The sequence below is a fragment of the Flavobacterium sp. IB48 genome (assembly GCF_016405855.1).
Classification (GTDB): Bacteria; Bacteroidota; Bacteroidia; order Flavobacteriales; family Flavobacteriaceae; genus Flavobacterium; species Flavobacterium ginsengisoli.
The window spans coordinates 153,746-269,088 of the sequence record NZ_JAEFCA010000004.1 but is presented as its reverse complement, the minus strand read 5'-3'; the positions used below and the strand labels follow the sequence as shown (position 1 = coordinate 269,088).

Here is a 115,343-nt window from a genome sequence, read left to right as displayed (position 1 = left end):
TCCTGACGGAAGAGTAGCTCTTAAAATTAAGGGTGAAGTTCAATAAGAATTAAAAAACTTCTAAATAATAAAAAGCCGTTTCTAAATCTAGAAACGGCTTTGTTTTTTTATAAATAAGAAACATCTTGTTGCTTGAATCTTTCTTTTTTTACTTCGCAGCACATTCTACTGAGTCGAATTTATATTTTACGCTGTCAAAATCAATCGGTTTATCTTTTACCAAATAAGTTACTCCCATTGTTGTCTGCATAGTTCCGTTACCCAAAATAAGCTGATTGTTACGTTTTAAAAATGCCATAGGATTTTTGAAGGTTTTAGCGTCCTCATTAACTTTAAAAGTGTAGTCTACAAATAAAGTATCTCCGTGGAATTCACCTGCAACTTCTCCTTTTCTAACAGTTGAAGGTGCTACATTCATAACCATATCTCCCGTTAATTTTCCGTTCTTTAACGTATTCAGTTTTAAATCTATTGTATCCTTTTCGTAAATTGCTTTATAGCATGCAGTACTTACGACTGCTTCACCTTCTGCTTTTACAGCTTCAGCGGCTTTTTGTTTTTCTTCATTTTTACAGCTTTGCAATCCAATAAAGGATAGAAGCAAACAAGATAAGGTTAGATTTCTCATATTTTTTCTATTTTGTTGATACTACTATAAAATTAAAGAAAAAAAGGCTTTCTTCTTTCAATAATTCTATAAATTTTTAATTACAAATTCAGATCTTCTATTCAATTCGTGTTCTTCCTCTGAGCAAGATTCATCTGTTTTGCATTTTATAATTGGAACCGATTCGCCATAACCTTTTGCTACAACTCGCTTAGAATCTATACCAGATTGTATGATAAACTCTCGCGTTGAATTGGCTCTTTTTTGAGATAAATCAGCATTGTATTTTTCATTCCCTCGTGAATCGGTATGCGATCCGATTTCGATTTTCATATCTGGGTATTTCTTCATCAATTCTACAACTCGTCCTAAAATCACTTTCGATTCTTTACGGATATACCACAAATCGTAATCAAAATAAATAGGATCTGTTTTTATGATTAAACGTTCTTTATCCTTGACAATATCTTTTTCTTTTTCTAAAATTTCTTTTACTTTTTCATTCTTTCGATTTTCAGCAGCTACAATTGCCGCTTCTTTGGCTTTTTTGTCTTTCTCTTTTAATTCAATTGCTGCCAAGGCTTCTTTTTTCTTGTTTTCTTCTTCAATAATAATCTCCTGTTTTCTCTTGTTTTCAGCAATTTGTTTTTCTTCTTTTTGAATTGCTTCTAAAGATCTTAGTGCCAAAGAACCATCATTAACTTTATCTCTTGTTTTGTCTAATGTCAATATTTTAGAAGCATTAGTATAATTTTCTTTGAAAGCACTAATTTTATACGAAGCCTCGCAAGCAACAGTAAAACTGAATTTTCCGTCAGCCGAAGTTGTAATAGTATTTAAAGTCTTATTTTCTGAATCTTGCAATAATACCGTTGCATTTTCTAAAGCCAATTGTGTATCAAGATCTGTTATAATTCCGGCGATAAATTGTTTACAATCTTCAACAATCAAATCTTTTATTTCTTTAAATTGATAAATATCATCACTTCCTTTTCCTCCTTCTCTATTCGAAGCAAAAAATCCTTCTTTGGTATTCGAATCAATATTAAATGCAAAATCATCTAAATTAGAGTTTAATGGAAGTCCAACATTCACAGGTTTTGAATATTCATTTCCATTTATTTCAGAGACAAAAACATCTAAAGATCCATAACCTAAATGTCCGTCTGATGAAAAATAAAGCTTATTATCTGCAGAAGCAAAAGGAAACTGTTCTCTTTTGTCTGTATTAATTTCTGAACCTAAATTTTTCGGCGTATCAAATGCCCCTTTATTGATGTTAACCGAATAAATGTCAAAAGAGCCGATAGATCCTGGCATATCAGAAGCAAAATACAAGACTTTTTCATCTGGACTTAAAGCGGGATGTTCAACAGAATAATTTGGACTATTAAATGGAAGCGACGTAACATTTGTCCATTTTCCTTCTACCAATTCTGCTTTAAAAATTTGAAGATTAGAAATTTTCTTATCGTCTTTTTTCTTCTTTCCGTTTTTAGAATTGTTTCTCGTGAAATACATGGTTTTGCCATCTTTTGTAAAAACAGCATTCGATTCGTGCATTCCGGTTTTTAATTCTTTAGCAAAATAATGGATAATAGAATCTGCAGAATTAATGTTTTTAAGTGGAATCGTAACCAAATTTAAATAGGTTTCATTATCCCATTTGTATCTTTTGTCAAACAAACCTGGTTTCAATTTTACTCCTGCAAAAACTAGATTGTCTTTGTATTTTACAGCTCCAAATTCAGAATTTGGCGTATTTATCGCAAGATTTTTAATTTCAAAACGTTTACCAATTGCGGTGACATTTTCTAAAGTTTTCAATTCTTTTTCAAAATTGACCATATCTTCTGCATTTGCAGATTTAGAATAATATTCCTTTAAATTGGCATTTGCATCATCGTTACTATTTGTTGCTTTTAGAGTTTGTGCATATCTAAAATAATATTCTCGGTCTAAATTATTGCTGTAATTGCCAATCAAGAGACGATAATAGCGTTGCGCTTTAATCAATTCATTGGTATAGAAATAAGAATCGGCAAGATTTTTAATGACTTCTTGAGAAGGTCTTTCGTCTGCTAATTTTTGATATAAAATAATGGCTTCGCTGTAATACGTTTTATCAAAAAAACGTTTTGCTCTTGCTAATTCCTGATCTTGTGCCTTTATAAACTGTATTGAAAATACGAATACAATAACGAGTAATTTTTTCATATTTTTCATTTTAGAAGAATCTTGGAGATTTATCAAATCCTTTTCCTAACAAGTCCAAATCAAACAAAAGCATAATTTCGTGTGTTCCTGAATTAAATTGTCCGAAGTTTGTAAGTGTGTAATCATAGGCATAACCTACTCTCAGCGTTGGCGTAACATTTATATTAAATAGTGCACTTACCGAATCATCAATTCTGTATGCTGCTCCAAATTCGAATTTTTCATTATACAAAACATTAGCAGTAACATCTAAACTAATTGGTGCACCTTTTACAAATTTTGACATAAATGCTGGTTTCAATTTCACTTTATCGTTAACCTGAAAAACATAACCCGCTGTCAAAAAAGTATGTATTTCTTCAGAACCAAAAGCATTAACTCCTGACTTTTCTTCGATATATTTTGACTTTAGTAAATTCGGTGCAGACAATCCAACGTATAGATTATCTCTAAAATAATAAGCTCCAACTCCAATATTAGGTTTTGTTGCATTTATGTTTTCTGAAAAAGCTAAATCTGTTTGAGGATCTGTAAATCTGAATCCGTTAAAATTAGTTTGCATAGACGAAAATCCAGCTTTTAAACCTAACGATAATTTATTTTTTCCACCTAATTTTAAAACATAGGCAAAGTCAGCATAAACGTTGTTTTCCTTTTTTGCACCGTCACCAATATCATCAGAAATAAATGAGATTCCTGCTTCTATTTTGTCATTAATTGCCGTATGTCCAAAAAATGTAAATGTTTTAGGGGCACCGTAAGCGCCAACCCACTGCGTTCTGTATAATCCGCCAAAATTCATCATGGCGGGAACTCCAGTTGCATAAGCAGGATTTACAACGCTCATATTATACATATAATGCGTATACTCAGGATCTTGCTGGGCAGAAATGGATAAACAGAAAAGGAAATTTATAAGGAGTATTATTTTTTTCATTTGAAAATTATATTAAAAATATAAAAGAGATTATCGATTTAAGTAAAGACGGCCTTGTTGTGGCGGTTTATTGTCTTTATTAAAATGCAGTACATAAAAATAAACTCCATTGGGCGCAACGCCTCCAGCGATACCGCTTTTCTCGTAATTCTTGCCATCCCAAGCTGGTTTACTATTATCTCCTTTATACATTCCGTTGCCGTACCTGTTATAAATTTCAAGTGTATAGTTTGGATATAAAAATTCAATATCTTTTATCACAAATGAATCGTTTACACCGTCTCCGTTTGGAGAAAATCCGTCAGGAACAAAGAAATCGTACTGAGCAACTTCACAATCTCGTAAAGAGACTTTCACTTCTTTATAATTTTCAGACAGACATCTTGTTGTTTCATTTAAATCGTACCCGTAATAAATTGCATTGTGTACCAATAATGTGGTTGAAGGCAATAAATTTCCGTCTACAGAATCATACCAAGCTACCGTTGACGGAACATTTGTCTTACTGGACAAATCGCTTATCTTCGGATTTGCTAAACCGCAAAAATCTGCCGTTTCGTTCATTTCTGGTGCTGGCGTATCATTTATCACTACCGAAACTTTTGCGGGTTCTGAAATACAACCTTCAGCAGAGGTTTCTGTAACGTAATAATCTTCTGTTTTTAAAACATAATCAACGGCGAGTGGCGTTGTTGCTGTTGCAGAATTATACCATTTGTACTGAGTTCCTTTTGGTTCTAAATTGGCAATTACTGCCTCGTCTACTTTACAAAAGTTCTGATCTAAAACAGTCGGTGCAGGCGGAATCGGATTTATAATGAAATCGTCTGTAATGTTGATTAAATCGACATCACAATTTGTAACCGTATTAGTTAAATTCAATAATGTAATTTTTGTTGAACCTGTATTTAAAAGCAATTCGGCAGGAATTACAAAATCTAACTTACCATTTTGCACTGTATTACTAATAGTCTGTATTCCCGAAATATTACTTTCTGACAATTGATAAGAAATACTAACATTGGTTAAAGTTTCCAACCCAGAAATTTCAACAGTAACAGGTGCATTCAAGCAATAATCTTTAACTGCCGCAATTACAGTTAATGCATTTGGCAACGGATTTACATATAGATTTCCTGCAACATTTGCTATATTGGTACATTGTGGTGAAGGATTTGTAATATTGGTTATATTATAAATTGTAATTACCGACAATCCGCTTCTTTTACTCAGGTTTCCCGGAATTGTAAAAGATGCTTTTCCGCCAACAGATTGTATTTCTGCTGTTTCGCCCATAGCTAGATTATCTCCATTTATATTGTAAGAAATACGATAAGTACCATCAAGCAATTGAGGTGCAATAATATCAATTGTTGCTATATCATTTTGGCAAACAGGAAGCGCTGTTAGCGTAGCATTAGTTAAAAGCGGTAACGGATAAATTGTTAAAACACTCGAAAACGGATTGAAAATGTCTACGCATTTTCTTCTACTTGTTGTAGACACTATACCTGTAACCGTTATCGTATACTCACCTACTTCTTTAAAATAAGATGATTGTATTGGAAAATTAAATTCTCCATTCACAAAATCCCCTCTTACATTATCAGATGCTGATACTCCTGGCCCAACAATAGCAAAGCTTAAATCATATTTCCCATTAGGAATATTATCTTGTCCTTGGGTAATTTTTGCCGAATAAGTCGCTGTCGCAATTTCAGATTCGCAAATATCTTTGCTTACTTCAATTTTAGATCCTGTAAAATCAAGTCTTTTTTCGAGAGTTATATTTACAGTAGCACTTTTATTAGCACATATATTACTATTAGGAAGCGCCAAAACAGTGTAGGTATAAGGGTATACGCCAGGTCCATTTGCATCAAACAATTCTTGAAGGTTAATGTTATGATCTGTAGCAGAAGTCAATCCCATACCTGTCCAAGTACCTCCTTTATCCCCTTTACCTATCCGGTCAAATAAATCTAAATCGGTGTAGGCCGCCAAATCTGTAGTCCCGCATAATTCCAAATCTTGTGGTTCTCCAATTTTAGGAGCTATAAAAATAGTCACCTGCACATTGGTTGACTTTGTATCAGGAGAACACGCCGGCACTGCCGGTACAGTATATATAAAGTTAAGCGTAGTTTTGGTTGTATATTGTCCAATTGGTATTGTACGCGGTACAGGCTGCCCTTTATCGGTAGTAAAACTTCCGTTTACATGTGGCCCCATAACCTTACTGTCAAAAGCTGTAAAAAGATTAAAAAAATTATTTTCGTTACAAACTGTTGCTTCAGATCCCACGCCCACGTATGCGCCTATGGTAATCGTGACTACAGCTTTGTTATTTGTACACCCCGAAGTCGCTGGAGCTGTATAGGTATAGTGATATTCTCCTCCGCTAAGGATAAATTGAGCATTTAAAATACCAGTAGAAGGATCTAAACCTTGTAGATTATTATCATCTGTCCATGTTCCACCTGGAATTGGAGAACCTCCTAACAAAGAAAATAAATTTACTGATTGATAAATGGGATTAGTGACATCGCAAATTAATTCATTTACATTGTCAGTACCAGCACATTGTGCCGTTAGTTTTGAAGGAATTAAGGAAAAAAAAATAAAAAACAATACAAAATGTAGGTAGTTAATGTAGTTTTTTGCCATAGATTAATTTTTTGTTAAACATAAGAAATTATCTAACTAAAAAGCTAATTTTTAGTAAACTTATTTTCACAAAAAAAAGGCACACCTACATTACAATAGCTTAAAATGGGGTTTTTAAAGAAATCAACCCAAAATTAAAATTCTACTTTTTTACAACTCATCTTCTAATTTAAACCTAAATTTAAGCACCAAACTATTTCGTTCTACCTCAAGATTAATCCATACATCATCTTCAGATTTCAAAAGATTATTTATTTGTTGAAGAGTGTATTTATATGGCTGATTTTTATTTATACTAACTATAATATCACCTTTTCGTAATCCACATTTTTCAGCAGCAGAATTCTCACGCACATTTACTATTTCGTAAACTGGCTTAAGAGCAAATTTATACTTGAAGTTATTTTCGTTTTTGTCTTTTTCTTGCAATTCATCCATTGTAGAAGCAACTCTTACAGTCTCTAAATGTACTGTTTCTTGCACCCATTGAAGTCCGTTGTGCTGAATCGTAATTCCGCTCTTATTATAAGTAAAAGGTTCTCCAAATTTGCTGTTTCTTTTTAAGTACAGTTTTTTTTCTTTATAATCTAAAACTAAGGTAAATCGTTTCAAAACTTCTCCACCAACAGAACCGATACGTCCTGGAACCATCTTAACGTTACGAATTGATGCAGAATCAGGAAAAGAGACAATAGGTTTTTTAAAATCAAATTCGTCTATAGAGAATTTATCAATTTTAGCGCGATGTCCTTCAATGTCACCGCTAAAACCTTTTCCTAAAAAATCAGGAAAGTTTTTGTTCGGGAGTTTTATTTTATCATTTTCAAAAATCCAGAAAGCATCACTATTTCCAATATCAATTAAAAGCTTTGCCGGAATTTCTTGATCATTAACTGTAGCTTTTGTAATTATATAAGGTTTTGACTTTTCAACCGTTATCGGAACCATTTTAAACTGTTTATCAAGCTTTCCCTGATATCTATCGCTCTTAGCATGAACTATTATTTTCTTTTTCTGGTAATTAATTTCGACAAGATTGTTTCTAAAGAATTTATGACCGATAATTCCATTAACAGGAATTCCAATATGAGAAGACAAATTAAAACTTTGATCTAGGATAATAAAAACCATATGGTCACTTGATTTCAGACCATGCGTTTCTAGAATATTCTTTGTCGATTTCAAGCCTTCTATCTCTTCTTCGCTTCCTAATCCGCGGAGTTTGATTTTCTCAACATTGTTAAAACTAACTTCTTGTTTATCTTCCATACTAAACAAAAGTGTTTCTTCAACACCAGAATCAAGAAGAAAATTCAACTCTACTCCATTCACTTTTATAGGAATAAAAACGAGGTTATTAATCAATTTAAAAGGGATCGTAGCCTTTGTTGCATTGTTTTCCAATATGAAATCGCCTTGTCCAAAAAGCAAAAAAGGTAAGAATAACCCAAAAAACAATACTATATATTTTTTCATTGACAATATTTTATTATAAAATTAGTAAATATATTTATTATTGTTACATTTTTGGAAGTACCCTTATTGTTTACGTTAAATTCGAAAAAAATATGCAAATTTGCACTTCAATAATTTATACTCATGCCGACAATTTCACTCAAGGGAAGAAACATGCCCGAATCTCCGATACGCAAGCTGGCTCCTTTTGCTGATTTAGCAAAGAAAAAGGGACACAAGGTGTATCACTTAAACATTGGTCAACCGGATATCAAGACACCGGAAGTGGCCATCGAGGCGGTAAAAAATATTGATTTGAGTATTATAGAATACAGTCCGTCTGCCGGATATGAAAGCTATAGAAAAAAATTAGCTCATTTTTACCAGCGCCAAAATGTAAACGTTAACACAGAAGACATCATTGTAACAACTGGTGGCTCTGAAGCCTTACTTTTTGCACTGGCCACAATTACAGATCCAGGAGATGAAATCATTATCCCGGAACCTTTTTATGCTAATTATCATGCCTTTGCTTCTTCTACAAGTGCAACTGTAGTGCCTCTAGTTTCTACTATCGAAACTGGATTTGCTTTGCCAAGTATTGATGAAGTAGAAAAATTAATAACACCAAAAACAAAAGCCATTCTGATTTGCAACCCTGGAAATCCGACTGGATATTTATATTCTGAAACAGAAATTAAACAGCTTGCCAGCTTAATTAAAAAACATGATTTATACTTAATCGCTGATGAAGTATATCGTGAATTTTTATATGATGGCGACGATGTGCACTTTTCTGTAATGAATCTTGAAGATGTACAGCAAAACGTAATCATGGTCGATTCTGTTTCTAAACGTTACAGTATGTGCGGAGCAAGAATTGGATGCTTGGTAACTAAAAACAAAGATGTTTTGGCAACAGTAATGAAGTTTGCTCAAGCACGTTTAAGTCCGCCAACTATTGAACAGATTGCGTGTGAAGCTGCAATTGACACACCTCAAAGTTATTTTGACGAAGTAATCGGCGAATACAAAGAACGCCGTAACACTTTAATCGCTGAATTAAATAAAATTGATGGTGTTATTGTAACTAAACCAAAAGGTGCCTTTTATTGCATTGCAGAGCTTCCTATAAAAGATTCAGACGATTTTGCACAATGGTTGCTTGAAAGTTATAACTTAAACGGCGAAACGGTAATGATTGCTCCTGCTAAAGGTTTTTATTCTACACCTGGAATGGGACTAAATCAAGTTCGTATTGCCTATGTTTTAAACAAAAAAGATTTGATTACAGCCGTAAACATTTTAAAGGAGGCTTTACTAGTTTACAACAACAGATAATCAATTCATTATAATACAATTTAAAAAGACAATAACGTTTTTCGTTGTTGTCTTTTTTATTTTTAATAATAGTATTTATCTTCAAATTTTAAATTATATCCAAAAAGCAGCAATTAAATCCTAAAAACCATAGAATAGGTTTCCTATTTATTAATTATCTTTACCGCCTTAAAAAGATATACCACATTATAATAGTAGTTCTTAATGATAAATAACGAAGATTTTTTAGACGAAATAGGTGACAGTCACTTCAGCAGTAATGCAAAAAACCCTTTAAGAGAGGATGCTTTTGACATCACTGATGAAGAAAAAATAGAAAAAATTAAAAAAGATGTCGAAAGCATTCTACAAACATTAGGAATGGATTTGACAGATGACAGCATTAAAGGAACTCCAAACCGAGTTGCGAAAATGTTTGTAAAAGAAATTTTTGGAGGTCTTAACCCTGCAAAACAGCCAAAAGCTTCTACTTTTGACAATAATTATAAATATGGCGAAATGCTTGTAGAAAAAAACATCACAGTTTATTCTACTTGCGAACACCATTTACTGCCAATTATCGGGCGCGCTCACGTTGCTTATATCTCAAGCGGACGCGTGATCGGTTTATCAAAAATGAATCGTATTGTTGAGTATTATGCAAAAAGACCTCAAGTACAAGAGCGTCTAACTATGCAGATTGTTCAAGAACTTCAAAAAGCTTTAGGGACAGAAGATGTTGCTTGCGTAATCGACGCAAAACACCTTTGCGTAAACTCTCGCGGAATTAAAGATATCGAAAGCAGCACGGTAACTTCTGAGTTTGGAGGAAAATTCAAAGATGCTCAAACGAAGAGAGAATTCTTAGATTATATCAAACTAGACACTCAGTTCTAGTTTAATCGGTAAATTGTTAATTTGTTTAGCCGATTAAACAAATTAACAATTACACAAAAAATATTATCTTTCACAAGAATAAATCCTTACTAAAAGATTAAACGGTTAAACATAAATTTTATGCCATTATATACAACACAACCACTAAAAATATACAATTCACTTTCGGGTGAAAAAGAAGATTTCAAACCAATCCATGAAGGAAACGTTGGAATGTATGTTTGTGGACCTACCGTATATAGTAATGTCCATTTAGGAAACGTGAGAACTTTTATGTCTTTTGATGTAATTTTTAGATATTTTCTTCATTTGGATTATAAAGTTCGTTATGTTCGAAATATCACCGATGTTGGACATATCGTAGACGATGTGGATGAAGGTGAAGATAAAATTGCCAAAAAAGCGCGTTTAGAACAATTAGAACCAATGGAAGTAGTACAACGCTACACTGTTGACTTTCACAACATTCTAAAAGCTTTCAATTTTTTACCTCCAAGCATCGAGCCTACAGCAACAGGACACATTATTGAGCAAATTGAAATTATTAAAAAAATAATCGATAAAGGCATTGCATATGTTGCTAATGGTTCAGTATATTTTGATGTTGTAAAATATAACGAAACCAATAATTACGGTATCTTAAGCGGTAGAAATATCGATGATATGTTAGCTAACACCCGTGATCTTGATGGACAGTCAGACAAGAGAAATCCTCAGGATTTTGCCTTATGGAAAAAAGCAGAACCAGAACATATCATGAGATGGCCTTCTCCTTGGAGCGATGGTTTCCCAGGATGGCATTTGGAATGTACTGCAATGAGCACCAAATATCTTGGAAATCATTTTGACATTCACGGAGGTGGAATGGATTTAAAATTCCCGCACCACGAATGTGAAATTGCCCAAAATGAAGCTTGCACAGGTCAGGCACCAGTAAATTACTGGATGCACGCCAACATGCTTACCCTAAACGGAAAGAAAATGGCAAAATCGACTGGAAATAATATTCTTCCAGGTGAGATTCTTAGCGGAGATAATAATATCTTGAGCAAACCATTTTCGGCTTCAGTAACTCGTTTTTTCATGCTTCAAGCACACTATAGGAGTATTTTAGATTTCTCTGATGATGCTATTGTTGCTGCTGAAAAAGGATACAAAAGATTAATGGAAGCACTAGACGCTTTACCAAATATTACGGCAGGAAATTCTAGCTCTATAGATTTTGCAGCTTGGAAACAGCTTTGCTACGATGCCATGAACGACGATTTCAATACGCCAATTCTAATTGCACAATTGTTTGAAGCGGTTCGCTATATCAACTTATTAAAAGATGGCAAAGAAACTATTTCTGCGAATGATTTAGCTGATTTTAAAACAGCAGTAAATGCTTTTGTATATGATGTTTTAGGTCTTAACGACGACAAGGCTGCAGATGGCGATAGCGACAAACTAGATGGCGTAGTAAACATGCTTATCGAAATGAGAAATCAGGCAAGAGCAGATAAAAACTTTGCACTTTCTGACCAGATTCGCGATCAGTTAATCGCTTTAGGAATTCAGCTTAAAGACGGAAAAGAAGGAACTACGTTTAGCATACAATAAAAAAAGTGATCAGTGTTCAGTTTTTTAGTATTCAGTTTCAAACTTTATACTGACTGAACACTGAATACTAAACTAACTGATACAAAAAAATATGTTTTCAAAAATTTTAATATATCCGTTTGTATTGTTAGTCCGTTTTTATCAGACTGCTATTTCGCCGTTTACGCCAGCTGCCTGCAGATTTGAGCCGACTTGTTCGACTTACATGATTCAAGCGCTGCAAATTCACGGATTGTTCTATGGCGGTTTTTTAGGCATTAAACGCATCTTAAGCTGTCACCCTTGGGGAAGAAGCGGTTACGATCCTGTTCCTGAAAAAAAATGCAATCACAAACATTAACCTTTTAGAAAGCGGCACTTTACATTAAATATTTATTTTTACAGCTATATAAAACATTTATACATGACACACGCCTTAAATTTAGTTTGGAATCCTTCTGAGGGAATCAACTTAGGATTTTTTATGATTCGCTATTACAGCTTAATGTTTGTAATTGCTTTTGGTTTAGGATGGTTCCTAATGAAAAAGATTTTCGAAAGAGAAAACGAATCGATTGAAAAACTAGATTCTTTATTTGTTTGGACAGTTCTTGCAACTTTAATTGGAGCGCGTTTAGGTCATGTCTTCTTTTACGATTGGGAATATTTTAGAAATCACATTTTAGAAATTTTCCTTCCGTTTAAATTCGAACCTGAATTTCAATTTACAGGTTTCCAAGGATTAGCAAGTCATGGGGCTGCAATTGCGATTATTATTGCAATGTATTACTACAGCAAAAAAATACTAAAACGTTCTTTACTATGGATCTTAGACCGCGTTGTAATACCTGTTGCAAGTGGCGCTATTTTTGTACGTTTAGGAAATTTCTTTAATTCTGAAATTATAGGTCACGAAACTTCATCTGCTTTTGGAATCCGTTTTCTTCACGATACATTTAGCAAAGCCGAAGCAGTACAAAAAACCGGAATTGCAGACCCTAAAGAAGCTTACAATGCAATTGCAACAGATCCAAAATTTGCAACATTATTAGCAGAAGTTCCTTCAAGACATCCTACACAATTATATGAAGCATTCTGTTATGTTTTTGTATTTGCTATTTTATTCTTTTTATACTGGAGAACAAATGCAAGACTTAAATCTGGTCTTTTATTCGGATTATTTTTAGTGCTTTTATTTGTTGTTCGTTTCGTTGTCGAATTTGTAAAAGAAAGCCAAGGCGGTTTCGAAAGCGAATTAGGCTTATTCTCAACAGGACAATGGTTAAGTATACCTTTTATCATTATAGGGCTTTTCTTTATCATTAGAGCGCAAAGAAATCCTTTAGCAGAGTCATAAATTTTCAATATAAATAAAGAATGCCTAATATCACGTATTGGGCATTTTCTTTTTATAGCTGACAGGAAATACCAAATTCGATATTCTTTGTATTATATCCTGCATTACTGCTTCCTAATCCAGCATTAGAAACATGTCTTACACTAGGACGAATATCAAACTTAAATTTATCATAGCTTGCGGCAAAACCAACTGCTAAAACATCAGCAAAAGCAAAACCTTTAGACATTCGCTCGGTTTCTGTATCTGTAATCATCGGACCAATACTTCCCAAAACATAAAACGAACATGTTTTACCAATAGGTTTACGCACTAGAAAACCACAATTAAGCACATATTCGCGAATATCTTTTAATCGTGTAAATTCGTCTCTTTTTTGCTGATAATTGGGCGTATCAGGTTTAACAAAATAAAAGTTCAATAGTTGATGTTCAGCAAAATTAATCTCAGGCTGAACTAAAATCTGATATTGAAAGTGCTTTGTTTCTTTTAATCTATAATATAGCTGAACTTTGTAAAATTGATTGGTAAACATGTAGTTTCTATTACTGAATTCACTTCCAAAACCATAATTAAAACCTAAGGAAAAATTTGATTCACCTTTCTGTGCGTTCATTTCTACAGCCATAAGAAACAATAAGACTAAAAGTAATTTTCTTGTCATAAATCATTCTAAAATTCTTTTAAATATAGCACAAAAAAAAGATCCAGCTTTCACTGGATCTTTTCATATAACTAGAGCAATAATTATGCTTTATTGTGTTTGTCTTCGATTGTGTGTTTCTCATCACTAGAAATCGTATCAACCAATACTGGCGTAGCGATAAATAATGAAGAGTAAGTACCCACAATAATACCGATTAACATTGCGAAGATAAATCCTCTGATAGACTCTCCACCGAAGATAAACATCGTTAATAGTACGATAATCATCATTAATGAAGTATTCAATGTTCTAGATAATGTAGTATTAATAGAAGCGTTTACGATATCTTCGAAACTTCCTTTACGGTTTCCGATGATAAACTCTCTCACCCTGTCAAATACGATTACAGTATCGTTCATAGAGTAACCAATTACAGTTAAGATCGCAGCGATAAAGTGTTGATCCATTTCCATGTGGAATGGCATGAATTTGTAACATAATGAATAAATTCCTAATACAAAGATTACGTCGTGAGCAACAGCTGCAATCGCACCTAAAGAATATTGCCATTTACGGAAAGATACCATTAAGTATAAGAAAATAACTGCCATTGCACCAAGAACCGCCCAGTAAGAGTTAGTTTTGATATCCTCAGAGATAGAAGCACCAACTTTAGAAGCTTGTAAAACACCAACTTTCTTACCATCAAATGAGTTGATGAATTTATCGTAAGTTGTATTTGGGAAGTATTTCTGTAATCCAGCATATAATTTCTGATTTACTTCTTCATCAATAGCTACTCCATCTTCTTTAATTTTGTATTTAGTTGTGATTTTCAATTGATCATCATCACCTAAAATTTTAGCTTCAACTGGAGTACCGAAAGCAGCAGATAATTCATCTGAAACTGCAGTTGCATCAACTGGTTTTTCGAATTTAACTTGGAAAGTTCTTCCTCCAACAAAATCAACACCTTCATCTAATCCGTTAACGAAGAAGATAGAAACTAAACTTACTACTGTTACAATAGAAGAGAAGATATAAGTGAATTTCTTAACTTTAATAAAGTCAAAATGGAAGTTTGTAAACCAGTTTTTAGTAATATTTGTACAGAAAGTTAAATCAGCTTTTCCAGCAATATTTCTGTCAATAAAGATTCTAGCAATAAAGATTGATGTAAACAATGAAGTTACGATACCAATTAATAATGTTAAAGCGAAACCTTTAATAGGACCTGTTCCGAAAATAAATAAGATCGCTCCAGTTAAAACGTGAGTAACGTTAGCATCAATAATAGAACGCATTGCACCATGCCATCCGTAAGAAGCTTGAACAGCTTCAGAAAGAGATTTTCCTTCACGTAATTCTTCTTTCGCTCTTTCGTAAATAATAATGTTAGCATCTACCGCAGTACCTAATGTTAATACGATACCTGCAATACCTGGTAATGTTAATACAAAACCAAAACTTGCCATAATTCCGAATAAGAATAGTAAGTTTAATAATAATGCAAGGTTTGCATACCAACCTGCTTTACCATAATAGAATACCATCCAAACACAAACTAATAAGAAACCTAATACAGAAGAAATTGTACCTGCATCGATAGCTGCTTGTCCTAAAGATGGACCTACAACCGTTGACTGAATAATATCTGCAGAAGCTGGTAATTTACCTGCATTTAATACGTTAGCTAAATCTTTAGTTTCAGCTACATCAAATGAACCTGTAATCTCAGATCTTCCTCCAGCAATAGGACCGCTTGTTACACCTGGAGCAGAATATACGATATCATCTAATACAATAGCAATGTAACTTTTTTGAGCAAATGCTCTTCCTGTCAATTCTTCCCAAACTTTAGCACCTTGGCTGTTCATTTGCATAGAAACTGCTGGTTTACCCATTTGGTCAAAAGTATCTTTTGCATCAGTTACAACACCACCGCTCATTGCTGGAGTATTGTCTCTGTTTCCTTTTAAAGCGTATAATTCTACAACTTCAACATCAGCTGCGCTTTTTACATCTTTAGCTTTTGGATCTTTTATAGTTGTTGGCTTACTCCATACAAATTTTGCATAGTGTTGGTCAGCAGCCAATAATACTCTAATTTCTGGTCTTTTGAAATAATCATTGATAGCAGCTGTATCTTTAGGAGCAAAATAACCTAAAACTGGCCCACCACCATTACTAACTATTTTATCAAATAAAGGATTGTTTCCTTTTTTAACATCTGAAGAATCTTTAGCATCTGTTAATAATGCATTTAATGAATCTTTAGCAACTGTTTTAGTTTCAGTTTTCTTAACTTCAGTTTTCTTTAAAGCTTCGTTTGCTGATACTAAGAAATTACCAATTTCTTCAATTTTATAAGTTTCCCAAAACTCTAATTGAGCTTTTCCACCTAATAATTTTTTAATTCTATCAACATCCTTAGCACCTGGAAGCTCTACTAAGATTCTTCCTGTTTCTCCTAATTTCTGGATGTTTGGCTGTGTAACACCGAATTTGTCGATACGCTCTCTTAATACTTTAAAAGCACTTTCTACAGACTCATCAACTTTTCTTTTGATAACTTTTTGAACCTGCGCGTCAGACATTTGAAAATCTACACCACCATCACCTTGAAGGCTTCTGTTAGCGAAAATATCTGGAGACGCTAATTTCACAGATCCTTTTGAATTTGCTTCAAAAGCTTCAAAAAACTTATTTAAATACGTTTTGTTTCCTTCTAAATTTGCAGATGCATCAGCTAATGATTTATTAAAAACTGGATTTTTAGAATTATTAGCCAAACCTTTTAATACATCTTTAATAGAAATTTGAAGAATTACGTTGATTCCTCCTTCTAAGTCAAGACCTTTATTAAGTTGTTTGTTTTTCACTTCATTGTAAGTGAAATCAGTAAAACCAAGATTTAATACTTTTTCTTTACCAATAGAATCTAAATATTTCAGCTCCTTATCAGGATTATCTCCTGCAAAAGCTTTGGCTTCACTTTTGACACCATTTGCCACAAAAGTGAATGATAGTTGGTAAATACTTACCAATGCAAATAGAATTGCGAAAAATTTAATAAGTCCTTTATTCTGCATTATTACTAAAAATTAATTATGTTTTATTTTTGTTTTTGTTTTAAAGTCCCATAAAATAAGCCCTGACATGATTTTTTAAAACAAAAATACGAGATCACGAATTACCAATTTTTTTTTAAACCGAGCAAATATATAATTAACGAAAATATTAACCAATTTATTTATTAATTAATCTCAAAAAAAAAGCTGCAAAAGTGCAGCTTCTTTTCTTTTTTGCCGTTTTTATTATACTAAAATCGTTTTTAGGGCATCATTCATACTACGAACTGCATCTGCACTTTTCGCAAATAAAGCCTTTTCCTGATCGTTTAAGTTTATATCTAGAATTTCTTCTACACCGTTTTTACCAATTATACAAGGCACTCCTATACAGATATCATTTTGACCATATTCTCCTTCTACAAAAACAGAACATGCAATCATTTTTTTCTGATCGTTCAAAATACTATCAACTAAATATGCCACAGAAGCTCCTGGCGCGTACCAAGCAGAAGTCCCTAGAAGACCTGTAAGCGTCGCTCCTCCTACCATTGTATCTGCGGCAACTTTTTGCAATACTCCTTCTGAAAGAAACTGTGATACAGGAATTCCGTTATAAGAAGCCAAACGCGTTAACGGAATCATAGTAGTATCTCCATGACCTCCAATTACCATTGCCGAAATATCATTTGCTGGTTTGTCTAAAGCTAATGAAAGGTACGTTCTAAAACGAGAACTATCTAAAGCTCCACCCATACCTATAATTCTGTTTTTTGGAAGACCTGTAGCTTTTAAAGCTAAATAGGTCATAGTATCCATTGGGTTGGAAACTACAACAATAATTGTATCAGGAGAATACTTTAGCACATTCTCAGCAACTGTTTTCACAATTCCTGCATTGATACCAATTAATTCTTCTCTCGTCATTCCCGGTTTTCTCGGAATTCCTGATGTAATTACTACTACATCGCTTCCTGCAGTTTTAGAATAATCGTTGGTAACGCCAGATACTTTAGTATTAAAACCAGTATTTGTCGCACATTGTGTAATATCCAATGCTTTACCTTCGGCAAAACCTTCTTTAATATCCAACAATACTACTTCGCTAGCAATTCCTCTATAAGAAATAACATCTGCACATGTAGCTCCAACATTTCCTGCTCCTACAATGGTAACTTTCATATTTTTTACTTTATCGGTTATTAATTTTGTCTATTCTTTAAAAAGACAATTCGTTTAATTGTCTAGTAAATTTAAACAATTAAACGAATTGAAATTATTAATTTTTCATTTTATGCATCAATATTTGCATAAACTGCATTTTTCTCGATAAACTCTCTACGAGGTGGCACTTCATCACCCATTAACATAGAGAAAACTTGATCAGCTTCAGCAAGACTATCAATATTTACTTGGCGTAAAGTTCTGAAATTCGGATCCATTGTAGTTTCCCATAATTGCTCCGCGTTCATCTCTCCAAGACCTTTATAACGCTGAATATTGGCACTTCCTCCCATTCTTTCGTTAGCTTGATCACGCTGAACATCATTCCAAGCATATTCTTTCTTGTTTCCTTTTTTAACTAAATATAAAGGTGGCGCTGCAATGTAAACGTGACCTTCTTCAATAAGCTCTTTCATGAAACGGAAGAAGAACGTTAATATTAAGGTAGAAATGTGGCTACCATCGACATCGGCATCACACATGATGATTACCTTGTGATATCTTAATTTTTCAAGATTTAATGCTTTACTATCTTCTGCAGTTCCTACTGTAACTCCTAATGCAGTAAAGATATTTCTAATCTCTTCGTTTTCGAATACTTTATGGTGCATCGCTTTTTCAACGTTCAAGATTTTACCACGTAATGGTAGAATCGCTTGAAAGTTACGATCACGTCCTTGTTTTGCTGTTCCACCAGCCGAATCTCCCTCGACAAGGTAAACCTCACATCTTGCTGGATCTTGTTCAGAGCAATCAGATAACTTACCTGGCAATCCTCCACCGCCCATAACGGTTTTACGCTGTACCATTTCACGCGCTTTTTTCGCTGCGTGACGTGCCTGAGCCGCTAGGATTACTTTTTGGATAATTAATTTCGCATCATTTGGATTTTCTTCCAAATAATTTTCTAGCATTTCTCCAACAGCTTGAGAAACTGGAGAAACTACCTCTCTATTTCCAAGTTTAGTTTTTGTCTGACCTTCGAACTGAGGTTCAGCTACTTTTACCGAAATAATCGCTGTTAATCCTTCACGGAAGTCATCTCCAGCAATTTCGAATTTTAATTTATCTAATAAACCAGAAGCGTCAGCATATTTTTTAAGCGTTCTTGTCAAACCACTTCTAAAACCTTGCAAGTGCGTTCCTCCTTCGTGCGTATTGATATTATTTACGTAAGAGAAAATGTTCTCTGTATAACTTGTATTGTAAATTAAGGCAACCTCAACTGGGATTTCACCTTTATCATTATCCATACTGATAACGTGAGAAACAATTGGCTCACGGTTACCATCTAAGTAACGAATGTATTCTTTAAGACCTTCCTGAGAATGGAAAACTTCACTTCTGAATTCTCCTTTTTCATCTACTTCTCTCTTATCTGTAAACGTGATTGTAATTCCTTTGTTTAAGAAAGAAAGCTCACGCATACGTGCTGAAAGTGTATCGTATGAAAACTCAGTAGTCTGAGTAAAGATTGTATCATCTGGATAAAAAGTCTGGCGCGTACCTCTTTTATCTGTTTCTCCAATTTGTTTTACTGGATATAATGATTTTCCTCTTTCATACTCTTGCTCATAGATTTTCCCTTCTCTAAAAACAGTCGATTTCATATGAACCGAAAGTGCATTTACTACAGAAACCCCAACCCCGTGAAGTCCTCCAGAAACTTTATAAGAGTCTTTATCAAATTTACCTCCGGCACCAATTTTAGTCATTACAACCTCAAGTGCAGAAACTCCTTCTTTTTTATGTAAATCAACAGGAATACCACGACCGTTATCTTCAACTGTTACCGAACCATCTTCGTTTATTGCGACACTAATAGTATCACAATGTCCTCCCATCGCCTCATCAATAGAGTTATCAACAACCTCGTAAACCAAATGGTGTAGTCCTCGAACCCCTACATCACCAATATACATCGACGGACGCATTCTTACGTGCTCCATCCCTTCTAATGCCTGAATACTATCTGCTGAATAATTGTTCTTCTTGATTTCTTCGCTCATATAATTTATTCTAAAAAATGTAATTAATGTCTAACACGCAAATATATAAAAACGCGAGCTATATACCCAGTAAATTACGACTTAAAGCACTTAAGTTATCAACACAATTGTCTGAAAAACTAAAAAATAAACCCAAAAATGAATTTAAATTCAATTTTTTTTGAAAATTCCAAAATTTTAAATACCAAATTCCAATTTTGAAAATCTCAAACTCCAAATCCCAAATCTGAAATACCGAATCAAAATTTTAAAATTTCCCTAAGACATTAAAATTAAAAAACCGAAATACATTTAATGCATTTCGGTTTTCTATAACGGAATCCAACTTGGAATTTGGAATTTAAAAATTTTGGAATTTCATCTTTTAAGCGATAACAGTAGTTTTTACAGGTTCAAAATTTCCATTTAAATGGGCTGCATTTGCTCGTCCGCTCGGATCGAGGTTTTCTTGCCATTTCGGAATCCATTTACGAACCGTTTGCGCCGCGCTGACCTGTGGATAGAATTTATGAAAAATCGACCTGTACAAGTACGCTTCTTTCGTCGTTGGCGAGTTGTATGGAAATTCTGCACTTGCTCCAGCTAATTGCTCATCTGTAACTTGCGAAGCACAATATTCGATTAATTCATCTACCCATTTATATCCTACTCCATCAGAAAATTGCTCTTTTTGTCGCCATAAAACTTCTGAAGGCAAATAAGCGTCTTCAGTGTCAAAAGCTTTTCTTAGAATGTATTTCTCAACGCCATCATAAGTTTTTGGCTGTTTTTCTTCTGTTTTTATTCGAATGGCAACATCTAAAAATTCTGTATCCAAAAATGGAATACGAACTTCTAAACCATTTGCCATTGTCGTTTTATCTGCACGAAGTAAATCAGCTGTAAATAACTTTTGAACTCTTTCTATCGTTTCATCTTGAAATTCTTCTTCTGATGGCGCATTTCTAAAATACAAATGCCCTCCAAAAACCTCATCGGCTCCTTCGCCCGACAAGATTACTTTTATTCCTTGACTTGCAATTGCTTTAGAAAGCAAAAACATTGGAACACCAGAACGTACAGAAATAATATCATAAGTTTCGATATGATAAATTACTTTTTCTAAAACTTTCACTCCTTCTTCTACAGAAAAATGAATCTCGTGATGTTCTGTTCCTAAAAATTCTGCGGCTTTTCTTGCTGCTATATTATCTGGCGCTTCGGCATCTAATCCGATAGAAAACGAATGGAGTTTTTGTCCTTTTTCTTTCAGCAATCGAGAAGCAATAGAAGAAATCAACGAAGTATCTAAACCTCCTGACAAAACAGTCCCTAAAGGCACATTGCCTAATAATCGCTTATTTGTAGCTTGAATCAAACTTTCACGAATCAAACCTAAATCTAATGCATGAGTTGCGTTTTTATGATCTTCGTATTCTGGACGATAGTATTTTACAAAACCTGTTTTTGCCGTATAATAATGTCCTGGAGGAAAAGTAGAAAACGACTTGCACTGGTCTGCAATAGATTTCATTTCTGACGAAAAATAAATTCGTCCTCTTTCATCCAAACCATAATACAAAGGTTTTACTCCAATCGGGTCACGACCTGCAATATATTTATCGCCATCTACAACCACAAAAGCAAAATCTCCATCCAATTTATTGCAAAAATCATATCCGAATTCTTCATAAAGATGTACAATTACTTCAGAATCAGATTCTGTTCTAAAAGTATGATTCTTTAAAACCGTGTCTTTAAGTTCTTGATAATTATAAATTTCACCATCATGTACCATCCATGCTTTATCAGTTCCTTGAATAGGCTGTTTTCCCGAATTAAGATCAATTATAGAAAGGCTTTCATGACAAAGTATACTGCCATTTTCCATAATATGAATATCGCTCTCATCAGGTCCGCGATGTGACATTCTCTCAGAAAGTTCTTTTACAAGCTTGGGGTCTTTTCCTTTGCCAATAACGGCTAACAATCCAGACATACTATTTTATTTTTTATTTTTATTCTGATGTACCAGCCTCAAATAAGCTATACATTAAAAAATCATTAAAATTTCCGCTTAAAAGCAAAACTAAATATTATTTTCTGCTTTCCTACATTTTGCATCCTAAAATTTCAGTGTTTAACTTTTATTTCAACGAAAGTCAAATTGGAAATAAATTTTAATCGATTACCAAAACTTTTAATTTTAATCTATTGAAAAACAGAAACTTTTTTAGACAAGAAAGACGCTCTCATAAAAGAACGTCTTTCGGCAATATATATACTAATTCTAAAAATTAAACTCTTAATTATTTAACATAAGCATCATCGTGAACATTTGCTACTGCTCTTCCTGATGGATCGTTTAAGTTTTTGAATGCCTCATCCCACTCCAAAGCAATTTTAGTACTACAAGCTACACTTGCCTCCTGAGGAACGCATAATGCTGCAGCATCACTTGGGAAATGTTCTGTAAAAATTGAACGATAGTAATACTCTTCTTTTGAAGTTGGAGTTTGCAATGGGAATTTAAATCTTGCATTTGCCAATTGCTCATCTGAAACTTCTCTAGCTACCACTTCTTTCAAAGTATCAATCCAGCTATATCCTACTCCATCAGAAAATTGCTCTTTTTGTCTCCAAGCAACACTTTCTGGAAGCATATCTTCAAAAGCTTTACGAACAACCCATTTTTCCATCGGATGTTCTTTGTTAATCATTTTATCTTGCGGGTTAATGCGCATTGCAACATCCATAAATTCTTTATCTAAGAATGGCACACGACCTTCGATTCCCCAAGCTGCTAAACTTTTGTTTGCACGTAAACAATCGTACATGTGAAGTTTTCCTAATTTACGAACGTTTTCTTCGTGGAATTCTTTAGCGTTTGGCGCTTTGTGGAAGTATAAATATCCTCCAAACAACTCATCTGCTCCTTCTCCTGAAAGAACCATTTTAATTCCCATAGATTTGATCACTCTCGCCATTAACCACATTGGAGTCGAAGCTCTAACTGTAGTCACATCATACGTTTCTAAGTTGTAAATTACATCACGAACTGCATCTAAACCTTCTTGGATTGTAAATTTAATTTCGTGGTGAATAGTTCCAATATGATCTGCTACTTTTCTTGCTGCTGCTAAATCTGGAGAACCTTCCAATCCAACAGAGAAAGAGTGCAATTGCGGATACCAAGCATCTGTAGTATCATCTGACTCGATTCTTTTTTGAGCAAATTTCTTAGCTACAGCTGAAGTAATAGAAGAATCTAAACCTCCAGAAAGTAAAACTCCGTAAGGAACGTCACTCATTAATTGTCTGTGAACCGCAGCTTCTAATGCTTTTCTGATTTCTGGAATGCTAGTTTCGTTGTCTTTTACTGCATCATATTCTGTCCAGTCTCTTTTGTACCATTGTACAAATTCACCGTCTTTACTTGATAAATAATGTCCTGGAGGGAATAATTCGATTTTTGTACAATATCCTTCCAGAGCTTTTAACTCAGAAGCCACATAGAAAGTTCCGTGCTGATCCCATCCAATATATAATGGAATAATTCCCATGTGGTCACGAGCTACGAAATACTCATCTTTATCAACATCGTAAATTGCGAAACCGAAGATTCCGTTTAATTCATCAACAAAGCTTACTCCTTTTTCTCTGTAAAGTGCTAAAATAACTTCACAGTCACTTTCAGTTTGAAAGTTATATTTTCCTTCAAATTGTTTACGCAAATCTCTGTGGTTGTAAATCTCACCATTTGCAGCTAAAACTAGTTTTTTATCTTCTGTAAATAAAGGCTGTTTTCCTGAAGCTGGATCTACAATTGCCAAACGCTCATGAGAAAGAATCGCTTTATCATTGCTGTAAATTCCGCTCCAGTCTGGTCCGCGGTGACGAATGATTTTTGACATTTCTAATACTTGAGGTCTTAACGCTTCGGCTTTTTGTTTAAGATCAAAGGCACATACAATTCCACACATAATTTTATATTTTAATTCTTTAAATTTTAATTTGATAGGGCAAAGATGTGATATTAGTTAAAATTGAAAAACACAATTATGTATTTCAATTACAATTTAAAACCATAATTTTATTTTTACATATAAAATGTAAAATTTAGAAGTAAAAATAAGCTCAAAACTTGAAAATTTTAATTTGGACTATAAAACTGGTTGAAAATTGAAACTTTAAACCAGTTTTTTGAATTAATTTTTGAGTTATTTCATTACTAATGAAAGATTCGTAAAGAAGAGTTAGAAAGTTGTTCTTGTATTATTGTTTACACAATAATACAAGACATTATCAAGAAGCTCTACAAAGATTGGCGACACACGTTGCGGAGTTACTTGCGAAGATTTCTCGTTCCTCGAAATGACAAACTGTATGGAATTACTTTATGTCTGATCTTTAGAAAACTTTGTCAAAGTTTGAAACTTTGACAAAGTTGTTCATAGACGAATACATTATTCAACGCTTTGAATCGTATAATGTGTCTTATTAATCTCAAATTGAAATCCAGCTTTATTACCCATTAAATGATTTCCCAAAGGAGATTGTGGAGAAAGTGCAATGACATTGATTCCGTCAATTGTAATTTTAGGAAGTGCAACACTTACATAGAGATAGATTCCGTTTGCTTTTACCAAACTTCCTAAAACAATATTTTCTGTCGTTTTTAGCGGATCTATCTTGTCTAAAATTGCTTTTTGCTCTAAAGCTTCTTTTAATTTATTTGTCAATTTTTCTTGCTCAATATGCATCATTGACAAAGCTGTTTCATGCTTATCGCCTGCAGAACCTTTGGCATCATTTTTTGAATCTTCGGTCAAGCCTGAAATCATGTCTTTAAAAACATCTATTCGATCTTGAACCATTTGAGTGTAGTGAGAATATATTTTTTCTTTAAAAGTCATTTTTTTTTAAGGTACTAAGGTTCTGAGATGCAAAGATGCTAAGGTTTTTTCTTTATTTAAATTTTTATTCGAAAAAAGCTTTTGGGTATACTACTTCTCCGCTTATCCCTTTTAAAGCATCTTCCGTTAATGCGATAACCATACAGTTTTCAGCTGGAACATCAAACGGCATTTTGATATTGTATTTTTCGCAAAGTTCATATCCGAATCTTGGATAATAATCTTGATGCCCTAATAAAATAACCGATTTGTAACCTAAACTTTTTGCAATTTCGTGTCCGTGCAAAATGAGTTTAGAACCTACTCCTTTTCCTTGAAATTCAGGTAAAACTGAAACTGGAGCAAGTGCTAGTGAAGGAAAGGTTTCCGATTCATTTTTTATCTGCAGTTTAGTAAATAAAATATGACCGACAATTTTATTATCAATTTCGGCAACAATAGACAGTTCTGGAATAAAAGCTTCAGAATTCCTTAGTCTTTCTACTAAAAACTGTTCTTTATGATCGCTGTGTTCTTCTTTTTCAAAAGCTTTTTCAATCAAATGAAAAACACTTTCAAAATCGTTTTTATTTTCTTGACGTAGTTTAATTTCCATTTTATAAAATTAAAAAAAACAGCCACGAATTCACGAATCTACTCCAAAAAATTCATGAGTTCATGGCTGAAAAAAAAAGGCACATTCATTTAAAATGTTTTTGTGCCTAAGTATCTTTATGGCAAAGATCTCTTAAAAATCAAATTTATAATTTGCACCTCCTAAAACTTGGAATCCTTGTACAGGATAATTTAACCATTTTTCGTAAGCTTGGTTTCCAATGTTATTCAATTTCAAGAAAAACGTCAAACGTTCGCTAAATTTATATCCTAAATGAGCATTGGCGTCAAAATAGCTTTTTAAAGTAATTGGCGTAGCATCGATTCCTAAAGAAGTATTGGTTTGCATATCTTTTCTTTCTCCAACATAAAATACATTCAAACCTGCGTACCACTGCTTAGTAATATTAACGTCTAAAGTCGAACTTAATTTCATTGTTGGCAAATTCCACGCTTCAACTGCATTATCTGTGTTATAACTATTAAAAGTTCCATTGATTCCGAAAGTTACATTTTGAGAGAAATCGGCTTTTAGTTCTGCATACAAACGGAACGTTCTAATATCTTCATAAACTACTCCAAATGAGTTCCCGAAAGCATAATCTTCGTTTGTAACAACTTCTGTGTAATCATTCGCTTTAAACAATGCTTTATTTTTCTCATTCAAATAAGAACCTGTCAAGTTATAATTTACATTGTTAGCCAATTTTCCTTTCAAACCAGCAAAAACATTGTATTGCGTGCTTGATGGACGCATGTTTAAAGTTGGAGATAAAAACGGATTATCTGTCACAAAATCTGCATAAGAATTCTGATTTAAACCTCCATTTACTCCAGTATAGAAAATCATTAGATCGCCAACTAGTTTATAAGAAGCATTTACTTTTGGATAGAAATAGAATTTATTGCCGCTGTTTTCAGAATCTGCACTGTAATAGATTCCAGCTCCTAATTCTAATGTCCATTCGTTTTCATTAATCACAAAACTTGGTTCAATTCCAACATTTGTAAAACTATATTTTAAAGCTTCTGTATTGTCTTGAAAATAATTGTTTTTGAAAGAACCGCTTACGTGATCTACAATTACATTGGTTTTAATTGCCTGATCCATTACATCAACAGTAAAAGTTGGCTTTACATAAAATCTGTTTTCAGAAGAAGAATAACTATCTGAAAAATGAGTAAATTTTGCAGAAAGCTTACTAAAAATACTTTCTGTAAATTCTGCATTTCCACCAAGTGAAATTGTGTTGTACGAATGATCTGGATTAATGCTGTTTACCAAATCGTAACGCTGATCTGGAATTGTCGAACCAAAATCTGACGGAAGTCCGTACCAATTATAAATCTGGTTTTGGTAACCTAAATCAATGTTCCAGTTATTATCTCTGTTATTTTGACCGTAACCAATATTTATTGCTGTATCATAAAATTCATCATTCAATTCTACATCTTTGATTCCACCTTGAGAAGAGTGATGGCGAAACATTCCCGCCACATAATCATTGTTTCCTAAATCTTGATTTACAAATAACTCAGCGTTTAAAGTGCTATAATTACCAACACCTACAGTCGCATAATTATTAAACAATCTTTCTTTTTTTGCTTTTTCTACGCCCTCCGCTTTTCCTTTAGAAGGTGTAAAAGTCGATGCCACAGGAACAGACAAAATACTGTATTTAATAACTTCTTTTGGCTGATTACCGCTATCGTCAAGCGAAGGCGTTTCTTTCACTTTAAAAGCATCTGAAATAGTCGGCGAATAAGGTTTTACTACGTTTACAGTTTCGGTTCCGATCGTTTCATTTTTCTTTTGCGCAATCGAAAACTGAGCAGCAAATAATACTAACAAAATGATTATTTTATGTCGGCAGTTTAATTTCATATTTATATTATTGTGTAAAATGTTGTTTGCAAAATGTAAAATGTGTTTTCAACCGATATTCTCTTTTCACATTTACATCTTTCTTTTCACATTTCACTTTTTACATTATCTAATTTTCTAATTATCTCAATTATCTAATTTCTAAGCTTCCCACTCTCCTTTAGCCACAAACTGAGCTTTTCCTCCTATTTTAATATCGAATTGTTCTCCGTTTAGTTTTCCATTAAAATAGATCTCAGACGGACGTCCGATGTAATCTCCTTGATGATTTGTCAATTCAAATTCAGGTTTATGATATTTTAATAAAAAAGCCTGTAAACAGGTACTTGCGCTTCCTGTTGCAGCATCTTCTACCAATTGATTATGCTCAATACACAACATTCTGCTGAACAATTTTTCTCCTTCTAAATAATAAAAGTATAAACCTCTGTGGTCTGTTTTACAGTGCTGTTTCATCCATTCATCAGCTTTATCTTTATCCAAAACCAAGTTTTCTAATGCTCTTTTACTGCTTAATCCAACCATTACAAAAGCACTTCCAGTTGTGACTTCCTGAATTGGAAACTGATTTTCGAAATCACTTACTTTCAAGTTGCTGAAAAAAGTAAAATCTATTTTTGAAAAAGTATCCCAAAACTTTGGCTGAGCCGCTTTTAACCAAATCAAATCATCTGATTTATTGATTGAAATTGGTCCAATTGGCACTTCTAATTTTATTTCATTAGGAGCATTTTCAAAAATCTTATTCATCAAAACCCAAGAAGTTCCAATAATCGGATGTCCCGCAAACTGCATTTCGTGCGCTGGCGTAAAAATTCTAATTTCTGCTTTATTATTGGTTTTATCCAGTTTGGTTACAAATGTGCTTTCTGCAAAATTAATCTCGCGTGCCATCTGCTGCATTTGTGCTGTACTTAGATTTTCTGCATCCATAAAAACTGCCAACTGATTTCCAGCATATTTTTTATCAGCAAAAACATCAACTATATAAAAAGGTAAACTCATTATTTTTTCTTGTAAAATGTGATTTATGAGATGTAAAATGTTTTTCGTTATTTTCTATTTCACAAAAAACATTTCACTTTTCACTACTTAAACTATCTATTAATCGACGAATTTGTTTTTGATTCTTCCGATTTAATTGCTGCTAATTCTTTTTTCGCTTCTTCGACAACATCTGGATAATCTGTAAAGTTGTTAATTACGTTATCCAAAATATAAGTTGCTTGATAGCTGTCTTTCAATCCGTAGAAGTTTTTCGCCATTAACACCAAACCTTTCGCTCCATAATATTTATAAGCAGAATAGCTTTTTGCCAGTTTTTGAACTGCCGTATTTGAAGCTTCATATTTCCCTTCTTTTGTTTTGAAATACGCATCATAATACAAAGCTTCTGCCGCTAATTCTCCTTTTGAAGTAGCTGAAAGTTTTGCATAAGCCGCTTTTGCTTTATCTTCATTTCCTGTTTGCATTGCTGCACGCGCTACAATAATTTGTGCATCTGCTTTTACGCCTGCATCCGATTTCGGATTTTCTAATACTTTTTCAGCAGCAACTACAGAACGGTCATAATCTTTTTTGTCGTAATAACATTTCATTAAGTTGGCTTGTGCAAAAGTTTTATTCTGAGGGTAATCGGCTTCACTTTCTAACCTTGTTAGAACCGGAATTGCTTTATCACAATCTTTTGTTTTCAAATAAATCTGAGCCAATCTGTTTAAAGCTTGCTCTGTAAACTCGTTTCTAGGCTGATCAATTACAAATTGATAATTAGCGATTGATTTAGTTTCAGAACCTTCTGCATAAGTAAGCTGAGCCAGATAGAAATTTGCTTCCAGCGCATGCATTCCGTTCGGGAATTTAGAAACGTAACCCGCGAAACCAGTAATTGCTTGTTTCGAATTATTTTGACTGTATTGTTTAAAAGCTGCATCGTAAGTATCATTATCCAATTCTGCATCTGTAACGGCAACGAAATCTAATGTACGAACCCAAGTTGCATATTCGTCTACTTTTCCAGAGTCTACATAAATTAATCGTGCTGTAGCTACTGCTTCTAAAGCTTCTGGAGTTTTCGGGAATTCGGCAGCCACTTTTTTAAATTTTGTTAAAGCCTGTTGATCACGATCTGAATTATAATAAATCAAACCTTGTTTCAAAATTGCTTTTGAAGTAAAAGATCCGTTATTAAATTCAGAAATCAATTGATCATAAGTTTTAATTGCTTGATCGTTTTTCTTTTCAGCAACATAAGTATTTCCTAATTCAAATAAAGCATCGTCACGGTAAGATGACTTTTTGTACATCTGAAGGAAATTATTTAACTCATCGACTTTCTTATCATTTTTAGACATAAATCCGTAAGAAAGTGCTTTTTGGAATTGAGCATAATCTGCGTCTACGCCTTTTGCAGCAATTGCTTTTGCGTAAGCTTCGTTTGCTGCGCTATATTTTGAAGTTACAAAACGGCAATCTCCCAAACGTAAATAAGAATCGTTTAAACGAACTTTGTCTGATGGTGAATTATCAATTTGAGCTTGAAAAGAATTTGCTGCCTGATCGTAATCTTTCAGTTTAAAATATGTGTAGCCAATATTATAATTAATGTTCTTATATTCGTCTGTAGATTTTGCGGCAGCCATTCCAGCAAACTGTTTATACGTTAGAAGAGCATTTTGCATATCATCATTTAGATATTCTGTTTCTGCTTTCCAGAAAGTGGCACGCGCTGTAAACTCAGGAGTTTTTTGTTCACTGATAGCACTTTTGAACATTTTACCCGATTCTTGGTAATTATTTTCGTTGTACAATTCCAATCCGCGGTAAAAAAGCACTTTTTGGTATGCTGCTTTATTTTCTGCACTTCTATTTTTTTCTAATAAAACTAAAGCCTCTTTATAGTTTTTAGAAGAAATATAAGAATCAACCAATAGTTTTTCTACTTCTGAACGACTTGAATTGTTTGGATATTTTTTAAGGAAATCTAATAAAATACCAGGAACAGCCTGATAAGCGTTTCCAATATCATAACTCAATTTAGCATAATTTAAAGCCGCATCTTCTTGAATTTGAGCATTAAAATCCATTTCAGATGCATTTTTAAAAGCGTTTAAAGCTTCTTGCTTTTTACCTGTATTTAAATAACTTAATCCTAAATGATAGTAAGCATTTTGAGCCACAAAATCTTTTCCTTCAATAATTTTATTGAATTGAGAAATTGCTTTTTCGTATTCTTTTTGTTCATAATACGCATAACCTAACTGATAGAAATCGGTATTATTCCACTTACCTTTTTTTCCTGCATATTGTTCTAAATACGGAATTGCTTTTCCATATTGTTTTAAGTTGAAATAACTTTCTCCAATAATTTTATTCAGTTCCGATTTCTCAATATCATTCGATTTGTTCATGGCTACCAATCCTAAATCAATCGCTTTTTGGAAATTTCCTAACTTGAAATTCATATCAGCCTGATAATAAGAAAGCTTTTCTTTGTATTTTTCTTCACCCGAAACCTCATCAAAATACTTCGTTGCTTCTTTGTAATCGTCACCTTCATAAGCCATAAATCCTAAATAATATTTGGCTTGAGAACCATATTCTTTAGAGTTTACTACTTTATTAAAATAGTTAGTTGCTTCTTTTTTCTTTTTAGCATTAAAATAGCTATAGCCTTTCATGAAGTTAAACTTATCCGATTCTGTTTTACTCATGTAGCTTTCGTCAACTTTATCAAACCACTGCAAAGCTTTTGGATAATTTCCTTGTTCGAAGAAATATTGTGCAGCCTCAATATAAGCCTGATTCTGTTTGGTACTAGTCGGATAATCATTTACAAATTTCTCTACCAAAGCATCGGCATTTGCTTTATTGGTTCTAATGGCAGAATTAGCAATATAGAAAGCACAGTCAGACTGTACTTCTTCATTTGTAGTATTGTTTTTTACTTTTTCAAAAATCAATTGTGCCGAATCATATTGTTTGTCGTTATATAAAGCCAGTGCTTTGTCAAAATCCTTTAATTCGTACGTATAAATAGCCGATTTTTGTGCCGAAGCTATAGACGAGGCAAGGAAAATTTGGAATAAAAAGAACCTGGAAAGTTTACGCATTTTAGTAATATTTAGTATTCAAATGTATCATTTTATACGGGTTATAACGAAACGTTTTGAGGTTTTATTATGAACAAATTACGAAACTGCTGCTATTTTACGCTTTAAAAAACTTCAAATTATTGGTTCTCAAACTTTCTAAAACAAATAATAAAAACCCACTAAATGCCATTGGATATTTTAAGCGTAAGAAAACTTTCCTGCTATTTATCAAATGAACTTATATTGATTATACAGTTTGGTTTTTAAACTTTTTCCTAAGAAATGATTCAAAATTATTTTGAATACAAGCGTTATCTTATTACTTTTACCATTCAAACCAATTTTATTATGTCACAAACCGTACTATCTCTTAAAGAAGTCACTATATATCAAGAAGGAAGAAAAATTATATCTCACATTAACTTAGATGTTAATCATGGTGAGTTCATCTACATTATCGGGAAAACCGGTTCTGGAAAAAGTAGTTTTCTTAAAACTTTATATGCTGATCTACCGTTAATTGAAGGCGAAGGGCATATTGTTGAATTTGATTTGGCAACTTTAAAAGAAAACGACATTCCTTATTTAAGACGTAAAATTGGTATTGTATTCCAAGACTTCAAACTGCTTCCAGACCGTTCTATTAAAGACAACATGCTTTTTGTTTTGAGAGCTACAGGATGGACTGAAAAAGAAGCTATGCAACACAAAATTGATGAAGTTTTGGACAAAGTAGGAATGAAAGATTTTATGAACAAAATGCCTCATCAACTTTCTGGAGGAGAACAGCAGCGTGTTGCAATTGCAAGAGCGCTTCTTAATGATCCAGAATTTATTTTAGCCGATGAGCCAACAGGAAATCTTGATCCTCAAACTAGTTCTGAAGTTTTAGAAGTTTTAAAAGCGATCAATGCCGCAGGTAAAACTGTGATTATGGCGACTCATGATTATGCTTTATTGATGAAATTTCCATCTAAAACCTTAAAATGCGAAGATGAAAGAATCTTCGAAGTGGTGCAAAGAAGCGTGTAATGCTTTCCATTTTAATTCCAATTTACAATTGTAATGTTTTACCGCTTGTAAGCGAGCTCGTAAAGCAATGCACTTCTTGTGGGATTATTTTTGAAATTCTTTGCTTTGACGATGCCTCAAGTCTTTTTACAATTGAAAATCAAAAAATTGATCAATTTCAAAATTGCTCTTTTGTTGTTTTAGAGAAAAATATTGGAAGAAGTGCTATTCGAAATTTATTAGCCAAAAAAGCCTTTTACGAAAATTTACTTTTTCTGGATGCCGATACGATGCCAATAGGAAAAGATTTTATTTCAAACTACATTTCTTATATCGATAATGAAGAAAAAATAGTCTACGGAGGAATTTTATATGAAAGTTCTAAACCTTTAAAAAGTGAACTTTTAAGATGGTTTTACGGAAAAGAAAGAGAAGCTCTACCAGTTTCTGAACGCATAAAAAATCCGTATCTTTCTTTCTTGACTTTAAACTTTCTCATTAAAAAAAGCATTTTTTCTAAAGTAAGATTTAACGAAGAAATTCCAAATCTGAGACACGAAGACACTTTGTTCTCTTTTGATCTAAAACAAAATCAAATTAAGGTTATTCATATTGATAATCCGGTTTTTCATCTTGGATTAGAAGACAGCAAAACATTTTTGAGAAAATCTGAAGAAGCTATCTTAGGTTTAAAAAATTTAGTCGATTCGAATTTAATTTCTCCAGATTACGTTAAACTGTCTCATTATTTTCAAATCATTAAAAAATATCATCTTACAGCTTTAATCGCTGTCGGTTTTAAGATTTTTAGACCTTTATTGGAAAAACAATTATTAAGTAAAAAGCCTTCGCTTTTTATTTTTGATATTTATCGTCTTGGATACTATTCTACTTTAAATTAGTTTTTACAATTTCTTCAAAGAAATTTTTCCATTGTTGCATTATAATATCCATATCATACTTTTGAACACTTTCTTGGGCTTTTACTCCCATTTTTTTTCGTAACATTTCGTCTTCGATTAATAAACTTAATTTTTCAATGAAAGACGTTTCATCATCTTCGTCAATAAGAAAACCATTCTCATTGTTTCTAATAATGGCTTTTGGACCTACAGGACAATCATAAGCCACACAAGGAAGACCAATAGCCATAGCTTCAATTAATACCATTGGTAACGCTTCATTTCGAGAAGTCATTACCAATATTGAAGCCGATTTATAGATTTCCTGAATATTATGCACTGGATTAGAGAATGTAATATTTTTATCATTCTGCTGTTTTTCAAGCTGAAGTGTTTTATTTGATTTTCCAAAAATTTCCAATTTCCATTCTGGATATTTCTGTACTATCAATGGCCACATTTTCAATATTCTGTCAATTCCTTTTTCATAAGAATGTCTGGCAACCATTATAATTTTCTTTTCTTCCAATTCTGCAGTTTGGATCATTTTAAACCATAACGGATTAGAAATTACTCTTCCGTTTTTAATAGACCATTCTTCTAAACTTTCTTTTGATAATGCAACGAAAAATAAAAATTTAGAAGCACAGTAGTTCCGATATTCATATTTTAATTTACCCGTAAATCTCCCAAAAAATGTTTTTCTATATTCATTAAATCTTGAGCCATGAGCTTCAAATATAATAGGAACGTCTGTTTTTAAAAATAATGGAATTGAAAATGATTTTAATGCAAAGTCAGAGATGATTATGCAATCAGGTTGTAATAGACTAATGTATTTTTGAAGTTGTTTTTTATATTCAATCAAATTCAAAAGTTTACCTTTTTTTAATGAAATATCGTAAAAACTTATTGCTTTATTAAATTCGAAAAACACATCTGAATCCCCATCATTCTGCGTGATGATAGAAATTTGATAATTCCATTTTTTTATTAAATAATCTGTTTTTACAGAAAGTACGCGCTGAACCCCTCCTTCTTCATTAATTCTTTGGGTGATGTATAATAACCTCATTTTTTAAACATCAAAAATTTGTCATAATCTCTTATGTAATCATCTTCATCAAAAACATCTGATGCTAAAACAAGACATACAGCTCCAGAAGAAAAATCTTCAAGTTCACGCCACAATCCATTGACTAAATGCAATCCCACATCTGGCTTATTTAGTAAAATTTTAGTTTTTTGAAAACCATCATCCAATGTAACATAAAAACTGCCACTAAGCGCCACTAAAATTTCATGCTGTTCTATATGCGAATGGCCTCCTCGAAAAGCATTGCTCGGGATATCAAAAAGGTAATAAATTCGCTTAAACTCAAAAGGTAAAATATCATTTTGTATAAAAGCCAAATTACCTCTAACATCCTCTACTACCGGAAATTTTATGTATTGAATATCATTAATTGTCGTTTCCATATTACTATTTTAAAACATTCCTCAAAATGCTTGTTAATGATATATGCCTTTAGATCGCAAATATTAATTATTGATTTCTTAATTTCGTATCAAATATAACATTAATGAGGGTTTTACTTGTTGGCGAATACAGTCTTTTGCATAATTCTTTAAAAGAAGGATTGCTTGAACTCGGTCATGAAGTTGTTTTAATTGGAAATAAAGACGGCTTTAGAAAATATCCTCTTGATTATAATTACGAACCTAAGTATCTTAATTTTAAGGTTCTTACTATTCCTCGAAAAATAATTTATCGCTTATTTAAATTTGATTTTGCTGGATTAGAAACTGGATTTCGTTTTTTTCTATTTCTACCCAAATTACAAAACTTTGATGTAGTTCAGTTTATAAATGAAGCTTCTGTAAAGACGACTTCGGGTTTTGAGCTTTATCTTATGAAAAAGCTTTGTTCTGCAAACAAAAAAGCTTTCATGCTATCTACTGGAATTGATTATTCTACACTCACATATTACATTGAAAATCCATCTAAAAAATCAATTCTTCAGCCTTATTTTACGAATCCTAAAGAAGACAAAGAATTTAAAGCTTTCTATGCTTATCTTAGCAAAAGCCATTCTAAAATACACGATTTTATTAAAGCAAAATTTAATGGAATCATTGCAACTGATTTTGATTATGTTGAGGCAAATAGTAAAAATCCAAAATACTCAGGATTTATTCCCTGTCCTGTCAATACCAAAAAACTAATTTCTGAAGAACTTGTTATAGCCGAAAAGATTATTATTTTTCTCGGCATAAGCAAATGGAGTTACCATCAAAAAGGTATTCTGTTTTTTGAAAAAGCTTTAGATATAATTCAAAAAAAGTACTCTGACAAAGTCGAAATAATAATCGCAAATACAATTCCTTATCCTGTTTATATTGAACTGTATAACAAAGCACATATCTTATTAGATCAAGCTTATTCCTGTGATCAAGGATATAATGCACTCGAAGCAATGGCAAAAGGCAAAGTAGTGTTTACAGGTGCTGAATCTGAATTTATGGAGTATTACAAAATATCCGAAAGAGTGTGTATTAATGCACTTCCTGATGTTGATTATCTTGTTGACGAACTATCTTTTCTTATAGAAAATCCGACTGAGATTACGGCAATAGGAAAACGCGCAAGAGCGTTTATTGAAAAGGAACATGATTATATCAAAGTTGCACAGCAATATCTTGATGTCTGGAAAAATTTCTAACTCTATTTTAACCTTAGACAAATTTGAGCAGCCTAAAAATCATTGTTTAAAAACAGATCTAAAGTAGAAAAACAATACAAGAAAGTAAATAAAATTATCTAATGCATACCCTATAACAACTCCTTCAATTCCATAAATTCGAATAAAGTACAAACTAAAAAAGTACAATATTACAAGCGAAAACAACTCACTTAAAATGAATGCAGAAGTCTTTTTTTTGGCAAACAATTGATAACCTAAAATAAGCGAAGCAATTTTAAAAATATCTCCTAACAGCTGCCAGAAAAACAAATCGGTAACGGGCAAAAATTCTTTTGTAAAAAGCAGTCGAATAATAAAAAATCTCATTAGATAAATCACCGTTAATCCACAAACAAAAACAGGTAAAATGTATTTATAATACTGCAAGAAAATGTTTTTGGTTTCTAAACCATTTTGAGCTTTAGATAATTTCGGCAAAAAATAAACACTTAAAATTGTACTGGCAAACATCAAATAATAAGTAGAAATTCTTGTCATAGTTTCCCAATATCCTGCTTGTTCTATTCCTAAATCATGAATAATATGATTTCGAATAGATAGAAATACAAAAGGTCCAAAAACAGATGAAACCACAGCCATTAAGGAATAAGACGAAAGGTTTTTTAGAATTCGGAAATCGAACAAATGAAATCTTATGATTTGAAAAAACTGAATCTCTTTCTGAATCAGATAAAAAGTGACAAAAAATAATAATGCAGGAGTAATTACAATTGACATTAAAGCTCCAATAGTTTTAAACTGCGTAATCAGAAAAAGAGAGGCCATTAAACCCATAATATTTCCGACAATATTAATTGAGATTACTTTTTTGAATTTACCCAAGCCATTAATTATTGCTATAAAAAAAACAGAAAGTCCATATCCGGGTAAAACCAATGCCAAAACTTTAAAAACAATAAGATATTCTAGATTGTCTCCAAAAATTTTGTTATTCCAATAAGAAGCTGTTAGAAATAAGAAAATGCTTAAAAGCCCCGCAATAAGCAATAGAGTGATAAAAACGGTTGTGATTATCTTTTGAAGTTCTATCCTACTCTTTTCGTTTTCGGCTGTATATTTTACAATTCCGTTTTGAAAACCTAAAACAGAAATGGTCTCCAGAGAAGTTAAAAAATTACGAAGATTTCCAACCAACGCCATTCCGTTTGGACCTACAAAAACAGCCAATATTTTTGACGTAATCAATCCGATTCCTATTTTCAGCGCAACGCTTAAACTGTTCAAAGAAGTAACCTTAAACAAACCCGTTTGAACTATTTTTTTATAAAAATTCAAATTAGTATCGATTTAGAGTTTCTACAATAAAATCAACCTCAGCGTGCGTTAAAACTGGACTCATCGGCAGACTCAGAACTTCATTATGAATTTTCTCGGTAATTGGAAACGAAAGATTATTCAACTCAGAAAAAGCTTTTTGCTTATGTGGCGGAATTGGATAATGAATGACGGTTTGAATAGTATGTTGAGCTAGATATTCTTGCAAATGTGCTCTATTTTCTGTTCGAATGACAAATAAGTGAAAAACATGATTGGCTGAAAAATCCCAGAACGGAAGCACTATCTTATCGTTTTTAATTTCTGAAAGATATCGTTTTGCAATGATTCTTCTTTTCTCGTTATCCGAATTTAAATTGGGTAATTTCAGATTTAAAAAACCAGCCTGTATTTCATCTAATCGTGAATTCAAACCTACATAATCATTATAATATTTTGTCTCCGAACCATAATTTCGAAGCGAAAAAAGCACTTTTGCCAGCGCTGCATTATTTGTAGTAATAGCTCCACCATCGCCTAAACATCCTAAGTTTTTTCCTGGATAAAAGCTGTAAGCGCAAGCCGAATTTAGATTATTATTTGTTAAGTATTGGTTGTCAATTGATCCGTGCGATTGTGCACAATCTTCTACAATAACCAAATTATGCTTTTCTGCAATTTTCGTTATTCTTTCCATTTCAGCTATTTGTCCGTATAAATGAACAGCCAAAATAGCTCTAGTTTTGGGAGTTATGTTCTCCTCGATCAAATCTGGATTTATATTATAAGTATCCAATCTTGGTTCAACCAAAACAGGAACTAAATCTGCTTGCAAAATGGCTAAAATACTTGCAATATAGGTATTTGCAGGAACAATAACTTCGTCTCCTTTTTTGAGTTTCTTGAGTTCGATATAACCTTTAAAAATAAGAACCAAAGCATCAAATCCGTTTCCTACTCCAACACAATATTTAGATTGGCAATATTGGGCAAAAGCCTTTTCAAATGTTTCTACTTCTTTCCCTAAAATATACCAGCCATTTTCTAAAACCGATTTCAGTTTTTCTTGAAAAGCAGTTTCATAAGGTTCATTTATTTTTTTAAGATCAAGAAAAGATATCATCGATGTTCTATTTTTAAATAAGAATGTCCTCTAGTTTAGTATAATTGGCGGTGTTAACTTCATAAAAATCTTGTACAATAGTACTTGCGCCAAAACTTTCCTTCCAATAAGCTAGTCCTTCGTTTAGTTTTTTTCCTTGATTTTCATTTGAAATTCCAAAATCAAAAAAGCGTTTTTCAGAAAAACGTTCATGAATCAGATAATGAAAAAGATAATCTAAACTTCCTAAATCTTCTTGGTCTGGTTTTTTTGAAATATACTGGCAATGTGCCACATTTTTTGTTTCAAAAATCGTTGTTCCGCCTACAATCTCATCATTTTTGTAAACATTAAATTGATGAATATTTTCAGGAAAAAGCGATTTCAGTTTATTTATTTCCTCAATTGAATGAACTGGTATGGCATCATGTGTTTTTTCTAAATTCGGAATGAGAATTTTGCTCCAAAACAATTCAAAATCATTATCTTCTTTAATAATCAATTTATTGGAAATTGCTTTTTTAAGTCCTCTTTTTCTAATTTTCGACATTGTTTTCTCCTGCTGTAAATCAATTACAGAAAGAGAGTCTCTTCTAACCAGCTTTGCTTCTGCCAAAAACAAACCATATAAAATTTCCTCAGCCGGTTTTAGCTGATAAATTGAAGGGAGGGTTTTAAGATGTAATGTATCAAAATTATTTTCATTCAGAAAAAACAATATATCTCTCAGTATTTCAATAACTGCTTTTTGTTTGGTTTGCTCATTATAAACAAGTCCACCATAAGTTAAACCTTGATGAGAATATAGCGCTTTTCCTTTTTTATTGGCTGGAAGAATAGCATACAATTTTTCATCTTCAAATACTAAAAGCGAAAAATCTTCGAATCGATCTTTATGGTATTCCATAAAATCGCGATGAAATAAAAACGTGGCATTTTTGGCCTGAGCGACAAAATCGTTCCAAACTAAATAATCATTCTGATCGTATTTTTTAATGGTAAATTTCGTCATACTTAATTACATATGATCAAATGCCTTTAAATGCCATTTGTATTTTACTGCCAACAATCTAATCACAATAATAACCAGAGAGGTAACCAGATATAAGATATCGTCATTGAGATTTAGTTTTCGTAATCCAAAAAATACAAGTCCACCAAAAATACAGATCGTTGCATAGATTTCTTCTCTAAAAACGTTTGGAATTTCGTTACACAAAATATCACGAATTACACCACCAAAGCAGGCAGTCATTGTTCCTAACGCAATACAAATTGCAGGATGAAGTCCTGTTATAAGGCCTCTTTCAAGTCCTATTAAAGTAAAAACTCCGAGCCCGATTGTATCAAAAAGAAACAATGAGGTACGAAGTTTATCGAAGCTTTTTCTGAAAAGAATTGCTAGAAAAAATCCTAAAATGATCACATATACGTATTGCATATCACGCATCCAGCCAACAGGAGTTCTTCCAATTAAGACATCACGAAGCGTTCCGCCTCCAACCGCGGTTACAAATGCAATAATAAAAACTCCAAACGGATCTAATTTTTTATGCATTGCAGTTAGGGCGCCAGACATGGCAAATGCCATTGTCCCAATAATATCAAGTAAGTGAAACATTTTTTTTGAGTTACAAAGATGCAAAGCGTCAAAGTTACAAAGTTGTAAGGAATAATCTTAGCAAATGTAACTCCTAAAAACATTTATCATTTTTTTACGTAAATCGGACTTCTTTTCAATAAATAGGAAATAGAATCCATCCATCCGTCTTTTACCGCCAACAAAGGTTTACGGGTTTGAGAATAGATTTTATCTGTATTTCTATACATGTCAAAATAAACCGTATAGTAATAATACTTTTGGTCATTTGCTGTTGTTGTAGAAATATCGTTTGTTGTTACTTTTTTATTGTTATTGCTCACTTTTGCATTTCCGCTGTTGTAAGTCGTAGCGGTAGTTCCTGTTCCAATTGTATAAGAAACTTTTGCAGCAACAATATTATCAACTCCAAGTATTTTTTCAAGATCTTCTATTGGTGTTTCATCAATATTATTGTGGTCAATACCAGCTTTGTGCAATAAACTGTTTGTTGTTCTTAAATCTTGAACTGTTAACGGAAAAATATTTGATGATTTATCTAACAGCTTGTTGTACAAATCGTTTTGTGCAAATTTTGCCATATCTTCAGAACCTTGCTGATTGTCTGCATTTATGTAAGGAATTGGCAATACGGCAATTGTATTGTGCTGTTTATCTGCAATTGCTATGTTTTGAGATGATGCACTTTGAGCGTTATTATTTGCGTTTGAAGAAACGTCAAAAGTTTGAGATCTTCCGCTTGCAAAATCGATTTTGGCAATTTGCGAAACGTCTAATGAAATCTGGATTGTCTCGCCTGGAAGCGAATATTCTACGGTTTTATCAGACATTTTAGAAATCGTGCATTCTATTATCTGATAATCTCTTTTTATAATTTTATCTAATTTTTTTCCGCTTTGGGCAAAACTTACACAAGCAGATAATAGCATTAACAATACGAGAAAAGGCTTTGTAATTTTCATTTGTTTGGAAATTTATGAATTAATTATCTATATATAAATTTACGAAGAAATTTTAAAAAATTATCATTAAAACTCAGAAAACCCCATTAATTATTCAAAGAAAAAAAGCTACATATTTTGTGTGTAAAAATTATAATCTTTTAAAATCACACGAATAAAATCACTATTATTTCCAGATTGATTTTTAATTCCAGTCACGCTTTCGATTTTAGATACCAATTTGTAAATAACCTCATGATCGTTTTTAGCTGCAGCTTTTTGATAAGTTTCTTTAATAATACGCATATCATTGTCTGAAAGCTTAATCACCAAAGGATATGTAGGTACATAAGCTTCACCGATTTCTTCTAAAATGGTATGGCTAATATTAATTTTATTCTTCAAAGTAATTACTGCTGTTCCTGCTGCCATGTCTCCCAATCTTTGAGATTTCTGACTGGTAATAACCGAAATGAGTCCAGGAAGTCCGAAAAAAGTAAAAAAGTCAATTACTCTAAAAAACCATCGAATTAAATAATCTCCAAAACCTGCTTGATAGCCATCAATTTTTACGACTTTAATTTTCAGTATTTTTTTGCCAAGTGACTGTCCTTCAAAAACACTTTCTAAAACCAATGAGTAAATTATGACCGGAGAATATAACATTAAAAAAATAGCGCCGCGTGACCAGCCATCCAAATTTACCATCAATCGATCTAGCTGCAGCCAATCAAAAAGAACTATAGAAAGAACTGTTATATAGCAGATTACAATAAACAAATCAATAAAAAAAGCACCTAGTCTTTCGCCTACAGAAGCTGCGATAAAATTTATTTTGACATTTTGTGTCGTATTAATAGATAATTCTGACATATTTCATATTTTAGCCTACAATGAGAGAAATCGCCTTTATAAAACAAAACAGAGAAAAATGGCTCGAGTTTGAGCTGGCAATTTTTGGTAAAGCTAAAAAAAATCCTGATGAATTAGCTAATTTGTACATTCAAATGATGAATGATTTGTCGTATGCTCAAACGTATTATCCTAAAAGTAAAACGGTTGTTTACCTTAATCATCTTGCTTCTCAGATTTATCAAAAGATTTACAAAACAAAACGCACAGACCAGAATCGAGTTGTAGATTTCTTTAAAATTGAAGTTCCGTTATTGGTTTACGAGTACAGAAGATATTTGGCTTACGCATTTATTTTATTTTTTGTTACTGTTTCAATTGGCGTTCTTTCTGCTCGTTACGATCGTGATTTTGTTCGGCTAATTTTAGGCGACGAATACGTAAATATGACTTTAGAAAATATTAAAAAAGGCAATCCGATGGCCGTATATGGTTCGGGAAGCAACTGGGGAAGTTTTATAGGCATTACTGTAAATAACCTCTTTGTGGGCGCCAAATGTTATTTCTACGGTATTTTTGCCGGAATCGGAACTTTCAATGTTTTTCTTCAAAACTGCATTATGTTGGGCTCTTTCCAATATTTCTTCTACGAACAAGGTGTTTTCTGGAAAAGCGTGCGAGGAATCTGGATTCATGGTTCTATGGAAATTTTTGCAATTGTAATCGAAACAACTGCTGGATTCATTCTTGGCGCTTCTATCCTATTTCCTAAAACGTTCTCAAGATTAAATTCTTTTAAAATTGGCTTCAAGAACAGCTTCAAGATATTCTTAAGCACTTTTCCCTTCACAATTAGTGCAGGATTTTTAGAAGGTTTTATTACACGATATTCTATCGATATGCCCAATTGGTTAAGCAGTTTTATAATCTTATTTACGCTTGCAATAATTTCGTTTTATTACTTGGTATATCCTTTTATTGTACATAAAAAATTAACTTCAAAATCAATTAATTTATAATGTTTGAGCTTTATAAAAAAAGACAATTAGGCGATAATCTAGGTGACACTTTTACTTTTTTCAAAGACTTCGGAAAAAACTTTTTTAAGATCTTTTTTATCGTAAATGGAGCTTTTTTACTTCTATTGGCAATTATAATTTACACTTTAATTAAAGTTAATTTTGATGCTATAAAAAATTCTGGTTTAGAAAACAATCAGCTAAAAAGCGACCTTATAGGTTATTTCGATAATAACGAAGGACTTACATTAACTTTAGTATTAATCTGCGTTGTTCTATTTTTGATTTTCTCTTTGTTCAACTATGCTTACCCTGTTCTGTATTTAAAAATGCTAGAAAATGGCAAAAAGGACTTTGATCTAAATGCTGTATTGTCTAGTTTTTTTAAGGTTTTCTTTAAACTAGTAAAATTTAGCATAGGAGCCTTGATTATTGTTTTTCCGGTTCTATTAATTGCATTAATAATCATGTTTTTTCTATGCTTTATAATTATCGGAATTCCATTAATTCTGGTTGCAATTCCAACCTTTTTTACTTTTTTCAATCTTTGGTTTTATAGTTATCTAACAGATGGAAAACGTTTTTTTGAATCATTACAACATGCCTATTACCTAACAAAAGAAGATTTTTGGAATACAATTGGAACAACATTTATTATGATGATCATCATGCAGTTTATTCAGGCTGCCATAACAATGTTTTTTTATTTTGTGGGCATATTTATCTCGATTGCTTACTTTATAGGAAACTCTGATTCAAATGGTCCAAAATCACTAGAACCTTCGCCTCTTTTAATAGGTTTTATTACGGTTATTGTACTTTCGCTTATTATATTAGGCAATATTTTTAATAATGTAATTGTAATTAATCAAGGAATGATTTATTATAGTTTAGAGTCAGGAAATAGACAGGAATCCAAATCAATTGATTTAATCGGAGATCATACCAATGAATAGATTTTTAATTATTTTATATTTTATTTCCTGCTTGAGCATAGCAAATGCTCAAGATACTTTGGTTAAAGAAGATCCTCCAAAAATTACTACCGTTAAATATACTGAAAAAGACATTCAAGTAGATTCTGGAACGGTAGAAGCTAAACATTTTGAAAAGGATTTCAAGACAAAATATACCGACAAAGAATTTGTCTATGAATACAAAGCTCCCGAAAAAAACTGGTGGGATAATTTTAAGAATTGGCTGGCTAGGCAGATTTTTAATTTATTCAATTTCAGCAGTGTAAAAACGTCTTTCGACTTTATTTCTTTTTTATTTAGAATAATTGCGGTTTTGGTCGTTGTTATTTTAATTTATTTTATTGCAAAAGCTTTAATCAAAAAAGAAGGAAGATGGATTTTTGGAAAAAATGCCAATAAAGGCACCTTATTTTATTCTGATGCCGAGAAAAATATTCACCTTTTAGATTTTGAAAAACTTATTAAAGAAAGTATCGAAACCGGCGAAAGAAGAATCGCTGTTCGATATTATTATTTATGGCTTTTAAAAGTAATGGCACAACATCATTATATTGAATGGGACATCGAAAAAACAAACTCCGATTATTTGTACGAATTGCACAATCCTATTCATAAAGAAGAGTTTACCTATCTTTCATACCTGTACAATTATATTTGGTACGGCGAATTTGAAATTGATGATGCAACATTCAGAAAGACTGAAAACAGATTTAAAAAAGCATTAAAAACTTTTGGTAATGGATAATAAAGTAAAAATATACATTGCTGTTCTGGTTTTAATTTTCGGAATAACATTATTAGTAGACAAAGGACAGCCAAAACCTATTGACTGGACTCCTACGTATTCTGTTGATGATAAAATACCATTTGGATTATACATTTTTGATCACGAAGCAGATCGTCTCTTTAATCAGAAAGTAGAACGAATTTCAACGCAGACTCCTTACGAATATCTGGATTCTCAATATGATTCAAGAGAGAATATAGAAACCTATAAAATTAAAGGAACTTTTATCAATATTTCTGAGGTAAACAATATTGATGATTCATCGATGAAAGAGATTTTATATTTTGTCTCTCACGGCAATAATGCTTTTTTAAGTATGAAGGTATTCCCTAAAGTATTGCTGGATTCTTTAAAAATTGAATTAAACACCGATTTTTTGCCAAATGACAGCATTACAGCTTGGATGGCAAATAAAAAAGTAAGTTTAAAAAAATATACTTTAGGCACTGGATTAAGTGATTATTTTTCAAAAATAGACACTTTAAATACAAAAGTTCTAGGATATCAAACCAGTCGTAAAAATAAAAGACAAATCAATTTTATTGAAGTTCCTTATAAAAACGGTCATCTCTATCTGCACACGCAGCCAGTAGCTTTTACCAATTATAATTTGCTTAAAAAAGATCATTATCAGTACGCCGAAAACTTGGTTTCTTATATACCAAAAGGAAACATTTTTTGGTACAATAAAATTTTTAACGACCAACGTATTTCAAGTTCTCCAATGCGATATATCTTTAGTCAGCCTGCTTTAAAATCGGCTTGGTATTTAGGTTTATTGGGAATTTTGATTTTTATGATCTTCAATGCAAAAAGAAAACAGCGCATTGTACCAATCATAAAACCCTTGCAGAATTTAACGGTTGAATTTACCAAAACAGTTGGAAATTTATATTATCAGGAAGGAGATCACACCAATATTATCGATAAAAAGATCATTTACTTTTTAGAAAAAATAAGAACAGATTATTTATTGGATACCAGCAAACTAGATGACGATTTTATAAACAAATTGCACTATAAAACAGGAAAAGACAAAAAAGATATTAGCGACTTAGTTCAATTAATTAATGATCACCGCAAAAGTTATCACGGAAGTCTAGAAGAAGACCTCATCAAAATAAATACAGCAATAGAAAAGATTTTACATTAACTAAATATTTGCACAGATTAAAAGGATTAAAATGATTTTATAAAAAATAATCTGTGTTAATCCTTTTAATCTGTGGCAAAAAAAACATACCAAATTATGGACGATATCAATACAACATCAGGAGAAATCACAAATGAAAATGTGAATTTTGAGACACGAATTAATTTAACGCCTCTTTTAGATCATGTAAATACGATTAAGAAAGAGATTGAAACGGTAATTGTAGGGCAACACAAAATGGTTGATCAGCTTTTGGTAGCTATTTTATCAAACGGTCACGTTCTTTTAGAAGGTGTTCCTGGAGTTGCCAAAACAATTTCAGCTAAATTATTGGCCAAAACTTTAAATATTGGTTTCAGCAGAATTCAGTTTACACCAGATTTAATGCCTTCAGATATTTTAGGAACCTCAATTTTTAATTTGAAGAACTCAGAATTTGAGTTTAAAAAAGGTCCCATTTTCTCCAATTTGATTTTGATTGATGAGATCAACCGTGCTCCAGCAAAAACACAAGCCGCACTTTTTGAAGTAATGGAAGAACGTCAAATTACAATAGATGGAACTGCTTATCAATTAGAGGCTCCATTTTTGGTTATTGCAACACAAAATCCAGTGGAGCAAGAAGGAACATATCGATTGCCTGAAGCACAATTGGATCGTTTTCTTTTTAAAATCACAATTGATTATCCAAAATTGAACGAAGAGATTTTAATCATCCAAAGAGAACATACATTACAAGATCATGGAAAATTAGATGCTATTCAAACGATTCTTTCTGCTGAAGAAATCAAAGAATATCAAGGTCTGGTAAAACAAATTAGAGTAGAACAAAACTTATTAGAATACATTGCCAGAATCGTAGTAAACACGCGCGAAAATGCTTTTTTATATTTAGGCGCTTCTCCTCGTGCTTCAATCGCCATTTTGAATGCTTCGAAGGGTTTTGCTGCAATACGCGGACGCGATTTTGTTACTCCAGAAGATATTAAAGAAGCTGCAATTCCTGTTTTACAACACCGTGTTATTGTAGCACCAGAACGCGAAATGGAAGGAATTACAAGTTCAGAAATCATTAAACAGATTATCGAAACCGTGGAAATTCCTAGATAAGCTTACAGTCGCAGTTACTTTGAGACTGAAAACTGAGACTGAAAACTGAGACTGAGACTGTAAACCGAGACTGAAAACTAAAAAAACATGAAATTCATAAAAAGTCTATACCTCAACAATTTCTTTTTCTATGTGCTTATAGGCATTATAGGATTGTTTATCTGTGCCTTTATTTTTCCGAATATGTACAATGCAGTTTGGCTGCTTGTTTTAGGTTTAGTTACTTTTTTAGTGCTTGACATTTTGCTTTTGTATTTTGCTCGAACAGGTCTAGAAGCAGAAAGAATTACACCAGAAAAGTTGTCAAACGGAGATTTAAATCCAATAAAACTACATCTCAAAAATCATTATACTTTTCCTATTTCGGTTAAGATTATTGATGAGATTCCGTTTCAATTTCAGGTTCGCGATTTTAAAATCGTAAAAACAGTAAAAGCAGCTTCACAAAAAGAAATTGGCTACGATCTTCGTCCAACAGAACGCGGAGAATACCATTTTGGATCTCTAAACATTTATGTTTCTTCTCCGTTACGACTTATTTCGAGAAGATTTTCTTTTGATAATGATCAAATGGTTCCAACATATCCTTCTTTTATTCAGTTAAGAAAATATGATTTGATTGCTTTTTCAAACAATTTATTTCAATACGGAATCAAAAAAATACGCCGAATTGGTCACACAATGGAATTTGAGCAGATAAAAGAGTATGTTCAAGGCGATGATTTGAGAACGCTGAATTGGAAAGCGACTGCAAAAAGAAACTCTTTGATGGTCAATCAGTTTCAGGACGAAAAATCACAGTCGGTTTATATGGCAATCGACAAAGGGCGCGTAATGCAAATGCCTTTTGATGGATTAAGTTTGCTGGATTACGCCATTAATTCGGCTTTGGTCCTATCTAATGTGATTTTGAAAAAACAAGATAAAGCAGGTCTTTTTTCTTTTTCTAAAAAAGTAGAAAACAGAGTTTTTGCAGAAAGAAGAGGTTCGCAGATGCAAAAAATCTTAGAAGCTTTATACAATGTAAAGACAGATTTTTTTGAAAGCGATTACAGCAGATTGTATGTTGATATTAAAAAGAACATCAATCAGAGAAGTTTGATTATTATGTATACCAATTTTGAAACTATGGATGGTTTAAATCGTCAATTACCTTATTTAAAAGGAATTGCAAAAAGCCATTTGTTGGTCGTTGTTTTCTTTAGCAATACCGAATTAAACAGCATTATCAACAAAAAAACAACTACCATTCAAGAAGTTTACGACAAAGTTATTGCTGAGAAATTCATGTTCGAAAAACGACTAATTGTAAACGAATTAAAGAAATACGGAATACATTCTGTCTTAACACAGCCCGAAAATCTGACTTTAGATGCCATTAACAAATACCTAGAAATTAAGTCTAGAGGGATTTTATAAAAGTTGTAAAATTTAAACCGATTAATTACCGCTCATTTTAATCAGCTCGTTTTTTTTTCTTCTATTAATTTATAGTTACGTTACGTCATTCCGTAAAAATTGATTAATTAAATTAATTAGTTTTGAAGCAATTAATGTAATTTCAAATTAATAGAAAATGAAAAAAGCGATCTTAATTCTGTTCATTTTATTAAGCATTCAAACTCAAGCTCAAAAAACAGAAAATATCATCATAATTACTACAGATGGTTTTAGGTGGCAGGAAGTTTTTAAAGGAATCGATCCTGCGATTGCCAATGACAAAAAATTCAATCAAGGAGACAGCGCTTATATTTATAAGAAGTATGCAGATTCTGACACCAAAGAAGCACGCAAAAAACTAATGCCTTTTTTCTGGTCTGAAATTGCTACTAAAGGTCAAATTTATGGCAATAGAGATTTAGGAAACAAAGTTGATGTTGCCAATCCGTATTGGTTTAGCTATCCAGGTTATAGCGAAATCATGACTGGAAATGTTGATCTAAAAGTCAATTCAAATGGCTATAAAGCCAATCCGAATGTAAATGTTTTGGAATTCCTAAATCAGCAGTCTAAACTAAAAGGAAAAGTTGCCGCTTTTGGCGCTTGGGATGCTTTTGACAGAATTTTAAACGAAGAAAGAAGCGGTTTTCCTGTCATTTCTGCTTTTGATAAAGTTGGAGGAAACAAACCAACAGCATCTCAAAAATTGCTTAATGAAATGCGTGATAATTCATTTAAACCTTTTCATGAAGATGAATGTCTTGATGTTTTTACACATTACCAAGCCATGGATAAGTTGAAAACTAAAAAGCCAAAAGTACTTTACATTGCTTACGGAGAAACCGACGAATGGGCACATCATGCACAATATCGTTCGTATTTAGATGCTGCAAATCAAGTTGACAAATGGATTCAGGAAATTTGGAATTTTGTTCAAAATGATCCGCAATACAAAAACAAAACAACTTTATTCATAACAGTCGATCACGGACGCGGCGATAAAGTAAAAGCACAATGGACAGATCATGGCGCCGATGTTCCTGGAGCATCTGAAATTTGGTTCGCCGCAATGGGACCAGAAATTGCTCCAAAAGGTGAAATCACGACAAATTCTCAACTTTATCAAAAACAGTTTGCTCAAACTTTAGCAAAAATTATGGGTTACGATTTTAAAACGTCGCATCCTGTTGAAAAAGAAATTTCAGAATTATTTCAAAGTAACCAAAAACCATAAATATTAACATTAAACCAAAACCAACCCAAATGAAAAAAACTGTTTTATTTCTTTTATTGTGGACGATTTCAATTACCAAAATGATCGCCCACGAACCTGATACTCTCAACGCTTATTACGACAAAATTGAAAAGTCTTTTAACTACGAATCTGGAAAAATTAAACTTACCCAAGGTGAAGGAACTTTAAATGTTCCAAAAGGATTTAAATTTTTAAATGGAGAACAAACCCAAAATGTCTTAAGTAATTTATGGGGAAATCCTGAAGACAAATCGATTCTGGGTTCGCTTGTTCCAGACGGAAAAGGTGTTACACATTCAGACAGCTGGATGTTTGTTATAAGCTATCAAGGAGATGGTTATGTAAAAGATAATGATGCTGGCGATATTGATTATGATGATCTTCTTAAAACCATGAAAGAAGATGTCAAAGCTGAAAACGCAGAAAGAAAAAAAGCAGGATATTCTGAAGTTCAACTAATTGGATGGGCTTCTACTCCATTCTATGACAATAATTTAAAAGTACTGCATTGGGCAAAAGAGTTGCAGTTTGGTCAAGATAAAGAACACACATTAAATTACGATTTAAGAGTTTTAGGAAGAAAAGGAATGTACAATATTTCTGCTGTTGCTGGCATAGATCAGTTAGAAGAAGTTAAAGCGAGTATTCCAGGAATCATTAAAAGCGTAGAATTTAACGAAGGCCACAAATACTTAGATTTTGATGCTGATACCGATACCGTTGCCGCATGGACAATTGGCGGATTAGTTGCTGGAAAAGTATTGGCAAAAGTTGGTTTCTTTGCTATTTTAGCAAAATTTGGAAAGTTTATCGTAATAGGAATTATAGCCGCTTTTGCAGCCGTAAAGAAATTTCTATTTGGAGACAAAAACCAAATAGTGACCAAACCTGCCGAAGAAACAGCGCTTTTAGAAGAAAACAATTCTACTGAAGAATAAAGGTTTTTATTTGCCACGAATTTCACCAATTTTCACGAATTGTTTTTCTTTTTTACTGTGTGGAAAAATTCTTGAAAATTGGTAAAATTCGTGGCAAACCTTTTTTAGTAAAGGTTTTAAAACCCTTGCAGGAAGAAAAAAACTCAGTACCTTAGCGCCTTAGAATCTTAGTCGCTTAAAAAAATGAAACAAATCACTTCAATTCAAAATCCGTTTATCAAATCTTTGGTTTTACTTCAAGAAAAATCCAAAGCCAGAAAACAAACCGGAACATTTTTGATTGAAGGTTTAAGAGAGATTTCATTAGCCATAAAGGGCGGCTACGAAATCGAAACGGTTTTGTTTCTACCAGAATTAGTTTCAGAATCAGAAATTAATAAACTGATTCAAAATCCTTTTCAAATCATTGAAATCAATAAAGAGGTTTACCAAAAATTGGCGTATCGCGATACTACAGAAGGAATTCTAGCCGTTGCCAAAAGCAAATCTCTAAAATTATCTGATTTAAAATTATCTGAAAACCCATTAATTCTAGTTGTAGAATCTCTAGAAAAACCTGGAAATATTGGCGCCGTTTTACGTACAGCAGATGCTGCCAATTTAGACGCTGTTTTAATTGCCAATCCAAAAAGCGATTTATACAATCCGAATATTGTGCGATCTAGCGTTGGATGCCTTTTTACCAACCAAATCGCAACTGGAACATCAGAAGAAATTATTGCTTTTTTGAAAGAGAAAAAAATCAATTTCTACAGCGCCACTTTACAGAATTCAACTTCATATCATACACAAAACTTTACTACTCCAACTGCTTTGGTCGTAGGCACAGAAGCAACTGGCCTAACTCAACAATGGCGTGACGAAGCAACTCAAAACATCATTATCCCAATGCAGGGAGAAATTGACAGCATGAATGTTTCTGTCGCTGCTGCGATTTTAATTTTTGAAGCAAAAAGACAAAGAGGTTTCTGATTTTAGATTTTAGATTTTAGATTTTCTAAAGTCGCTTTGCTCCTTTTTGGAATTTGGGATTTAAAAATTGTAATTTATTTTTAATCTCCTTTTCGCTTGTCAGGCTGAGCGAAGTCGAAGCCCTTTTTTACAAGCAAGAATCTCAAAATTACACCTTCAAAAATCTAAAATCTGCACTCCAAAATCTACAATCATATAGCCTTGCGTATGTTCAAACTAATTCTTATTTTTAGTACTTGAACTATGCCGTTATGACAGAAATAGATATTGAAAAAGAAAATAAAGCTATTGCGCAGGAATACAAAGAATTACTACGAATAAGTTACCAAACTTTAAGCCCAACTGACAAAAAATTAATTCGAAAAGCATTTGATGTTGCAGTTGATGCTCATAAAGAGCAGAGACGTAAATCGGGCGAAGCGTATATCTTTCATCCTATTGCAGTTGCAAAAATTGTTGCCTCAGAGATTGGCCTGGGAGCGACCTCTATCGCCGCGGCCTTATTACACGATGTTGTTGAAGACACTCCGATTACAGTAGAAGATATTGAACGCTTGTTTAATCCAAAAGTGGCACAATTAGTCGAAGGTCTTACCAAGATTTCTCTAGTTCAAAAAGATTTAAATGCTTCAATGCAGGCGGAGAATTTCAGAAAAATGATTCTAACCCTGAATGATGACGTTCGCGTAATTTTGATCAAATTGGCCGACCGTTTGCATAATATGCAAACCATGGATTCGATGGCCGAATACAAACAAACCAAAATCGCGTCTGAAACTCTGTACATTTATGCTCCTCTAGCCCACCGTTTAGGACTTTACAACATTAAAACCAAACTCGAAGATTTAGGATTAAAATATACTGAACCTGCTGTTTACAATGACATTGTAAGTAAAATTCGCGAAACTAAAGAACAGCAAGATGCTTACATCAAAGATATTTCAGATGTTTTAAAGAAATCTTTAGACAGCGAAGGAATCGATTATATCATCAAAGGACGTCCAAAATCTATTTATTCTATTCGTCGAAAAATGCGTGCGCAAAACGTAACTTTTGATGAAGTTTATGACAAGTTCGCTCTTCGAATTGTATACAAAGCCGATCCGCATGAAGAAAAATTCATTGCGTGGAAAATATATTCTATCGTAACCGATCATTATCGCCCAAGTCCAAGCCGTCTGCGTGACTGGATTTCATCGCCAAAATCGACTGGTTATGAAGCCTTGCATATTACCGTTATGGGACCAAAAGGTCGTTGGGTCGAAGTTCAGGTTCGAAGCGAACGTATGGACGAAATTGCAGAAAAAGGTTATGCTGCACATTACAAATACAAAAATGGAGCAAGCGAAGAAAGTGGTTTAGATGTTTGGTTGAATTTACTTCGTGAAGCATTAGAAAACCCAGAAACTAATGCAGTTGATTTTGTGGAAGATTTCAAAATGAATTTGTACTCTAAAGAAATCTTCATCTTTACACCAAAAGGAGAAATCAAATCGCTGCCTAAAGGCGCCACTTCTCTTGATTTTGCTTTCAGCATTCACTCTGAAATCGGAATTAAAACACGTGGTACTCGTGTAAATGGACGATTAGTTCCTTTAAATTATGAATTAAAAAGCGGTGACCAAGTTGAAGTTATTACTTCTCCAAACCAGAAACCAACTGTAAACTGGTTAGAATATGTAACGACTTCAAGAGCAAAAAATAAAATTAAAAACGTTCTTAACGAGAACACTAAAAAAATTGCAGAAGAAGGAAAAGAATTACTTGTTAGAAAATTAAAACACCTAAAAGTTACTTTTAACGAACAGGTTACAAATGAGTTAGTTAATTTCTTTAAACTAAAAACAAGTTTAGATTTATTTTACAGAGTTGGAATTGGTGCAATTGAGAATCAGCAACTAAAAGATTTTGCTGCCCAGAAAAGCAATTCGTTTATCAATTTCTTCAAAAATAAAATCAAACGAACTAAAGATACTGCTGATGAAGACATTCATAAACCAGTCATTAGCAGCAACTATGACATGCTGGTTTTTGGAACCGAACATGACAAGTTAGATTATAAGCTTTCGCAATGTTGCAATCCAATTCCTGGTGACGATGTTTTTGGTTTTGTTACCATTAACGAAGGAATTAAAGTGCATAAAAAAGATTGTCCGAACGCGATCGGAATGCAATCGAATTATGCATATCGAATTATGAGTGCAAAATGGATTGACTCTTCTCAAGAAGAATTCAAAGCCATTATCAATATCACCGGAATGGACGTTTTAGGACTTACCAACCAATTGACAAAGGTAATTTCAAACAATATGAGCGTTAATATTCAAAGTATTTCGCTTAGCACCGATGCTGGAATTTTCCATGGACAAGTTGCCGTAATTGTTAAAAACAATACGATTTTGAAAAAAATGATTAGCGCCATCAAGAAAATAGACGGAGTTGATAAGGTTACTAGAGAGTATAGAACTTAAACTAATTCATAAATTTAATCATGGAAAACCAATCCTTAGAAATTCCCAAAGTAATATTTGATGAAAATGGAGAACTTTTAATTACTGCATCTGAATCTTCATCAAAAGACGATTTTGATTTTTTTCAAGGAAAATCTGTTATTCGTAACAGAAAATTAAAATCCAGATTAACGAATTGCGATGAGTGGATTGAATTTCCTTCGACACAGGAAATGTACAAGATTCTAAACGGAATTGGAAATATTGATAATTTTCTAGCCACTTTCGATGGAGAACCTTTTGAAGGCATGACAGTAAGATTATTTAATCCGATAACAAAATTGTGGAGCATTTACTGGTCTGATTCTAACACAGGAACATTAGACAAACCTGTGGTTGGTTCTTTTGAAAACAAAGTTGGGCATTTTTTTTCTAAAGATGTTTTTGATGAAAAACCAGTTATTCAAGTATTCCGATGGGATGCCCGAGACGAAAAGAATCCTGTTTGGAGCCAGGCAATGTCTGATGACAAAGGAAAAACTTGGGAATGGAACTGGTACATGTATATGTCGAAATCAAGTTAACCATTGTTAGTTTTTTCATAAATTAAAAAAATTATGTTAATTAAGCTAAATTAAGCTTTCAAAATATTTTTGACGTAAAAGCCTGTGTTTAGTGTATTATCACTAATGAAAATCAAGTTTAAACGTTAAACTTTAAACCCGAAACTTTTATTCATTAAAAATAAAAAATTATCTTTGCCGGATATGACACTTATTTCAACTGACAACACTAAGAATCAAGAAATTGTAAAAAATGTTTTTACACTATATCTTGAACAAAAAGGGCATCGCAAAACTCCTGAGCGTTATGCTATACTTCAGGAAATTTACGATAGCGAGGAGCATTTTGATATAGAGAACCTTTACATCAAAATGAAAAACAAAAACTATCGTGTAAGTAGAGCTACTTTATACAACACGATCGAGTTATTGTTGGACTGCGCTTTGGTTAGAAAACATCAATTTGGACAAAATCAGGCTTACTACGAAAAATCATATTTTGATAAACAGCACGATCACATCATTATGACAGATTCTGGTGAGGTAATCGAATTTTGTGATCCAAGAATTCAAACCATCAAAAAGACTATCGAAGAAATTTTTGATATCGAAATTACAAATCACTCGCTTTATTTCTACGGAAACAAAAAGCAAAATTCAAATTCATAGTCTTTTAGATTAGACTTTTCAAAAAAAATTAAAAAAAGAAAATTAACTACATAATCAGTAGGGCAACTTAGATTGTCTCAACGCAAATTAAAACAGAATGACCGTAGATTTATTACTAGGATTACAATGGGGAGATGAAGGTAAAGGAAAAATTGTAGACGTACTTACCTCAAATTACGATATTATTGCACGTTTTCAAGGAGGACCAAATGCAGGACATACATTAGAATTTGACGGAATTAAGCACGTACTAAGAACGATTCCTTCTGGAATTTTTCATAAAAACTCAGTAAATATCATCGGAAATGGAGTTGTAATTGATCCTGTAGTTTTTCAAAAAGAAATTGAAGGTTTAGAGAAATTTAACCTTGATATTAAAAGCAAATTAATCATTTCAAGAAAAGCGCACTTAATTTTACCAACACACCGTTTGCTTGACGCAGCTTCTGAAGCTTCTAAAGGAAAAGCAAAAATTGGTTCTACTCTTAAAGGAATTGGACCAACTTACATGGATAAAACAGGTAGAAATGGTTTACGTGTTGGAGATATCGAATTAGAAGATTTCAAAGAACGTTACAGAGCTTTAGCAGACAAACATGAAGCAATGATTGCTTTTTATGATGTTGCTATTCAATACAATTTAGCTGAATTAGAAAAAGAATTCTTTGAAGCTATTGAAGAATTAAAGAAATTAGATTTTATTGACAGTGAAGAATACATGCACCAAGCTCAAAAAGCTGGAAAATCTATTCTTTGCGAAGGTGCTCAAGGATCTTTATTAGATGTTGATTTCGGAACTTATCCGTTCGTAACTTCATCAAATACTACTGCTGCTGGAGCTTGTACAGGTTTAGGAATTGCTCCTAACAAAATCAAAGAAGTTTACGGAATTTTTAAAGCTTACGTTACACGTGTAGGTAGCGGACCTTTCCCAACTGAACTTTTTGACGAAGTTGGTGCTACAATGGCAAAAGTAGGTAACGAATTTGGTTCTGTAACTGGAAGACAAAGACGTTGCGGATGGTTAGACCTTGTTGCTTTAAAATATGCAGTTCAAGTTAATGGAGTTACTCAGTTAATGATGATGAAAGGTGATGTTCTTTCTGGTTTCGAAACTTTAAAAGTTTGTACAGAGTACAACTACAAAGGACAAAACATTTCTCATTTCCCTTACAACATTGAACCAGAAAACGTTACTCCTGTTTACAAAGAGTTTAAAGGATGGAAACAAGATTTAACTGGATTAACAACTTACGATCAGTTGCCAATTGAGCTAAAAGAATATATTGAGTTTATTGAAAAAGAAATCGAAGTGCCAATCAAAATCGTATCGGTTGGACCAGATAGAAAACAAACAATAACAAAATAATACATTTAAACGCTCTGATAATCAGAGCGTTTTTTTTTGAAAAATAGTTTTATGAGAAAAAATCCTGAAATTGAAATAACAGAAACCAAATTATTATCTGATAATTGGTATCTGTTAAACAAAGTAACTTTTAATTATAAAAAAGAAGATCAGCCTGTTGAATCGCACATTCGTGAAGTATACGATCGCGGAAATGGCGCTGGAATATTATTATACAATACTGCTAAGAAAACAGTTGTACTAACAAGACAATTTCGTTTGCCGACTTATCTTAACGGAAATAAATCTGGAATGATGATTGAAGTTTGCGCTGGACTTTTAGACAAAGACAATGCAGAGCAAGCTATAATTCGCGAAACAGAAGAAGAAACTGGTTATCGTTTAAGCAAAGTTCAAAAAGTAATCGAAACTTATATGTCGCCAGGTTCTGTAACAGAAATTCTATATCTTTTTGTTGGCGAATACGACGAAAATATGAAAGTAAGCGAAGGCGGCGGACTTGATGCTGAACAAGAAAATATTGAGGTTTTAGAATTTACTTTTGATCAAGCTTACGCTATGATCGAATCTGGAGAAATTTCAGACGCTAAAACTATTATGTTATTGCAGCATGCTAGAATAAAAGGTTTGATTTAAAAGTTTTTGAGTATTTTAGATTCCCTAAAAAAATCTAAAATGCTCAAACTAAAAATCGTATTTTTTTTCTGCTTTCCGATTTTACTATTCTCTCAAAAAGAAAAATTATCAGTCGAAAAACTAAAGCAAGACCTTGTTATTTTTAGAGAAATAAGAGAAAAAGCCAATTCAGGCCTTTATAAATACCGAACAAAACAGCAGATCGACAGTATTTATTCTTGGGCGTTTTCGCAAATTAGCAAACCCAAAGAACTCATAGACTTCTACAAAATAATTCTTCAAATAACCGATTTTGAAGGAAGTCTGCACAATGACACAACACTTCCCAATGATTTTGAAAAGAAATATTCATCAGGAAATATTTTCTTTCCGTATCCTGTAAAACTCATAGAGAATCGATTGGTTCTTAATTTTGAAAACTCAGAAATTCCATTGGGCTCTCAAATATTTAGCATTAATGATATTGAGACCAAAAAACTGCTTTCTTCTCTCTACAAATATTATACAACCGACGGCTATAATATTACAGGAAAATCAATCGGAATTAACGGTTCATTTGCTAAATATTTTGAAATGGAATACGGTCCGCAAAAGAAATTTACGGTAGAATATTCACTTCCAAATCAAACCAAAAAAAATAAAAAAACTATTTCTGCTGTCTCAAACGAAATTCGAAAAGAGAATTTTAAAAAACGACATTCTCTTCCTATTGATAGTTTGCAATACAATCGCGCAAAGGACAAATATTCTTTTAAAGTAATTTCTCAAAATACAGCACTACTTTCTGTTCATACCTTTGTAATTGGACGAAATGCCAAAGACAAACAGCATATTGCTTACAAGAAATACTTGGACAGCTGTTTTCAATATCTTTCTAATCATTCTGAAATCAAAAACTTAATTGTCGATGTTAGAAACAATGGCGGCGGCACCGATCCTAATGATATTGTAACTTTCTCTTATTTGACACAAAAAGCTTTTCGTGAAAATAAATCTGCATATGTCAATTTTCAGGAAATTCCATTTGCTGAATATTTAGTTTACGAAGAAACAGAACTGCAGAAAAAACAAGAAGAGAAAAAGGATTTTGAAGATGAATTAAAAGAAGAATTTCCAAAGTTGGAAAACGGAAAATACATTCAAGACGAGAGATTCAATTCATTATTAGAGCCAGAAAAAAACAGTTTTAAAGGTCAGATTTATTTATTGATAAGCTCTAGAATTGCTTCTGCCGGATCACTATTTGCTTCATTAGTTGCAGGAAATACAAATGCCATTGTAATTGGCGAAGAAACTATGGGTGGCTATTTTGGACACAACGGCCACACTCCTATCGAATACGAGTTACCGAACACAAAAATTAAAACACAGTTTTCTATTGTAAATCTGGAACAGGATGTTCCTAAAAAATCAAATCAAATTTTTGGAAGAGGAGTAATTCCTGATTATGAAATTTCACAGACATTTGAGGATTTTATACAAAATAGAGACACACAATATATGCATACAATAAAATTAATCAATCAAGAATAAAGTTACTGTTTACTAACATTTACAAAATGAAAATCCCGAAACCTATTTCAAAAATTATGTAACCCTTTTCAGCTATCAGATGTATAACTTTATATTCATAAAAATTCGACGTATGAAAAAGTTATATTACACAGCAAACGTACTACTAATCCTGATGTTGGTTTTATTAGGTTCTTGCAAAAAAACCGATACCATCACGCTGACTGAAAATAAAAAAGAGAAAAAGAAGGTAATTGAATATAAAAAACCTGAAACGGTTTCTTATCAAATCGAGAAAACCAAAGATTGGCTCAAACTTAATGAAGCTGACAGTTCTAAAATGGATATTGTTTATGCTTTGAATAGAACCGATAAAGCCAATTTTAAAAAACTGGATTCAGTTGTAATTCCCGCAGATTTTAGCGGAGATTTGGTTTATTATCTCCCTTTTCCATTGCATGTTTCGGCTTTAGAAGAAGTTTCAAAAATTATCCTTTTTTCATATCCAACGCAAGCTTTTGCTGCTTACGAAAACGGTGAATTGGTTCGCACAGGCCCAACCAATATGGGAAGAAAAAAAGACCCTACTCCTACTGGATTGTTTTTCACCAATTGGAAAGCTGAACAAACTACAAGTACATTTAATGACGAATGGGATTTAAAATGGAATTTTAACATTGAAAATAAATTAGGAGTTGGTTTTCACGAATATGCATTGCCTGGGTATCCTGCGTCACATTCTTGCTTACGACTATTAGAAAAAGACGCTAAATATCTTTATAAATTTGCTGATGAATGGATTTTGAAGGATAAAGAAAACGTAAAAGTAAAAGGAACTCCTGTGGTTGTTTTTGGAAGTTACAATTTTGATGGCCCAAAACCGTGGCTTAAACTAGCCTCAGATCCAGAAGCTTTAAATATTTCTGAAGGCGATATTGAAAACACAGTAACCCCCTACTTAAAAGAAATCTTAGAAAATCAGAACCTAAGAGAAGCCGAGCCAACAAAAACTCTTTAAAAATATATTCTAAATACATAATCAGCTGAAATGATACAATATCGTTTCAGCTTTTTTTTGTTTGATTTTAAACATAAAATTTGGTTAAAGCCCTTCTCTTTGTCCTTTTTTCAACCTCCAGCTAAAGCTGGAGACAATCCTTTTCCAAACCTTAAAAACCTTTGTCTCTTTGAACCTAAAAACCTCAGAACCTAAAAACCTCAGAACCTCAGAACCTCAGAACCTCAGAACCTTAGAACCTCAGAACCTTAGAACCTCAGAACCTTAGAATCTTAGAATCTTAGAATCTTAGAACCTTAGAATCTTAGAACCTTTAAAAAAACATAAATAAGCGATCGTTCATTTATTATTTTTTATATCTTTGTACCATAATCAAGTACAATTATGAGAACTAGAGATACCAATAAAGAAGAAATTGTAAAACAAAAAGCAATTGAAATGATCGTTACACAAGGCATAGAAGGTTTTGGAATGAATCGTCTTGCTAAAGAATGCGGTATTTCTGTTGCGACACTTTATATCTATTATTCAGACAAAGAAGACTTAATTAAAAAAATCGGAATTGAAATTGGTAAAAACTTCTTCGAAAAGATGTTTGATGGATTTTCTGCAGATATGTCTTTCAAAGATGGATTGCGTAATCAATGGGAGAATCGTATCTATTTCAATATAAACTTTACACAGCAAGCAACTTGTCTAGAGCTTTTAAAACATTCTACTTATGGAGATGCGATTATCGCAGAAATAACAGGCGATTATAAACAAATGATGACAGAATTTATGCTTGCTGCAATTGAAAGAAATGAACTTATTTCTATTCCTTACGAAATTTTCTGGAGTATTGTTTATGGTCCGCTTTATTCTCTTCTAGAGTTTCATAGAGAAGGAAAATCGATGTCTGGAAAACCCTTTGCTCTTACAGATGAAATAAAAGACAGCGCTTTTAATCTCGTTCTAAAAGCACTTACTCCTTGAGGATAAATTCAATTTTAAAACCATATCAACAACAAAATTTAAATACAATATAATTTCAATAAAATGAAAACTTCGATTATAGAAAATAAAAAGATCGCCATTATTGGCGGTGGACCAGTTGGATTAACAACTGCAAGAATCTTACAAATTAATGGCGCCAATGTTACGGTTTACGAAAGAGATCTTAACTCACAAGCAAGAACATCTGGCGGAACTTTAGACATTCATTCCGACTCAGGGCAATATGCAATTCAGAAAGCTGGATTAATGGATGAATTCTATAAATACGCACGCCCAACTGGCGAAAAAATGGCTGATATAGACGGAAATATTACTTCTGACGAAATGCCTGATGAAACCAATGCTTTTTCTCGCCCAGAAATTGATCGCAATGATTTAAGAAAAATTATGTTAGAGAATCTTAAAGAAAACACTGTTGTTTGGGATAGTCAATTAATCAATATTGATAAATCTGAAAATCAATATATTTTAGAATTCAAAAACGGTACTACAACAACCGCCGATTTTGTAATTGTCGCAAATGGAGGAAGATCAAATGCACGAAAATTTGTAAGCGATCAAGAACCTCAACTTTCTGGAACTTATATTATTCAAGGCGAAATTGCAAATCCAGATCAAGATTATCCTGAATTTAAACCAAAATACGGAAACGGAAACGTGATGGCAATGGGCGAACATAAAATGTTTTACACGCACACTATGCGTGATGGTTCTGTTCACTTTGGAGTTTCTTTTAAAGCAGATGAAGACTGGATTTCAAATCACGGAATTAACTTTGAAGACGATCAATCTGTTATTTCTTTTTTGAATGAAACTTTCAAAAATTGGAATGACGATTATAAAAAATTCTTTACTGTTTCAACCGAATTTTCTGGTTTGCCTTTGCGTTTATTTTCTTTAGAAGAATCTTGGAAAGAACATTCAAATATTACACTTGTTGGAGATGCGGCGCATTTAATGCCTCCATTTGCAGGAGAAGGTGTAAATATGGGATTATTTGATGCTTTTCATTTAACCGAGAATTTAACCAACGGAAAATTTGAAACCATTGACGAAGCAATTGCTGATTATGAGAAAAAAATGTTTGGCTACGCATTAGAAGCACAACGCATGACAAAGAAAATGGAAGATTTATTGCATTCCGATATTGTTGCTGAGGATATTTTGAGTAGTCGTGGCATGTGATTTTTTTTCACCATGTAAGTGATATAAGTTCTTTTATATAACGTTTGTCATTCTGAGGAACGAAGAATCACACGCAGGATTCGACAAAGACATAACACAATCTTGTCATTTCGAACGAAGAGAGAAATCTTCACTAGTGGCTCGCCAAAGATTGATGATATGCTTTACGGAGTTTCTTACGAAGATTTCTCGTTCCTCGAAATGACAAAATTGTGGAGAACTTTGACAAAGTTTTTTTTTAAAATCTGAACAAATAAAAAAGGCGTAAGAATTAAATCTTACGCCTTTTATTTTTATAATGAAAACTAAAAATTATCTAGAATAATTTGGAGCTTCTTTTGTAATTGTTACGTTATGCGGGTGGCTTTCAGTGATTCCGCTTGAAGTAATTCTCACGAAACGTCCTGTCTCCTGTAAAGTAGGAATATCTTTTGAACCACAGTATCCCATACCTGCACGAAGACCTCCAATAAACTGAAGCATACTTTCGTTTAATTCTCCTTTGTAAGGAACACGTCCAACAATTCCTTCTGGAACTAATTTTTTAACGTCGTCTTCAACATCTTGGAAATAACGATCTTTAGAACCAGTTTGCATTGCTTCAACAGATCCCATTCCGCGGTAAGATTTGAATTTTCTTCCTTCAAAAATGATTGTTTCTCCTGGAGACTCTTTTGTTCCTGCTAATAATGAACCTAACATTACACAGTCAGCACCTGCAGCGATAGCTTTAGGAATATCTCCTGTATAACGAATTCCACCATCGGCGATAACAGGAACTCCAGTTCCTTTGATAGCTGCGGCAACTTCTAAAACTGCCGAAAATTGAGGAAAACCAACACCTGCAACGATACGAGTTGTACAGATAGAACCAGGTCCGATTCCAACTTTTACTCCATCCGCACCATTTTCTACTAAATATTTAGCAGCTTCTGGAGTTGCAATGTTTCCAACAATTACATCTATTTGAGGGAATTTTGATTTTACTTCTTTTAAAGTATTCACAACACCTTCTGTATGTCCGTGAGCAGTATCGATAATGATTGCATCTACACCAGCAGCAACTAAAGCTTCAGCTCTTAGAACTGCATCCCCTGTAACTCCAATTGCAGCAGCAACTCTTAAACGACCAAAAGAATCTTTATTAGCGATTGGTTTTTGAGTCAGTTTTGTAATATCTCTAAACGTAATTAAACCAACTAATTCATTTTGAGCATTTACAACTGGTAATTTTTCGATTTTATGACCTTGCAAAACTACTTCTGCTTGTTCTAAAGAAGTTCCTTCTGCAACTGTTACTAAGTTTTGACTTGTCATAACCTCAGCAATTGGTCTTGCACCGTTTTTCTCAAAACGCAAATCACGGTTTGTAACGATACCTTTTAGGATTTTATTTTCGTCTACGATTGGAATACCACCGATTCCGAATTCTTTCATAGCGTTTTTTGCATCTGCAATAGTAGAGTTCATTGGTAATGTTACCGGATCGATAATCATACCTGCTTCTGCGCGTTTTACTTTTCGAACTTTTCCTGCTTGTTGTTCGATAGTCATATTTTTATGTAAAACACCAATACCTCCTTCTTGTGCCATAGCGATTGCCATTGCACTTTCTGTAACTGTATCCATAGCAGCAGATACAATTGGAACGTTTAATGTAATGTTTCTTGAAAATTTTGATTTAATGCTCACTTCGCGAGGAAGCACATTCGAGTAGTTAGGTACTAATAATACATCGTCGTAAGTTAAACCTTCGCCGATAATCTTGGAGTTGTGTGCTATCATGGTGCAATTTCTAGTTGAATTGCGTGCAAATATAGTGAATAAATTGCTAACTTGAATACTAAGTTATTCATAAATTTGCATTTACACGAATTATCTTACAAAACAATACACCCAAGCCCAGATGGAAATGGAGAGCCCCGAAAAGCCAAAAAGCTTTTTTTCTGATTTAAAAAAGCGACTACTAATAATATAAATAAAATTAATCTTCTCTGTCTTGAAAAACGAAATTGATTCCGAGTTGGAAAGCGGCACTACTGGCTTTGGAAATGTCTTTATATTCTAAAACATTATTGACTAAAGCATAAATATTTACTGGGCCAATTGCCCCTGAAAGGCCTAGACCAATATTTTTATTCGAAAAAGTATCTAAGGTATAAGTTGCTTTAAGATCTAATTTTCTAAATATATTTCTTCTGTAAAAAGCAGTCAAAGCAACCAAAGGTTCGCGGGGAGCAGACATTCCGAAAACCTGAAGTCCAGCGGCATTTTTATAAAATTTTTCGACATTGCCATGACAATTACACTCATCTGAACGTTTCTCTCCGAAAGAGTATTGAATAGAAGAATAAATTTTTGTTGGACGCCAAGTAGTATATTTATTATGAAGTGTATCTCTTGGTATTGCACGATCAAATTCGTCAAAGACATTTTCTGGATCATCTGAACCTAAAAAGTCAGGATTTGCCCCATTGTATTGGTAAGTTCCTTTATAGGTAAGCGTTTCAATGTCTTTGGTCTGTCTCACAAAACCTAAATCGACAACGCTTGCTGTAAACTGCAAATTGTCTTTTATATAATAGGTAATTCCTGCATCTACACCAAAACCAAGACTTCCATTAAAAAAGGTATTATGGGCAATGTCACGAATTACATTTCCTTCGTATTCATCTTTTGTAAAACGGGCTAGTCCAGAAGTTTTTAATTCTAAATTGGAAGAAATGATCTGGTTATAAAGATTTGGAGTTCCTGGCTGCTCACCTGTATAAATGTAACCTGAGTTTTTGGTAGAAGTTGCATTTGCACCGCTTGAATAAATTTTGGCACGTCCTCCATAAACAAATTTATCATTTACTTTTTTATGAAAACCAACATGAAAAACAGAAAGCACTTCGGCTTTCATATTCAAATCGCCTAGATTAAACGATTTTCCGATATAATCTCGATTTCCGTTTAAGGCCAGTAAAGCCAGATCTTTTGGAACAAACATGAAGAAATCAAATTCCTGATACAATCCAAACGAAATGTAAGAACGACTTTCTCTACCTCCAATTCTAAATCCGCCAGAAAATATCTCTAACTGTTGGTTGGTCACTACCTTGTCTTTACTGGATGATTTATTGATAACATCTCTAACTTTTTGATTAAAATCGACTCCATCATTTGAAAATAAATCATAGGCCGAAAAACTGCTAGAACCCACATTGGCTGAAATTCCAGATAAGACCGGAAATCCAAAATAATATTTATACGAAACATCGGCTCCCGGATTTACAAGCGAAGACTGTGGAATTGAAGTGAAATTATACAACAGCTCTCTGTTTTGAGCAAAACAAGAAAGATGAAAAAACAAACAAAGGATTAGCGTTTTTCTCATTCGATTACTAAATAAGCCGTTGCACTGGATCTCAATCTTAAATTTCCTTCACTGTTAGCATTTAAAGGAGGTCCAGCAGCAATTAATACAACAAAACCAATTTTTTGGGTTTGTTTTAAAAGGTCTAATCGTGTGTTTTCAAAAACTTCTGTGGGATATTTTATAACATTTGGCGTTCCTTTATAGGATGGAACATTAAAAGATATTGTTTCTAAGACTTGATTGTCTTTGTCAAGCAAAAGCATATTTAAGACAAAAGTACGCTCGATATTATTTTCGACTTCAAAATCAAATTCAGCTTTCTTAAGGCGTTCTGTAAAAAATTTATTTTTAAAAACATCAAAATCTCTTACGTCATATATAATATTGGTTCCGCCATCATCTATAAGTCTATTTGCAGGAACATTAAAATATGCTAAGTTGGCAACAAAAACAGGCTCAATCTTAAAATCGTTCACCTGATCGAAATTTAAATCGCTAGAGCAGGAAAATAATAAAAAAACTGAAAATAGTAAGCTTAAAATTTTACTTAATAATCTTGATCTCATGATAATAATTATATCAATAATAAATGTAACGCATTATTTCTGCAATCATTATCTAAAGTAAGAAAATATAACTATTTTTTAATGAAACTTTCCAAACAATTTCGAAGCTTCATTATACGCACTTTCAAAACTAAGAGAATTAAGTCCTGTTATTTTTTTATTGGCAGTAAAATAAGAAACCAATTTTTCTGTTGGCATATTTCCTGTTAGCTTATCGGTCGCCATTGGGCAGCCGCCAAAACCTTGAATAGCTCCATCAAAACGAATACAGCCTGCTTTTGCGGCAGCATCAATTTTTTCGAACCAGCTTTCTGGTGTTGTATGAAGATGAGCACCAAACTCAATTTGAGGATATTTCGGAATTAAATCTGAAAACAAATAGGTTATTACTTCCGGCGTAGAAGTTCCGACTGTATCTGAAAGTGATAGAATTTTTACTCCCATTCCGGCCAATTTCTCAGTCCATTCGGCTACTATTTCAACATTCCATGGATCTCCATACGGATTTCCGAATCCCATTGAAAGATACGTTACTACTTCTTTGTTTTTCTTATTGGCAACTTCTAGAATTTCTTCTAAAGTGACCAAAGATTCTGCGATAGTTTTGTGCGTGTTACGCATCTGAAAGTTCTCTGAAATGGAAAAAGGAAAACCTAAATATTGAATCTGCTCATATTCTGAAGCCGTGATTGCACCTTGCGTATTGGCAATAATAGATAACAATTTGCTTGTTGTTTGAGATAAATCAAGCTGTTCTAAAACGGCGGCAGTATCCTGCATTTGCGGAATAGCTTTTGGAGAAACAAAACTTCCAAAATCGATGGTATCAAAGCCAACTCGCAACAAAGCTTGTATGTAAGTAACTTTATTTTTTGTTGGAATAAAATCCTTAATGCCTTGCATGGCATCTCGAGGGCATTCGATGATTTTGATTTCTTTGTTCAAAGCGTATTCTTTTCTAAAGGCTAAGTTAGTTTCTTTTTTAATGAAATAAAAGAGAATTTTATGTGAAGTCTATTATTACACAAAACAAGCATACATCAAAAAATTACCGAAAAACGTAATAATATAAAATATTACCAAAAAACGTAATAGATAATTTTATTACGTATATTTGTAATATAAAGTTTATAATTTTTTAATTATATTTGATTTATGACTAGTGTAATTACAGGTGATATAATTGGTTCAAGACAACAGAAATCAGAACATTGGGTTGAAGATTTAAAGAAAATCTTGGTTCCGTTTGGCAAAGCGCCAAACCAATGGGAAGTCTATCGAGGAGACGAATTTCAAATTGAAGTTAGTAATCCCGAAGATGCACTGTTGGCCGCTATTTTGATAAAAGCACATTTAAGAACTATAAAGTCTGATGCCCGTATGAGCATCGGATTTGGAGATAAAACTCATACTGCCGAAAGGATATCTGAAAGCAATGGTTCTGCGTTTATTAATTCGGGAGAACTTTTTGAAACTTTAAAGAAGCAAAAAGTAACTTTAGCCATGCGAACAGGAGATTTAGATTTTGATGAAAAACTGAATTTAATGCTGCAATTGGCTTTAACTTTTATGGACAACTGGCTCGTGCAATCAGCAGAATTTGTTGCCGTTGCTATTGAAAATCCAAAATTGTCTCAAGACGAATTGGGCCAAAAACTAGGTATAAATCAGGCTGCCGTTAGCCGAAGACAAAAGCGCGCTCAGTTTGATCTGGTTCTTAATTTAGATCGATATTTTAGAAAACAAATAAAACAATTTACAGCCTCATGATCTTATTTATAAAATTGTTTCTCGCCCATTTATTAGGAGATTTTATTTGGCAACCTAATTCTTGGGTCACCGATAAAGAAGCTAAAAAACATAAAAGCATTTACTTATATATCCATATTTTACTTCATGGAGTTTTAGCCGCAATTCTAGCAGGAGAAATCAGTTTTATACCATATGCTGTTTTAATTGCCGTTACTCATGGCATCATCGATTTAATCAAATTAAATTTCCAAAAAAAGAAAACCAAACGCACTTGGTTTGTTGTCGACCAAGCTGCGCATATTCTTGTTTTAATTGGTGTCGTTCTTATATATGAAAACAAAACGATAATCAATTTCTGGCAAGATAATGCGTTCTGGATTTTACTTACCGGAATTTTACTGATAACTAAACCAACTTCTATTTTTATCAAAACCATAATTTCGATATGGGCTCCTGAAAGCAAAAACAGCCATCAGGATAATTCTCTGATAGCTGCCGGAAATTATATTGGTATTTTAGAACGCTTATTTGTTTTCGGTTTTATCATAACCGGACATTTTGAAGCGATTGGTTTTCTACTAGCCGCCAAATCTATTTTTAGGTTTGGAGATTTAAAAGAAGCCAAAGACCGAAAATTGACAGAATATGTAATGATCGGAACTTTAATTAGTTTTGGTATTGCAATACTTGCAGGCCTTTTAGTTCAAACACTTCTTTTACAACTGCCCTAAAACCTTTTTGTTAATTGCTTTTATCAAAGCTGGGCCTTCGTAAATAAAACCTGTATACAATTGCACTAAGCTTGCTCCAGCATTTAGTTTTTCAATCGCATCATCTGCAGAATGAATTCCGCCTACCCCAATAATTGGGAATGCTTTATTGCTTTTTTCTGAAAGAAAACGAATTACTTCTGTTGAACGTTTTGTTAAAGGTTTTCCAGACAAACCTCCAGTTTCCGTTTGATTGGCAGATTGTAATCCTTCTCTTGAAATAGTTGTATTAGTTGCAATTACACCTGCAATCTGAGTTGTTTTTACAATATCAATAATATCCAATAATTGCTCGTCTGTTAAGTCTGGTGCAATTTTTAAAAGAATTGGTTTTACTTTTTGAGTGCTTATTTTTTGCTTTTCAACATTTCTGTTTTGCAAAGTTTGCAGCAAAGCCGTTAATGGTTCTTTATCTTGTAGAGCTCTCAAATTTGGTGTATTTGGTGAACTTACATTCACAACAAAATAGTCTACATGATTGTAAAGCGCATCAAAACAAATGATATAATCTTTTACAGCATCTTCATTATCTGTCACTTTATTTTTTCCGATATTTCCTCCAATTAAAACACCCGAATTCTTTTTCAAACGCTCTACAGCTTCTAGAACACCTCCATTATTAAACCCCATTCGGTTAATAATCGCTTGGTCTTCTTTTAATCTAAATAAACGTTTTTTTGGGTTTCCTTCTTGTCCAACTGGCGTTACCGTTCCGATTTCGATAAAACCAAAACCAAAATCGCCAAGTTCTTTGTATAGTTTTGCATCTTTATCAAAACCAGCTGCAAGTCCAACCGGATTTTTAAATTTAATTCCGAAAACTTCTCTTTCTAATCGAGCATCTTTTACTTCATAAATTGATCTTATAATTGCCGAAACTCCTGGGATTTTTGAAATGAATTTTACAAAAGAAAAAGTAAAATAATGCACTTTTTCGGGATCAAAACAAAAAAGTATCGGGCGAATTATCAATTTATACATAAGAGTTGTGTTGTTATTATTTTGGCTGCAAATTTAAATATTATAGTTTAAAAAGGTGTCTTTTTACGAAAACAAATCATTTTCTTTTTGTTTGATTTTTCCGCTCATAAATAAAACTATTCTTAAAACATACAGCGTCCATTGTTCTAAAACTTGTTTTTTATGTTGCAAATTATAAAATGAAACAAGTTGCTTCCTTTTAAAATGCCCTTTTGTTTTAAGAATATCTAATTTTGAGATATCTACTCCAAATCTTAAGAAACTAAACGCCTCTAAAACATTTTAATTCTGAAATAAATAATAGCCTTATTTTTTCCGATTGCTCTTTCTTATCCAAAAGTTAAAAAAATACCCTCATAAAGATTATTAATTAACAACTTCAATCATGAAAGTCAGTAAACAATTAATTCTGAAAAGTATTTTCACTCTTCTATTTTGCTTTTCGCTAGGTATTTCCTATAAAACACTTGCTCAAGCAGATCCTCAGCAGGTAACCAAAGAAACCTTTAAAGGTAAAATAGCATTAGATGTACGTGATTCAAAAGAAGACTGGGCACCATATTCTCCTAAAAAAGCTCCTGCAGGATCTCCAAACATCTTATTTATTTTATATGATGATACCGGACTTGCTGCTTGGTCGCCTTATGGTGGAGCTATCAATATGCCTACCATGCAAAGACTAGCCGATAACGGAATCACTTATTCACAATGGCATACTACAGCCTTGTGTTCTCCAACAAGATCGACATTGCTAACAGGAAGAAATCATCATCTTAATGGTATGGCAGCGATTACAGAAGCTGCTGCTGGTTTTCCTGGCGGAAGCGGACGACTGCCTAAACAAGTTGCTACAATTGGGCAAATTCTACAAGATAACGGCTGGAGTACTTTCTGGATAGGAAAAGATCATAATGTTCCTGAGCAGGATGTAGCTTCAGGGGGAGATCGAAGCACTTGGCCTTTGCAAATGGGATTTGATCGTTTTTATGGTTTCCTTGGCGGAGAAACCAATCAATGGTATCCAGACTTAGTAGAAGACAACCATTTTGTTGAACCTCCGAAAACTCCAGAAGAAGGCTATCATTTATCTCAGGACTTAGCTGATCATGCATTAGAGTTCCTTAAAGACCAAAAAGCGACAAACCCTTCTAAACCTTGGTACATGTGGTATTGTCCAGGTGCCAATCATGCTCCGCATCAAGCTCCTGAGGAATATATTGCAAAATACAAAGGTAAATTTGATGAAGGTTATGATGCTTACCGCAAATGGGCATTGCCAAGAATGATTGCAAAAGGAGTAATCCCGAAAGGAACTACTTACGCAAATTTCAATCCGCTTCCTCCTGGCGTTGCAAATCCAGGTGACGAAGTATTAGATTGGAATAAATTAAGCGCTGATGAGAAAAAATTATTCTCTAGATTAGCTGAAGTATATGCTGGTTTCTCTGAATATACAGATGCTCAGGTTGGCCGTATAATTGATTATTTAGAGCAAACTGGCCAATTAGAAAATACTGTTGTTATTTATGCTGCCGATAATGGCGCTTCTGGCGAAGGTTCTCCAACAGGATCTGTAAACGAGAATAAATTCTTTAACGGCTATCCTGATGAATTAAAAGAGAACTTAAAATATATTGACAAATTAGGAAGTCCAGACACTTACGAACATTATCCTACTGGTTGGGCTGCTGCATTTTCTACCCCTTTTAAAATGTTCAAAAGATACAGTGAATATGCTGGAGGAACTTGTGATCCTTTAGTGATTTCATGGCCAAAAGGAATAAAAGCGAAAGGAGTTGTTCGTGACCAATTTCATCATTCAACTGATATAGTACCTACAATATTGGACATTTGCGGTCTAGAAATGCCAAAAACATATAGAGGCGTTCCACAATATCCAATATCAGGAGTTTCTATGCGCTACACATTTGATGCCGCTCCGAATACAAAAACACAAAAACATATTCAGTACTTTGCCATGTTAGGAAGCCGCGCTTTATGGAAAGATGGCTGGAAAGCTGTTGCTTTGCATACTCCATTGGTAGGAAAAGGCAACTTTGACAAGGACGAATGGGAATTATACAATACGGATATTGACCGAGCAGAAGTAAATAACTTAGCTAAAAAATATCCGGATAAATTAAAAGAACTAATTAAAGACTGGAATGATGAAGCAGCTAAAAATTTAGTATTGCCTCTTGATGACCGTTCCGCAATCGAAGTTTTAGGAATTGAAAGACCTTCTTCTGAACCACCTCGCGATCTTTATAAATATTATCCTAAAACATCACCTGTCCCAGAAGGAGTTGCTGTGAATGTTCGTGGACGTTCTTATAAAATTTTAGCAGACGTTGACATAAAAGACGCAAATGCTTCAGGAGTACTTTTTGCACATGGTTCTCGTTTTGGAGGTCACACACTATTTGTTAAAGACAAAAAATTAAATTATGTCTACAATTTCTTAGGAATTGCTCCTGAGCAAAAATTCACTTCAAATGTGCCTATTACAACAGGAAAACATGTTTTTGGAATGGAATTCACACGTGAAAAAGCAGGACCAAATGGCGAATCTCTTGGAACAATGAAATTATATATAGACGGAAAAGAAGTAGCATCTGGGCCAATGAGAACACAATCTGGTAAATTTACACTTGCTGGAGATGGACTTTGTGTTGGATTTGACAGCGGTGATTCTGTTAGTAAGGAATATAAAACTCCTGGAACTTTTAAAGGCGGTGAAATTGTAGGCGTAGGCGTTAGTGTTGGAAAAATTGAATATACTGACTTAAACAACGACGCAAAAAGAGCTCTAGGAAGAGACTAAAAAATACAAAAGAGAGGTACGTTCAATTAGAATCAAAGGATTGAACGCACCTCTTTTTTTCATTTTAAGTAAATGTTTCATTAATAGAAAAGCCAAATGTTCTATAAAAGCACTTCTTTAAAACCTTTTTTTCTTTTCTTTTTTTGCTTAATCAGTCTTTTTTCTAAGAAAATTTCTGCACAGGAACATGAGGAAAAAACTTTTAATCCGCATCATCAAATCGGAATTTCCATTAATCATGTTCACGTTTTTGAAGGCCGGGACGAAGAAGGAAATCGTGAAACATTGACTCTTCCTGCATGGGGAATTGATTACACTTATCAATTTCATGAAAAATGGGCAATTGGCCTACATACCGATTTTATTGTTGAGAAATTCAAAGTAGAAAAAGTGTATGAAAGCGGAAATGACAAAGAAACCGTAGAAAGAAGTTATCCTATTGCTCCTGCTCTAATGGGAATTTATAAACCTAATGAGCATTGGAGTTTTCTTTTAGGATTTGGAGGTGAATTTGCCAAAGAAGAAGATTTTTTCCTAACACGTGCCAGAGTTGAATATGGATACGAACTCCCTAAAGGATGGGAAATTTTTGGCACTACAAGCTACGATTTCAAATGGAATGCTTATGACAGCTGGGGAATTGGTTTAGGAATCGCAAAAAACTTTGGAGGAAAATAATTTATACCAACCTATTGATCTTATGTACAGCACAAATAAACCAAATCGCATTTCTAAATATTCCCTCTTAGTTTTTCTTTTACTAATTGGTTTCAAAGGATTTTCGCAGCAAGAAAAGGACACTACCAAACTAATGAATGTTCGTTATGGCAGTAAAGGAATTGAATTAGAAACTCGAGACAAAAAATTTCTATTCCAATTGGCAAGCCGACTTCAATTTCGTTTTTCAACACCAAATGACACAGACCCTTTAACTTATGATGATTATAGTCAAGATGCTAAAACGACTTTTAAAATAAATCGTGCCAGATTAAAAATTGGCGGTCATGCTTTTGAACCTTGGCTTAAATATTACTGGGAGTATGAATTAAGTCAGTCCAATTTATTGGATTTTAGAATTATGATCGAGAAATGGGATTTTCTGAGCTTTAAAGTTGGACAATGGAAAACGGAATTTACGCGAGAACGCTTTATTAGCAGCGGTGAACAGCAAATGGTAGATCGTTCACTAATTAACCGTCCCTTTACTGTAGACCGACAATTAGGAGTTGAAGTTTATGGGCATTTAAAAGGCGCTGGAATTGCAGACTTTAACTATTGGGCCGCAGCTTTGACAGGTACAGGACGAGGAAGCACTGCTAATGACGATAATCATTTAATGTATTTTGGAAGAGCACAATGGAATTTCCTAGGTAGATTTCTTGATTTTGAAGGTTGTGATTTAGAATTTCATGAAAAACCAACTCCAATTATTGCCTTTTCTGCCATTACAAACCGAAGCCCTTACACTCGTTTCTCTCAAGCCGGTGGAGGCTCTCTAGACGGATTTGAAGATGGTTTGCCAGGACAATACAGAGTCAATCAATGGAATTTAGAAAGTGCTTTTATGTATCGAGGTTTTTCTTGGCAGAGCGAATGGCATACCAAAGAAATTATAGACAAATACAATAATAATGATATGACTGTAATGAAAGGCTATTATGTTCAAGCTGGATATTTCTTCCATAATGTTTTTGACTGGTGGCCAAAACATTTAGAAATGGCTGGACGGCATGCCGCCTATAGACCTGATAATTCTATTAGAGAAAATAGACAAGACGAGTCTACATTGGCATTTAATTGGTTTTTCAAAGGACATAAAAACAAACTAACTTCAGAGGTAAGTTATTTTAGTTTTCAAGATAAAACACTTCCTTTACAAGAAGGGTGGCGCTTTAGAATACAATGGGATATTTCATTGTAATTTAAACTTTTAGCTCATTAACACAAATCAAACATTTTTTTTCATAACTTTAAATCACATAAATTATTGAATATGAAAAACATATCCAAAACAGTAAAAAGACCAGCTCTTTTAGCTTTCGTAATCGGAACCCTTTTCTTTATTTCAATTGATAGTTTAGCGCAACGTCATGGAGGCGGAGTTCGCGGAGGAGGAGGAGCACGCGGAGGCGGTGGAGCAACCCATACTAGACAAGCAAGACCTGCAACTCAATCTAGACCAAATGTAACAAGGCCAAGTACAACTAGACCTGCAGCGACGACTAGACCTTCAACAACTAGACCTGGAGCCAACAAATCTGGGACTCAAATTACAAGGCCATCAAATAATTCCAACAGAAATAATACTGCAAACAGAAACAACACAGTAAATAGAAATAATACTGTAAATAAAAACAATGTTGGCAATAGAAACACAAATATTAGTGGCAATACCGTTAATAGAAACAGAAATAATGTAAATATTAATGTTAATAACAGCGTGCATGTTCGTAACAATCGTAATACAGTTGTAAGACCTGGTCCACGACCTTACGTGCGTCCTCCTTATGTATATGGTGGTTATAGATACAATTGCTACCATCCATATTATCCACGTCCTTACCGACCATTTTATTGGGGGCCAGTTTGGCATCCGTGGGGATTTTTTGTAGCTACTTTAGCTGTTACAGCAATTGTTGTTAGTGTAGAAAGCACACAGTACCATTACGATCAGGGAGTTTGGTATACCTCATCCAACGGCGGCTATACGGCAGTTCCTGCACCTGTCGGCGGGACTGTAAACAATATTCCAAGCGGAGCAGAAACCGTAAATACTGGAACCGTAAATAATTACTATTATGGAGGTACCTATTACGAGAAAGATGGAGGCAAATACACTGTTGTAGCTCCTACAGCCGGAACAATAGTTGAGAATTTACCTGAAGGTGGTGAAGAAGTTACTATTGGTGACGCTAAATACGTGAAATTTGGGGAAACGTACTATCAACCTGTACAAGTTGATGGAAAAGACAGGTATGAAGTGGTTCAGGTTGAAAAAGAATAATTAAATTTTATTAATTCTATAAAATTACTATAACTTTAAAAGTTATTTTGCCTAATTTTATGCCCACTATTGACAACCATTATAAGCTCAAAAAATAATAAACCATGAAAAACAAAACCATTTGGATCTTTGCGTTACTCACATTGTCCATTATTTCAATTGCTTACAGTTACACTAAATTCACAAATGATAAAATAGAAAAAACAGTTGCCGAATGTCACGAAACTCCCACTAATCTAGAATCTGAATTTAAACCAACTGTAGAAAATAAATTTAAACCTTCTGAAAAAACACCAAAAGGCATGGTCTGGATTCCTGGTGGCGAGTTCTCAATGGGAACCAATGTTGAAGATGAAAGTTTATGCAGTATTAAAGGCGTGACCAAAGATGCCGCACCTATACACAGAGTGTATGTAGATGGTTATTATATGGATGAAACTGAAGTAACCAACGAAGAATTTGAAAAGTTTGTAAAAGCAACTGGTTATGTTACTGTTGCTGAACAGAAACCAACAAAAGAAGAATTTCCAACCGCAAATGAAGAAGATTTAGTCACTGGTTCTGTTGTCTTTACTCCAACTCCTTCTGCAGTAAATCTAAACAATTTCTTACAGTGGTGGCGTTACGAACCAGGTGCTGATTGGAGACACCCTGAAGGCCCGCAAAGTACCATTATAGGAAAAGAAAAATATCCTGTTGTTCACGTTGTTTACGAAGACGCTGAAGCTTATGCAAAATGGGCAGGAAAAAGACTTCCAACAGAAGCAGAATGGGAGTTTGCTGCACGAGGTGGTAAAACTGGAAATCTTTATGCTTGGGGAAATGATTTAAAACCAAAAGGAAAATTTCAAGCAAATATATACCAAGGACACTTTCCAATTAAAGATGGAGATACTGGAGAAGATGGTTTTAAAGGAATTGCTCCAACAAAACAATACGCTCCAAATGCATACGGCTTGTATGATATTGCAGGAAATGTATGGGAATGGGTACATGATTGGTACAGTGTAGATTACTACAAATCATTAGCAGAAAGCGGAAAAGTAACCAGAAATCCTCAAGGACCAGATGCTTATTATGATCCAAGCGATCCATCTGAAATAAAACGTGTGCATCGTGGTGGTTCATTTTTATGCACCGATCAATATTGCACTAGATACATGGTTGGAACAAGAGGAAAAGGCGAAATTAGATCAGCTGCAAATCACGTTGGTTTTAGATGTGTAAAAAGCAAATAACAAACCTAAAATACCAGAAAGGGATTCAATTTAGAATCCCTTTTTTTATTAATTCAGATATTGAAAGCTAAATTTCTTAGCAGAAAAAATTTTCTATATTTGCTAAAAATTCAAAAAAATGCAACATATCATAGATCGCTTTATCAGTTATGTAACAATTGATACCGAATCGGATCCAAATTCACAAACAACGCCAAGTACGCAGAAACAATGGAATCTTGCCAATAAATTAGTTGACGAACTAAAAGCAATTGGCCTAGAAGATGTAACTATAGATGACAAAGCTTATATCATGGCAACGCTTCCTAGCAATGTTGATCATGAAGTGCCAACAATTGGTTTTGTTTCTCATTTTGACACTTCTCCAGATTTTAGCGGAGCGAATGTAAAACCGCAAATCGTTGAAAACTACGATGGAAAAGATATTATTTTGAATGCTGAGAAAAACATCATTTTATCTCCAGACTACTTTAAAGATTTATTATTATATAAAGGTCAAACCATCATTACAACTGACGGAACGACTTTATTAGGAGCTGATGACAAAGCTGGAATTACAGAAATCGTTTCGGCAATGGAATATCTGATTCAGCATCCTGAAATCAAACACGGAAAAATCAGAATCGGCTTTACTCCAGATGAAGAAATCGGACGTGGCGCACATCATTTTGATGTTGAAAAATTCGGAGCACAATGGGCTTATACTATGGACGGAAGTCAAATTGGTGAATTAGAATATGAAAATTTTAATGCCGCTGGAGCTAAAATCATTTTTAAAGGAAAAAGCGTTCACCCAGGTTATGCTAAAGGAAAAATGATCAATTCTATGCTTTTGGCAAATGATTTTATCAATGAACTTCCGAAAGGCGAAACTCCACAGGAAACTAGAGGTTATGAAGGCTTCTTTCACGTTCACCACATAAAAGGGAATATCGAAGAAACCGTTTTAGAATTAATTATTCGCGATCATAACAGAAAGAAATTCGAAAAAAGAAAAGAATTGATTCATAAATTAGCGAAACAATTCAATAAAAAATTCGCAAAGAAATTTGGCGAAGATATTGTAATTGCCGAAGTAAAAGATCAATACTATAATATGAAAGAAAAAGTTCTTCCTGTAAAATACATTGTAGATATTGCTGAAAAAGCGATGAGAGAATTGAACATCAAACCGATCATTAAACCAATTCGTGGCGGAACTGATGGTTCTCAATTATCATTTATGGGATTACCTTGTCCGAACATTTTTGCAGGCGGACATAATTTCCACGGAAAATACGAATATGTTCCAGCAGAAAGCATTCAAAAAGCTACTGATGTTATTGTGAAAATTGCTGAATTAACAGCAATTCCTGGAATTTTTGATGCACCCGAAAAATCTAAAAGAAAAAGATAAAGTGGAACCGAATTCTGATAAAAAACACGTTTGGGACAAAGTCAATCAATGGGAAGAAGAACTCCTTTTTCTTAAATCAATTATTGACAAAACAGAACTGGTCGAAACCATAAAATGGGGAGGACCTATTTATGTTTACAACAAAAAAAATGTTATCGGAATTGGAGGCTTCAAAAATTATTTTGCCATTTGGTTTTTAAATGGTGTTTTCTTGAAAGATGAAAAAAAGAGACTAATTAACGCTCAAGAAGACAAAACAAAATCGATGCGTCAATGGCGTTTTACTTCTAAAGAGGAAGTAGACGAAAAGGAAGTTTTAGAATACATATACGAAGCGATTGAAAACGAAAAGCAAGGAAAAGTTATTAAACCTTCTAAAAAAGAAGCTATTGTATCTGAACTTTTAGAAAAAGAAATGACTCAAAATCCAGCTTTAAAAGAAGCTTTTGAAAAGTTTTCTCCTTACAAACAATATGAGTTTTTAGAATATATTGAAACAGCTAAACAGGAAAAAACTAAGATTTCTAGAATCGAAAAAGTGATTCCGATGATTTTAGCAAATGTTGGACTGAATGATAAATACAGGTAATTTAATTTTCAATATTTAAATTCCAAATTCCAATCCATACAAAGAAACCTTTGTCAAAGTTTAAAACTTTGATAAAGGTTTTCTTTTTTTGTCATCCTGACGAAGGAAGGATCAAAAGATTCCTTCACAAAGTTTGTCATTTCGAGGAACGAGACCCGAGCGATAGCGAATAGGCGAAGCAAATCTCCGCAAGAGACTCTACAAAGATTTTCCTCCATGCTTTTAGGAGCTATTTGCGAAGATTTCTCGTTCCTCGAAATGACAATACAAGCCAAAAAAAAATCCCAAACTCCTATTTGGAATTTGGGATTTTGAATATTGTAATTTAGAAAATTAAGCTTTCTTATTCAAAGCAGCGCTCAATTCTAAAGAAATAGCAGAACGCTCTAATTTTAATTTTCCAGACATAGTTTCGATTACAACAGTAGTTTCTGCTAATTCAGCGATTTTACCGTGGAAACCACTTTTTGTAACTATTTTGTCGCCTACTTTTAGGCTGCTTTCAAATTCTTTTTCGTTTTTAGCTCTTTTTTGTTGTGGTCTAATCATGAAGAAATAGATTACCACGAACATTAAAAGGAATGGCGCAAATTGAGATAATTGTCCCATAATTTAAATTTGTTTTTGATTTATATTTAATATTCTTTTTTTAGCTCTTCGACTTCGCTCAGAGAGACAAAGCAGTTGGAATTTGGAATTTAAAAATTGATTATTTTAAATCTTACATTAATCCTCTTCCAACTTTTACCATTTTTTTATTGGCAGTAAGTTCCTTAACAAGATTATCTAAAATTCCGTTGATAAAAATACTACTTTTTGGTGTAGAATACTCTTTTGCAATTTCTAAATATTCGTTAAGAGTTACTTTTACTGGAATTGAAGGGAATTTAACAAACTCGCAAATTGCCATTTTTAAGATAATAGTATCAATTTCGGCAATACGATCACTGTCCCAATTTGGCGTTTTATCTTCGTATTCTTTTGCAAAAGCTGTTTCGTTTAGAATTGTTCTTCTAAATAAATCTTTTGCAAAATCTTTGTCTTCAACATCTTTATACAATTTTGGCACTCTAAAATCATCCGGATCTTCCGTTTTAATTGCTTTCAATTGTTTTACAATATGAGTATTTACAACCGGAATATCATCAACCCACGTTAATTTATCATCCTCTAAATACTCGTATAATTTTTCATTAGGAACAATAACATTTTCAAACAAATCAATAATAAATTGTCTGTCTTCTTCAAACGTATTTACGTTATTACTCATGTATTTTTTGTAAATATCGCTTGCTTTAACATCATTTAAAAGCAAAATGATATAATCGTCGTTTAAAGACCAGTTATTGATTTTACGATTTTCTAAAGCGATACTAAGAGAATTGCTTTCGGCAAGAAGTTGAAAAATTTTGTTTTTAATAAATTTTTCATTTGGATTACGTTCTGCTGCAGTAGCAAGGTGTTTTTTACTAGAAAGATGTAAATAGACAGCTTCTTTTTTACAAATTTCTATCAATGAAGAAAGCATTATAAGGTATAAGTCCTGAATATTATCAATGCTATAAAAAAGGAATTTCTCCTCTTTTTCCATGTTATCAGAACCGCTTTGATGCATTGCATAAATGGATTGCATTACTTTAACGCGTATGTGTCTTCTATTTACCACCGTGTAAGAACATTTAAAAATTAGTCTGCAAAAGTAAAACTTTTGATGCGTATTTTAAAATTAATTCGCAAAAAAGTGACAGTTTTTGGTCTCATTTTTATTTAGTTCTCAGTTCCAATCACAGTTTTCAGCATTAAGCAAAAACAAAAAGTCTCAGTTTCCAGTAGATCTGAAAACTGAGACTGAGACTGTAAACTTAAAAATTACTTAGAAGCGTTCTCGATTCTTCTTTGATCGATACGATTTTGAGCAATTGTAAGCGCCGCTTTATGAGTTGTAATATTATTTTTAGCAGCGAAATCTATAATTTCTAAAGTTGTATTGTAGATATTTTCTGTTTTAGTCATGATTTCAGCTTTACCATAGTTAGCTAATTCAGCATAAACATTGATAATTCCACCAGCGTTGATTAAGAAATCTGGAGCATATAAAATTCCTCTTTCTTGTAATCTCGCACCATGAACATTCTCATCTGCTAATTGATTATTTGCAGCACCTGCAATAACTTTAGCTTTAATTTTATCTACTGTATTATCATTAATTGTTGCTCCCATCGCACATGGCGCATAGATATCAACATCTGCAGTATACAAATCTTCACCAGTATAAATTGCAGCATTATATTTTGAAGCTACTTGATATAATTTTTCTTCATTAATATCAGTAATAGTCACCTGTGCTCCTTCTTTAGTCAAATAATCAACCAAAGTTTCACCGACGTGTCCAATTCCTTGTACCAAAACTTTTTTACCATCCAAAACATCAGTTCCAAACTGACTTTTAGCAGCCGCTTTCATACCAAGATAAACTCCGTAAGCAGTTACAGGCGAAGGATTTCCAGAACCACCTCTTTCTTCAGAAATACCCGTAACATAAGGCGTTACATCTCTTACAGTGTCCATGTCTTTAGTTTCCATTCCGACATCTTCTGCAGTGATATATCTTCCGCTTAAAGAGTGAACGAATTCACCAAACTTACGCATTAACTCAGGAGTTTTTTGTGTTTTAGCATCACCAATAATTACTGCTTTACCTCCACCAATATTAAGTCCAGTAATGGCAGATTTAAACGTCATACCTCTCGAAAGACGTAAAACATCATTTAAAGCTTCCCATTCTGTGTTATAATTCCACATTCTGGTTCCTCCCAAAGCTGGTCCCATAACCGAATTATGAATACCAATAATTGCTTTTAAACCTGTATCTTTGTCATTGCAAAATACAATTTGTTCGTGATCGTCAAAAGATAACTGTCCAAAAACAGGATCCATTTTTTGAAGTTCCTTTCCAGTTGCGAAAGTTGCATCCATAGCGCTAGTATTAATTAGGTTAAAATTATGAATTCGTCAAAAAGACTTCTCAAACATAATTAAAAAATACATATGTGCTAATTTTTTATCTTTAAAATAACAATTTTACAATATAATTGTTTTGATTAAATCGCAGATTATTATAATTTTATTTAATAATAATTCTTAAATACAAATCAATTCAATATTAGATTTCTTAAAAAAATGAAAGAATTAAGCTATTTAAATAAATATTTCATCAAATATAAATATAGTTTTTCAGCAGGTATTTTAATAACCATAATCGCACAAATATTTTCTTTATTTACTCCAAAGCTCATCAGTAAATCTTTGAATGCTATTGAAAACTTTGACAAACTTTCTGTTGCTGAACAAAAATCGGAGATAGTAATCGCAACTTTTCGTCAGGACCTCATTCATAATGTACTGCTAATCATAGGAACTACGATTGTTGCTGGATTTTTGACATTTTTAATGCGCCAGACTTTAATTGTTATGTCGCGCCATATTGAGTTTGATTTAAAAAATGAAGTTTTCAGACAATATGAGAATCTTTCTCAGAACTTTTATAAACAAAATAGAACTGGCGACTTAATGAATCGCATTAGCGAAGACGTTTCTAAAGTTCGCATGTATGTTGGGCCAGCTGTAATGTATACTATTAATACAGCTATTCGTTTTGCGATCGTTATAATATATATGTATAATGTATCGCCGTTGCTTACTTTATATACGATATTACCATTGCCAATTCTTTCGTATTGTATTTTTAAGCTAAGTTCTGAAATCAATAAACGAAGCACCACTTTTCAGCAATATCTTTCTAAAGTCTCGAGTTTTACTCAGGAAATTTTTTCGGGAATTCGAGTTATAAAAGCGTATTCTTTAGAGAATCAGCACCAAAATAACATGGTTGATTTGGCTGAAGAAAGCAAACGCAAAAGCTTAAGTCTGGCAAGAGTCCAGTCTTTATTCGGTCCGTTGATGATTGCCCTTATCGGAATCAGTAACTTGGTTGTAATTTATTTTGGAGGTGTAATGTATATTAATGGCAGCATTCCAAATATCGGAACCATTGCCGAGTTTATATTATATGTAAACATGCTAACTTGGCCAGTTGCTTCTTTGGGCTGGGTTTCTTCGATGGTTCAGGAAGCAGAAGCTTCTCAAAAACGTTTGAACGAATTTTTGAAAATTGAACCAGAAATTAAAAACAACAACGAAAACCCATCTGATATCGAAGGAAATATTACTTTCAATAATGTTTCTTTTACCTATCAAGACACCAATATTGAAGCATTAAAAAATGTTTCATTTACAGTAAAAAAAGGAGAGACTTTAGCCATTTTAGGAAAAACGGGTTCTGGAAAATCAACCATCCTTTCTTTGATTTCAAGACTTTATGACACTACACAAGGTGAGATTAAAATTGATGAAAACGAAATCAGTACTTTAAACTTAAATGATCTTCGAAATAATATAGGAATCGTTCCTCAAGATGCTTTCTTGTTTTCGGATACTATTAAAAACAATATCAAATTCGGAAATCAAAACGCAACGGATGAAGAGGTAATCGAAGCTGCTAAAAATGCTGTTGTTCACGACAATATTATAGCATTTAACAAACAGTACGACACCGTTTTAGGAGAAAGAGGAATCACACTTTCGGGCGGACAAAAACAGCGTGTTTCTATTGCAAGAGCCATTATCAAAAATCCAGCAATCTTACTTTTTGACGATTGTTTATCTGCGGTTGATACTGAAACAGAAGAGTTGATTTTGAATAATTTATTTGAGATTTCTAAAGATAAAACAACCATAATTGTAAGTCATCGAGTATCATCTGCCAAGAATGCAGATAAAATTATTATACTCGAAGACGGTAAGATAATTCAACAAGGCTCTCATAATCAATTAATAAATCAGGAAGGTTATTATGCATCGTTATATTTAAAACAACTTTCGGAAAAAGAATTACTTTAATTGTTGCGTAATAGATAATTTTTTATGATTTTTGAGTACTATTAATTCCAAAAATGATAGAACGTATTATGAGAGAAAATGACATGTTAGAAAAAGAAGAGATTTTTTCTAAAGTATTACGAGCAGGAAGAAGAACTTATTTCTTTGATGTGAGAGCTACCAAAGCTGATGATTATTACATTACTATTACCGAAAGCAAAAAGTTTACTGAGGAAGATGGTTCTTTTCACTTCAAAAAACACAAAATTTACTTATACAAAGAAGATTTTAGTGCTTTCGCCGAAATATTAGAGGAAATGACTTCTTATGTTTTGAACCACAAAGGCGAAGAAGTAATTTCTGAAAGACATCAAAAAGATTTTAAGAAAGAATACAGTTCTGAAAAAACTGAAAGCCAAAGATCTAGCTTCACAGATATCGATTTTGACGATATTTAATCAAAATCATCTATATAAAGTAGGAGTCCAATTTGTTCTGCATTTTGGACTTTTTTTATATATTTATATTTGAGATGTGAATTGTAAAATGTGAGACGTACGATTCAAGCATCTTAAACTTCTAACTTTTTCACAAATTACACTTTACTATTAACTCACAAAAAATGAAAAAACTAATTCTTCTTTTAAGTTTCGTTTTCTTTGGAATTTCCATTTCCGCACAGAATACAGAATATGAAACGAAAAACAACATTCAATATTATAACGCTGCTACAAATAAATCGGATAAATATATCAGCGAAAGATGTGTTTTAGATATTTATTACCCAAAAAACAAAACTGGTTTTGCAACAATCGTTTGGTTTCATGGTGGCGGATTAACTGGCGGAAATAAAGAAATCCCAGAAGCTTTAAAAAATAAAGGCTTTGCTATTATTGGTGTAAACTACAGATTATCGCCAAAAGCAAAAGCTGAAAAAGCTATTGAAGATGCAGCTGCGGCAGTAGCTTGGGCATTTAATAATATTTCAAATTACGGAGGAGATAAATCTCAAATTTTTGTTTCTGGGCATTCTGCTGGTGGATATTTAGCTTTAATGATAGGGCTTAATAAAAAATACCTTCAAAAAGAAAATATTGATGCAAATCAAATTGCTGGATTAATTCCTTTTAGCGGACAATGTATTACACATTTCGAAATCAGAAGAGAAAACGGAATTCCAGAAAAACAGCCAACAATTGACGAATTTGCTCCTTTATATCACGTTCGCGCCGATGCTCCACCATTATTATTAATTACTGGAGATCGCGAACTTGAAATGTTGGGACGTTATGAAGAAAACGCATACATGGCTAGAATGATGAAGTTGGTTGGTCACACACAAACTAAATTATATGAATTAGACGGTTATGGTCACGGAATGACAGAACCTGGTTTCCCTCTTTTAGTAAATGAAGTAAACCGAATTTTAAAAGAACGCAAAAAATAATCACTAAATAAAATTCCACGGCAATGGAGACACAACTATTAATCATACCAGGACTTGGAGATTCTGGAGAAAAACACTGGCAAACTTTTTGGCATAAAAAATTCGGAAATTCCATTCGCGTTGTACAAGACAACTGGGACGAACCTATTCGCGAAGAATGGCTTGAAAGATTAAATGAGAATATTTCAAAACTTAACAAACCAACTATTTTAGTAGCGCATAGTTTGGCAGTTTCGTTGGTTCTGCATTGGGCAGAAAAATATAATAATTCAAATATAATTGGCGCTTTTCTGGTTGCACCTGCTGATGTAGATTCACCTCAACACACACCAGAATGCACGAGAAACTTCTCGCCTATTCCGCTTTATAAATTACCTTTTCCGTCTGTAGTCGTTGCTAGCGAAAATGATCCTTACGCTTCTTTTGAAAGAAAAAAACTCTTCGCTGAAAAATGGGGAAGTGATTTTGTAAACATCGGACAGCAAGGTCACATCAATTCTGATTCTGATTTAAAATATTGGGAGGAAGGACAGGAGATACTACAGAAGTTAATTAAAAAGACAAACCTTTAATTTAACCGCAAAGAGCGCAAAGATCTACGCAAAGAACGCAAGCTTTATGCGAAGTTTTTATCAATTAAAGTTCGCAAAGCTTTGCGCTATTAACTTTGCGAACCTTGCGTAAAGCTTTGCGAACTTTGCGGTTAGAACTATCCAATACGTAGTCCATTAGGAATCTTGAAATCGGGAGCCAATAAAATCACGTCTCCCTCCTCGCCTACAGCACCAAGCACCAAACATTCACTCATAAACTTTCCGATTTGTTTTCTTGGAAAATTTACAACCGCAACAATTTGACGATTTACTAAATCTTCTTTCTGATATCTTTTAGTAATTTGTGCAGATGACTTTCTAATTCCTATTTCCGAGCCAAAATCTATTGTTAGCTGAAAAGCCGGTTTTCTGGCTCCAGGAAAATCATTTACTTCTATAATAGTTCCAACACGCATGTCGGTTCTTTCAAATTCATTCCAAGTTAAATCCATTTTAATTTCTTTTAATTACAAACCTATAAATTTTGTAATTAATGAGCCTAATTCTATAACCCATTTCTTTTTCTTTAAATCTAATTTTACGAGAAGAAAAAATGAAAATACTCACGTAAAAAGATATAACATGGAACATACTGAACCAAATGCATGCATGTCAATCAAAGATTTTGAATCTAATTTAAAACAGGTTCATACTGATAAATATATAGAAACTGCACAAAACGTAAGGCTGTACGTTAAGGATTATGGTCAAGGAAAACCTGTTATCCTGATTCACGGCTGGCCTCTTTCTAATGAAATGTGGGAATATCAAATAGACCATTTAGTACAAAATAATTATCGTGTTATTGCATATGATCGTCGCGGATTCGGAAAATCTTCTCAGCCTTGGGACGGCTACGATTACGACACTTTAACAGATGATCTTAAGGAAATTATCGAACAATTAGAGTTAGAAAATGTAACACTTGTTGGTTTCTCAATGGGCGGTGGCGAAGTAGTTCGTTATTTTAGCCGTCATGGCGGAAAAGGCGTAACCAAAGCTGCTTTGATTTCTTCAATTATTCCTTTTCTTCTAAAAACCCATGATAATCCTGACGGTCATCCAAAAGAAAAAAGCGATAATACGGCAATGGCAATCAAAGAAGATCGAATCGGATTTATTGATAATTTTGGAAAAACGTTTTTTGGCGTTAATATTATCAACAAACCTTTAAGTACACCTTTACTAGAATATTACAGAAATTTATGTTCTGTAGCTTCTCCAAGAGCTACTTTAAAATGTGCTGAATCTTTCTCTTATACTGATTTTAGAGATGAAATAGATTTCATTAAAGTTCCAACTTTAATTATTCACGGAGACGACGATAAAATTGTACCAATTGATCTTACTTCAAGAAAAGCGGCAAAATCTATAGCAAACAATACTTATATCGAATATGAAGGTGCGCCACACGGACTTTTTTATACGGATAGAGAAAAGCTAAATGAAGATTTATTGGATTTTTTGAATTCATAAAAACTTAAAAAAGTATCCAAAGAAGCAAGCTGTTGCAGCTAACTGCTTTCTTTGGATATTTTTATTCTTGTGCTCTTTTATTTACAGAATTTTAAAGCTATTTTTGAAATTCAAATTTCAAATAAAATGGCACGAACAGAATCAACAATGCTTCCATTAGGAACAATTGCTCCTGATTTTTATTTAAAAGACACCAATTCTAATGATACTTTTTCTTTTAAAGACTTAAAAGGTTCAAAAGGAACTTTGGTGATGTTTATCTGCAACCATTGTCCGTTTGTGCATCATGTTATTAAAGAAGTGGTAATGATTGCCAACGATTACCGCGTGCAGGGACTTGGAGTAATCGCTATTTCGAGTAATGATGCTGTAAAATATCCGCAAGACGGACCAGAATTAATGGCTGACTTTGCAATGGAAAACAAAATTGATTTTCCTTATCTGTATGATGAGAGCCAAGAAACAGCAAAAGCATATCAGGCGGCTTGCACTCCGGACTTTTATTTATTTGACAATCAAGACAAATTATTCTATCGCGGACAATTGGACGATTCAAGACCTGGCAACGGAATTCCTCTTAGCGGAAGCGATCTTAGAGGTGCCATAGATGCCTTAATATACAACCGAAGTTTGAAAGAACCACAGAAGCCAAGTCTTGGTTGTGGCATAAAATGGAAGTAAATACGCACTAAATCCAAAAAGATTACGTATCTTTGCCGTTCAATTTAACATCCTTATGGGAAATACAACACTACTTACAGCCTCTATAAAGTCGTTTTGCATTGCAAAACCGCTTCCTGCTGTAATTATTTCGCATAATAAGGCCTTTATTTTTTAGGCCTCCGTCTACTTCACTTTTTCTTCTTTTTGACGGAGGATTTACATCAGCTTAAGCATTCACTTATTTGACAAAAATCATTTTTTGATCAGATATTTTTTTGTTTTTCAGATTAAACATTTCGATTCTGTCTTTTTTAAGACTCTGAAATTTTTCGTTTGTAAATTGTTCTAAGAAGAAAAAATCATTTAAAATTTTATAACAATAAATTCAATATAGATATGAAACCAACACCCACTTTCTGTAAATCAGATTATCAATTTTTAAGAGAATTGATTTTAAAAAGTAAAAACTCAACAAATACTAAAGAAGCCAATCAGCTTTCGCAAGAATTAGATCGCGCTGTAATTAGTAAAGAAAGCGAATTGGATAGTTCGGTAATTCGAATTAATTCACTTGTAACGATAGAAGATGTAAAGGCCAAGAAACAAATGAAAATTCAAATCGTTTTACCTTCTGCAGCAGACGTAAAACAATCTAAAATATCAATTCTAGCACCTTTAAGTGTTGCTATTATTGGTTTTAAAGAAAATGACGAAGTGGATTGGGAATTACCTGCTGGCATCAAAACTTTAAAAGTAATAGCTGTAGACAATTCGGCTGTACATCATTCTTAAATTTTAAAACACCTCATTCTGTGACGGTGTTTTTTTATATCTATTTGAAAATAAAAAAACTGTTCAAATGAACAGTTTTTTTATACCTCTTTTTAAAATTCAAATTACAATTGCGAATCAATATAATTCGTAATCGAAGCCATCTGAGTATCATCTAACTTCGCTTTCTTACCCATTTTTACCAAAATCGGTGTCCATTCTTCTTTTGTAAACTTTTTCGGTTCAAACAATTTATGGCATTTTGCACAATTGTTTTCATACAAACTTTTACCTGCTTCTAATTCAGGTGTTAAAGCTACCGCTTTTGTGGTTTCGTTAGCTGATGCTACTGGAGCTGCTTTCTTACTTCCGCAAGAAACCATAAATAATGCAAGTCCTGCAAGGATTAATATATTTTTCATTGGCTTTGTTTTTTTAGTAAATATAAAAAAATCCCATATGCAGTAACATATGGGATTTCTATTTATAACAATACTAAATTGCTAATGAAGTCTTATTTTACGTCCATTAATTCAACATCGAAAATTAAAGTAGCGTTTGGTGGAATAACTCCTCCTGCTCCAGATGGTCCGTAAGCTAAATCAGATGGAATTACAAAACGAGCTTTGTCACCAACTTGCAATAAAGCAATACCTTCGTCCCATCCTTCAATAACTTGTCCAATTCCTAATTTGAATTCGATTGGTTTTTTACGTGGGTAAGAAGAATCAAAAACTTTTCCGTTTTCTAAAGAACCTTCGTAGTGAACAGAAACTGTTTTTCCCGCTTCAGCTCTTTTTCCTTCACCTTTTTGAATCATTTTATAACGTAAACCACTTTCTGTTTTATCAAAACCAGCAGCTAATTGTTCCATTTTTGCTTCAGATTCTGCTTTTAAAGCTGCTTCTCTTTTTAGACGAGCACCTTTTAAACCAATAAAAGCTTCAATAGCATTCCATTTTTGAGCTTCATCACCAACTCTGATAATTTCTACAGACTCTAAATTATCACCTTGAGCAACAGCATCAACAATATCTTGTCCCTCAACAACATATCCAAAAACACTGTGTTTTCCGTCTAACCAAGGAGTTGGAACGTGAGTGATAAAAAATTGAGAACCATTACTTCCAGGACCAGAGTTTGCCATAGATAAAACTCCTGGACGATCGTGTTTTAAAGTTGGGTGAAATTCATCATCAAATTTATAACCTGGATCTCCAGTTCCGGTTCCTTTTGGGCAACCACCTTGAATCATGAAATCTGCAATTACTCTGTGAAAAGTTAATCCATCATAGAATTTTTGTCCTTGAGGTTTCACTTTATTTTCCATATTTCCTTCTGCAAGCGCAACAAAGTTACCTACAGTTCCTGGTGTCAAATCGTGTGTCAATTTTACTAAAATTGAACCTTTGCTAGTATTAAATTTAGCGTATATTCCGTTTTCCATGTTATTTTTTTAAATTTGAACGCAAATTTACAAATTAATTTCTTAATCAATTTGCGCTTTCGCTTTTTTAGATTTTGATTTATAAGTAAGTCCGTAAATCGTTAATGATATTAAAGATAGAGCCATACAACCAATAGTTACAGCAGGCCATCCGCCCAATTTCCATAACAATAAACCGTACGCAGATCCGGCAGCTGTCCCTAGAAAAGTAAGCGACATAAATACCGTATTTAATCTGTTTCTAGCTTCTGGCAATAACGAATATACTCGCGTTTGATTTGAAATGTGAACGCCTTGAATTCCAATATCAATAAATACAATTCCGATTGCAATTCCGATTACACTTTCGATCGCAAAATAAAAAGTTAAAAAACTGATTAAAATCAATAAACAGCCATAACCAACTGCAATTCTCGAGTTTCCTTTATCTCCCAGTTTTCCAACCAAAGGCGCTGCTAAAGCCCCAGAAGCTCCAACAATTCCGAACAAACCGATTGTCGCACTATTGAAATGAAATGGTTCTCCCGAAAGCAATAAAACCATTGTAGTCCAGAAAGCTCCAAATTGAGCAAAACAAAAAACATTGATTGCTGTTGCCTCACGTAAAACAGGTTGTGTTTTTATGAGTGTAAATAAAGACTTGATTAATTGACCATAAGTCCCTTGAAACTGTGGTTTGTTCTGCGGAAATTTACTTTGAATTACAAAAAAGATCAAAAGACAAATTCCTGCTGCGATATAAAACATTGATCTCCAGCCTAAAACTTGACCAATAAACCCACTTAATGTTCGCGAAAGCAAAATCCCTACTAAAAGTCCGCTCATAATAGTTCCTACAACCTTTCCTCGTTCTTCAGGCGCGCTCAAAGAAGCGGCTAAAGGAAGAATAAGCTGCGGTACGATGGATGTGATTCCGATTAACAGGGAAGCAATTTGTAAAATAAGAAAACTTTGTGCTGTTGCTGCAATTAACAAAGCAATTACAGTAGCAAAAGTGGTCATTAAAATTTGCTTTTTTCGTTCTAATTTATCGCCAAGAGGCACCATAAAAAACAGTCCGATTGCATAACCTGCTTGAGTTAGATAGGTTATTGTTCCGGCGCTGGCTTCAGGAATTTTAAATTCGTTGGCAATTAAAACAATCAAAGGCTGGCAGTAATAAAGATTTGCAACTATAAGACCAGTGCAAACTGCCATAAACAGTACATTAGTTTTTGATAAATTCATGCTGCAAAAATACCATCAATATTTAATCTAAACTTATATTTTAAGTTATTTTTATAATAAAATCTGCGTAAATCTGTGTCTTTGCAATAGCGAATTCGTTTAATCTGTAGCTGTTTCTAGAACGCGGATAACACAGATTTGCTATCGCAAAAAAACGAATATCAACTGATTTTCCTTATTGAATTTACTTCAAAAAGTCTTCTCTTGCAGGACCAAAAACGTCAGTTAGCATTCCTGTTTCCAAACAAACAACTCCATGAATTGCGTGCGGCGGAATATAAAAACTATCGCCTTCTTTTAATGTTTCTGTTACGCCATTTATTGTAACATCAAACTTCCCGCTCGCTACATATGTAACCTGAGTATGATAATGCTCATGCAAGATGCCTATTCCTCCTTTTTCAAAATGCACATTTACAAGCATCACTCTTTCGTCAAAAGCTAAAATTTTACGTTTGATGCCTTCTCCAACTACTTCCCACTCGATCTCGTCGCCTTTTATAAATTCTTTGCTTGTTCCTAAACTCATAATCTTTTATTTTTATTGAATGTTTTTAAGGTCTTTTTCCATTAACTCAAAACCGCTGGTTAATTTGTTGTCCTTAAAGTATTTTTCCAGTTCTTTTAACCTTTTTACGTTATCGTACTTAAGTCCCGAATTTAGTTTTCTCTGACAATTTGAACATAATCTCAATGTATGTTCATCTGTTTCAGATAAACTATTTGTCCCATTCATTGCACAATTAGCATCAATACAATGGTGAAGTCCAAACATATGTCCAATTTCATGAGAACAAATTTTTAATAACCTTTCTAGACACAAGTTAAAATCTTTATTCTGCAACCTTTCATCATGCAATCTATAAATTGAACTTACTGCAATTCTATCTCTATAAGACGCTAAACCAAAAACAAAACTCCACTCTGGTTTTGGATATAAATCTACTTCGGTCAACGCCATTAATCCAATTCCTTTTTGAGGCTTTTCTTTCTTTAAAACACTATCCAAAATAAATCCTGCTAGAAATTGTTCATTTTGATCTGGACCAATTCTTCTAGCATGTTTCGGAATAATATCATTTGAAACATCTTTTAAAGTTTCGGTTTTTAACTGAAAAAATATTTCTAGATATTCCCTAGTCAATTCAATCTGCTTAACCTGCAACGAATTAAATTTGCCTATTGGCTGCAAATAAATAATGTTATTCTCTTTTGTGGGAACTAAATGTTTTGAATTAATAAATTGCTCAAAAGTCTGCCCTTTTTCTCTGTAAGAATATAACCAATCTCCAGGTTTAGGAGGAAAAAGCTTTATATCATTTTCCGAAATATCTTTAAAATAATCATTCTTTTCACTTTTTGGAATTACAGGAAAAAAGAATAATAAAAACCAGAAAAAGAAATCTCCTCATAAACGGAATGTACTAGATTAAATTTTTCGAAATAAAATCACAACTCGTTTTAATCGAATCAAAAGAATTGGCTGCAAAATTATTTTCCTGTTCTACAAAAAAATGAATCATTCCTGATTGTTTTGCTGCGGCAAATAATGGTTTGAAATCTATTGTTCCAGAACCTACTTCAGTATTTAAATCATTATTATTTTTATCCTTGTCTTTTACATGCCACATTTTAAATCGGCCAGGATTTTCTTTGAACAATTGCAAAGGATCGTTTCCAGAATGAACAACCCAGTACAAATCCAGTTCAAAAAAGACTAAATCTTTGTCTGTTTCTTTTAATAAAATTTCAAAACCTGTAACACCATCGTGCTTTTGAAATTCAAAATCATGATTATGATACGCTAGTTTTAAACCAGCTTTTTTGCACATTATTGCTGCTTCATTTATACGAGCTACAATCTTTTTATAATCTTCGATATTTCTTCTAAAAGGTTCATCAACCCAAGGAACAGTTAGAAATTCGCTTTTAAGAATTTTGGCCGCTTCAATTGCCGCAATTAATTCTGTAGTGTTCCCATCATATAAAAAGCTGCCTAAATTATAATGTCCGCTAACCGCTTTCAATCCATTAGCATCCAAAATCTTTTTCAATTCTTTTGGCGTTAATCCCCAAAACCGATCTTTAACAGAAAAGCCATATGTCTCGACTGTTGTATAACCAGCCTTAGCTACTTTTTCTAAAGTTCCTTTTACGTCTTTCGGAAGTTCTTCACGAAGCGTATATAACTGTAAACCTATTTCTTTTTTATTCATAGAAAATGCAAATGATGGTGAAGCCAAAACTGCTGTAGTGGCAAGACCTGTGGTTACGATGAAATTTCTTCTGCTAATCATTTTATAATATAAAATTCAGAAAGTAAATATATTATAAAAATTGATTCTTAAAGTTTTTTGCAAAATTTTGAAGTGCATTTGCCGTTTGTTCTGATACAATTTCTCCTTCAGCATTAACTTTTCCGCGAACTCCCTGAATAAGAAGCTGCGTGTTATCATTAAATTTTGCTTCTAATGTTTTCATTACCAGCAAAAGCTGTTCATGCCCCATTTCTCCAGAAGCAGAAGCGGTAATTAGACCTGTATTTTTGTTTGAAAAGATAGTGGTAGAAACACACCATTCTAACGCATTTTTTAAACTTCCTGGAAGACTAAACACATATTCGGGCGTGCAAATAATAACACCATCAACATTTGTAATTTTACTTCTAAAAACACTAATTTCTTTAGGAGGATTTTCTGTATCTAAATCAGGATTAAAATGAGGAAGGTTCTCTAGATCTTCAAAAATTTCTACTTCAAAATCTGGTTGCAAACAGTTTGAAACGTATTTCAGAATTTTGAAATTACTGGAATTACTTCTTGTACTTCCAGATATAGCAAGGATTTTTATTTTGGGGGAAGTCATTAAATGAACAATTCGTATTTATAAATTAAATTTAAAAATACGAATTGTTTAAAAAAATATAAGAAAAAATTTACTTAGAAGTCAATAAACCTAGTCCTTCCATTTTTATCGAATCAATTGCTTGTGGCGGATAATTTTGTTTTTCTTGTCGCGTTGATGTGACTTTACCATCTTTGCTTATATATACGTAATTATAATGCCAATAATGCGATCCTGCCAATCGCGTTCCTTTTTTAGAAAAAACCTGATCTGCATAAACAAAAATTTCTCCATCTTGTTTATTATCTAGTGTCATTACTGGACTGCCCAAAGTTTTTAGCACTTTCGATTTGGTTTCTCCTACAGCAACGGTTGTCGAATTGGCACTCGCGCAGGATATAAAAAACGCAAATACTACAGAAACTAATAGTGTTTTTTTCATAATTAACTGTTCGAATTTTAAGTTTCGCTTGGTTCGTATAACTTGATAATAAGGAGCGTAATGGTAATTAAAGTTAGCTTATTAAAATTTACACCATTCAAAAAGTGTGTTATATAATTATTACTAAAAGACTCAAGGGCATTATTTGTATCTTTGCCAGCAAGAAAATTATCGAATAAAGATGCGAATTGACATTATAACTCTTTTACCTGAATTACTAAGAAGCCCATTTGAAGCTTCAATTATGAAACGCGCCATTGATAAAGGCTTGGTTGAAGTGCACTTTCACAACCTACGTGATTATAGCACCAACAGACAAAAAAGCGTAGATGATTATCCTTTTGGAGGAGGTGCAGGAATGGTAATGACGATTCAGCCTATCGATGATTGTATCACACATTTAAAAAGTCAACGCGAATACGACGAAGTAATTTATATGTCACCAGATGGGGAAACTTTAGATCAAAAAATGGCCAACAAAATGTCAATGTATGAAAACATTATCATTTTATGCGGGCATTATAAAGGCGTTGATCAAAGAGTTCGAGATCATTTTATTACAAAAGAAATTTCAATTGGCGATTACGTTTTATCTGGTGGAGAATTGGGCGCAATAGTTTTATCTGATGCCTTAATCCGATTAATTCCAGGTGTTTTGAGCGACGAAACTTCAGCATTAACGGATAGTTTTCAGGACAATTTATTATCAGGTCCAATCTATACAAGACCGGCAGATTACAAAGGATGGAAAGTACCTGAAGTTTTAACCAGCGGGCATGCTGCCAAAATAGATAAATGGCGAGAAGATATGGCATACGAACATACTAAAAATAGACGTCCAGATTTATTGGAAGGAAACTAGAATTTAGTTTCAAGTTTAAGGTTATTTTTGTTTCAAGTTAAAACTCTCGATAGCAACAACTTGAAACTTGAAACTTGAAACAAAACAAACTAAAAATAATTTACAATTTATAATTCATAATTTATAATTATTTTTTACATTTGCACCCGAATTTGACCAACCTCTGGCGAGATCCGTGAATGTTGTTCTAATATAAAAACCATAATTTAAATTATCATGGCAGATTTATTAAAATTCGTTCAAGACGAATTCGTTGCTAAAAAAGATTTCCCAGATTTCGGAGCTGGAGACACAATCACTGTTTTCTACGAAATTAAAGAGGGTGAAAAAACAAGAACTCAGTTCTTTAAAGGAGTTGTGATTCAAAGAAGAGGTTCTGGTAACACAGAAACTTTTACTATCCGTAAAATGTCTGGATCTGTTGGTGTTGAGCGTATCTTCCCAGTAAACTTGCCAGCTTTACAAAAAATCGAAGTTAACAAGAAAGGTGCTGTACGTAGAGCTAGAATTTTCTACTTCAGACAACTTACTGGTAAAAAAGCTAAGATTAAAGATAAAAGAAGATAATCATTTATCAAAATGTTATAAAAAACTCGTTTCATATTGCTTGAAACGAGTTTTTTTTATGTTCTATTTTCATCACTAACAAAACCGTAATTTTTTAATATCAAAATCATCGATTTAGCAATTTAACGAGTCCTAAATAACAATCTGTTAATTTCGTCTTTTCTCATCAAAACTCAACCGTTTTCGTTGTGATTTTATTATATTTGCTCCGCTCATTTTGAGCCGAATATATCTTTTACATCGTTAACTCCTGACGATACGATTATAAAAAAAAAAGAAAATGAATAAATCAAAAATTTTTTACACCTTAACTGATGAGGCGCCTCTATTGGCAACTTACTCTTTGTTACCAATTGTTCAAGCTTTTACAGCAACAGCTGGAATTGAAATCGAAACCAGAGATATTTCGCTGGCAGGAAGAATTTTATCAAATTTCCCAGAATCTTTGACTGATGCTCAAAAAACTGGAGATGCATTGGCAGAATTAGGTCAATTAGCAACTCAGCCAGAAGCTAACATCATTAAATTACCAAACATTTCTGCATCTGTACCGCAATTAAAAGCGGCTATTGCTGAATTACAATCTCACGGATACAACGTACCAAATTTCCCAGAAGATCCACAAAACGATGCTGAAAAGGAAATTAAAGCAAAATATGCTAAAGTTTTAGGTTCTGCTGTAAACCCAGTTTTACGTGAAGGAAACTCTGACCGTAGAGCTCCAAGAGCAGTTAAAAACTTTGCAAAAGCAAACCCTCACTCTATGGGTGCTTGGTCTGCTGACTCAAAAACTAAAGTGGCTTCTATGTCAAGTGGAGATTTTTACGGAAGTGAAAAATCTGTTACTGTAAACGAAGCTAACGATGTAAAAATCGAATTTGTTGCTAAAGACGGAACTGCAACTGTTCTTAAAGCTAGCACTCCACTAAAAGCTGGAGAAATTATTGACAGCTCTGTTTTAAGTGTAAGCAAATTAAAAGCTTTTGCTGCTGATGTAATCGCAGAAGCTAAAGCTGCAGGAGTTTTACTTTCTGTACACTTAAAAGCTACAATGATGAAAGTTTCTGACCCAATTATCTTTGGCGCTATCGTTGAAGTATATTTTGCAGATGTTTTCAAAAAATACGCTTCTTTATTTGCTGAATTAAACGTTGATACAAGAAACGGTTTAGGCGATATCTACGCTAAAATTGCCGGAAGACCTGAGCAAGCTGAAGTTGAAGCTGCTATTGATCAAGCAATCGCAAACGGACCTGCTTTGGCAATGGTTAATTCTGATAAAGGAATTACAAACTTACACGTTCCATCTGATGTAATTGTTGATGCTTCTATGCCAGCAATGATCCGTACTTCTGGACAAATGTGGAACAAAGAAGGAAAAGCACAAGATACATTTGCTGTTATTCCAGACCGTTCTTACGCTGGAGTTTATACTGCAACTATCGATTTCTGTAAAAAACACGGTGCTTTTGATCCAAAAACAATGGGAAGTGTTCCTAACGTTGGATTAATGGCTCAAAAAGCTGAGGAATACGGATCTCACGACAAAACTTTCCAAATGAAAGCTGATGGTGTTGTTCGTGTTGTTGATGCAAACGGAAATGTTTTAATGGAGCAAAACGTTGAAGCTAATGACATTTTCAGAATGTGTCAGGCAAAAGACGCTCCAATTCAAGACTGGGTTAAATTGGCTGTAAACAGAGCTCGTTTATCTAGCACTCCTGCTGTTTTCTGGTTAGACGAAAACAGAGCACACGATAGAGAATTAATCGTAAAAGTTCAAAAATACCTTAAAGACTACGATACTACAAACTTAGATATCCGTATTTTAAACCCAATTGCTGCTACTGAATTTACTTTAGACAGAATCATCAAAGGTTTAGATACTATCTCTGTAACAGGAAACGTTTTACGTGACTACTTAACAGATTTATTCCCAATCTTAGAATTAGGAACTTCTGCAAAAATGTTATCTATCGTTCCATTAATGAATGGTGGTGGATTGTTTGAAACTGGTGCTGGAGGTTCTGCTCCTAAACACGTTGAGCAATTTACAGAAGAAGGATATTTACGTTGGGATTCATTAGGAGAGTTTTTAGCTCTTGGTGCTTCTTTAGAACATTTAGGACAAACTTTAGACAATTCTAAAGCGCTTGTTTTATCTGAGACTTTAGATCAAGCTAATGACAAATTCTTGGCTAACGATAAATCTCCAGCTCGTAAAGTAGGTCAAATCGATAACCGTGGATCTCACTTTTATTTAGCATTCTATTGGGCTCAAGCTTTGGCTGCTCAAACTAAAGATGCTGAATTAAAAGCTATCTTTACTCCAATTGCTGCTGAATTTGAAGCTAACGAAGCTAAAATCGATGCTGAATTAATTGGTGCTCAAGGTAAACCACAAAACATAGGAGGTTACTACCAACCAACTCCAGAATTAGTAAGCAAAGCAATGCGTCCAAGTGAAGCTTTCAACGCTATTGTTGCTAAAATTAAATAATTCAGAATACATTTTGTATTTTAAATAACAAAAGGACAACTCACAAGGTTGTCCTTTTTTATTTTAAAGAAATAGACAAAGCAGAATATTTTTTAGGTTTCATTCCTATATGTTTTTCAAATATTCTGGAAAAGTGACTTAAATTAGAAAATCCTAATCGATAACCTGTTTCAGAAACTGATAATTTTTCTTCCCGAATTAAATAAGCTGCCTCATTCATTCGAAGCACCTGATAATAATTATAAATACTATTTCCGAATATTTGTTTGAACAACTTATTCATTTTACTTTCGCTCATATTCCAAAAAGAAGCCAGATTTACCAAATCAGGAGGATTGCTTAAATCAGTACTTAAAGAATCTTTTATCGCATACATTGTTTTTACATCAGAGACATTTAAAGGATAATTTGTTACGCTTTCTCTTTTTGATAATTCAGACAAAAAAAGATAAATCATTTCTTCTGCTTTTAACTTTAGATAAAAATGACTCAATTGCTCTTTTTCATCTTTCAAAGCAATTTTATTGGCTAACTGCTGAATTTCATTCGAAATAATATGATCATATAAATAAGGTTTATCTCTTAAGGTTATACTCGCTAGAAATTTGTTTTCATCTTGAGCATTAATCCAAGTCTTTAATAAATCCATGTGGATTGTGATTACAATTGTATTGATTTTTGTCTCTTTCGGAATAAGAATCTCAATATCAATGTCTCCCGCAGATACTTGCACAGAAGGAATTATAACACCCTGATTAACCTGTTTCTTATAATCTTGCTGGAACAAATTTCTAAAGCTAAAAGTGATCTCATCTTTTCTAGAATCTCCACCAGTTCGTTTGATCGTCATTTCTTCTTTAAACTCACACTGACTGATCATCATATTCATTTGAGAAGAAAAATTAAACGATCTTATCGAACCTTTACCATAACTTTCAGGTAAAACAAACAGTCCATTATCAGATTTGGTTTTGGTAAATGCTGCGAGTTTTTCTATTAAGCCCATTTTAATTTTATAATCAAAAATACTATTTACGACTATTTTTAAAACAAAAATAGCTATTTTATCATTTTAACGTATTTTAATTTTGCTGAAAACAAAAATTTAATAATTATGTCAAAAGCATTATTCCTAAGTATTCCATCTCATGGACACATGAATCCAATGATGGGTTTAGCAGACGAATTAATTCTCCAAGGAGAAAAAGTTACCTTTTTCAGCTCTCAAGAATTCAAAAAATCAATAGAAGAATTAGGCGCTGAATTTATAAGCTATAAAGAAGATCTAAACATTTTTCAAAAGAAAGAAGAAAAGCCAAGCGAAGAGCAATCAAAAAAGAAACCCTTAAAAGGCCTTGCAAGTGCTTTTTTGCATCCTGAAATTTTTATAGATGATGTTTTAAATGAAATTGGAGATCGAAATTTTGATTACATCGTCTTTTCGGCTGCTTATCCTTACGCAAAACTTATTTCTCAAATTTTACAGATTCCAGCCATTTCCTCTTATGCTGTATTTGCAACTAAAGAGGAACTGTTCAACAAAACAGCAGAAACAGAAACTCCAAAAAAAGGCCCTTTCGGATTAAATCCTGAGATCATGCAAGAATTCAAAAAAGTACGCGAAAATCTAATTTTAAAACACAAAATACAAATCCCTGAAAATATGATGGATTTGCTGTTTAATAAAGGGGATTTAAATATCATTTATACTTCGAAGTATTTTATTAGAAATATTGACAATTATGACGAAAGCTTCATTTTTATAGGCCCTCCAGTTTATAAAAAGAAATATACTGTCGACTTTCCGTTTGAAAAAATTGAAGGCAAAAAAGTAATCTACATTTCTTTAGGAACAATTTTCAGCAACCATTCAACAGATTTAAACCATATGTTTTTCAAAGCTTTTGCAGATACTGAATATATTGTAGTTATGGCCGCACATAAAGTAAATCTTACTGAAACAGAAATTCCTAAAAACTTTATTATTAGAGATTATGTACCACAATTAGAAATTTTAAAACAAACCACTGCAGCCATCACTCATGGCGGGATGAACAGCATGGGTGATTTATTGTATTACAACATTCCTTTTATTTCAATTCCGTTAGGAGCCGATCAATTTTTCTTGTCAAATCGCGCCGAAGAACTTGGAGCAACCATTGTACTCGATGCCAATACAATTACTGCCGAAACAATTAAAAATTCAATCGAAAAAATACTAGCAAATTCAAGTTACAACGAGAATAGCACCAAAATAAGTGACTCATTTAAAAGTGCAGGCGGGTATAAAAAAGCAGCGGAAGAAATCTTTAAACTAAAAAATAGACAAAGCCTGTAACAAAATCAGGCTTTTCTTAACTTATGTTTAACAAAGGTTCTATAAGAATATTTAGTAAGAATTTGTTATCTATGTAAATCAAAATCAATATAATGATTACAAAAGATACTTGCGCATTTCTTCTTTTTATTTTAACAATCTTCACTTCTTTTGCGCAGGAAAAATTTACTCTAAGCGGAACCATAAGCGATAGCAAAAACAACGAAACTTTAATTGGAGTTAATATCTTTATCCCTGCCTTAAAAACAGGAACCACAACTAACGAATACGGCTTTTATTCTCTTTCTGTGCCAAAAGGAGAATACGAAATAGAAATTAGTTATGTTGGTTATCAAACCATTCAAAAAAACATCATTTTAAATCAGAATACAAAAAGCAATTTTTCGATTAAAGAAGGTGGCGAAGAATTACAAGAAGTCGTCATTACAGAAAATAAGGGCAAATCAAACATTAAAACTCCAGAAATGAGTGTAAACAAACTCTCAATTTCGACCATAAAAAAAATGCCCGTGGTCTTAGGAGAAGTTGATGTCTTGAAATCTATTTTATTGCTTCCCGGCGTTACCAATGCAGGCGAAGGTGCTTCTGGTTTTAATGTTCGCGGGGGCGGAGCCGATCAGAACCTGATTCTCTTGGATGAAGCAACTATTTTTAATTCGTCGCACGTTTTCGGATTCTTTTCTGTTTTTAATCCTGATGCCATCAAAGATTTAAAATTATATAAAGGAGGAATTCCTGCGCGTTATGGCGGAAGAGCTTCTTCTGTTTTAGAAATTTACCAGAAAGACGGAAGCAGTAAGGATTTTCATTTGAATGGCGGAATCGGACTAATTTCGAGCCGTTTACTAGCTGAAGGTCCAATTGTAAAAGACAAAGGTTCTTTTTTAATTGGAGGAAGAGCTTCTTATGCGCATCTTTTCCTTAAATTCTCTGAAAAAGATAAAGATAATGCCGCTTATTTTTATGATTTAAACACCAAATTAAGCTATAAACTCAACGATAATAACAGCTTGTATTTGTCTGGATATTTTGGCAGAGACGTTTTTAGATTAAACAAAAGTTTTACCAATACGTACGGAAATTCAACTTTAAATTTGAGATGGAATCATTTGTATTCTGATAAATTGTTCTCCAATCTTTCTTTAATCTACAGTGACTACTATTACGGATTAGATCTTGATTTTGTAGGTTTCAATTGGGATTCTGGAATTAAAAATTACAATATCAAATACGATTTCAAACATTATCTTTCAGATAAACTAAAACTGAATTATGGTGTAAACGGCATATATTACGATTTTAATCCCGGAACGATAAAACCAACTGGAGAAGATTCGGGAATTAATCCAGATCAACTGGACAGAAAATATGCTTTTGAACCTTCTGTATATTTAGATGCAGAAAGTCAGCTTTCTAAAAAAATCACTATTGCCTACGGATTGCGTTACAGCTTATTTTACAGATTAGGCGCTTCGACTATTAATTATTACGATAATAATGAGCCTGTAATTTTTAATGCCGATATGCAGATTTACGAAAAAGGCACACCAACTTCAACTCAGTATTTTAGCAAAAATAAAGTCATTCAGAGTTATAACAATTTAGAACCTCGATTTTCTGTTTCTTATCAATTAAACCAAGACCAATCATTGAAGGCGAGTTATAATAGAATGGCACAATATCTCCAATTAATTTCTAATACCTCATCTCCTACTCCTCTAGATGTCTGGATGCCAAGTGACAATTACATTAAACCGCAACTTGCAGATCAAGTAGCTTTAGGTTATTTCAGAAATTTTTATAATGACGCTTATTCTCTAGAAGTAGAAACCTATTATAAAAAAATACAAAACAGATTAGATTATATAGATGGTGCCGATTTAATTGCAAACGACGCTATCGAACAGGTTATTTTAAACGGTCATATGCGTTCATACGGTTTGGAACTTATGCTAAAGAAAAACAAAGGCCGATTGAATGGCTGGATTTCATACACCATTTCAAGATCTGAACAGCAGACTCCTGGAAGAACACCTGAAGAAACAGGCATCAACAATGGTAAATGGTATGCATCAGCTTATGACAAAACACATAATTTAGCAATTACATCTTCATACAATTTAAACGAAAAATGGTCTTTTGGTGCTAACTTTGCATTGCAGTCAGGACAGCCAGTAACGTATCCGAATGGACAATATCAATATTTAGGAATTATAGTTCCAAGTTACGGATTACGAAACGAAAACCGACTTCCTTCTTACAATCATTTGGATATTTCTGCCACTTTAACGCCTCGCAAGAATAAAGATAGAAACTGGAAAGGCGAATGGGTTTTCAGTATTTACAACCTCTATAATCGAATGAATGCAGCCTCAATCAACTTCAGGCAAAATGTTGATACAGGCGCAAACGAAGCAGTAAAATTATCCATTTTTGGAATTGTTCCTGCGGTTAGTTATAATTTTAAATTCTAAAAAAGTTCAAAAAACTAAAGATATGCTCATGAGAAAATTAGTTTTATTAACCGTATTTTTTACATCGCTTTTTTTTACTAGCTGCGAAGAAGTAGTAGATGTTGACTTAGACACTGCTGCTCCAAAATTGGTAGTTGAAGCGGCTATCAATTGGGAAAAAGGCACTTCTGGAAAATTGCAGGTCATTAGATTATCGACCACAACAGGCTATTTTGAGAATACAATTCCTGTAGTTTCAAATGCCGTAGTATTTATAGAAAACAGTAAGAATCAAAAATTTAATTTTACTGAATTCAACAAAACGGGCAGTTATGTTTGCAATGATTTCAAACCAGAGATTAATGAAGAATACACTTTAACCGTAATTAGCAAAGGAAATACATATACAGCTTCTGAAACTTTAAAATCGGTAGCGCCAATTACTCGAATCGAGCAAAAAAATGATGGCGGTTTTACGGGAGAAGATATCGAAATAAAAACGTACTTTACAGATCCTGCAGACGAAGATAATTTTTATTTGTTTAAATATGTTTATTCGAACAAAGTCACTGCAAATTATTATGTTTCTGAAGATAAATTCTATCAAGGAAATGAAATTTTCAGCAGCGCCATTGACGAAGATTTAAAAGCAGGAGACGAAGTTGAAGTAACACATTACGGAATTTCTAAGCAATATTATAATTACATGAATATCTTGGTAAGTATAGCTGGAAGCAGTATTGGAGGACCGTTTCAATCTCCACCTGCAACCGTAAAGGGAAACATTATCAATACGACAGACAAAAATAATTATCCGCTGGGATATTTTTCTCTCGGCGAAATCAGTACAAAAAAGTACAAAATTCAGTAATCATGCAACCGATCATCAAAACCTTAGCCGAAAAAAAACTCATTGGACATTCGATAGAAATGTCATTTATCGAGAATAAAACTTTTCAATTATGGAGTGGTTTTATGCCACATCGAAAAGAAATAAAAAATACAATTAATCCTAATTTGTATTCTTTAGAAGTATATTCAGAAAACCATTTTGATAATTTTGATCCTAACGACAGTTTCAAAAAATGGGCTGCTGTAGAAGTTTCAGACTATGAAAACATACCAGAAGGAATGGAAACCTTAGTTGTTCCAGACGGCTTGTATGCGGTTTTTCTTCATTTAGGTCCAGTCGCAGAAGCTCATAAAACCTATCATTATATTTTTGCAGAATGGTTTCCAAATTCTGAATATACTGTAGACGATAGACCGCATTTTGCCGTAATGAATGAAAAATACAAAAAAGACGATCCTACTTCTGAAGAAGAAATCTGGATTCCGATAAAAAACCGAAATTAAAATGGTAATAGAATCACTAAAATCTCTTTTCAACAGAGATCTAAATAAACTGAAAACAGAAATTGAATTATACCAAAAAGAAAACACTATTTGGGCAATCGATAAGAATATTTCAAATTCAGCAGGAAATCTATGCCTGCATTTAATTGGAAATTTAAACACTTACATTGGCGCCGAAATTGGCAAAACGGGTTATGTTCGAGATCGTCCTTTGGAATTTTCACTAAAAGACATTCCAAAATCAGAACTGATTTTAAAAATTGAAAATACAATTGAAGTCATCAACAATACTTTAGATTCATTAACCGAAAAAGATTTAGAAGAAGTTTATCCGCAAATTGTTTTCGAAAAAGAAATGACAACAGGCTTTTTCCTAATACATCTCTCGACACATTTAGCATATCATTTAGGACAAATTAACTACCACAGAAGACTGTTAGATTAAAAACAGCTTCTCAACATATGTAAATGTTTTAAAATTAGAATTGATAAACCTTTGTCCAATCAATTCTAATTTTAAAAACATGAAACATTTATTTGCCTTTCTACTACTTATCTGTGCGTTTCAAACAAAAGCACAAACTTTTAAAAATCCAGAATCTTTATTCAATCCCGCACCTTATGGTTTCAGCCATGCTTCTTCGGTAAAAACACCTGGCGAACTTATTTATATCTCGGGTCAAAGCGGCGGTTTAGGAAAACAACATCTTTTAAGCCCCGATTTTAGAATACAAGTCAAAACCGCACTAGAAAACCTAACTGTCATTTTGAACAGCTACGAGTTAAAACCAGAAAATGTAATGAAAATTACAATTCTAATAGTGGATCATTCTTCAGAAAAATTAAAAATTTGGGAAGAAGAAATTAGTAAAGTATGGAAAACCAAACGATTTCCTGCCAGCACATTAATTCCGGTTTCTAAATTAGCTCTTGACGGAATGCAGATCGAAGTTGATGCCGTTGCTTTTAAAGCCAATTAAATAAAGCCATTTTCTGCCAGAGACTATATCTTTTGTACATTTGCACTACATTCAAAAAAATGCTTATGTCATCACACCACATAGTTCGCGACGATCAAGAACCCGCTTTAATAATTGCAAATGGCGCTGCCTGTGATCCTGAACTATTAGGACAATTGCTAGAATGGTCGCCATTAGTTGTTGTTTTAGATTCGGCTATAGAAAGAGTGATCGAATTAGGCATAAAAGTCGATATTTTACTCGGTGATTTCGATCGCGGTTTTGACCCTGAAATTTATAAAACTTCTCAATTTCCAATCGAAATCGTTCACACTCCAGATCAAGACAAAACCGATTTAGAAAAAGCTTTTGATTATCTTATCGAAAGAAAAATTCCTGCCGTAAATGTCGTTTGGGCAACTGGAAAACGAGCCGATCATACGATTACAAACTTGACACAAATTGTTCGTTACCGAGATTTACTAAAAATCGTAATCCTCGACGATCACTCTAAGATATTTCTTCTGCCAACAAAATTTGAAAAATGGTATACTGCAAACACGCCAATTTCACTTATTCCGATTGGCATTGTAAACGGAATTTTTTCATCAAATTTAAAATACGAATTAAACGACGATACACTAACAATGGGCTACAGAACCGGAAGCAGTAATTCTGTCGAAAAAGATGGCATTGTAACCATTACACATCGTGAAGGAGATCTTCTTTTAATGGAATGTTTTGATTAAAAATAGTAATGAATAAAGAGTCTCAGCGGGACGAAATATTTATAGATCAAAATATCGCACTCTCATTGAAGCCTCAGCGGGGCGACACACTACGCATATGTCGCTCCGCTGGAGCTTTTTTTTAATATTAATTACCTAGCTATAAATATTAAGCTTCTCTGGAGCTTTCTTAAAAAAAGGAATATCTATCTTTGTTCTCGAAATCAATGAAAATGAAAACAAACGACAATTCCGAAAAAAGCAATTTACACCCAAGAAATCTTCATCGAAACCGATATGATTTTGAAAAACTAATTTCAAATTGCCCAGAATTGAAAGCTTTTATTGCTGTAAACAAATACGGAATCGAAACCATTGATTTCAGCAATCCTGCTGCAGTAAAAACATTAAACAGCGCTTTACTTAAAACGTATTATAATATTGAGAATTGGGATATTCCTAAAAATTATCTTTGTCCGCCAATTCCAGGACGTGCAGATTACATTCATTATATCGCAGATTTATTAGCCGAAAGCAACAATAATCAAATTCCAGAAACTTCGCATGTTTTAGGACTAGACATCGGAACGGGCTCCAATTTAATCTATCCGATATTAGGAAATGCGATTTACAATTGGAGTTTTGTTGGAACAGATATTGACCAGAAATCAATTGAAAATTGCGCCAAAATTATTGAAGCCAATCCAGAATTAATTGATTCTATAAGTTTACAGCAACAAACAGAACCTCGATTTCTTTTCAAAAACATCATTACGCCCGAAGATCGTTTTACATTTACAATGTGTAATCCGCCTTTTCATGCCTCTGCCGAAGAAGCCAATAAAAGTACTTCCAGAAAGGTTTCCAATTTAAATCCGAAAGAAAAAAGAACTACAAATCCAGTTTTAAACTTTGGAGGACAAAATGCCGAATTATGGTGTAACGGCGGAGAAATCGGATTCATTACACAAATGATTTACGAAAGTGCGAAATATCCATCGCAAGTTTTATGGTTCACGACTTTAGTTTCCAAAAAAGAAAATCTTCCTTCGATTTATAAAACTTTAAAGAAAGTAAATGCCATTTCTGTCAAAACAATCGAAATGTCGCAAGGACAAAAAAACAGCCGAATTGTAGCTTGGAGTTTTTTTGAAAACCCAAATTCTCAGAAAATTTTCTTTTAATACACTCATTTCCAATACCAAAATCTTGATTTTACAGTTTACTTTTGCTACATTTATTGTATGCAAACTATTTAAAATCAAGATTATGGCTGAATATATTGGTTATCTCGCATCTGTATTTATTGTTGGAGGATTTCTACTCAAAAATCTTAGAGCTATTCGGTTCATTAATATGTTTGGCTGTATCTGTTTTGTAATCTACGGCATCTTTTTAAACGACTACAGAGATTTCAATCAATGGCTTTGGCCGGTAATTATTCCGAATGCCATTTTAGCGTTTGTACAGATTTATTATCTGACTTCTAAAAATGATAAATCTTAAAATTATGATACTTTAAAATAAAATTCTAATACACTTTCTGCTTACACATCTCGTAACTTTAGGTTTAAAACTGAATTTTACAATCATGTTAAAACTATATTCTCGTTTAGCAGTCATCTTATTCCTAGTAACAAGTTGCGCTTCAAAAAAAGTAAAATTTGAAGACTATGTTTTTAAAACCAAAAGCGAAGAACTAAAATACCAATCTGCTTACGACAAAGCTTTAAAACTTTGGAACATTCCTTATACTGAAGAAGATGTAAAAACTAGTTTCGGAACCGCTCATGTAGTAATTGCAGGTCCAAAAAATGGAAAAAGTCTGGTTTTACTTCATGGAATGGACGCCAGTTCTACCATGTGGTATCCGAACATTAAAGTTTTAGCCAAAAATCATCGCATTTACGCGATCGATTTTATTATGGAACCTAATAGATCCAATCTAACGGCAAAACCGCTTTCATCAGACGATATTGTTGTTTATTACAACGAAATTTTCGATCATTATAAATTAAAGAAATTCGACCTCATCGGCGCTTCTCGAGGCGGATGGATTGCGACATTATTAGCGATTCAAAAACCAAATTCTATAAATAAAATTGTTTTATTGAGTCCCGCGCAAACCTTTAAATTTATAGATAAAGTCAGAAAAACAACTTCGGCATTAATGCTGAAACTTTTTCCAAGCGAAAAAAAATTCAGCAAAACATTATCAACTTTTTCAACTCATCCAGAAAACATAAGCCGCATTTATAAAAGACAGTTTTACTTGGCCAATAAATATGCAAAATCAAACTCCAGCATGTTAAAAATGCTTCCGTTTTCAAACAAAGAATTAGAATCTATACAAAACCCTGTTTTGGTTTTAATTGGTGACAAAGACGTTATTAATTCAGAAGAAAGTCTGGAAATAGCGCAGAAACATTTGCCCAACTGTAAAACCAAAATAGTAAATAATGCCGGACATTTTCTAACCATCGATCAACCTAAAGTCATTAATGATGCGATTATTAATTTTTTAGATTAGCATTCAAACTTCGTATCTTTACAAAACAAAATTTTCAGCTCAAATAAATGAAATTTCAAGTTTCTTCAGAATATAGTCCAAAAGGAGATCAGCCGCAAGCCATTCAAAAATTGGCCCAAGGTGTGGTCGACGGAGATAAATACCAAACTTTATTGGGAGTTACAGGCTCGGGAAAAACGTTTACCGTTGCCAATGTAATTCAGGAAGTGCAAAGACCAACTTTAGTTTTGGCGCACAATAAAACCTTGGCCGCGCAATTGTATTCAGAGTTCAAACAATTCTTCCCGAATAATGCTGTTGAGTACTTCGTTTCCTATTACGACTACTATCAGCCAGAAGCTTTTATGCCTGTAACGGGAGTTTTTATTGAGAAAGATTTATCTATCAATGAAGAATTAGAAAAAATGCGTTTGAGCACCACTTCTTCTCTACTTTCAGGAAGACGTGACGTTTTGGTTGTGGCATCGGTTTCTTGCCTTTATGGTATTGGAAATCCTGTCGAATTTCAGAAAAACGTAATTGAAATTAAAAGAGATCAGGTTATTTCGAGAACTAAATTATTGCATAGTTTAGTTCAGAGTTTATACGCCAGAACTGAAGCCGATTTTAATCCAGGAACTTTCAGAATTAAAGGAGATACTGTCGAAGTTTATCCGAGTTATGCTGACGATGCATACAGAATTCATTTCTTTGGAGATGAAATTGAAGAAATAGAATCATTTGATGCTACTACTTCTCAGGTAATAGAGAAATTCCAACGCTTAACCATTTATCCTGCTAACATGTTTGTGACTTCTCCAGAAGTTTTGCAAGGCGCTATTTGGCAGATTCAGCAGGATTTAGTGAAACAAGTTGATTATTTTAAAGAAATTGGAAAACATCTTGAAGCGAAACGTTTGGAAGAGAGAACCAATTTCGATTTAGAAATGATTCGCGAATTGGGTTATTGTTCTGGAATTGAAAATTACTCTCGCTACCTTGACGGACGTGAAGCTGGAACAAGACCTTTCTGTCTATTAGATTATTTTCCAAGCGATTATTTAATGGTTGTTGACGAAAGTCACGTAACCGTTTCGCAAGTTCATGCCATGTATGGTGGTGACCGAAGCCGAAAAGAAAACTTGGTAGAATACGGTTTCCGTTTGCCTGCTGCAATGGACAACCGTCCTTTGAAATTTGAAGAATTTGAAGCGTTGCAAAATCAAGTAATTTACGTTTCTGCAACTCCAGCTGATTATGAATTGCAAAAATCGGATGGTATTTATGTCGAGCAGATTATTCGTCCGACTGGATTATTAGATCCTGAAATTGAAGTTCGCCCAAGTTTAAATCAGATTGATGATTTGATTGAAGAAATTCAGATTCGTTGCGAATTGGACGAAAGGGTTCTCGTTACGACTTTAACTAAAAGAATGGCCGAAGAATTGGCCAAATACTTAACAAAAGTAAACATTCGATGCCGTTATATACATTCTGAGGTAGATACTTTAGAGCGTATCGAAATTATGCAAGATTTACGAAAAGGTATTTTTGATGTTTTAATTGGTGTAAACTTACTTCGTGAAGGTTTAGATTTACCAGAGGTTTCTCTTGTAGCGATTTTAGATGCCGACAAAGAAGGTTTCTTGCGTAACCATAGATCTTTAACACAAACTATTGGTCGTGCGGCGAGAAACTTAAATGGTAAAGCGATTATGTATGCCGATAAAATTACGGCAAGTATGCAGCGAACAATTGATGAAACCAATTATAGGAGAACCAAACAGATTAATTTCAATGTAGAAAATAATATAACTCCTCAAGCCTTAAATAAAAAAATCGAAAGTGCGTTTACCAAAAATCCATTGGTTGAATATGAATTAGGACATCCGATCCCTGTGGCTGCTGAGCCAGAAACAGCTTATTTATCTAAAGCTGAATTAGAGAAAATGATTCGCGAAAAACGTAAAACAATGGAGAAAGCTGCAAAAGAATTAGATTTCTTGCAAGCAGCTAAACTTCGTGACGAAATTAAAAAACTACAGGAACAGCTGCCTTAATTATGCTGTTCCTGAAAAATCTCCAACAATACAATTGGATTAATTACTGTATTGGGAGATTTTTTCATCATTTCCAAAACACGTTTTACTGCTGAAAGATTTAAACCCATTTCTAATGCAATCTGCTGAATAGCTTTAAATTCTTTTTCGTGCAAAACGCCGTCAATATGCATTAATAAAGCCAATCTGTAAAACTGATTAATACGTTGTAATTCAGATTTTATCGGAATAGTTTTGTGTTCTTGATGAAATAAATCTTGAAATTCTTCTTCACTAATACTCAATTCGAAAGCTACAAGTCTTAAAAATTCAAGCTCACGTTTGTGTAAATGTCCGTCTACAGTGGCGAACATAATCATTTCTAAAAGTAAACTTCTTTTTTCTGCTTCTGTATTCATCAATTTCTTATTTTTAGCTAAAATATTGCTTTTAAATAAAAATACAAAACACAGATAATGAAGAGGATTTTCTTGGCAGTTTTACTTCTATTTACTTTTATTGGAAAAGCTCAAAGCACCGTTTCAAAAAATATTTCTACTTTTACAATTGAAGCTCCTCAACTGAATACCACAAAGAAGATCTGGATTTATCTTCCTGAAAATTACTCCAAAGACATTCAAAAAAAATACAGTGTTATTTACATGCACGATGCTCAGAATCTGTTTGATGCCAAAACTTCTTTTGCGGGAGAATGGAATATAGATGAAAAGTTAGACAGTTTAAAAGCTCCTGTAATTGTAGTAGCGATTGAGCATGGAAACGAAAAACGAATCGACGAACTTACTCCGTTCAAAAACGAAAAATATGGCGGAGGAAATGCCGATAATTATTTAGATTTTATTGTAAAGACATTAAAACCACATATCGACAAAAATTACAGAACCAAAACAAAAGCTAAAAACACAATTCTTTTTGGAAGTTCACTTGGCGGATTGGTTTCGTATTATGGCGCTTTAAAATATCCTGATGTTTTTGGCAAAGCAGGCGTTTTTTCTCCCTCATTTTGGTTTTCTAACGATATTTATGCTTTTACAGAAAAACAGTCCAAAATTAAGACTAAAATCTATTTTTTGTGCGGAGATAAAGAAAGTGACGATATGGTAAAAGATTTAACTAAAATGAAACGTTTACTAGATTCTAAACGCTGTTATTGTCTTCATCTTGATAAAACTAAAATTGTAAAAGGCGGAGAACATAACGAAAAACTGTGGCGAGATCATTTTGTTGAAGCGCTACTTTGGCTGGGCTATTAAATAAAAATAAAAAAATACTCCTATAAAATGAAACTTATTTTAAGAGAATACAATCTCAAACTAAAGCACACTTTCACTATTTCGAGAGAATCTATTGACGTACAGCCATCATTAATTGTAGAATTGCAAAGCGATGGTTTTTCTGGTTTTGGAGAAGCTACCTCAAATCCGTATTATCATATTACGGTTCCGATGATGATTTCCGATTTGGAAAAAATAAGAGCGATTATTGAAAATACCGAAAACGAAACTCCAGAGGCATTTTGGTCAAAAATTCATCCGTATTTAAAAGACGATATGTTTGCCTTATGCGCTTTAGATTTGGCGTATAATGATTTGTATGCTCGTAAAAAAGGCAAAAAATTATACGAGTTATGGAACTACAAAACCGATCATAATCCGTTAACCGATTACACGATCGGAATTGACACAATTGAAAAAATGGTTTTTAAAATGCAAGAACTGCCTTGGCCAATTTATAAAATTAAACTAGGCACAAAGGAAGATATTGCGATTGTAAAAGAACTTAGAAAACACACAAACGCTATTTTTAGAATTGATGCCAACTGCGGATGGACAGTTGAAGAAACGATAAATAATGCTGTTGAATTAAAAAAATTAGGCGTTGAATTCTTAGAACAGCCCATGAAAGCTGATAATTGGGAAGGACATAAAGAAGTATTTAAACATTCTGTTCTTCCTGTAATTGCTGACGAAAGCTGTATTATTGAAGAAGATGTAGCAAAATGTTTCAATCATTTTCATGGAGTGAATGTAAAACTGGTAAAATGTGGCGGTTTAACTCCTGGAAAACGTATGATTGAAGAAGCTAAAAAATTAGGCTTAAGAACTATGGTTGGCTGCATGACCGAATCTACTGTCGGGATTTCTGCAATTGCACATTTGCTACCGCAATTGGATTATGTGGATATGGATGGCGCATTGCTTTTGGCTGAGGATATTGCAACTGGCGTAACAATTGAAAATGGAATTATCAATTACTCCAATCTTAACGGAACGGGAGTAACATTACTGTAAAATGATAGTCGAAAAATTTCCAGATAGAATCATTGAAATTGACCAAAAGCAATATTTGTATTTTGGAGGAACAGCTTATTTAGGGCTTCCGACAAACCAAAAATTTCAAGATTTAGTCGTTCAAAACATCTTAAAATGGGGAACAACTTATGGAAGTTCTAGAACCGCAAATATTCAATTAACCGCTTATGATGCGGGCGAAAGGTTTTTAGCATCTCACATTGGCTCAGAAAGCACTGTTACAGTTTCTTCGGGAATGCTGGCCGGAAAACTGGTTTTAGAGAAACTGAAAAAGCAAATGGATTGTTTTCATTTAAATGAAATTCATTCGGCTATTCAGATTGAAAACAGTCTTCCTGTTTTTATAAATGAAAAATTGAATGCTAATTTATTAGATTCCAAATCAGAAAAAATAACGATTTTAACAGATGGAGTTCCGTCATTTCAAACCAGACCAATTGATTTATCTTTCTTAAATGAGATTTCAAATCAAAAGGAAATTACATTGGTTATTGATGAATCTCATTCGTTGGGAATTATTGGCAAAAATGGCTCTGGAATTTATTCTTCAATTGATTTTCCGATTAAAAGAAAAATCTTGGTTTCGTCTCTAGGAAAAGCTTTCGGATTAACAGGTGGTGTAATTGCTTCAGATTCTAATTTCATCAAAGAAATAAAAGAAATCGAAACTTTTACAAGCGCTGCCGGAATGAATCCTGCTTTTGCGCAAACACTATCTGATGCTTCGGAAATTTATAAAATACAGCATCAAAAATTGTTAGACAATTTAATCTATATCGATTCAATTTTAATTAAAAATAAAAACGTTAAGTTCGACAAAAATTATCCTTTAATTTATTTATTGCCAAAAGAATTAGTTCTTAAATTAAAAGAAGAAAATATAATTATTGCTAGCTTTAAATACACCAAAGAGGCCGAACCATTGAATCGAATTGTTATAACAGCAAATCATACAAAAGAAGATTTAGATAAATTGGTTCGCGTTTTAAATGATTTTAATTCTCAATTTTAATCATTTTAAAAAACTACCTTTGTAAAAAATAAAACAATGACAAATAACGATATACTTAAAAAACTTCGCGTGGCTTTGATGCTCCGTGATGACCAAATAATTGAAATTTTAGAATTAGTAGATTTTAGAATTTCAAAGTCAGAATTGGGCGCTTTTTTTAGAGCAGAAGATCATCCAAACTACATGGAGTGTGGCGATCAGGTTTTGAGAAACTTCTTAAACGGATTAGTAATTCATTTAAGAGGCACTAAAGAAAATCCTAAAAATCCGAATGATGTTTTAGCAAAGCATAAAGCTGAAATTCCAAAAAAGGAAACTTCTAAAGAAAGACCAGAATTTAAAGCTGCCCCAAAAGATTCAGAAAAATACAGAGGCGATCAAAGTTCATCAAAATCAGGTTCATCAGCTGGAAAACCTAAAAAGAAATCATTCCCAAAAGGAAACGGAAAACCATCTGTTGTAGAAAAAGTGGTATTTAAAAACGGCAATAAGAAAAAATCTTAGCGCTTTTGTAAACGCCAACAAATAAAATTAAAGATGTCTTTTAAATATATCTTTACAACATAAAAATCCATTCTTTAAAGAATGGATTTTTTTATATTTTTAATGCAAATTAAACAAAGATCAATCTATCATGAAATATTTACTTTTAAGCATCACTTTCTTTTTATTTCTAAATGCAAAAGGTCAAACATCCGTCAAAGACCAAATAGTTGGAAACTGGAAAGTAAAAAATGTAATAGTAAAATCGAATAGTAAAGAAATGACTGAACTCTCTCAAACCTTTACAAATTCAATATTTTCATTCCAAAAAAATCAAAATTTTAATTTCATTCCAAAACAGAAAACGCAACTTACTCCAATGTTTGTGCAAATGTTGCAAAATCAAAAATGGGGTTTTGAAGAGAAAAAAAATTTAATTAGAATCGGCACAGCTAAAGATCATTATTCAATAATGGGAATAACTCCAAAAATTGAAAAAAATAATGCAGTTTTTAAACTTGAAGAAGCAGAACTAAGTCTCGAAGTAGTAAAAACCGAATAATCGATTTATATTTTATTCTGATCAATTTCATCGAAAAAAGCATCTTTATAAGTTGCTCCAATTGGCAACTCTTTTCCGTTTACGAAAACAGAAAAATTATCTGTCGATTCGATATGTTTTAAAGAAACAACATACGATTTATGTATTTGAATAAAATCCTTTTCTGGCAATGATTCAACAACATTTTTTAATGACGAATGTGTAATAATCTGCTGCTTTACTGTATGAATGCAAACATAATTCTGTAAACTTTCTACGTATAAAACATCATTCAAAAAAACTTTCTGAAATTTATTTTTTCCATCTGTTTTTATAAATAAAAAATCTGGCGCACTACTATTACTTGTACTCGAAAGTTCTATTTTGGATTCAGAATTTAGT

Annotated in this window: 106 protein-coding genes (2 of these 106 running past the window's edge); 62 read left to right on the top strand and 44 right to left on the bottom strand. The window is 33.2% G+C overall.

Translation table 11 applies throughout. The annotated features are described in order from the left end of the window. Positions 1 to 46, top strand: the 3' end of a protein-coding gene (locus tag JC605_RS14655) for a DUF1573 domain-containing protein (protein WP_198856905.1). Its footprint begins 335 nt before the window's first position; only the last 46 of its 381 coding nucleotides appear in the window; its start codon lies beyond the left edge, outside the window; the stop codon is at positions 44 to 46. 102 nt (positions 47 to 148) lie between these two features. Here the strand turns inward: JC605_RS14655 and JC605_RS14650 are convergent, their stop codons facing one another. From JC605_RS14650 to JC605_RS14630, 5 genes are all read right to left on the bottom strand, one after another. Next, complete coding sequence (locus JC605_RS14650) at positions 149 to 628, bottom strand: hypothetical protein (RefSeq protein WP_198856904.1); 480 nt, start codon at positions 626 to 628, stop codon at positions 149 to 151. A gap of 66 nt (positions 629 to 694) precedes the next feature. After that, positions 695 to 2,824: an OmpA family protein gene (locus tag JC605_RS14645; RefSeq protein ID WP_198856903.1), complete on the bottom strand. Its 2,130-nt coding sequence runs from the start codon at positions 2,822 to 2,824 to the stop codon at positions 695 to 697. A gap of 10 nt (positions 2,825 to 2,834) precedes the next feature. Continuing rightward, positions 2,835 to 3,761, bottom strand: a complete 927-nt coding sequence (locus JC605_RS14640; protein WP_198856902.1) for a type IX secretion system membrane protein PorP/SprF — start codon at positions 3,759 to 3,761, stop codon at positions 2,835 to 2,837. A gap of 30 nt (positions 3,762 to 3,791) precedes the next feature. Next, positions 3,792 to 6,428 carry a gliding motility-associated C-terminal domain-containing protein gene (locus tag JC605_RS14635; protein WP_198856901.1) on the bottom strand — a complete coding sequence of 879 codons (2,637 nt, stop codon included), beginning with the start codon at positions 6,426 to 6,428 and terminating at the stop codon, positions 3,792 to 3,794. Between the two features lie 150 nt (positions 6,429 to 6,578). Then, the gene (locus JC605_RS14630) at positions 6,579 to 7,904 is read right to left on the bottom strand and encodes a PDZ domain-containing protein (protein ID WP_198856900.1); all 1,326 of its coding nucleotides are present in this window, start codon (positions 7,902 to 7,904) and stop codon (positions 6,579 to 6,581) included. Positions 7,905 to 8,027: 123 nt separating this feature from the next. Here JC605_RS14630 and JC605_RS14625 point away from each other — a divergent pair, with 123 nt between their 5' ends. The 5 genes from JC605_RS14625 to lgt all read left to right on the top strand — a co-directional run bounded on the left by JC605_RS14625 (position 8,028) and on the right by lgt (position 13,038). Continuing rightward, positions 8,028 to 9,224 carry a pyridoxal phosphate-dependent aminotransferase gene (locus tag JC605_RS14625; RefSeq protein ID WP_198856899.1) on the top strand — a complete coding sequence of 399 codons (1,197 nt, stop codon included), beginning with the start codon at positions 8,028 to 8,030 and terminating at the stop codon, positions 9,222 to 9,224. 204 nt (positions 9,225 to 9,428) lie between these two features. Continuing rightward, positions 9,429 to 10,100, top strand: coding sequence for a GTP cyclohydrolase I FolE (gene folE, locus JC605_RS14620; protein WP_198856898.1), 672 nt, complete (start codon positions 9,429 to 9,431; stop codon positions 10,098 to 10,100). A 120-nt stretch (positions 10,101 to 10,220) separates the two neighbouring features. Next, positions 10,221 to 11,702 (top strand): cysteine--tRNA ligase, encoded by a 1,482-nt coding sequence (gene cysS, locus JC605_RS14615; protein WP_198856897.1) that lies wholly within the window; start codon positions 10,221 to 10,223, stop codon positions 11,700 to 11,702. A 91-nt stretch (positions 11,703 to 11,793) separates the two neighbouring features. Continuing rightward, on the top strand, positions 11,794 to 12,042 hold the full coding sequence (gene yidD, locus JC605_RS14610) for a membrane protein insertion efficiency factor YidD (RefSeq protein WP_008462282.1): 249 nt from the start codon (positions 11,794 to 11,796) through the stop codon (positions 12,040 to 12,042). A 63-nt stretch (positions 12,043 to 12,105) separates the two neighbouring features. Next, complete coding sequence (gene lgt, locus JC605_RS14605; protein WP_198856896.1) at positions 12,106 to 13,038, top strand: prolipoprotein diacylglyceryl transferase; 933 nt, start codon at positions 12,106 to 12,108, stop codon at positions 13,036 to 13,038. A gap of 52 nt (positions 13,039 to 13,090) precedes the next feature. Here lgt and JC605_RS14600 read toward each other — a convergent pair whose 3' ends face one another. The 11 genes from JC605_RS14600 to JC605_RS14550 form a co-directional block, all read right to left on the bottom strand. Further along, positions 13,091 to 13,702, bottom strand: coding sequence for an acyloxyacyl hydrolase (locus JC605_RS14600; protein WP_198856895.1), 612 nt, complete (start codon positions 13,700 to 13,702; stop codon positions 13,091 to 13,093). 83 nt (positions 13,703 to 13,785) lie between these two features. Continuing rightward, positions 13,786 to 16,776 (bottom strand): protein translocase subunit SecDF, encoded by a 2,991-nt coding sequence (secDF, locus tag JC605_RS14595; RefSeq protein ID WP_198856894.1) that lies wholly within the window; start codon positions 16,774 to 16,776, stop codon positions 13,786 to 13,788. A gap of 225 nt (positions 16,777 to 17,001) precedes the next feature. Beyond that, positions 17,002 to 17,937 (bottom strand): malate dehydrogenase, encoded by a 936-nt coding sequence (gene mdh / locus JC605_RS14590; protein ID WP_198856893.1) that lies wholly within the window; start codon positions 17,935 to 17,937, stop codon positions 17,002 to 17,004. Between the two features lie 110 nt (positions 17,938 to 18,047). Further along, positions 18,048 to 19,988 (bottom strand): DNA topoisomerase (ATP-hydrolyzing) subunit B, encoded by a 1,941-nt coding sequence (gene gyrB, locus JC605_RS14585; RefSeq protein WP_198856892.1) that lies wholly within the window; start codon positions 19,986 to 19,988, stop codon positions 18,048 to 18,050. 364 nt (positions 19,989 to 20,352) lie between these two features. After that, complete coding sequence (gene asnB, locus JC605_RS14580; RefSeq protein ID WP_198856891.1) at positions 20,353 to 21,966, bottom strand: asparagine synthase B; 1,614 nt, start codon at positions 21,964 to 21,966, stop codon at positions 20,353 to 20,355. A 310-nt stretch (positions 21,967 to 22,276) separates the two neighbouring features. Further along, the gene (asnB, locus tag JC605_RS14575; RefSeq protein ID WP_177210404.1) at positions 22,277 to 23,950 is read right to left on the bottom strand and encodes an asparagine synthase B; all 1,674 of its coding nucleotides are present in this window, start codon (positions 23,948 to 23,950) and stop codon (positions 22,277 to 22,279) included. A 483-nt stretch (positions 23,951 to 24,433) separates the two neighbouring features. Then, positions 24,434 to 24,883 carry a hypothetical protein gene (locus tag JC605_RS14570; RefSeq protein WP_198856890.1) on the bottom strand — a complete coding sequence of 150 codons (450 nt, stop codon included), beginning with the start codon at positions 24,881 to 24,883 and terminating at the stop codon, positions 24,434 to 24,436. 64 nt (positions 24,884 to 24,947) lie between these two features. Beyond that, positions 24,948 to 25,478 carry a GNAT family N-acetyltransferase gene (locus JC605_RS14565; protein ID WP_198856889.1) on the bottom strand — a complete coding sequence of 177 codons (531 nt, stop codon included), beginning with the start codon at positions 25,476 to 25,478 and terminating at the stop codon, positions 24,948 to 24,950. 132 nt (positions 25,479 to 25,610) lie between these two features. Next, positions 25,611 to 27,362 carry a TonB-dependent receptor gene (locus JC605_RS14560; protein ID WP_198856888.1) on the bottom strand — a complete coding sequence of 584 codons (1,752 nt, stop codon included), beginning with the start codon at positions 27,360 to 27,362 and terminating at the stop codon, positions 25,611 to 25,613. A 141-nt stretch (positions 27,363 to 27,503) separates the two neighbouring features. Then, the gene (locus JC605_RS14555; protein ID WP_198856887.1) at positions 27,504 to 28,367 is read right to left on the bottom strand and encodes a PhzF family phenazine biosynthesis protein; all 864 of its coding nucleotides are present in this window, start codon (positions 28,365 to 28,367) and stop codon (positions 27,504 to 27,506) included. A 92-nt stretch (positions 28,368 to 28,459) separates the two neighbouring features. After that, positions 28,460 to 31,474: a tetratricopeptide repeat protein gene (locus tag JC605_RS14550; protein WP_198856886.1), complete on the bottom strand. Its 3,015-nt coding sequence runs from the start codon at positions 31,472 to 31,474 to the stop codon at positions 28,460 to 28,462. Positions 31,475 to 31,804: 330 nt separating this feature from the next. On the opposite strand from JC605_RS14550, the gene JC605_RS14545 reads away from it, so the two are divergent. Both JC605_RS14545 and JC605_RS14540 read left to right on the top strand, forming a co-directional pair. Then, the gene (locus tag JC605_RS14545) at positions 31,805 to 32,488 is read left to right on the top strand and encodes a cell division ATP-binding protein FtsE (protein WP_198857229.1); all 684 of its coding nucleotides are present in this window, start codon (positions 31,805 to 31,807) and stop codon (positions 32,486 to 32,488) included. Beyond that, on the top strand, positions 32,488 to 33,369 hold the full coding sequence (locus JC605_RS14540) for a glycosyltransferase (protein ID WP_198856885.1): 882 nt from the start codon (positions 32,488 to 32,490) through the stop codon (positions 33,367 to 33,369). Before JC605_RS14545 ends, JC605_RS14540 begins: the two co-directional genes overlap by 1 nt. Here the strand turns inward: JC605_RS14540 and JC605_RS14535 are convergent. Continuing rightward, on the bottom strand, positions 33,356 to 34,444 hold the full coding sequence (locus JC605_RS14535) for a glycosyltransferase (protein ID WP_198856884.1): 1,089 nt from the start codon (positions 34,442 to 34,444) through the stop codon (positions 33,356 to 33,358). The two genes, JC605_RS14540 and JC605_RS14535, sit on opposite strands and share 14 nt — an antisense overlap. Further along, complete coding sequence (locus JC605_RS14530; RefSeq protein ID WP_198856883.1) at positions 34,441 to 34,848, bottom strand: FdtA/QdtA family cupin domain-containing protein; 408 nt, start codon at positions 34,846 to 34,848, stop codon at positions 34,441 to 34,443. The genes JC605_RS14535 and JC605_RS14530 overlap by 4 nt, the downstream gene beginning before the upstream one ends. A gap of 104 nt (positions 34,849 to 34,952) precedes the next feature. Between JC605_RS14530 and JC605_RS14525 the strand changes: the two genes are divergently transcribed. Beyond that, on the top strand, positions 34,953 to 36,092 hold the full coding sequence (locus tag JC605_RS14525) for a glycosyltransferase (RefSeq protein ID WP_198856882.1): 1,140 nt from the start codon (positions 34,953 to 34,955) through the stop codon (positions 36,090 to 36,092). 39 nt (positions 36,093 to 36,131) lie between these two features. Here the strand turns inward: JC605_RS14525 and JC605_RS14520 are convergent, their stop codons facing one another. The 6 genes from JC605_RS14520 to JC605_RS14495 form a co-directional block, all read right to left on the bottom strand. Further along, the gene (locus JC605_RS14520; protein ID WP_233074118.1) at positions 36,132 to 37,409 is read right to left on the bottom strand and encodes an O-antigen translocase; all 1,278 of its coding nucleotides are present in this window, start codon (positions 37,407 to 37,409) and stop codon (positions 36,132 to 36,134) included. Between the two features lies 1 nt (position 37,410). Next, complete coding sequence (locus tag JC605_RS14515; protein WP_198856881.1) at positions 37,411 to 38,511, bottom strand: DegT/DnrJ/EryC1/StrS aminotransferase family protein; 1,101 nt, start codon at positions 38,509 to 38,511, stop codon at positions 37,411 to 37,413. A gap of 13 nt (positions 38,512 to 38,524) precedes the next feature. Further along, positions 38,525 to 39,502 (bottom strand): GNAT family N-acetyltransferase, encoded by a 978-nt coding sequence (locus JC605_RS14510; protein WP_198856880.1) that lies wholly within the window; start codon positions 39,500 to 39,502, stop codon positions 38,525 to 38,527. Positions 39,503 to 39,508: 6 nt separating this feature from the next. After that, positions 39,509 to 40,111: a trimeric intracellular cation channel family protein gene (locus JC605_RS14505; protein WP_198856879.1), complete on the bottom strand. Its 603-nt coding sequence runs from the start codon at positions 40,109 to 40,111 to the stop codon at positions 39,509 to 39,511. A gap of 86 nt (positions 40,112 to 40,197) precedes the next feature. Further along, positions 40,198 to 41,052: a hypothetical protein gene (locus tag JC605_RS14500; RefSeq protein WP_198856878.1), complete on the bottom strand. Its 855-nt coding sequence runs from the start codon at positions 41,050 to 41,052 to the stop codon at positions 40,198 to 40,200. 108 nt (positions 41,053 to 41,160) lie between these two features. Beyond that, the gene (locus JC605_RS14495) at positions 41,161 to 41,904 is read right to left on the bottom strand and encodes an RDD family protein (protein ID WP_198856877.1); all 744 of its coding nucleotides are present in this window, start codon (positions 41,902 to 41,904) and stop codon (positions 41,161 to 41,163) included. A gap of 20 nt (positions 41,905 to 41,924) precedes the next feature. Between JC605_RS14495 and JC605_RS14490 the strand changes: the two genes are divergently transcribed. The 18 genes from JC605_RS14490 to JC605_RS14405 all read left to right on the top strand — a co-directional run bounded on the left by JC605_RS14490 (position 41,925) and on the right by JC605_RS14405 (position 61,932). Continuing rightward, positions 41,925 to 42,902, top strand: coding sequence for a stage II sporulation protein M (locus JC605_RS14490; RefSeq protein WP_198856876.1), 978 nt, complete (start codon positions 41,925 to 41,927; stop codon positions 42,900 to 42,902). Beyond that, positions 42,902 to 43,858, top strand: coding sequence for a hypothetical protein (locus tag JC605_RS14485; protein ID WP_198856875.1), 957 nt, complete (start codon positions 42,902 to 42,904; stop codon positions 43,856 to 43,858). Before JC605_RS14490 ends, JC605_RS14485 begins: the two co-directional genes overlap by 1 nt. Beyond that, positions 43,851 to 44,624, top strand: coding sequence for a DUF4129 domain-containing protein (locus JC605_RS14480; RefSeq protein WP_198856874.1), 774 nt, complete (start codon positions 43,851 to 43,853; stop codon positions 44,622 to 44,624). Before JC605_RS14485 ends, JC605_RS14480 begins: the two co-directional genes overlap by 8 nt. Then, positions 44,617 to 45,819: a DUF4350 domain-containing protein gene (locus JC605_RS14475; RefSeq protein WP_198856873.1), complete on the top strand. Its 1,203-nt coding sequence runs from the start codon at positions 44,617 to 44,619 to the stop codon at positions 45,817 to 45,819. Before JC605_RS14480 ends, JC605_RS14475 begins: the two co-directional genes overlap by 8 nt. A 96-nt stretch (positions 45,820 to 45,915) precedes the next feature. Then, positions 45,916 to 46,929 carry a MoxR family ATPase gene (locus tag JC605_RS14470; protein WP_198856872.1) on the top strand — a complete coding sequence of 338 codons (1,014 nt, stop codon included), beginning with the start codon at positions 45,916 to 45,918 and terminating at the stop codon, positions 46,927 to 46,929. Between the two features lie 87 nt (positions 46,930 to 47,016). Continuing rightward, positions 47,017 to 48,348: a DUF58 domain-containing protein gene (locus tag JC605_RS14465; protein WP_198856871.1), complete on the top strand. Its 1,332-nt coding sequence runs from the start codon at positions 47,017 to 47,019 to the stop codon at positions 48,346 to 48,348. Positions 48,349 to 48,505: 157 nt separating this feature from the next. Further along, positions 48,506 to 49,603: a phosphoglyceromutase gene (locus tag JC605_RS14460; RefSeq protein ID WP_198856870.1), complete on the top strand. Its 1,098-nt coding sequence runs from the start codon at positions 48,506 to 48,508 to the stop codon at positions 49,601 to 49,603. A 29-nt stretch (positions 49,604 to 49,632) separates the two neighbouring features. Further along, the gene (locus JC605_RS14455; RefSeq protein ID WP_198856869.1) at positions 49,633 to 50,562 is read left to right on the top strand and encodes a DUF2167 domain-containing protein; all 930 of its coding nucleotides are present in this window, start codon (positions 49,633 to 49,635) and stop codon (positions 50,560 to 50,562) included. Between the two features lie 183 nt (positions 50,563 to 50,745). Then, on the top strand, positions 50,746 to 51,534 hold the full coding sequence (locus JC605_RS14450; protein ID WP_198856868.1) for an RNA methyltransferase: 789 nt from the start codon (positions 50,746 to 50,748) through the stop codon (positions 51,532 to 51,534). 251 nt (positions 51,535 to 51,785) lie between these two features. Next, positions 51,786 to 54,005 carry a bifunctional (p)ppGpp synthetase/guanosine-3',5'-bis(diphosphate) 3'-pyrophosphohydrolase gene (locus tag JC605_RS14445; RefSeq protein ID WP_198856867.1) on the top strand — a complete coding sequence of 740 codons (2,220 nt, stop codon included), beginning with the start codon at positions 51,786 to 51,788 and terminating at the stop codon, positions 54,003 to 54,005. Between the two features lie 20 nt (positions 54,006 to 54,025). Further along, the gene (locus JC605_RS14440; RefSeq protein WP_198856866.1) at positions 54,026 to 54,568 is read left to right on the top strand and encodes a hypothetical protein; all 543 of its coding nucleotides are present in this window, start codon (positions 54,026 to 54,028) and stop codon (positions 54,566 to 54,568) included. A gap of 183 nt (positions 54,569 to 54,751) precedes the next feature. Next, on the top strand, positions 54,752 to 55,216 hold the full coding sequence (locus tag JC605_RS14435) for a Fur family transcriptional regulator (protein WP_008462215.1): 465 nt from the start codon (positions 54,752 to 54,754) through the stop codon (positions 55,214 to 55,216). A 97-nt stretch (positions 55,217 to 55,313) separates the two neighbouring features. Then, the gene (locus JC605_RS14430) at positions 55,314 to 56,585 is read left to right on the top strand and encodes an adenylosuccinate synthase (RefSeq protein ID WP_198856865.1); all 1,272 of its coding nucleotides are present in this window, start codon (positions 55,314 to 55,316) and stop codon (positions 56,583 to 56,585) included. 51 nt (positions 56,586 to 56,636) lie between these two features. Then, positions 56,637 to 57,221 carry an NUDIX domain-containing protein gene (locus JC605_RS14425; protein ID WP_198856864.1) on the top strand — a complete coding sequence of 195 codons (585 nt, stop codon included), beginning with the start codon at positions 56,637 to 56,639 and terminating at the stop codon, positions 57,219 to 57,221. Positions 57,222 to 57,260: 39 nt separating this feature from the next. After that, the gene (locus JC605_RS14420; protein WP_198856863.1) at positions 57,261 to 58,754 is read left to right on the top strand and encodes a S41 family peptidase; all 1,494 of its coding nucleotides are present in this window, start codon (positions 57,261 to 57,263) and stop codon (positions 58,752 to 58,754) included. 112 nt (positions 58,755 to 58,866) lie between these two features. Next, positions 58,867 to 59,751: a L,D-transpeptidase gene (locus JC605_RS14415; RefSeq protein ID WP_198856862.1), complete on the top strand. Its 885-nt coding sequence runs from the start codon at positions 58,867 to 58,869 to the stop codon at positions 59,749 to 59,751. A gap of 384 nt (positions 59,752 to 60,135) precedes the next feature. Beyond that, the gene (locus tag JC605_RS14410; protein WP_198856861.1) at positions 60,136 to 60,726 is read left to right on the top strand and encodes a TetR/AcrR family transcriptional regulator; all 591 of its coding nucleotides are present in this window, start codon (positions 60,136 to 60,138) and stop codon (positions 60,724 to 60,726) included. A 63-nt stretch (positions 60,727 to 60,789) separates the two neighbouring features. After that, positions 60,790 to 61,932 carry an NAD(P)/FAD-dependent oxidoreductase gene (locus tag JC605_RS14405; protein ID WP_198856860.1) on the top strand — a complete coding sequence of 381 codons (1,143 nt, stop codon included), beginning with the start codon at positions 60,790 to 60,792 and terminating at the stop codon, positions 61,930 to 61,932. 312 nt (positions 61,933 to 62,244) lie between these two features. Here the strand turns inward: JC605_RS14405 and guaB are convergent, their stop codons facing one another. The 4 genes from guaB to JC605_RS14385 all read right to left on the bottom strand — a co-directional run bounded on the left by guaB (position 62,245) and on the right by JC605_RS14385 (position 66,804). After that, on the bottom strand, positions 62,245 to 63,717 hold the full coding sequence (guaB, locus tag JC605_RS14400) for an IMP dehydrogenase (protein WP_198856859.1): 1,473 nt from the start codon (positions 63,715 to 63,717) through the stop codon (positions 62,245 to 62,247). A gap of 199 nt (positions 63,718 to 63,916) precedes the next feature. Next, positions 63,917 to 65,245 carry a DUF5723 family protein gene (locus tag JC605_RS14395; RefSeq protein WP_343589279.1) on the bottom strand — a complete coding sequence of 443 codons (1,329 nt, stop codon included), beginning with the start codon at positions 65,243 to 65,245 and terminating at the stop codon, positions 63,917 to 63,919. Between the two features lie 62 nt (positions 65,246 to 65,307). Beyond that, a complete protein-coding gene (locus tag JC605_RS14390; protein WP_286964914.1) occupies positions 65,308 to 65,769 on the bottom strand; it encodes a hypothetical protein in 462 nt (153 codons plus the stop codon). A 168-nt stretch (positions 65,770 to 65,937) separates the two neighbouring features. Then, a complete protein-coding gene (locus JC605_RS14385) occupies positions 65,938 to 66,804 on the bottom strand; it encodes a hydroxymethylglutaryl-CoA lyase (protein WP_198856856.1) in 867 nt (288 codons plus the stop codon). A 210-nt stretch (positions 66,805 to 67,014) separates the two neighbouring features. Here JC605_RS14385 and JC605_RS14380 point away from each other — a divergent pair, with 210 nt between their 5' ends. Next, positions 67,015 to 67,629, top strand: a complete 615-nt coding sequence (locus tag JC605_RS14380; protein WP_198856855.1) for a hypothetical protein — start codon at positions 67,015 to 67,017, stop codon at positions 67,627 to 67,629. Continuing rightward, positions 67,626 to 68,342: a DUF3307 domain-containing protein gene (locus tag JC605_RS14375; RefSeq protein WP_198856854.1), complete on the top strand. Its 717-nt coding sequence runs from the start codon at positions 67,626 to 67,628 to the stop codon at positions 68,340 to 68,342. Before JC605_RS14380 ends, JC605_RS14375 begins: the two co-directional genes overlap by 4 nt. Here JC605_RS14375 and JC605_RS14370 read toward each other — a convergent pair. Then, a complete protein-coding gene (locus JC605_RS14370; RefSeq protein ID WP_198856853.1) occupies positions 68,328 to 69,362 on the bottom strand; it encodes a quinone-dependent dihydroorotate dehydrogenase in 1,035 nt (344 codons plus the stop codon). The two genes, JC605_RS14375 and JC605_RS14370, sit on opposite strands and share 15 nt — an antisense overlap. Positions 69,363 to 69,747: 385 nt before the next feature. Here JC605_RS14370 and JC605_RS14365 point away from each other — a divergent pair, with 385 nt between their 5' ends. The 7 genes from JC605_RS14365 to JC605_RS14335 all read left to right on the top strand — a co-directional run bounded on the left by JC605_RS14365 (position 69,748) and on the right by JC605_RS14335 (position 78,413). Then, positions 69,748 to 72,186 (top strand): arylsulfatase, encoded by a 2,439-nt coding sequence (locus JC605_RS14365; RefSeq protein WP_198856852.1) that lies wholly within the window; start codon positions 69,748 to 69,750, stop codon positions 72,184 to 72,186. A gap of 96 nt (positions 72,187 to 72,282) precedes the next feature. Continuing rightward, on the top strand, positions 72,283 to 72,864 hold the full coding sequence (locus JC605_RS14360) for a hypothetical protein (RefSeq protein ID WP_198856851.1): 582 nt from the start codon (positions 72,283 to 72,285) through the stop codon (positions 72,862 to 72,864). 22 nt (positions 72,865 to 72,886) lie between these two features. Beyond that, positions 72,887 to 74,107: an OprO/OprP family phosphate-selective porin gene (locus JC605_RS14355; RefSeq protein WP_198856850.1), complete on the top strand. Its 1,221-nt coding sequence runs from the start codon at positions 72,887 to 72,889 to the stop codon at positions 74,105 to 74,107. A 72-nt stretch (positions 74,108 to 74,179) separates the two neighbouring features. Continuing rightward, positions 74,180 to 75,190 carry a DUF6515 family protein gene (locus tag JC605_RS14350; protein ID WP_198856849.1) on the top strand — a complete coding sequence of 337 codons (1,011 nt, stop codon included), beginning with the start codon at positions 74,180 to 74,182 and terminating at the stop codon, positions 75,188 to 75,190. Positions 75,191 to 75,294: 104 nt separating this feature from the next. Beyond that, positions 75,295 to 76,428 (top strand): formylglycine-generating enzyme family protein, encoded by a 1,134-nt coding sequence (locus tag JC605_RS14345; RefSeq protein ID WP_198856848.1) that lies wholly within the window; start codon positions 75,295 to 75,297, stop codon positions 76,426 to 76,428. A gap of 118 nt (positions 76,429 to 76,546) precedes the next feature. Beyond that, positions 76,547 to 77,824 carry a peptidase T gene (gene pepT, locus JC605_RS14340; RefSeq protein WP_198856847.1) on the top strand — a complete coding sequence of 426 codons (1,278 nt, stop codon included), beginning with the start codon at positions 76,547 to 76,549 and terminating at the stop codon, positions 77,822 to 77,824. Between the two features lies 1 nt (position 77,825). After that, positions 77,826 to 78,413, top strand: a complete 588-nt coding sequence (locus JC605_RS14335) for a YdeI family protein (protein ID WP_198856846.1) — start codon at positions 77,826 to 77,828, stop codon at positions 78,411 to 78,413. Between the two features lie 333 nt (positions 78,414 to 78,746). On the opposite strand, the gene yajC is transcribed toward JC605_RS14335, so the two are convergent. From yajC to JC605_RS14320, 3 genes are all read right to left on the bottom strand, one after another. Beyond that, positions 78,747 to 79,022 carry a preprotein translocase subunit YajC gene (gene yajC, locus JC605_RS14330; RefSeq protein ID WP_012024270.1) on the bottom strand — a complete coding sequence of 92 codons (276 nt, stop codon included), beginning with the start codon at positions 79,020 to 79,022 and terminating at the stop codon, positions 78,747 to 78,749. A gap of 112 nt (positions 79,023 to 79,134) precedes the next feature. Further along, positions 79,135 to 80,046 (bottom strand): transcription antitermination factor NusB, encoded by a 912-nt coding sequence (nusB, locus tag JC605_RS14325; protein WP_198856845.1) that lies wholly within the window; start codon positions 80,044 to 80,046, stop codon positions 79,135 to 79,137. A 236-nt stretch (positions 80,047 to 80,282) separates the two neighbouring features. Further along, positions 80,283 to 81,389: a Glu/Leu/Phe/Val dehydrogenase gene (locus JC605_RS14320; protein WP_305069445.1), complete on the bottom strand. Its 1,107-nt coding sequence runs from the start codon at positions 81,387 to 81,389 to the stop codon at positions 80,283 to 80,285. A 204-nt stretch (positions 81,390 to 81,593) separates the two neighbouring features. Between JC605_RS14320 and JC605_RS14315 the strand changes: the two genes are divergently transcribed. The 4 genes from JC605_RS14315 to JC605_RS14300 all read left to right on the top strand — a co-directional run bounded on the left by JC605_RS14315 (position 81,594) and on the right by JC605_RS14300 (position 85,370). Further along, positions 81,594 to 83,372, top strand: a complete 1,779-nt coding sequence (locus JC605_RS14315) for an ABC transporter ATP-binding protein (protein ID WP_198856844.1) — start codon at positions 81,594 to 81,596, stop codon at positions 83,370 to 83,372. Between the two features lie 68 nt (positions 83,373 to 83,440). Further along, positions 83,441 to 83,809 carry a PUR family DNA/RNA-binding protein gene (locus JC605_RS14310; protein WP_095931384.1) on the top strand — a complete coding sequence of 123 codons (369 nt, stop codon included), beginning with the start codon at positions 83,441 to 83,443 and terminating at the stop codon, positions 83,807 to 83,809. 164 nt (positions 83,810 to 83,973) lie between these two features. Continuing rightward, positions 83,974 to 84,798, top strand: coding sequence for an alpha/beta hydrolase (locus JC605_RS14305; protein ID WP_198856843.1), 825 nt, complete (start codon positions 83,974 to 83,976; stop codon positions 84,796 to 84,798). A gap of 23 nt (positions 84,799 to 84,821) precedes the next feature. After that, the gene (locus JC605_RS14300; protein WP_198856842.1) at positions 84,822 to 85,370 is read left to right on the top strand and encodes an alpha/beta hydrolase; all 549 of its coding nucleotides are present in this window, start codon (positions 84,822 to 84,824) and stop codon (positions 85,368 to 85,370) included. Positions 85,371 to 85,507: 137 nt separating this feature from the next. Here the strand turns inward: JC605_RS14300 and JC605_RS14295 are convergent, their stop codons facing one another. Then, entirely contained in the window at positions 85,508 to 85,843 is a 336-nt protein-coding gene (locus JC605_RS14295) for a tRNA-binding protein (RefSeq protein ID WP_198856841.1), read from the bottom strand. Positions 85,844 to 85,973: 130 nt separating this feature from the next. On the opposite strand from JC605_RS14295, the gene JC605_RS14290 reads away from it, so the two are divergent. The 3 genes from JC605_RS14290 to JC605_RS14280 all read left to right on the top strand — a co-directional run bounded on the left by JC605_RS14290 (position 85,974) and on the right by JC605_RS14280 (position 88,322). Continuing rightward, positions 85,974 to 86,867 carry an alpha/beta fold hydrolase gene (locus JC605_RS14290; RefSeq protein WP_198856840.1) on the top strand — a complete coding sequence of 298 codons (894 nt, stop codon included), beginning with the start codon at positions 85,974 to 85,976 and terminating at the stop codon, positions 86,865 to 86,867. A gap of 126 nt (positions 86,868 to 86,993) precedes the next feature. Continuing rightward, positions 86,994 to 87,548: a thioredoxin family protein gene (locus tag JC605_RS14285; protein WP_198856839.1), complete on the top strand. Its 555-nt coding sequence runs from the start codon at positions 86,994 to 86,996 to the stop codon at positions 87,546 to 87,548. Positions 87,549 to 87,926: 378 nt separating this feature from the next. Beyond that, the gene (locus JC605_RS14280) at positions 87,927 to 88,322 is read left to right on the top strand and encodes a GreA/GreB family elongation factor (RefSeq protein ID WP_198856838.1); all 396 of its coding nucleotides are present in this window, start codon (positions 87,927 to 87,929) and stop codon (positions 88,320 to 88,322) included. Positions 88,323 to 88,426: 104 nt separating this feature from the next. On the opposite strand, the gene JC605_RS14275 is transcribed toward JC605_RS14280, so the two are convergent. The 8 genes from JC605_RS14275 to JC605_RS14240 all read right to left on the bottom strand — a co-directional run bounded on the left by JC605_RS14275 (position 88,427) and on the right by JC605_RS14240 (position 94,261). Further along, entirely contained in the window at positions 88,427 to 88,723 is a 297-nt protein-coding gene (locus JC605_RS14275) for a c-type cytochrome (RefSeq protein ID WP_198856837.1), read from the bottom strand. Between the two features lie 92 nt (positions 88,724 to 88,815). After that, the gene (locus tag JC605_RS14270; RefSeq protein ID WP_198856836.1) at positions 88,816 to 89,748 is read right to left on the bottom strand and encodes a peptidylprolyl isomerase; all 933 of its coding nucleotides are present in this window, start codon (positions 89,746 to 89,748) and stop codon (positions 88,816 to 88,818) included. 42 nt (positions 89,749 to 89,790) lie between these two features. Then, the gene (locus JC605_RS14265; protein ID WP_233074116.1) at positions 89,791 to 90,945 is read right to left on the bottom strand and encodes an MFS transporter; all 1,155 of its coding nucleotides are present in this window, start codon (positions 90,943 to 90,945) and stop codon (positions 89,791 to 89,793) included. A gap of 214 nt (positions 90,946 to 91,159) precedes the next feature. Continuing rightward, on the bottom strand, positions 91,160 to 91,507 hold the full coding sequence (locus tag JC605_RS14260; RefSeq protein ID WP_198857226.1) for a cupin domain-containing protein: 348 nt from the start codon (positions 91,505 to 91,507) through the stop codon (positions 91,160 to 91,162). Positions 91,508 to 91,516: 9 nt separating this feature from the next. Further along, the gene (locus JC605_RS14255; RefSeq protein WP_233074114.1) at positions 91,517 to 92,167 is read right to left on the bottom strand and encodes an archaemetzincin; all 651 of its coding nucleotides are present in this window, start codon (positions 92,165 to 92,167) and stop codon (positions 91,517 to 91,519) included. Positions 92,168 to 92,399: 232 nt separating this feature from the next. Continuing rightward, positions 92,400 to 93,272: a sugar phosphate isomerase/epimerase gene (locus tag JC605_RS14250; protein WP_198856834.1), complete on the bottom strand. Its 873-nt coding sequence runs from the start codon at positions 93,270 to 93,272 to the stop codon at positions 92,400 to 92,402. 31 nt (positions 93,273 to 93,303) lie between these two features. Then, entirely contained in the window at positions 93,304 to 93,840 is a 537-nt protein-coding gene (locus JC605_RS14245) for an NADPH-dependent FMN reductase (RefSeq protein WP_198856833.1), read from the bottom strand. Between the two features lie 70 nt (positions 93,841 to 93,910). After that, complete coding sequence (locus JC605_RS14240) at positions 93,911 to 94,261, bottom strand: hypothetical protein (protein ID WP_198856832.1); 351 nt, start codon at positions 94,259 to 94,261, stop codon at positions 93,911 to 93,913. A gap of 181 nt (positions 94,262 to 94,442) precedes the next feature. On the opposite strand from JC605_RS14240, the gene trmD reads away from it, so the two are divergent. The 3 genes from trmD (at position 94,443) to JC605_RS14225 (ending at position 98,190) form a co-directional block, all read left to right on the top strand. Then, positions 94,443 to 95,123 (top strand): tRNA (guanosine(37)-N1)-methyltransferase TrmD, encoded by a 681-nt coding sequence (gene trmD / locus JC605_RS14235; RefSeq protein ID WP_198856831.1) that lies wholly within the window; start codon positions 94,443 to 94,445, stop codon positions 95,121 to 95,123. A 216-nt stretch (positions 95,124 to 95,339) separates the two neighbouring features. Beyond that, positions 95,340 to 95,690: a 50S ribosomal protein L19 gene (gene rplS / locus JC605_RS14230; protein WP_144214894.1), complete on the top strand. Its 351-nt coding sequence runs from the start codon at positions 95,340 to 95,342 to the stop codon at positions 95,688 to 95,690. A 280-nt stretch (positions 95,691 to 95,970) separates the two neighbouring features. After that, positions 95,971 to 98,190, top strand: coding sequence for an NADP-dependent isocitrate dehydrogenase (locus JC605_RS14225; RefSeq protein WP_198856830.1), 2,220 nt, complete (start codon positions 95,971 to 95,973; stop codon positions 98,188 to 98,190). Between the two features lie 58 nt (positions 98,191 to 98,248). On the opposite strand, the gene JC605_RS14220 is transcribed toward JC605_RS14225, so the two are convergent. Next, positions 98,249 to 99,196 carry a helix-turn-helix transcriptional regulator gene (locus JC605_RS14220; protein WP_198856829.1) on the bottom strand — a complete coding sequence of 316 codons (948 nt, stop codon included), beginning with the start codon at positions 99,194 to 99,196 and terminating at the stop codon, positions 98,249 to 98,251. A 108-nt stretch (positions 99,197 to 99,304) separates the two neighbouring features. Here JC605_RS14220 and JC605_RS14215 point away from each other — a divergent pair, with 108 nt between their 5' ends. The 11 genes from JC605_RS14215 (at position 99,305) to uvrB (ending at position 110,593) form a co-directional block, all read left to right on the top strand. Further along, positions 99,305 to 100,528, top strand: a complete 1,224-nt coding sequence (locus JC605_RS14215) for a macrolide family glycosyltransferase (RefSeq protein ID WP_198856828.1) — start codon at positions 99,305 to 99,307, stop codon at positions 100,526 to 100,528. 92 nt (positions 100,529 to 100,620) lie between these two features. Continuing rightward, positions 100,621 to 103,002 carry a TonB-dependent receptor gene (locus JC605_RS14210; protein WP_198856827.1) on the top strand — a complete coding sequence of 794 codons (2,382 nt, stop codon included), beginning with the start codon at positions 100,621 to 100,623 and terminating at the stop codon, positions 103,000 to 103,002. 28 nt (positions 103,003 to 103,030) lie between these two features. Further along, complete coding sequence (locus tag JC605_RS14205) at positions 103,031 to 103,852, top strand: DUF4249 domain-containing protein (protein WP_198856826.1); 822 nt, start codon at positions 103,031 to 103,033, stop codon at positions 103,850 to 103,852. 2 nt (positions 103,853 to 103,854) lie between these two features. Beyond that, positions 103,855 to 104,337 carry a GyrI-like domain-containing protein gene (locus JC605_RS14200; RefSeq protein ID WP_198856825.1) on the top strand — a complete coding sequence of 161 codons (483 nt, stop codon included), beginning with the start codon at positions 103,855 to 103,857 and terminating at the stop codon, positions 104,335 to 104,337. Position 104,338: 1 nt separating this feature from the next. Beyond that, positions 104,339 to 104,782, top strand: coding sequence for a DinB family protein (locus tag JC605_RS14195; RefSeq protein WP_198856824.1), 444 nt, complete (start codon positions 104,339 to 104,341; stop codon positions 104,780 to 104,782). 79 nt (positions 104,783 to 104,861) lie between these two features. Further along, complete coding sequence (locus JC605_RS14190; RefSeq protein WP_198856823.1) at positions 104,862 to 105,317, top strand: RidA family protein; 456 nt, start codon at positions 104,862 to 104,864, stop codon at positions 105,315 to 105,317. A gap of 65 nt (positions 105,318 to 105,382) precedes the next feature. Further along, complete coding sequence (locus JC605_RS14185; protein ID WP_198856822.1) at positions 105,383 to 106,045, top strand: thiamine diphosphokinase; 663 nt, start codon at positions 105,383 to 105,385, stop codon at positions 106,043 to 106,045. A gap of 212 nt (positions 106,046 to 106,257) precedes the next feature. Beyond that, on the top strand, positions 106,258 to 107,208 hold the full coding sequence (rlmF, locus tag JC605_RS14180; RefSeq protein ID WP_198856821.1) for a 23S rRNA (adenine(1618)-N(6))-methyltransferase RlmF: 951 nt from the start codon (positions 106,258 to 106,260) through the stop codon (positions 107,206 to 107,208). Positions 107,209 to 107,293: 85 nt separating this feature from the next. Continuing rightward, positions 107,294 to 107,530, top strand: a complete 237-nt coding sequence (locus JC605_RS14175) for a uroporphyrinogen decarboxylase (RefSeq protein WP_111365373.1) — start codon at positions 107,294 to 107,296, stop codon at positions 107,528 to 107,530. Positions 107,531 to 107,615: 85 nt separating this feature from the next. Then, positions 107,616 to 108,554, top strand: coding sequence for an alpha/beta fold hydrolase (locus JC605_RS14170; protein WP_198856820.1), 939 nt, complete (start codon positions 107,616 to 107,618; stop codon positions 108,552 to 108,554). A gap of 47 nt (positions 108,555 to 108,601) precedes the next feature. Further along, complete coding sequence (gene uvrB, locus JC605_RS14165) at positions 108,602 to 110,593, top strand: excinuclease ABC subunit UvrB (protein ID WP_198856819.1); 1,992 nt, start codon at positions 108,602 to 108,604, stop codon at positions 110,591 to 110,593. On the opposite strand, the gene JC605_RS14160 is transcribed toward uvrB, so the two are convergent. Beyond that, positions 110,590 to 110,991, bottom strand: a complete 402-nt coding sequence (locus JC605_RS14160) for a TerB family tellurite resistance protein (RefSeq protein ID WP_198856818.1) — start codon at positions 110,989 to 110,991, stop codon at positions 110,590 to 110,592. The genes uvrB and JC605_RS14160 overlap by 4 nt on opposite strands. Positions 110,992 to 111,048: 57 nt before the next feature. Here JC605_RS14160 and JC605_RS14155 point away from each other — a divergent pair, with 57 nt between their 5' ends. The 5 genes from JC605_RS14155 (at position 111,049) to JC605_RS14135 (ending at position 114,962) form a co-directional block, all read left to right on the top strand. Beyond that, the gene (locus tag JC605_RS14155; protein ID WP_198856817.1) at positions 111,049 to 111,846 is read left to right on the top strand and encodes an alpha/beta hydrolase; all 798 of its coding nucleotides are present in this window, start codon (positions 111,049 to 111,051) and stop codon (positions 111,844 to 111,846) included. A gap of 27 nt (positions 111,847 to 111,873) precedes the next feature. Beyond that, entirely contained in the window at positions 111,874 to 112,884 is a 1,011-nt protein-coding gene (locus JC605_RS14150) for a dipeptide epimerase (protein WP_198856816.1), read from the top strand. 1 nt (position 112,885) lies between these two features. Beyond that, entirely contained in the window at positions 112,886 to 113,917 is a 1,032-nt protein-coding gene (locus JC605_RS14145) for an aminotransferase class I/II-fold pyridoxal phosphate-dependent enzyme (RefSeq protein ID WP_198856815.1), read from the top strand. 36 nt (positions 113,918 to 113,953) lie between these two features. Next, positions 113,954 to 114,421, top strand: a complete 468-nt coding sequence (locus JC605_RS14140) for a DUF1456 family protein (protein WP_198856814.1) — start codon at positions 113,954 to 113,956, stop codon at positions 114,419 to 114,421. A 130-nt stretch (positions 114,422 to 114,551) separates the two neighbouring features. Beyond that, the gene (locus tag JC605_RS14135) at positions 114,552 to 114,962 is read left to right on the top strand and encodes a hypothetical protein (RefSeq protein WP_198856813.1); all 411 of its coding nucleotides are present in this window, start codon (positions 114,552 to 114,554) and stop codon (positions 114,960 to 114,962) included. 5 nt (positions 114,963 to 114,967) lie between these two features. Here the strand turns inward: JC605_RS14135 and JC605_RS14130 are convergent, their stop codons facing one another. Further along, positions 114,968 to 115,343, bottom strand: partial view of a LytTR family DNA-binding domain-containing protein gene (locus JC605_RS14130; protein ID WP_198856812.1) — the 3' portion only. Its footprint extends 338 nt past the window's final position; the window shows 376 of its 714 coding nt (coding positions 339-714); its start codon lies beyond the right edge, outside the window; its stop codon occupies positions 114,968 to 114,970.

Excerpts from the sequence above, each read along its gene's own strand:
- JC605_RS14300 (WP_198856842.1), top strand. The coding sequence starts at position 84,822 with ATGGAGACACAACTATTAATCATACCAGGACTTGGAGATTCTGGAGAA.
- yidD (WP_008462282.1), top strand. The coding sequence starts at position 11,794 with ATGTTTTCAAAAATTTTAATATATCCGTTTGTATTGTTAGTCCGTTTT.
- JC605_RS14510 (WP_198856880.1), bottom strand. The coding sequence starts at position 39,502 with ATGACGAAATTTACCATTAAAAAATACGATCAGAATGATTATTTAGTT.
- JC605_RS14470 (WP_198856872.1), top strand. The coding sequence starts at position 45,916 with ATGGACGATATCAATACAACATCAGGAGAAATCACAAATGAAAATGTG.
- JC605_RS14380 (WP_198856855.1), top strand. The coding sequence starts at position 67,015 with ATGACTAGTGTAATTACAGGTGATATAATTGGTTCAAGACAACAGAAA.
- JC605_RS14160 (WP_198856818.1), bottom strand. The coding sequence starts at position 110,991 with ATGAATACAGAAGCAGAAAAAAGAAGTTTACTTTTAGAAATGATTATG.
- JC605_RS14625 (WP_198856899.1), top strand. The coding sequence starts at position 8,028 with ATGCCGACAATTTCACTCAAGGGAAGAAACATGCCCGAATCTCCGATA.
- JC605_RS14190 (WP_198856823.1), top strand. The coding sequence starts at position 104,862 with ATGAAACATTTATTTGCCTTTCTACTACTTATCTGTGCGTTTCAAACA.
- JC605_RS14630 (WP_198856900.1), bottom strand. The coding sequence starts at position 7,904 with ATGAAAAAATATATAGTATTGTTTTTTGGGTTATTCTTACCTTTTTTG.
- JC605_RS14150 (WP_198856816.1), top strand. The coding sequence starts at position 111,874 with ATGAAACTTATTTTAAGAGAATACAATCTCAAACTAAAGCACACTTTC.
- JC605_RS14500 (WP_198856878.1), bottom strand. The coding sequence starts at position 41,052 with ATGAAAATTACAAAGCCTTTTCTCGTATTGTTAATGCTATTATCTGCT.
- JC605_RS14570 (WP_198856890.1), bottom strand. The coding sequence starts at position 24,883 with ATGACTTTTAAAGAAAAAATATATTCTCACTACACTCAAATGGTTCAA.
- JC605_RS14315 (WP_198856844.1), top strand. The coding sequence starts at position 81,594 with ATGAAAGAATTAAGCTATTTAAATAAATATTTCATCAAATATAAATAT.
- JC605_RS14475 (WP_198856873.1), top strand. The coding sequence starts at position 44,617 with ATGGATAATAAAGTAAAAATATACATTGCTGTTCTGGTTTTAATTTTC.
- mdh (WP_198856893.1), bottom strand. The coding sequence starts at position 17,937 with ATGAAAGTTACCATTGTAGGAGCAGGAAATGTTGGAGCTACATGTGCA.
- JC605_RS14270 (WP_198856836.1), bottom strand. The coding sequence starts at position 89,748 with ATGGAAAACGGAATATACGCTAAATTTAATACTAGCAAAGGTTCAATT.
- pepT (WP_198856847.1), top strand. The coding sequence starts at position 76,547 with ATGCAACATATCATAGATCGCTTTATCAGTTATGTAACAATTGATACC.
- JC605_RS14200 (WP_198856825.1), top strand. The coding sequence starts at position 103,855 with ATGCAACCGATCATCAAAACCTTAGCCGAAAAAAAACTCATTGGACAT.
- JC605_RS14205 (WP_198856826.1), top strand. The coding sequence starts at position 103,031 with ATGAGAAAATTAGTTTTATTAACCGTATTTTTTACATCGCTTTTTTTT.
- yajC (WP_012024270.1), bottom strand. The coding sequence starts at position 79,022 with ATGGGACAATTATCTCAATTTGCGCCATTCCTTTTAATGTTCGTGGTA.
- JC605_RS14305 (WP_198856843.1), top strand. The coding sequence starts at position 83,974 with ATGAAAAAACTAATTCTTCTTTTAAGTTTCGTTTTCTTTGGAATTTCC.
- JC605_RS14410 (WP_198856861.1), top strand. The coding sequence starts at position 60,136 with ATGAGAACTAGAGATACCAATAAAGAAGAAATTGTAAAACAAAAAGCA.
- JC605_RS14220 (WP_198856829.1), bottom strand. The coding sequence starts at position 99,196 with ATGGGCTTAATAGAAAAACTCGCAGCATTTACCAAAACCAAATCTGAT.
- JC605_RS14240 (WP_198856832.1), bottom strand. The coding sequence starts at position 94,261 with ATGAAAAAAACACTATTAGTTTCTGTAGTATTTGCGTTTTTTATATCC.
- JC605_RS14420 (WP_198856863.1), top strand. The coding sequence starts at position 57,261 with ATGCTCAAACTAAAAATCGTATTTTTTTTCTGCTTTCCGATTTTACTA.
- JC605_RS14375 (WP_198856854.1), top strand. The coding sequence starts at position 67,626 with ATGATCTTATTTATAAAATTGTTTCTCGCCCATTTATTAGGAGATTTT.
- JC605_RS14455 (WP_198856869.1), top strand. The coding sequence starts at position 49,633 with ATGAAAAAAACTGTTTTATTTCTTTTATTGTGGACGATTTCAATTACC.
- JC605_RS14140 (WP_198856814.1), top strand. The coding sequence starts at position 113,954 with ATGACAAATAACGATATACTTAAAAAACTTCGCGTGGCTTTGATGCTC.
- JC605_RS14480 (WP_198856874.1), top strand. The coding sequence starts at position 43,851 with ATGAATAGATTTTTAATTATTTTATATTTTATTTCCTGCTTGAGCATA.
- JC605_RS14485 (WP_198856875.1), top strand. The coding sequence starts at position 42,902 with ATGTTTGAGCTTTATAAAAAAAGACAATTAGGCGATAATCTAGGTGAC.
- cysS (WP_198856897.1), top strand. The coding sequence starts at position 10,221 with ATGCCATTATATACAACACAACCACTAAAAATATACAATTCACTTTCG.
- JC605_RS14250 (WP_198856834.1), bottom strand. The coding sequence starts at position 93,272 with ATGATTAGCAGAAGAAATTTCATCGTAACCACAGGTCTTGCCACTACA.
- JC605_RS14360 (WP_198856851.1), top strand. The coding sequence starts at position 72,283 with ATGTTCTATAAAAGCACTTCTTTAAAACCTTTTTTTCTTTTCTTTTTT.
- JC605_RS14490 (WP_198856876.1), top strand. The coding sequence starts at position 41,925 with ATGAGAGAAATCGCCTTTATAAAACAAAACAGAGAAAAATGGCTCGAG.
- JC605_RS14635 (WP_198856901.1), bottom strand. The coding sequence starts at position 6,428 with ATGGCAAAAAACTACATTAACTACCTACATTTTGTATTGTTTTTTATT.
- JC605_RS14345 (WP_198856848.1), top strand. The coding sequence starts at position 75,295 with ATGAAAAACAAAACCATTTGGATCTTTGCGTTACTCACATTGTCCATT.
- JC605_RS14640 (WP_198856902.1), bottom strand. The coding sequence starts at position 3,761 with ATGAAAAAAATAATACTCCTTATAAATTTCCTTTTCTGTTTATCCATT.
- JC605_RS14555 (WP_198856887.1), bottom strand. The coding sequence starts at position 28,367 with ATGAGTTTACCTTTTTATATAGTTGATGTTTTTGCTGATAAAAAATAT.
- JC605_RS14225 (WP_198856830.1), top strand. The coding sequence starts at position 95,971 with ATGAATAAATCAAAAATTTTTTACACCTTAACTGATGAGGCGCCTCTA.
- JC605_RS14560 (WP_198856888.1), bottom strand. The coding sequence starts at position 27,362 with ATGAAATTAAACTGCCGACATAAAATAATCATTTTGTTAGTATTATTT.
- asnB (WP_198856891.1), bottom strand. The coding sequence starts at position 21,966 with ATGTCTGGATTGTTAGCCGTTATTGGCAAAGGAAAAGACCCCAAGCTT.
- rplS (WP_144214894.1), top strand. The coding sequence starts at position 95,340 with ATGGCAGATTTATTAAAATTCGTTCAAGACGAATTCGTTGCTAAAAAA.
- trmD (WP_198856831.1), top strand. The coding sequence starts at position 94,443 with ATGCGAATTGACATTATAACTCTTTTACCTGAATTACTAAGAAGCCCA.
- JC605_RS14295 (WP_198856841.1), bottom strand. The coding sequence starts at position 85,843 with ATGGATTTAACTTGGAATGAATTTGAAAGAACCGACATGCGTGTTGGA.
- rlmF (WP_198856821.1), top strand. The coding sequence starts at position 106,258 with ATGAAAACAAACGACAATTCCGAAAAAAGCAATTTACACCCAAGAAAT.
- JC605_RS14290 (WP_198856840.1), top strand. The coding sequence starts at position 85,974 with ATGGAACATACTGAACCAAATGCATGCATGTCAATCAAAGATTTTGAA.
- JC605_RS14565 (WP_198856889.1), bottom strand. The coding sequence starts at position 25,478 with ATGGAAATTAAACTACGTCAAGAAAATAAAAACGATTTTGAAAGTGTT.
- lgt (WP_198856896.1), top strand. The coding sequence starts at position 12,106 with ATGACACACGCCTTAAATTTAGTTTGGAATCCTTCTGAGGGAATCAAC.
- JC605_RS14495 (WP_198856877.1), bottom strand. The coding sequence starts at position 41,904 with ATGTCAGAATTATCTATTAATACGACACAAAATGTCAAAATAAATTTT.
- JC605_RS14285 (WP_198856839.1), top strand. The coding sequence starts at position 86,994 with ATGGCACGAACAGAATCAACAATGCTTCCATTAGGAACAATTGCTCCT.
- JC605_RS14460 (WP_198856870.1), top strand. The coding sequence starts at position 48,506 with ATGAAAAAAGCGATCTTAATTCTGTTCATTTTATTAAGCATTCAAACT.
- asnB (WP_177210404.1), bottom strand. The coding sequence starts at position 23,950 with ATGTGTGGAATTGTATGTGCCTTTGATCTTAAACAAAAAGCCGAAGCG.
- JC605_RS14505 (WP_198856879.1), bottom strand. The coding sequence starts at position 40,111 with ATGTTTCACTTACTTGATATTATTGGGACAATGGCATTTGCCATGTCT.
- JC605_RS14515 (WP_198856881.1), bottom strand. The coding sequence starts at position 38,511 with ATGATATCTTTTCTTGATCTTAAAAAAATAAATGAACCTTATGAAACT.
- JC605_RS14450 (WP_198856868.1), top strand. The coding sequence starts at position 50,746 with ATGAAACAAATCACTTCAATTCAAAATCCGTTTATCAAATCTTTGGTT.
- JC605_RS14370 (WP_198856853.1), bottom strand. The coding sequence starts at position 69,362 with ATGTATAAATTGATAATTCGCCCGATACTTTTTTGTTTTGATCCCGAA.
- JC605_RS14195 (WP_198856824.1), top strand. The coding sequence starts at position 104,339 with ATGGTAATAGAATCACTAAAATCTCTTTTCAACAGAGATCTAAATAAA.
- JC605_RS14135 (WP_198856813.1), top strand. The coding sequence starts at position 114,552 with ATGAAATATTTACTTTTAAGCATCACTTTCTTTTTATTTCTAAATGCA.
- JC605_RS14210 (WP_198856827.1), top strand. The coding sequence starts at position 100,621 with ATGATTACAAAAGATACTTGCGCATTTCTTCTTTTTATTTTAACAATC.
- JC605_RS14215 (WP_198856828.1), top strand. The coding sequence starts at position 99,305 with ATGTCAAAAGCATTATTCCTAAGTATTCCATCTCATGGACACATGAAT.
- JC605_RS14245 (WP_198856833.1), bottom strand. The coding sequence starts at position 93,840 with ATGACTTCCCCCAAAATAAAAATCCTTGCTATATCTGGAAGTACAAGA.
- JC605_RS14600 (WP_198856895.1), bottom strand. The coding sequence starts at position 13,702 with ATGACAAGAAAATTACTTTTAGTCTTATTGTTTCTTATGGCTGTAGAA.
- JC605_RS14175 (WP_111365373.1), top strand. The coding sequence starts at position 107,294 with ATGGCTGAATATATTGGTTATCTCGCATCTGTATTTATTGTTGGAGGA.
- JC605_RS14530 (WP_198856883.1), bottom strand. The coding sequence starts at position 34,848 with ATGGAAACGACAATTAATGATATTCAATACATAAAATTTCCGGTAGTA.
- JC605_RS14545 (WP_198857229.1), top strand. The coding sequence starts at position 31,805 with ATGTCACAAACCGTACTATCTCTTAAAGAAGTCACTATATATCAAGAA.
- JC605_RS14155 (WP_198856817.1), top strand. The coding sequence starts at position 111,049 with ATGAAGAGGATTTTCTTGGCAGTTTTACTTCTATTTACTTTTATTGGA.
- uvrB (WP_198856819.1), top strand. The coding sequence starts at position 108,602 with ATGAAATTTCAAGTTTCTTCAGAATATAGTCCAAAAGGAGATCAGCCG.
- JC605_RS14365 (WP_198856852.1), top strand. The coding sequence starts at position 69,748 with ATGAAAGTCAGTAAACAATTAATTCTGAAAAGTATTTTCACTCTTCTA.
- JC605_RS14430 (WP_198856865.1), top strand. The coding sequence starts at position 55,314 with ATGACCGTAGATTTATTACTAGGATTACAATGGGGAGATGAAGGTAAA.
- JC605_RS14440 (WP_198856866.1), top strand. The coding sequence starts at position 54,026 with ATGGAAAACCAATCCTTAGAAATTCCCAAAGTAATATTTGATGAAAAT.
- JC605_RS14445 (WP_198856867.1), top strand. The coding sequence starts at position 51,786 with ATGACAGAAATAGATATTGAAAAAGAAAATAAAGCTATTGCGCAGGAA.
- JC605_RS14535 (WP_198856884.1), bottom strand. The coding sequence starts at position 34,444 with ATGAGGTTATTATACATCACCCAAAGAATTAATGAAGAAGGAGGGGTT.
- JC605_RS14405 (WP_198856860.1), top strand. The coding sequence starts at position 60,790 with ATGAAAACTTCGATTATAGAAAATAAAAAGATCGCCATTATTGGCGGT.
- JC605_RS14650 (WP_198856904.1), bottom strand. The coding sequence starts at position 628 with ATGAGAAATCTAACCTTATCTTGTTTGCTTCTATCCTTTATTGGATTG.
- JC605_RS14265 (WP_233074116.1), bottom strand. The coding sequence starts at position 90,945 with ATGGCAGTTTGCACTGGTCTTATAGTTGCAAATCTTTATTACTGCCAG.
- JC605_RS14275 (WP_198856837.1), bottom strand. The coding sequence starts at position 88,723 with ATGAAAAATATATTAATCCTTGCAGGACTTGCATTATTTATGGTTTCT.
- JC605_RS14310 (WP_095931384.1), top strand. The coding sequence starts at position 83,441 with ATGAGAGAAAATGACATGTTAGAAAAAGAAGAGATTTTTTCTAAAGTA.
- JC605_RS14170 (WP_198856820.1), top strand. The coding sequence starts at position 107,616 with ATGTTAAAACTATATTCTCGTTTAGCAGTCATCTTATTCCTAGTAACA.
- JC605_RS14540 (WP_198856885.1), top strand. The coding sequence starts at position 32,488 with ATGCTTTCCATTTTAATTCCAATTTACAATTGTAATGTTTTACCGCTT.
- JC605_RS14525 (WP_198856882.1), top strand. The coding sequence starts at position 34,953 with ATGAGGGTTTTACTTGTTGGCGAATACAGTCTTTTGCATAATTCTTTA.
- secDF (WP_198856894.1), bottom strand. The coding sequence starts at position 16,776 with ATGCAGAATAAAGGACTTATTAAATTTTTCGCAATTCTATTTGCATTG.
- gyrB (WP_198856892.1), bottom strand. The coding sequence starts at position 19,988 with ATGAGCGAAGAAATCAAGAAGAACAATTATTCAGCAGATAGTATTCAG.
- nusB (WP_198856845.1), bottom strand. The coding sequence starts at position 80,046 with ATGCAATCCATTTATGCAATGCATCAAAGCGGTTCTGATAACATGGAA.
- JC605_RS14185 (WP_198856822.1), top strand. The coding sequence starts at position 105,383 with ATGTCATCACACCACATAGTTCGCGACGATCAAGAACCCGCTTTAATA.
- folE (WP_198856898.1), top strand. The coding sequence starts at position 9,429 with ATGATAAATAACGAAGATTTTTTAGACGAAATAGGTGACAGTCACTTC.
- JC605_RS14645 (WP_198856903.1), bottom strand. The coding sequence starts at position 2,824 with ATGAAAAAATTACTCGTTATTGTATTCGTATTTTCAATACAGTTTATA.
- JC605_RS14350 (WP_198856849.1), top strand. The coding sequence starts at position 74,180 with ATGAAAAACATATCCAAAACAGTAAAAAGACCAGCTCTTTTAGCTTTC.
- JC605_RS14550 (WP_198856886.1), bottom strand. The coding sequence starts at position 31,474 with ATGCGTAAACTTTCCAGGTTCTTTTTATTCCAAATTTTCCTTGCCTCG.
- JC605_RS14425 (WP_198856864.1), top strand. The coding sequence starts at position 56,637 with ATGAGAAAAAATCCTGAAATTGAAATAACAGAAACCAAATTATTATCT.
- guaB (WP_198856859.1), bottom strand. The coding sequence starts at position 63,717 with ATGATAGCACACAACTCCAAGATTATCGGCGAAGGTTTAACTTACGAC.
- JC605_RS14435 (WP_008462215.1), top strand. The coding sequence starts at position 54,752 with ATGACACTTATTTCAACTGACAACACTAAGAATCAAGAAATTGTAAAA.
- JC605_RS14465 (WP_198856871.1), top strand. The coding sequence starts at position 47,017 with ATGAAATTCATAAAAAGTCTATACCTCAACAATTTCTTTTTCTATGTG.
- JC605_RS14415 (WP_198856862.1), top strand. The coding sequence starts at position 58,867 with ATGAAAAAGTTATATTACACAGCAAACGTACTACTAATCCTGATGTTG.
- JC605_RS14355 (WP_198856850.1), top strand. The coding sequence starts at position 72,887 with ATGTACAGCACAAATAAACCAAATCGCATTTCTAAATATTCCCTCTTA.
- JC605_RS14145 (WP_198856815.1), top strand. The coding sequence starts at position 112,886 with ATGATAGTCGAAAAATTTCCAGATAGAATCATTGAAATTGACCAAAAG.
- JC605_RS14280 (WP_198856838.1), top strand. The coding sequence starts at position 87,927 with ATGAAACCAACACCCACTTTCTGTAAATCAGATTATCAATTTTTAAGA.
- JC605_RS14320 (WP_305069445.1), bottom strand. The coding sequence starts at position 81,389 with ATGGATGCAACTTTCGCAACTGGAAAGGAACTTCAAAAAATGGATCCT.